Genomic DNA, 108,425 nt, shown 5'->3' with positions numbered 1-108,425 from the left:
TCTCATCTAGGCCGGACACCCACGGTTGCGGGTGGCTGGTCTGGTGCAGAGCTGTGAAGTAGTCGGCGCTGAGCTGGTACGACTTCAGCGCGGCCCGGGCCATGGTCAGCAGTGGGATCTCATCCACGTCAGGCGAGTTGTCGGTCGAGCCGCAGTAGATGACCGGGATGTAGTCCAGGCCGCGCACAAGGTTGTTGCTGCCGTCGACGGTGCCCAGCGGGCGGTCGTCCTCGATCAGCTCGCCGGCCTCGTTGCGCACGCCCGTGCGGCAGACCGCGCCCTCCATGTAGAACTCGCGATAAACCGTCTCGCACTCGTGACTGTAGCGATCCTGCCCCTTGCGCCGGAACTCGCGGAACACCGATAGCACCAGGTCCTGGCGCCCCCCTTGGTCCGCAGTATCCCAGTTGATGGCGTTGCGAACGGCGTAGGTTGCGAAGTATGGCTGGCCCGTGTCATCGACGTTGACTACCAGTGGCACCCTGCCGTGGGAAATAGCCTGGCGCACGATCCGCAGGAACAGCTGAGTCAGACCGAAGCCATCTGCCGTTGCGTTGTCCTCTAGTCCCTTCAAGCCCGCGGGCAGCTTCACCTCTGGGATCAGCCGGGAGACCAAGCCCATCATCGAGCGCAGAGAATCGCGCACCCAGTGTTCGTACTGGGCCCGGTCGGTGTAGTTACGGTAGAGGTACGCATTGCCTTGGCCGTCGAGCTTCTCGGCCTCGACCATGCCGCTAGGCTTGGGCAGGTTGCGCGGACTGCGCTTGATAGCGCCCTCGCCCTCCAAGGCGTCGTCCATCATCCGCCACTCTTCGATGTGAGCGTCGTAGTCTGGGTTGGTGGATTGAACAGGCATTACGCCAAACCTCCGATGCGGCGGGTGCCGGCGGACTGAGTCTTGATCGGGAACCGCTTGGCGATGAAGTAGCCGGCGGCGTCATTCATGTGGTCGTGCCCCTTCTTGGGGTCCTTGTCCGGCTCACCTTTGTCGGTGTATGTCTGCCGCTCCAGGCACTGGGTAAGCTGCGGGCACTGGTCGATGTTCACCTTCAGGCGCCGCTCACCGTAGGTGTTGAGGAACATGGCGTTGACCGCGTTGATGCGATCCTTGACGCCGGGGTTCTGCGAGTCGACCACCACGGTGAAGCCGGCCTTCTTGAGCAGGGACAGGTCCGATTCGCTAGCGTTCTTGCTACTGGTGTTCTGGCCGCTGGCATCTGGGTACACGGAGACGCTGTGGCCAGCGAAGCGAACCTTGATCTTCTCGATCATCTCGGGCGTATCCCGAACCGAGTGGAACTCATCCAGCGCCAGCGGCAGGCCGTCCCGGACCACATACACTACGGCGGCCATCTTCATAACGTTGAAGTCCATGCCGATGTGCAGCGCCTCGCCTGGCTTGATGCGCTCACTGGTGCGGCACTCGACGCGGTCGAAGGTGTAATAGACGACCCCGGCATAGTTCTCGAATCCGGCCTCGTACTCCTGGCGGAACGTGCGTGGGTCCATTTTGCGCCGGGCTGCATCCAGCTCATCTGCCGGGACATTGCCGCCCTGCAGCGAGGTGTACTGCCAGCTCTTGTGATCCGGCTCGCCGCCCGGCTGTCCGTCGCGGTAGGTGTCGTAGCAGTGGTTGAAGCCCTTCGGGGTCCCGATCCGCAGCGCATGCCCGCCCTTTCTCGACTCCCCGGTCTGGGGGATCTTGTACTGGCAGGTCGAGAGCATTGGCCTGAGCACTTCTTCCCAGGCTGCCCACGGGCAGTCCGCCCATTCGTCCACCAGGACGAAGAACAAGCCGGAGCCCCGCAAGTTGTCGTAATTGTCCAGGCCGACCACGCGCATGATGTGGCCGGACTTCAGGGTAATCGAGCACTCGGTCTCGTTCGGTCGAGCTGCGCGCCAGGCTTCTGGGATGGCCTGCTTCAGCCGGCGCCAGAAGACCCGCTTGGCCTGCTTGAACGTCGGCGCGCCATACCAGATCTCGTCCTCGACGCTCACGCCCCACTCCGCAGCCAGCCGGGCCGCGCGGCGCATCTCTGCCTTGCCGAGGAAGGTCTTGCCGAATCGACGCCCGCACACCGCATCACGGAAGCGCGCCTCTGGCTGAAACCCCCAGACATAGATGTTCGCCTGCTTCGGCGTCAGCTTCACCGGCGGGTCATAGGTACGGGGTAGTCGGGACACCTTCGTCTGGCTCCAGCTTGTACTCAGCAACGGCGTGCTGCTGGTCCGCCTGGGAGCCCAGGGGCTTGTCTGGTTCGATCTTGCGGTTGACGTACATGTCTCCGCATTCCTTGGCCGCCTGCTCGTACAGTTGCGCCGTCAGAGCCAGGTTCCGCATTCCTTCGGCTTTGTCAGCCATCCTATTGAGGCCGCGCAAACGGTAGGCCTTGTTCGCGATGGGTATCTCAGTGATGTCTTCGCGGAAGCGCTTGCGAGTGTCTTCGAACAGCTGCTTCCACTTAGCGGCTAACCCCTTCCCAGAAACCTTCGTGGGGTCGTGCGACTCGATTTGCTGCCGGGTGATGTTCAAGCCGAATTCCTTTTGGACCGACTCGGCCACCTGGGAAGGCGTATCGAAGCAGGCCAAGGCCTGAATTACGAAGACCTTCACCTCACTTGATAGGGCTGCCATAGGCGTTCATCCGTCCAAACCTGTCCAAAAATCAGGCCGACTTCAGTAGGCAGGTTCCGCAGGCCCTCGCAATGTTGATCTTGGCCACCTCGGGCGGCCGGCTTGCAGCGTCGATCAGCTGCTGGACTTCTTCGCTGGCACCGTAGCGCCGTACCACTCCGACGAACTCTTCGACGTCATGGCCGCGCAGGTACAGCTTGGGTAGCCCGTCCTGTGCGAACTTGGGTGCGCCGTACTCATCAGTCACCTGGGCGATGTGGTACAGCTCGTGTTCGATCAAAGCGCAGAACTCGGCGTCGGTGCACTGGGCGCAGTAGTCGGCGGCCAGGGTGATCAGGTAGGCCGGCTCCTCGCCGAACCATTCCCTCATCTGCTGCTCTTGCCGAGCCTTCTGCCACCCGCCGGCGCGGAACATCAGCTGCTCAGCCTGGCCAAGGACGACCCGCCCCTGCTTGGCGAACCCACTTGACGCCCACAGCACCCCGATGTTGGCGTCGATCAGGTGGGCGTGCTCGGGGTTATGGATGCTGCCGGTGTCGGCCAGGATCTCGCTCTGCACCCAATCCCACACACCGGTTGCCGGGCGCAGGGTAAGCCAGAGGGAGTCGAGCAGGTCGGCCGGCGGCATTGGTCTGATCATCGATCACCTGCATCTTGAAATGGTGGCAAGTTGCCGGTATTGATGCGGATCCAATCAACGCAAGGAGCTTCAAATGGCCAACGCAATCGAGTCCATTGTCAGTAACGCTGTCGGCATGCGCAGCAGTAGCGTCGATCGCCCTACAGCGGTAGCAGCCGCACTTGAACTCATCGCTGCGAAGGTGGCGAACTCTCCATCCGATGCTTCCCAGCTTGAGCGCGAGATGGACAACCTGTCCAAGTATGCAGACCAGATTCAGGCTGCATTGGTCAAGAAGTGAGCCTAAGGCGCCGCAAACTGCGGCGCCACCTCTCAAGCGCCACGAAGCGGCGCATCTCGAATTTGTGGCGCGGATCACTCCGCCCGCTTGGATATTTCGCAATCCAGGCGCTGGCAGATCCAGCGCTTTACCTTGGGCCAGTAGGTGACCACGAACATGTGGCGCAAGCCTGCCAGGGCCAGGGCGACGTGCATCGTTACCCCAGCAGTGTTCGGGGTGAAGAACATGCGGTCCGACCTGGCCAGGATGGCGTAGCCGCTCAGTGCGATGATCGAGTACAGGATCTTTCCAATCACGCCGTCTCGGACCTTGCCGCTCAGCACAGCCCAGGAGGCCCACAAGGCAATCACGCCCGCAGCCAACGCATTGATGTATTCGAGAATCATCCGTTAGGCCCTCCGAACTTGGATCTGATGACAGACCAGAGATCGGCGGCTTTGATCGCCCTGGTGACGGCGGCAATAAGGGAGCCACCGAAGGTGCCGAGCAGAAACCCTACCCCCGCGACGCTGCGCGGCTCCACGATGCCGAAGTAAGCGCTAACCATTCCGGTCAGGTAGTGGGCGCAGGCCATGCCGGTCAGCAGGAAGAGGATCCACGCCTTTCGGTCGAGTAGATCGTCCTTGTGCCATCGGGTGGCGACCAAGGCTCCCAATAGGCCCGCAATAGCCCAGTCGAGCTTTTCGAGCAGGCGGTGAAAAAGCTCCATGCGCTCGACTCCAAAGCAGGGGCACAGAAATACCACAAATTTGTTGTATCACCACAAAACTGTTGTATACTGGACTCATCCAGACAACAGAGACGAGGTGATGAAGTTCAGCGAGTTCAGACGATGGTTGAAGGCCCAAGGGGTGACCTTCGAAGCAGCTAAAGGCAGCCACTTCAAGATCACAGCCCCAAACGGCAAACAGACTGTCTTCGCGGACCACGGTGCCAAGGAAATGCCCGAACCGACCCGCAAGGCGATCATTAAGCAACTGGGGCTCTAAGAGCCCCTTCGCCTGTGACCACTGGACACATCACCCTCAGGAGTGACCATGTACAACTATGCAATTCGATTCGAACAAGACGGTAGCGCGCCCGGCGTTGCGGTGTTCTGCCGCGACTTACCAGAGCTGAACAGTTATGGAGACGATCGAGAGCACGCGCTGCGCGAGGCTGCTGATGGCATTGAAAGTGCTCTGTCGATTTACGTAGACCAGCGTCGCCCAGTTCCTCAGGCAAGCGCTCCTGAGCCAGGAGAGCAGGTGGTCTACCTGTCTTCAATCACGATCGCCAAAATTGCCCTTTGGAACGAAATGATTGCACGAGGCATGAGGAAGGCAGATCTATGTCGCTTGCTCGGTGTTTCCCAAACCCAAGGAGATCGCTTGGTCGACTTCACCCACCAGTCGAAAATCGATCAGGTAGAAAACGCCCTGGAAGCTATGGGAATGGTTCGACCGTTCCCATACGCGCGGGCTCAGTTCTATTACGTGCCTTTCAGAGACCCGAAACACTATGATATCCAACGCGCATGGATCCACTACACTCCCGGGGTTTCGAAAGAGCTTTTCGATGAAATCACGTTTGAGACCTTACTTCCCCCCGATGCTTCGGAGTCTCTGAAGTCCGCGCTGGGCGATGCTGTTCGGGAGAAGTTCCGATGCAACCTGTATCGCCACTGCCCGTTGAGGGGAGCCGCTAGAGACCGTGGGCTCTTGGACGAGGGCGGTATTCTCTTCAACTACTCGTCAATGCCTGCAGGAATGCTGCCAGATGAGAATCGTTGGATACCGATTTCCCCTGCAGAACTGCAAGCGGTCGATGATCACGCTTACCGCCACCTCGTCGGCAGAGCATAAAAAAACCCGGCTCGCGGGCCGGGTTATTTCAAATATTTGCCATAGGCAAAACTCTAACAATGGACAAATAGTGCCATCACGCGTGCGGGAACGCAATAGGCCCTCAAGCGGCCTTCTTCATTTCGTAAATTGCGGCTGCCACCGGCGACAGTGCGCGCTTATCCAGTTCCTCGCAAACCTCGAAGCAGATCTGCACGAATGGCTCCCAGTCCCTGGCCCAGGCGCATGAGGGCAGCGTCACGCCGTACACGTCGTCGATCCAGCGCTTGAACCACTCCGGGCTTTCGAATGGGTCCTGCGCCGATGACTGCCCGCCCTGATGCATGCGGCGGTACCGGAACATCACGCCCTTGGCCACATACTCACAGCGCTCGCGTTTGGCCGCAGTCATACGGCCCGACCTGACTATCGCCAGCGAGAACACGCACTCTTCGGCCACCTCGCGCTCGTTGTCGCCGCTCTGCGGGGCGTACATGAAGTTGCCGAAGGCGCGCAGACTGCCGTGCAGTTTAAAGATTGCCGCCTGCACACCACCGGCCAGGGCCTGGTGCACAGCATGGCTCGCCTTCCGCTGCTTCTCCGTGGTCTGGACCATGGTGCCCAATAGGCCCAGCTGTTCGATGAATGCGCCCTGGCTATCCCACGCCGTATAGAGGCAGTCGTGCCACGCTTGGCGTGCACTGTTCAGTTGCATGGGCCGTTCTCCTTCTTGCGGCGGGTTTCGATGCCCTTGGCGCACACTACGCACCAGGTGGAAGCGATGGTCATGGCCAGCAGCAGCGCGCCGCCGGTATCTGCGTTAGTCCAGGTCATGCCGCTGCCCTCCGCAGGTCTCTGAGCTTCTGCCGGTACAGGGCCTTGATGGCCTGCAGGTCTTCGATGGTCAGGCGCAGGGCCTTATGAGGGCCTTCCAGCCACTCGACCTGGTCGGCGCCGATGCGCTTCACCAGACGAATGCGGTACTCGACCGCGTTGCCCGACAGGTTGCGGTTGCACTTCACGCACTGCCGGTGGACGTTCAGCGGCTCGAAGCGCAGTTCCGGGCAGGCACCCACCGACCGGTAATGGCCGGCATCCCAGCGACTGCCGGTGATGAGGTCGTGGTCGCTCGGCAGCGAGTCGCAGCTGATGCACGGCAGCCCGGCGTCACGCTCGCGGATGTAGGCGTTGAACGCGGTCTGGGCTTTGGCCATGTGCTCGCGGCGGGTCTTCAGCTTCTCCCGGCGCTCCTGCAGGTCCTGGCGGGCCTGCCTGGTGATGGCCTTGGCCGCGATCTTCTGCAGCTTCGGGTCCTTCGCCATGGCCTTGGCACAGGCGATGCTGCACACCTTCTGCGTGGTCATGGTCGGCTTGAATGGCTTGCCGCAACCTGGCGCCTTGCACTTCTTGGGCTTGATCTCTTTGGCGAGCATCAGTACTGCCCTCCCCACCGATCCGGCTCAGTCCAGCGCACGCCATGCTCGGCGCCGAAGGCGTGCATCACCTCGAACAGGTCGCTGAACCACTTCTGCGACTGCTTGCGGGTCGATACGCCCAGGACGACGAATCCACCGTCGATGCCTGGCACCGCATCCTGCTTCTGCACCGCCGCGCTGAATATGTGCTTCCAGTCCTCATCGGTGAGCTTGCGGCCGTACCACTCCACCTGCTGGGAGACGTCGCGGAGCATGGCCCACATCTTCCGGTTGCAGACGTCGGGGCGTTTCTCGTCCGTGATGACCACCACCTTGGGCTTGGTCAGGTCGATGGCGTGCAGGGCGCCATAGAGGCGGTTGAGGTCCTGGTTGCTGCGGATGGCGAACTCAGCCATGGGCGCGACCCTCCATACGATCCATCGACTTGATGAGCGCGCGGTCATGCTCAACCAGGCCCCGGGCCTTCGAGTAGAGCGCGTGAGCACGCAGGCCGGTGTGTGGACTGCTGGAATAGAAATCCCAGCTCAGGTACCAGCCACCGAGGACTGCCAGAGCATTGCCAACCTGCGTGCGGATCAGGAGATCTCTTTGGAATAGGCTCACACCCCCTCCCCGGCCGGCTGCCCGGCGCGCTTGATGTTCAACTGAGCTATGGCGACGCGTGTCTGCCGCTTGCGCAGATAGGTTTCGATGCGGCGCCGTTGGTCTTCCTTGGCGCGCTCGCGGTCTTTCTTAGCCTTGGCGGCCTTGAGGATGCAGCGCACCTCGGCGAGCTTTTCCCGAGTCTTGGCGCTGGCCTGAGGGCGCACCTCCCCGGTGAGCAGGCCGGCAATGGCCTGGCCGTCCTGGGTGATTGGTGCAATACGCAGGTCGGCCAGGTACTTGGTCCCCGTCTCGTGGCTGATGAGCTGGGCGCGGACTGCGGATTCGATCGCCACTACCCGGCGGCCAGCGTCGTAACCCAGCGACACCTCCCACTTGGCGGGCTGGTCCTCGGCTCGGGCAAAGCTGACCAGGCGCTCGTAGGCGCTCATGAAGGCCATCCGGGCGCCGACCTTGTCGCCAGCCTCAAGAATCGGCTCGGAGGCGATCATTGCTTGGCGGATTTCAGTGGTGAGCACGACCGTTTCATGCTCGTCACTGGCCGCCAGGGCAATCGACCACGCCTCATCCTTGCCGGGTCGGGTGTCGGCCGCGTGGATGTGCTTGAGGACCATGCCGAGCGAAAGGCGCCCGGCTGGCTCTCTACGGCAGGCTCGCAGTGCAACAATAATCACGCCAGGCTCATAGGCCGAAAGGTCCTCAGCGATGAGCTGAGCGCCTCCAGAGCTGATTGCCTGCCCCATCGCCTCTGCGGTGGCGCAGATGGCCACGGCCAATTCGGCTTGCTGGTCAGAGGAAAGCATTGCGCTTACCCCGCTGGCCGTTGCGGATCGCGTCAGCCGCTTCCTGTGCCGCGTTCATGTTCGCCTGGGTCTGCTCCTGCTGGCGAGCAGTGGTGGCGTTCATCTGGCGGTTGGTTACCCACTGGGTGTGGTAGGCCTCAGCCTTAGCCAGCAGGTCGCCCAGGTTGTGGCAGCCGTTGATCAAGCGTGCGTCGTTGATTGTCAGGAAGTACGCAGCCACATGGTGGGCAACGTCGATGCCGAGCCGGCTGATCAGTTGCCCAACCTGCCCGCCTGCCTTGGCGTTCCATACCGGCCATGCATGGTAGCGCTTGCGGTAGGCCATGGCGTAGTTCGCCCAGGCCTTGAACGTTTTGCAGGACTGGTCCTTGGGCCCTGGCATATCTTCCGGAATCTCGCAGCGCGGTTGCTGACCCGTAAACGGAACCACGATACCCTCCGCGACCACGGCTTCAGCCTGGGTCGCAACTGGTTCAGTGACTGGTTCCTTTACTGATTCAAAAGAGTGACTGGTTCTGGGTGCAGCTCCTGCACTACCCCCTAGTGAATCTGCTGCACTAGGGGGTGAACCTGCTGCACTACCCTGGTGAATCTCCTGCACTACCCCTAGTGAATCTGCTGCACCACTCAAGGTCAGGTAGTAGACGTTCGAGGAGTTACCCTTAGGGCCACCCTTGCGGATCTCTTTGCGCAACAGGCCGGCACCGCACAGGGTGTTGATGTGGTTCATGACCGAGCGCTTGCTGATCTCGCATTGATCGGCGATGTGTTGATACGACGGCCAGCATTCTCCCTGGTCGCTCGCGTTGTCGGCCAGCTTGATGAGCACCAGCTTGCGCAGCGGATTGCCAACCTTGGTCTTCATGGCCTTGACCATCAGCTCCATGCTCACTGGGCACGCTCCTCGACCATGCCGTTGTAGTGCTCGTAGCCGTCGCCGTACTCGTAGCAGTAGGTCGCGGGCCACGAACCTCGAGTAACCTGCGGCACGAAGTGGTAGAAGCTGGCGTAGCTACCCCGGCCAGGAACTGTTTTGACCCAGACGTGCTTAGGGCCGCCCAGGCACCACCGCGGCCGCTCTTTCACTGCCTCGGCCATGAAAAGGCCCAGGTCGTGGTGGCCACGACTCATGACGATATAGGTGTCCTCACCTACCGATTCGATATCCAGCGGGTAGGTCTTCATGCTGCCCCCCGCATGGCCTTGTCGTGAGTGTGCTGGCCGTCCCAGTTCTTCTTCATGGGCAGCTCGCCGGCCAGGTACAGCTCGTACAGGCGCACGGCGCCCTTGCGCAGAAGGATCGGCGTGTAGCTGATGAACGCCTCTTTGCCGTGCGGGGTGATTTCCTGCTGATGCTCGGTCATGTACTTGTCGCGGGCGTAGGCGGCGACGCGGTACCGGGTACCGGACTTGCTCTCGTTGTAGAGCCAGTTGCGGCGCTCGAGGAAGTGGCCCACCTGCATAACATTGACCCCATTGAGGCCCTTGCAGTACTGAACATGGCTCATGCCTTCCTTAAACAGGTTCTCCAGGCGGTTGATCTTCTTGGCCTGGGCCTCGACCTGAACAGTGAGCAGGACGCGGGCTTTCTCCGACTCCAGGGCCATCTGAAGGATCTCCAGCTTGCTCAGGTCGGCGGGCTGGGCCGGGGCGGCTTTCGCCAAGTGCCAGAACTCCTTGACCAAGCGCTTCTTGAAGTCGCGGACGATCGAGGTGTTGCGCATGTAGGTGAGCAAGAGGGTCGCTTGCTGCTCGTTAAGCAGCGCGATCTCGCGGGACTGGGCGCCGCCAGCGGTTTCAAAGGGTTCGATTTGAAATCTGACCCCTCCGAACTCTCCGAAATCGGCCTGATACTTGCGAACCAGCGCGATCACGCTGGCGTGCTCGTTGTCAGTTTCGCGGGCGACGGTGACGGTGCTGGTGACAGCTTCGCCATTGAACACCGTGACAATTTCCGTGTGCGCCACGAAATCGTGGTTCGCGTTTTGTGGCGCGGCCCTGGACAGGGCCTGTACACGAGGGAATGAGGTATGCATAATCGTCCTCGAAGCAGTATTAGAAGAAACCGCCCCGCCAGGCGGTTTTTTTGTGCCCGGGGTTCGTACTTTGATAGTGCGAAACCCATGGGCACCGATCCGCGCATGCGCGGAAAAATGACGCCATTCCGGTTGCGCTGCCTGTAGCCAGGCCTTCCCTTTTCAGGGCCTTTTAAGGCCGAGGCAGATGCCGGAGCTTCCCGGCGCCTTTAGGCCTCGTTTTCTCGAGGAGGCTTTCCCGTACTAACTGGACAGCGTATTGCTCGGGGGTCATCCCGGCTTTCATCGCCATCTCTTCAAGCTTTCGGTAGAAGCGCTCCTCGAGGCCGTGACAAATCAACGTTTCGGCCATGAGTCCCCCTTGCGGGCCTTCAGGCCGTGTGCGCAGTCTCGTTATCATCCTGAGCAATTAGCAGAGCGAGCTTCTCCTCTACACACATGCGCACGAACACCGCTGGTTGAAGGCGGTGAAGCTTTGCAACCGCCCTCACAGCCTCATAGGTGTCCTCGTCGTAACGGGACTTAATCTCCCGGTCTTTCAGATGGCGGCTATCGTCGTAGCTCATTGAGTGGTGGCTCCTTGCTTGGGAATGTGGTTAAGCGGCGGAAAGCGCGTGGCTCGGATTGCTGTCGATCTGGTTCCACGGGAACGACGGACACAGGTCGGCACGATTCACGGCGCCATTCGTAAGCACCTCAATCTGCAGCGCGCGCTTGGCTGGGACTGCGCGCTCTCCGGAACACCATTGGTTGACGGTCGGCGCCGCAACATTCAGCCGGCGCGCCATTTCCGCCTGGCTGCCCAGCAAGCGGGATGCTTCTTTGGCTGCTTCTGCTGATTTCATGAGTTCTCTCCTGGAGATTTACCGATGAATATAAGGCATCACCTTATTTCGCACAAGCCATTGCCTAATCGGCGCCGTGATAGGCCTAATTAGGCAATGCTTACCGGACCGGAATTAGGCGCAGCCATTGAGGCAGCGCGGATCGCCAAGGGCGTATCGAAGAAACAACTCGCAGACGACTTCCAGGTGAAGCCTCCGTCGGTACAGGGCTGGGTGAAAAACGGCCGGATCGACAAGTCGAAGCTGATGGACGTCATCGCCTACTTCGCTGACGTTGTAGGCCCTGAGCATTGGGGTCTGCGCCCAGGCTTTACCTACGAGAGCCTGCCAGACGTCGCGTCCGCGGCTGTTGACGATCCAGTCCCTACCTCAGCTGCGGATATGGTTCGCAACATGCTCGCCAAGCAGGGGAAGAACCTGCCGGAAAGTGCTCGCGCGCAGCTAATGGCAGCTGCCGAAGCGTCAGACCAGGGCAACGTAATCACCGTCGACTTCTCCCGCCCGGGGCTCGTCGGGGATGAGGTTCGGATTGCTCACTACGATGTGCGCGCGGCCATGGGCAACGGCCAGGCCACGCATGACTACCCGGAAATGCTCAAGGACATCCGCGTCAGCCCGAGCCATCTCCGTGAGCTGGGCGTTGAATTCGAAGAGCACTTCCACCTGAAGGTGGTCACCGGCTGGGGCCAGTCGATGGAGCCCACCATCAAGCACCGCGACCCGCTGATCGTAAACATCAACGTCCGCGAATTCGTGGGTGACGGGATCTACCTCTTCGTCTGGGATGACCTGCTCTACATCAAGCGCCTGCAGGTGGCTGATGAGGAGCACTTCGAGATGATTTCGGACAACCCGCGGCACAAGGATCGGCTGATCCGCCGGGACATGACCTACATTCAGGCCCGGGTGCTGTTGGTTTGGAATGCTCACTTAGTGTAACTACATAACTAAAAGAAATCTGCGGCAACACCAACATTACATGGAGTAATCTATGGCTTTATCGAAGGAAGTTCGCCTTTTAGAGAACAAGTGGCGCACAGGACAAAGCTGGCCTAAGCGGCTCGAGTGGGTCGAACTGACAGGCATCAGGGGATGGACCGGCCAGAGGGTGGATTTTGGATTTCCGGTAGTAGCGCTTGTTGGAGAAAACGGATCGGGTAAAAGTACAATTCTTCAGTCAGCCGCTGCCGTCTATAAATCCGATACTGACCTATATGCTTCAGATTTTTTCCCAGACACTCCATTTGAACGAATCACCTCAGCAGTGATTCGATTTTCCTACAGAGAAGGAAATAATTCTCAAGTTAAAACAGTCCGTAAGCCTACTGACAGATGGCGGGGAAATCCTGATAGGCCCGCACGGCCGGTGGAGTACATTGACCTCAGCCGAATTCAGCCTATGTCTGCTCGCGCTGGTTATCCAAAGCTACTCAAATCGGGCGTACTTGAAGGGGCTCACACACCCTTTGACGCAAGCAAATTGACAAGGCTAACCAACATCGTTGGCAAAAAGTACGCCACGGCTGGAATCTCTCTCACTTCAGCTGATGCCAAAAGACAAATTCCTGTTCTTGAGGTTAACGGCGCAAGGTACTCTGGATTTCACCAAGGCGTAGGTGAAATCGCCGCAGCTGAGCTGCTCGCCCTCGAGTTCAAGAAATACAGTGTAGTTTTGATTGACGAAATCGAAACTTCTTTACACCCTCGAGCGCAAAGGCGGCTGATTCGAGACCTGTGCTCAATTGCTCGCGAAAAAGAGCTGCAAATCATTCTGACAACACACTCGCCGTATATCCTCTCAGAGCTTCCACCCGAAGCGCGCGTTTATCTGATGGATGGAGCGGCTGGGAAAACTGTGGTAACTGGGGTAAGTCCGGAGTTCGCAATGACGCGAATGGATGAAGAACAACATCCAGAATGTGATGTTTATGTTGAGGACCCCAGAGCCGCAACACTTGTCAATGAGGTGCTGGCAGATGTGGATCGCGACCTGATGGCGCGAGTCAAAATCATCCCATATGGAAGCGCCTCGGTAGGGAACGCGCTTGGCATGATGGCAAGTCAAAGTAGATTCCCGCGCCCCTCTGTCGTCTTTCTAGACGGTGACCAAGCCCATGCGCCTGGATGCAATATCCTCCCTGGAACAGACGCGCCGGAGCGGGTAGTTTTCGGAGAGCTTCAGAGTAATGGATGGACTGGTGTACATGCCCGAATCGGCAGATCCGTTCCAGAAACAGTCGACGCACTAGATAACGCAATGCTGACTGGTGATCACCATAGATGGTTATTCGATGCCGCAGCAAAGCTCTCTCTTGGCGCAGACATTCTATGGCAAGCGATGTGCGCTACCTGGGCAACTACTGTAGCTTCATCTCATGATAAAACCTCGATTGTAGACCCGATCCAAGCATCCCTGCTTTAGCGTCGCCTTTCCAACGTAGGGAGGCCCACCCCCTGCTTCGCCATGTCATACCGGCTCTCGACAAGGTTGAGAGCCGGCATGTAAGACTTAAAATAGCGCCACCTCCTCCACATGCCCCTCCTCCCAGCCCCTCTCCACGGCTTGGTCGTCTCGATCATCAGCGCTCTGCGGCTCCCACCGAACGGTCACGCTGTCGTCGTCATTGAACGTCAGGTCCAGCTCTGGCGTCTCGGCCAGCAGGCACATTACCTCCTCCCACTCCATGTCACCGTCCGTGTCCAGGCGATGGATAGTCACCCAGCGCTGAGCCTGCGCGATCGGGTGATTGATCATCGACGAGAACCGCAGCCCCAAGCGTTCCAGCCGGGTCATCTCCTGGCGCGCCTGCGGCGCCGATTTCTTCTGCTTGGCCATTCCTTCCTCCGCTAACTGTACATCCATCCAGTATTGGGCAGAGCTTACCCGAGCCATCGAATGATGCAAGCCCGGATAGCAGATTAGGCACGCATGAAAAATTAGGCATTACCTATTTACAATAATTAGGCATTGGCTTATCGTTCATCTCAATAGCCAGTCACTCACGAGGGACTGCAGAGGCCCTCACCGGCCGCCGCTCTTTAACAGCCAGCGCCATGCCCGACTACCCGGCCCCGCCGGTTAGGTCACTCCCGGCTCCATCGGTGGGAGGTCAGTAAACCGATGAACAAAACCGCACTTGCCTCTACCGGCGACCGGCGATCCGACAGGCCCGAAAGCCTGCCCACGCGCAGCCCACTGCGACGGCGGACGAGGTGTTGACCGAACTGAGTGAATGACCTGGTAAGCGGGTGCGGAGAAACACAGATTTCACTGGCTGGCCTTGGCAACAGGGCCAGACGGGAAATCGATTGCTCACCCGGCGTCGCGAACGCGAGTGAGCCAAAAATATTGAATCAGACACTTGCCTACTGGGTCAGGATTTATGAACGCAGTAAATCTGACGAGGTAACAGCAATGACTATCGAAGCAGAGACACTTGCTCAACTTACCGAAGCGCTCCAGGAGCGCGGTATGTACCTAGTTTCAGACATCGCATTTACCAGAGCGCCTTACCGGCATAACCACCGCTGGATCTGCATCGTGGAGTGACCATTCTCACTGCCGGCGGCTCAGAATAGGCCTCTACCGCCGGCTCCTCTGCTACTTCATCCCAGATCCAGCCCCCGTTTCTTTCCTACCCCAATCCCAACATATCGACCGCATTGGCAGGCGCAAGGCCACCTTTCACGGTGGGTTTGGTCACCCGCGCCTGGCTCCTGGCCAATGCGGTCCAGAGGATCACCACATGCACAATTGCACCGATACCCAGGCTGTGTGCCGGGGCTGCGGCCTCAAGTTGCGCGGGTCGCCTTCTTGGAAAGGCGGGCTGGCCTATCACCCCGCCCCAAAAGGAGAAGTGCACCGCTGCCACTACGGCGGCTGGGTGTGCTCGCGGCGCTGTGACATCAAGGCCTGCGTTGAGCTGGAAGGAACCATGCCCGGGTGCGGCGGCGTGTATAGCTTCAGTCGCCTGTCGATCTACGCGAGACAGAGCATCAACAGCAATTGGCCGGAGGCAGCATGAGCGGCTGGATCAAGTGCTCTGAGCGCATGCCTGAGCTGCCCAAGGGTGGCGGAAAGGCTTGGGTAATCGCCTACACACCAGCGCGAAAAGCGCAAAGCGCCTTCAACGGCGCCCGCTTCCTCTACTGGAATGGCATCGACTGGCGTTACGGCGATGGCTCGCGTTTCGAGCACCGCGTGACGCACTGGCAGCCACACCTCTCTCCACCCACCGAGTAACCCACCATCTGGAGGCGACCATGGGCGCACTTCGAGCAGCACAATGGCAGTACGACAACCAGTTGCCTCCGGCGGTGAGCGAAAGCGAGGCTGAGGCACGCTGGATCGACGACGGTATCGCAGAGCTGATGGCGCGCCGTGACGTAGTGTTCCAGCGCAACTTCCGCCAGCGTGGCGTGACCTACGAGCGCTTCGCTCAGGCGGTCGATGAGTTCGTGATGGGCCAGCTTGGGCTATCTGGCATCAGCAATTCGGTGCTGGGCCGCCTGGTCCTGTCCGCGCGCTGCAAGGTCACCAGCGATGCCGCGGCAGCTGCCGACGAAATCATGAGCGTGGCGAGCCCTGAGGCAGCACTACAGGAGATCGCCCGCCAGCTGCTCACGCCCTTCGCCAAGGAAGCAGTGCTGGCCCAGGCCGAGGACGCGGAATGAATCCTCACAGCGTGGCGGTTCGCGCCATCGAGGCCGCAATCGAGACGATGCTTCTGCCGGGCTCAGGCCCGGTTGAGGACGCAAAGGCTGAGACGATGGTCGTCGCCTACTTCTCCATCCTCGTCATCAACTCCAACGAGTTCAAACACTACTGCGAGCGAATTCGGCGGATTGCCGAGCGGCGCAAGGAGGCTGCATGACTACGCCCATTTTCCCGTCGATCATCGACGACCAGGTGGCCGAGGTTGCCCAGGCCGTGCCAGATGACCGCATCCTGATGGTGTTCAAGGGCCTGACCATGGAGGACGCCATGAACCAGGCGCGCCTCGCTCATATCGAGAACCCGGCAGCTTGGTCCGGCCGGGCCTACCTCTGCGGCATTTGCACCTTGGCCTACGAGGTCCGCACGTGAGCCGCCAGCAGGCCAGACGCTTGGCGTTCTGGCGCGGCTCCTTCTCCATGCTCTGCGCCTGCACCTTCTTCATGCTCGCCAGCGTGCTGGCCGGCAGCATCATTTCCTGAACACACACCCGGCGCACGGCGGGCCTTCGGGATAACCGTACCCCTTCGGGAGCGTAAGCGGCGAGAGCGCGCAACCATCCACCGCAGCCAGGGCCTGGAGCGTACCTCCGTGCCTGGGTGACCTGGCATTTCCCCTTTCAACTGACGGCGCCGGCCTGGCGCGAGGTTTTCTAATGTCCGCAGAACAGAAACTGATCGCGATCAAAGAGATCAGCGAGGAGAACGCCCCGGCCATCTACGTGGCCGGCGGCCTGAAGCAATTTATCGACCTGGTGAAGGCCGAGGTCGAAGGCGAAGTGCCCGAACTGACCACCCGCAAGGGCCGCGAACGCATCGCCAGCCTGGCCGCCAAGGTGAGCAAGTCGAAGACCGCCGTCGAGAAGCCGGGCCGCGACTACCTGCGCCGGCTCAAGGAAATGCCGAAGGTGGTCGAGGCCGAGCTGCGTGAGTTCGTGACCACGATGGACGCGCTTCGAGACGAGACGCGCCGGCCGCTCACCGAGTGGGAGCAGGCAGAAGCCGCCCGTGTCGCCCGGCATGAGCAAGGCATTGCAGCCATCAAAGCGGAAGGCGCCGAACTCGGCCAGCTGACCGCCGAGGACCTTCTGGCCCGGATCGGAAGGGTTGAAGGCGTTGCCCTGGACGACGCCTGGGAGGAATTCACCGCCGAGGCCGGACAGGTGAAAGACCAAGTACTAGCCGCGCTTCGTGAAGCGCTGGCGGCCCGGCAGAAGTACGACGCAGAGCAGGCCGAGCTGGCCCGGCTGCGCCGCGAAGCTGAAGAGCGCGCCGAACAAGACCGCATCAGGCTGGCACAAGAGGCTGCGGTTGAGGCCGAGCGCCAGCGAGTGGCCCAGCAGCAGCAAGCAGAACGCGAAGCCGCAGCCCGCCGAGAGCAGGAACTGCTTGACCAGGCCGCTGCGCAAGAACGCGAAGCCGAGAACCAGCGCCTCCAGCTCAAGTTGCAGGCTGAGCAAGCCGAGCGCGCCCGCATTCAGGCAGAGGCCGACCGCGTTGCCGCCGAGCAGCGGATGGAGCAGGAGCGTCAGGCAGCCGCCCGCCGGCAAGAGGAAGCAGCCGAGCAGGCCCGCCAGGACGAGCGCCGCCGCGCTGATGCCGCTGCAGCGGAGATCCTTCGCCAGCAGGAAGCTCGAGAGGCCGACAAGGCGCACCGGGCGAGCATCAACCGCGCCGCCCTGGAAGCCTTCATGGCCGAGGGCATGCCTGAAGCCTGCGCCAAGCAAGCGGTCACCCTGATCGCCCAGCGCAAGATCCCTAACATCGCCATTTCCTACTGAGGCACCGACTATGAGCAGCACGATCATTGTGCCGGAGCAGCGCCGCCAGGTGGTCGCGTCCCCGCAGGCAGACGGCAGCATCCTCGCCGTAATCAGCCGGGCAGCCACCGACCCAACCTGCGACATCGACAAGCTTGAGCGCCTGATGGCGATGCACGAGCGTATGCAGGCCCGCGACGCTGAGGCCGAGTTCAACGCGGCAATGGCGGCCATGCAGAGCGATATCCCGAGCATCGCCGAGCGCGGCGCCATCGTCGTGAATGGCCAAAAGCGCAGCGACTACGCCACCTTTGAAGACATCAACGATGTGATCAAGCCGATCATGCAGACGCACGGTTTCGCGATCACCTTCAAGGTCGAGAACGTGCCGGCTGGCCTAAGCGTCACCGGCATCCTGATGCACCGGGCCGGACACCGCGAGAGCACAACCATGCTGCTCCCGCTCGACACCAGCGGCAGCAAGAACGCTGTCCAGGCGGTCGGCTCGTCCACCAGTTACGGCAAGCGCTACGTCATGAGCGCCCTGCTCAACCTCACCACCCGCGGCGAGGATGACGACGGCCACGCAGCCGTGCCAACGGCGAACGTTACCAGCGTGCAGGCGGCCGGCATCAGCGCCCTGCTCGATCGCTGCACCCAGAAGACCCGCGACTGGTTCACCGGCGAATACGGTTCGGCCGAATGCGTGCCGAAGGGTCGCCACGACATCCTGGTCGCGCAACTGAACAAGGCCATCAGGGCCGCGGAGGCCGCAAATGCAGATCATCAGTGATGTCGAGCAAGGCACTCAGGCCTGGCTGGACTTGCGCCTGGGCATCATTACCTGCAGCGAGCTAGATTGCCTGCTGGTGAACGGTAAAGGCGAGGCAGGCTTCGGTGCCGGCGCCTTCACCTACATGAACACGCTGATCGGCGAACGCATCACCGGTGAGGCGGCAGACCCGTTCACCGGCAACCGCCATACCGAGCGCGGCCACGAACTCGAAAGCACCGCCCGGGGCCTGTATTGCGACCGCGAGGACGTCCAGACCCACCAGGTGGGGATCATCCTGAATCATGGCATTGGCTACTCACCAGACGCCCTGGTCGGCGACAACGGCCTGACCGAGATCAAGACCAAGCTACCAAAGCTGCAGGTCGACGTGATCCTGGGTGGCGAGATCCCGAAAGAGCATGTCGCTCAGTGCCAGGGCGGCCTTTGGGTGTCCGAGCGCGAATGGATCGACTTCATCTGCTACTGGCCGGGCATGCCGCTGTTCGTGAAGCGTGCCTACCGGGACGAGGCGATGATCCGTAAGCTCTCGGAGCGCGTAAAAACCTTCTACGAAATCCTCGACGAGCGCATGAATCGCGTGCTCGGAATCGCAGCATGAGGTGAGCATGAACCAATCAATCGACCTGGAGGCCGCCAAAGCGGCCTTCTTCGCATCTGGTGGCCAGCTGATCGTGCTGGAGGGCTTCACCTACCGGCCGCTGCCCCAGCGCAAGCACCCTGAGCCCAAGCCAAAGCGGGCCAAGCCTGCTGCGCATAAGTCGGAACACCCGCAGCAAAGCCGCGCTAGAACTCGCGCCGCGCAGATCGCCGAGCTTGCCAAGGCTATGACCTGTGGCGAGGTAGCGAAACTCCTTGGCGAGACCAAGGGAGCGCTTTGGGGCGTAGCCGCTCGCGAAGGATTCAAATTCTGCAAGCCGCCACGCCAGGTCCAGCCAGTGAAGGATGCCGCCGCTCAAGAGGCTGCTGACCGAGAGCTGGCAGATCGGATCATTGCCTTGCGCGATGAGGGTATGTCCCGTTGCCGAGCTACCGCAGTACTCGGAATCGGAAATCGCAAGCTGGAGCGAATCCTGGCTGCCTACAAGATCAACTTCCCGCTTCAGCGGCATAGGGGATAGGCCATGAGCGTCCACGGCGAGCACCCCAGCGTCTACTACCTTGGCCGGGAATGCCGCCGCAACGGTGGCGGCAAGATGGCCAACCCATTCGCCTCTCACACGTTCCACGGCTCCTGGTTTCTGGCCGGCTGGAACGACATGGATCTTGAGATTGAACAGAAAAATCCGAAGCGCGCTGCAAAGAACAAGGCGGCGTGAGCAGTTCAACCTACCGCCCAGCGGATTGAAGGAGGTGCCGTATGGCGATGGACCAAGCAGAGCGCGACAAGCGCCGACGAGAGAAGGCCGAGCGCCTGCAGGAAGAAGACCTGCGCTTGAAGGTTCGACCAGGGACTAAGCAGGCCCTGGCCGAGATCAAGGAATGGGCCAGCATCGAGGAAAACGGCGAGGCCATGACCCTGCTGATCCACCGCATCCATGAATTAGGGCCTGAAGCGGCCCGCCACTTCCTAAGTGCGCCGCGCCACGAAATCACGATATCGAGTTCTGTGGTGCGCAAGCTGGACCAGTTCAGGCTGAGCCGAGAGCTGCGCGCTCCCGGCCTGGAACTCGGCGACGACCCGGACGATACAGGACTGCTGCTTTGCTGTGAGGCACGCTGATCACTCGAGGTTGTCTTAGCTCCTATCAGTCAAATGGCACAGCTTCGAGGGTGTATTTCTGAAGATCTTTGATCTGATGGAACCAGTAAAACACGGCCTCGGCAGCCTCTTTGGTGTCAAATTTTTCGCCGTATGCTGGCTCATAGGCTGCATACCGTAGCCCTTCGTAATCAGGTGCTGATCCCCACATCACGTTTCCTGATGAATCGGTCATTTTAACAACCCAAGACATATAGAGCTCCCTGTGCCCGGCCCCATGCCGGTCACCCGTAAATACCCCATCCAACACCAAATTGCCACCATGCCGCATCCGGCCACGGAGGGCGGCGCATGCATGGAGAAAGCCATGAGCAACTACAACTGCGACTACGTCCGCCGCCACTACGACGTGCCGGCCGAGATCGGGCGCCGAGTGATCGCCAACGGCGAGCCCGGCATCATCATGGCCGACCGCGGCCACTACATCGGCGTCATTCTCGACAGCGACCCGAAGAAGCGCATCCGCAACTACCACCCCACTTGGGAGATGCAGTACGGCGAGATGGCCGAAAAGCTGCCTCTCAAGCAGTGGGAAGTACTCACCAATGGCATGTACGACTGGGATGACGTGCGTTACATGCTGGGCGATGCGCGCCATTACGTGCGGCGCATTTGGGCAGCCACTCGCAGCCAGGCCAAATATCGTGCCTACCAGGAACTGGCCGAGTGCTTCAACGACGACGCGACGGCAATGCTGACATTCAAAGTGCGCGCCGCCTGAAAATCGGCGCGCTTAACTGCCATTACCCAGTGATTAAAATAGCAGCATCTTTCAAAGCCCCGGCTGCGGCTTCTCTGCGCTCGGGATCACCTGGATAGGCTGCCTCTTGAATGGACTTCAATGCTCTTTCGACTATCTCATCACGGTCAATTCCATCACGCCCGTCAAGCTCTCGCAGCAAGCTAAAGACCAGGTGCTCTAGCGCAATAATTTTCGCTTCTTGTGCCATTCAATTACTCCTTGTACCGCCGGATGCCGACCAGGAATCAATAGCTCACTTCGCCCGCCAGTGCCCTACGGATGCTGCTGTTTGTATTTTTTCAGCATCGCCTTCGCCCGCGTTAGCAAGCCTGGAACCAGAGTCCTTCCATTCGCCGTCACCGGGACCATAGCGAATGAACAGCGGCAGCCTTTGCTGTTGTCGCTGGTAGCCCACCACTCCAGCATCTCTTCTCCTGTAAACAACTTGCCATGCCGTGCCACATGAGATGGTCGACTGGAGGGAGACAGGGCAGACATGTGCATGAATCGAACGGCCAGCCCCATCCTGCGCGAATCAGCAATTTCAGTTTGCAGCCTCTTAATGCGCTTGATGTGAAGATCATCATCACGGTTTTGATCAGGCACTTTGCAGCTCCTCTGTTTGTGCCAATTAAATAACCCACTTCAACTATCCACGCCAGCCCCGGCGAGGGCGGCGCCTGCACGCAAGGACCACAACATGACCTGTATGACCTCCCTCGCCCTGCCCTTTGAAAAAGAGCTGGTAGTCGATCTCTTCGCCGGTGGTGGCGGCGCCAGCAGCGGCATCGCCGAGGCGTACCGCGAGCCGGATGTGGCTGTGAACCACAACCGAATCGCCCTGGCCGTGCACCGTGCGAACCACCAGCAGACCGAGCACTACGTGGCGGATGTTTTCGAGGTCGACCCGGTCCTGGCTACCAAGGGTCAGCCGGTCGGCATCTTGTGGGCATCGCCCGACTGCCGGCACCACAGTAAGGCCAAGGGCGGGAAGCCGCGCAACCGCAAGATTCGCGGCCTGGCCTGGGTCATCATCCGCTGGGCCTACCAGACCAGCCCGCGTCTGATCTTTCTTGAGAACGTAGAAGAGTTCGCAGACTGGGGGCCGCTCGACGATGAAGGAAGACCGATCAAGGCCGAGAAAGGCCGGACGTTCCAGGCCTTCGTCAGCGTGCTTGGCAACGGTATACCGGAAGATCACCCGGATCTGCCGGAGATCCTGGCCGAGATTGGCGACTACGTGCCCAAGGAAGCACTAGTGCGCGGCCTGCGCTACAACTTCGAGCACCAGGTGCGAGTTGCCGCAGATCAGGGGGCCCCGACTATCCGGAAACGGCTCTACGGCATCGCCCGGCGCGATGGCAAACCGATCGTCTGGCCGGCGCCAACGCATCACAAGAATCCTGGCAAGGGCCAGAAAGCCTGGCGGTCCGCCGCCGAATGCATCGACTGGGAACTGCAGGGGCGGACGATCTTCCGCGACGACGCGCTGGTGGAGAACACCATGAATCGGATCGCGAAAGGCCTGTGGCGGCACACCTTGGCCAGCAACGATCCATTCATTGTCCCGCTGCGCGGCACCTCGAAATCGCACACCAGCACACACAGCGTGGACGATCCGGTCTCGACCATCAGCGGCGGAGGCACGCATCACGCCTTGGTTCAGCCGTCGATGGCCGTGGCCGGCTGCCTCACGGAGCACGCCAACGGATCGACGCAGCGAACCTTCGACGCCGAAGAGCCGCTCCGGACACAGGTAGCCCAGGTCAAAGGCGGCCACTTCGCGCTGATCTCTGCCAACCTGGTCACGCTGCGCAACGGTTGCGTTGGGTCACCGGTAGACGGCCCTGTCGGCTGCATCACGCGCAGCGGCGGACACCACGCCATAGCCTCGGCCCACCTGGAGCAAGCGAACGGCGGGTTCTACAAAGGCGATGGTCGCAGCGCGGACGATCCGTTCTCGACGATCCTGGGCAAGGGCTCCAACCAGCGCCTGGTCACGGCCTACATGGTCAAGTACTACGGCGCGGAGAAGGACGGCATCTCGATGCGGGAGCCGGTGCACACCATCCCGTCAAAGGATCGGATGGCAGTCGTGCAGGTCGTCCAGCTGCACAGCCACACGCTGACCGACGAGCAACTGGCCGGGGCCCGCAAGTGCGCAGCATTCATGCGCAAGTACTTGCCGCAGCACTTCACCGAGCACGCCGACGTTGTGATGGTTGGCGATTACGTGATGGTCGACATCACCCTGCGCATGCTCAAGCCGCACGAGCTGAAGCGCGCCCAAGGCTTCCGGGCCGACTACATCATCGACCGCGGGCTGTTCCTCGATGAGGAAACCGGCCAGCTGTACTGGAAGCCAATCTCCGGCGCCGACCAGGTGAAGCTGCTGGGCAACAGCGTCTGCAAAGACGAAGCCCGCGCACTGGTCGCCGCGAACGCCTCCGACCTCATACAGCTTTACCGGCGCCTCGCTGCCTGATCGAAATGCACTCACAGCCAAAGATCATCGTCGCGATTCCTCACGATCTTGTACTGTTTAAATGCGGTCCTTACCTTGAAAATTTCAACCTCGGGGTAATCCCTTCTGAGCACTGCCGCGAGCTTCGATTTTTTGAGCGACGAGTTACAACCAACAATGACCTGTCGAAGCGACCCAATCTCAGAAAACGGCATGAAATACAACCCATCAATACTCTGCGACTTATTTAGTAAGAAAATCTGCCTCACCTCTTTCTCATAAGACCACTCTGAGTGCTTTATCCTGAGTTGCCGCAGCATGAAATCGTATTTCTGCTCCTTTGATTTAGAGAGGTAGGATTCTGGATCAAAAATCATTCGCCCGTTGCGGTACTCAACAGTATGGAGTGACGAATCGTCGATTTCGAAAGCTAAACATATACCCTTATGCCTATCTCCGTAGTGCCCCCACTGCACAGGGCTGGCATATGTTCTGCTGAAGCAGAGCATTCCATATAAGTCCGCTATACGACCTTTGAAGAAACGAAGGCTTTTTCTAGTTTCTGGATCTTCAGATGACAAGCACATCATTTCAAATGGATCATTGAGATCCATTACGGTCGCAACTTTTAACCTAGACTTTTCGATATTTTGCAACCCATATTGCTCATTGCAGAAGTGATAAACCATCATGGCATTGACTCACTAGTCAGCTCTTCCAATGAAACATATCCAGCGAGCTCAATATACCCGCGAGACATTCACATGCCCATAGAAAACCGATCCAGCAACACCGACCCACGCGATGTGTTCATCAGGCTCAACCCGCTCGGCCTGGGCGATGCGGAGCTGCGCAAGGACAGCACCGGCTTCGAAGACCAGCGCACCCACAGCGACTACCTGCTGTTCCTGGCGGGCTACCGCGAAACGCATTCAGAACCGCAGCCCCACCCCGAGCCTATAGCCTGGATGGTTGGTACTGCCTTCTGGTGGACCAAAGAAGAGGCAGAGCGGGATGCGGCGGCGACTGGGTTGCCGATGATTGGCCTGGGGCCAATGACCGGGGATGTCGAGCCTGCGCGGCTGACCAAGGCCACGGCTTTCGTCCAAAGGCTGGTCGATTGCGCTGGCACCCAGCCGAGCGTAGCCACTGGGTATCTGCGCGACATCCTGGATGAGCTCAAGGGAAACACAACGCCGACAGCGCCTGTTGAGCACAATGAGAATGAAGCATTTGAGAGATGGGCCCGATCCAGGCTAACCCCGCTGAACTTGAGGTTGGACGAGATCGGCCTGTATCACGACCTCGTTGCCGGTACAGCTCACGACGCTTGGCAGGCCCGCGCGGCGCTTGAGATCAAGGCATTCTGAGCCAAGGAGTACAGATGTACTCCTCAGCTGGCACCCCTTTCCCCTATCCCGAGCAGGCGACCTTGTCGAATTTCGGCTGGGTATCCGTGGCGATCCGGCGAGCCCGCCCCACGCCCCAGGCCAAAGCCCTGGTCATGGATTCACCGGGACGGGAATCGAACGCCTCTTCGTGAAGGGCCATGCCACTCGCGGCATATACCCCAATGAACATCTGCGTGTTACCCGTTCGCGACAGGCGCACCTGAACATCAATGTGCGTTCCATCGCTGAGGGTTTCGTCGTGAGCACGGTGGTGAAGCGTTGGATCAGCCCACCCCCAGAAAACTTCACCGCGAATCCTCATGTCGGCCTCCTACGACTTTAGTTGTATGCCACAGGTGAACTCTCACCATAGCCAAAGCGAGGCGAGACGCAATCTCGGTATCGCAGCTTGAGAACTGAATCGGACCATCGGCCGATTTTCTTGTACCGAACCTAACCACTTGTACAACTCATCGCCGCGATATGGCGGCCAAGGACGCGCTGTGCCTGAAATCAAGCGGACCTACCTGATTGGCTACCTGTGCTCCGGCGGTGGAGGCCGTTTCTTCCACGACCGAGAAACCGACGATGCGCCCACCATGAAGCAGATCGTGAGCATGGAAGCCAAGCTCAATGCCGACCACGGAAAGCCTTGTGCGATCACCACCATCTTCCTGCTGCAGAACAATGAGGTTCAGCCATGACCCGCCTCGCTCTCTGCCTCCTGTTGCTGGCAACCGGCGCCAGCGCAGCACCTCAGCCCCAAGAAAACGTCATCGACGTGCAGCACGACAGCCAGCGCGGCGTCACCTGCTACCTGCTGAATGGCGTCGGCATCAGCTGCATCCCCGACAGCCAGCTGCAGGCCGGCAACGAGCGCCAGCTCTCCCCGCACGAAACCCAACCCGACCCTACACCCGCACTGGCGCCTGGGCGCTGGATTGATGAGAGGTATGAGCTGTGAGCAGCACGAATTGGAACGTTGCACCTCGCGATGCAGAGGCATGGGCGCCCAGCACTCCCAAATTCATGGCCGGCTGGTACAAGACAGACGCAGAAGGCCGCTGGTATTTCTCCCTATCGCGCAGTTCTGGTTGGTGGGGTATCGAGCGGCCATCGACATATCGCCAGCGCCAAATGGAGCGGAGACCATGACAGACCTGATCGAAGTGAGGGTATCCAACCTGGTCGATGCGGCTCTGGACTGGGCGGTGGCCATCGCCGAAGGGTTCACCATCGATCCTGAATGCCGCACTACTTGGCACCGTGACGGTATCCCTTCCAGCATCAGCATCCGAGGCGCAGCAGAGGGCTTCGGTTGGCGCCCATCCACCAACTGGGCACAGGGCGGTCAACTGATCGACAAGCACAGCGGCACCGCTCAGCACATTCCTGGGCTGCCTGCCGATCTGTGTTACGCCGGTGGCCCGGCCGGCGCAGGAGTCTGGTGCTACGGCCCTACGGCGCTGATCGCGTTCTGCCGAGGGCTCGTCAACCACAAGCTCGGCGATACCGTCCAGGTGCCGAAGGAACTGCTGCGATGATCGCCCTCGTCTATATGGCCTACCTGATCTACAGGGGGCCGCGATGAACATTCACCAGGTCGACATTCAGCAGGAGGCCGCATGGGCTACATCAACCCGCTATTGAAACTGCCAGCGGGCCGGGCCCTGCTGAAACTACCTGCAGAGGACAGGGCGCGGATCGAAGCAGTGCTTCGCGAACTACGCGCCCAGGCTGACGCCGAGGCAGAAAACTCATGGCATCGCCGGAAGGGACCGATGGCCGCCTACTGGCGCGCCGTCTCGACCTACGCCCGCCACTTGGCACACGCCCTTTCGCGCAACGCCCAGTCGTAACCCCCCCCTACCACTCAAGCCCGCCGACATGCGCGGGCATGCAAAGCTTTTGCCGCCGCTGGCGGCGCTGGAGTCCCCATGGAAACCGGAAGCACCAGTGACGTCGACAAAGTCACCGAGCAACGCATGGCCGACCTACTCGGCTGCACCAAACGCTCTCTTGAGCACCGCCGCCTGCGCGGCATTATTCCTGAAGGCGTCTGGATGAAGCATGGCGGCCGCATCATTTACAGCAAAAGGAGATACGACGAATGGCTGGAAAGCCAATGGATCTACCCAGAGGGGTCGAGATCTTCCGCAACTCCCTCCGCATTCGTTTCACATGGGACGGTGTCCGTCGATGCGAAACGCTCCCCTATCCCCCGACACAGAAAGGCATCAAAGCTGCATCCAGCCTTCGCGATCAGGTAACAAGCCTCACCAAGCTCGGCCTCCTTGACCAGGACAAGTACGCCGAGCTGTTCCCCAGCTCACAGGCCGCGGTCGGCGGTAAGCCGACCTTCGGTGAGTACGCTCAGCTCTGGCTGGACAGCCGCGAAATCACCCAGGGAACGCACAACAACTACAAAAGCGCCCTGAATCTGTACTGGGTGCCGCGCCTGGCCATGGTTCGTATCGATCTGATCACTACCACCCTGCTCCGCCGTGTCATCACAGAAACCGAATGGACCTCGGCAAATGTGAAGCGCAACGCAATCACCAGGTTATCGACGATTCTGGCTGCGGCAACCCGGGAAGGCCTGCTGACCAAGAACCCCGCCGAGGTGATTGAGTTGCCGAAGCGGTCGCGTAAGGAGATCGACCCGTTCACCCTGGCCGAAGCCAACACCATCATCAACAAGCTCTACGAACACAAGCATTGGCCGAGCCTCATCTATGCCGCGCTGTTCGAGTTTATGTTCTTCACCGGCCTCCGCTTGTCGGAGGCCTTGGCAGTGCGCTGGGATGTGATCGATATGGAAAAGAGGACGGTGCACGTAAAGAGGACCGTCGCCTTGGGCGAGGTGGAGGAAAGGACGAAAACAGGCAGGGATCGCTTCGTGCTGCTGAATGACCGGGCCTTGCGCGCGATTCAGTTCGCCAGGGAATACGCTGACCGTCGCCGGCATGGGAAGGGAGCGGTGACCGAAACGCCATTCTTGTTCCCGCCATCGAAGAACGCAGAGCACGTGAAACAGACCTCCGATCTGCACAAACAGTGGGTGCCGGTGCTGAATGAGCTGGGCATTCGGCGTCGTCCCCCATATAACTGCCGGCACACCTATGCGACAATATGCTTAATGTCCGGCCTCAACCCCGCATTTATCGCCCAACAGCTGGGTCACAGCGTCCAAATGCTGCTGTCGACGTATGCCCGTTGGCTCAACTCAAGCTCCGACTGGAGCGAGCTGGAAAAACTCAAAATTGGTATCAAATCGGTATCAGCTTGAAAGCCAGCTCTGTAAGTGACTGATAGGTAAGCCCTTTGATCTCCACCGCCAACATCACCATGCAGTTCGGCTCCAAGCCGCTGTTCGAAAACGTTTCCGTCAAATTCAACAACGGCAACCGCTACGGCCTGATCGGGGCCAACGGTTGCGGCAAGTCGACCTTCATGAAAATCCTCGGCGGCGACCTGGAGCCGTCCGGCGGGCAAGTGATGCTCGAGCCGAACACGCGCCTGGGCAAGCTGCGCCAGGACCAGTTCGCCTACGAGGAATTCACCGTGATCGACACGGTGATCATGGGCCACGGCCAGCTGTGGAAGGTCAAGGCCGAACGCGATCGTATCTACTCGCTGCCGGAAATGACCGAAGAAGACGGCATGGCCGTCGCAGAGCTGGAAACCGAGTTCGCCGAGATGGACGGCTACACCGCCGAATCCCGTGCCGGGGAGCTGCTGCTGGGCCTGGGTATTCCGCTGGAGCAGCACTTCGGCCCGATGAGCGAAGTGGCGCCGGGCTGGAAGCTGCGTGTGCTGCTGGCCCAGGCGCTGTTCTCGGACCCGGACGTGCTGCTGCTCGACGAGCCGACCAACCACCTGGACATCAACACCATCCGCTGGCTGGAAAGCATCCTCACCGCGCGTAACAGCACCATGGTGATCATTTCCCACGACCGGCACTTCCTCAACAGTGTCTGCACCCACATGGCCGACCTCGATTACGGCGAGCTGCGCGTATTCCCGGGCAACTACGACGAGTACATGACCGCTGCCACCCAGGCGCGCGAGCAGCTGCTGTCGGACAACGCCAAGAAGAAAGCCCAGATCGCCGAACTGCAGACCTTCGTCAGTCGCTTCTCGGCCAACGCCTCCAAGGCCAAGCAGGCCACCTCGCGAGCCAAGCAGATCGACAAGATCCAGCTGGCCGAGGTCAAGCCGTCGAGCCGCGTGAGCCCGTTCATCCGCTTCGAACAAACCAAAAAGCTGCACCGCCAGGCCGTCACCGTCGAGAAAATGGCCAAGGCCTTCGACGACAAGGTGCTGTTCAAGGACCTGAGCTTCACAATCGAGGCTGGCGAGCGTGTCGCGATCATCGGCCCCAACGGTATCGGCAAGACCACCCTGCTGCGCACCTTGGTCGGTGAAATGACCCCGGACAAGGGTGAGGTGAAGTGGACCGATAGCGCCGAAGTGGGCTACTACGCCCAGGACCACGCCCACGACTTCGAAGACGACATGACCCTGTTCGACTGGATGGGCCAGTGGACTTCCGGCGAGCAAGTGATCCGCGGCACCCTCGGGCGCATGCTGTTCTCCAACGACGAGATCCTCAAGTCGGTGAAGGTGATTTCCGGTGGTGAGCAAGGCCGCATGCTGTTCGGCAAGCTGATCCTGCAGAAGCCGAACGTGCTGGTGATGGACGAGCCGACCAACCACCTGGACATGGAATCGATCGAGGCGCTGAACCTGGCGCTGGAAAACTACCCCGGCACCCTGCTGTTCGTCAGCCACGACCGTGAGTTCGTGTCGTCGCTGGCCACGCGCATCATCGAGCTGTCGGCTGATGGCGTGGTGGACTTCAGCGGTACCTACGACGATTACCTGCGTAGCCAGGGTGTATTGGTCTGATTGATGGGGCGGCCTGGCCATCTTGTATGGCTGGGCCGGCCGCTTCGCGGGTAAACCCGCTCCCACAGGGACTGCGTAGCACTTGAGGCCAATGCAAATCCTGTGGGAGCGGGCGAGCCCGCGAATGACGATTATCTGCGTAGCCAGGGTGTAGTGGTCTGATTGATGGGCGGCTTGGCCATCTTGTATGGCTGGGCCGGCCTCTTCGCGGGCATGCCCGCTCCCACAGGGACTACGTAGCATTTGAGGCCTATGCAAATCCTGTGGGAGCGGGTTCACCCGCGAAGAATCCACCGCCGATCCCACAGGCTGGCACTGCCCGACGAATAATTCGTTAGCCTGCTTTCATTTCCTCCGCGCAACGGCCATGATGGGGCACGCCCAACCGCCCGCCCGCGAACGAGCCCATGACCGCGCAACAACCCGCCCCCGCCAGCAACACGCTGCAAATCACCCTGCAGATCCTGTCGATCGTTTTCTACACCTTCATTGCCTTCCTCTGCATCGGCCTGCCGATCGCCGTGCTGCCCAGCCATGTGCATGACCAGCTGGGGTTTGGCGCGGTGGTCGCCGGGCTGACCATTGGCCTGCAATACCTGGCCACTTTGCTCAGCCGCCCGTTTGCCGGGCGGGTCGCCGATACCCTGGGGGGCAAGCAGGCCATTCGCTTCGGTTTGCTGGGGATTGCCGGCTGCGGGGTGTTGACGCTGCTATCAGCCTGGACCCTGTCGCTACCGCTGCTGAGCCTGGCCCTGTTGCTTGGCGGGCGACTGCTGCTGGGCGTCGCCCAAGGGCTTATCGGCGTGGCCACGCTGAGTTGGGGCATCAGCCAGGTCGGGCCCGAGCACACCGCCAGGGTAATTTCCTGGAACGGTATCGCCTCCTATGGCGCCATCGCCATTGGTGCCCCCTTGGGTGTACTGGCCGTGGACGGGCTGGACTTCAGCGTACTGGGGCCGGCATTGATGGTGCTGGCGGTATTGGCACTGCTGGTACTGCGCAAGCGGCCGGACGTAGTGGTGGTACGCGGTGAGCGCCTGCCCTTCTGGTCGGCCTTCGGCCGGGTCGCACCCTGCGGCCTGGGCCTGACCCTGGCCTCTATCGGCTACGGCACCCTGACCACTTTCGTCACACTGTATTACCTGGAGCGCGGCTGGGCGGGCGCGGCCTGGTGCCTGAGTGCCTTCGGCGTGTGCTTCATCATCTCCCGGCTGCTGTTCGTCAATGCGGTCAACCGTTTTGGTGGCTACAACGTGGCGGTCGCGTGCATGGCCACCGAAGTGCTCGGCCTGAGCCTGCTGTGGCTGGCACCGTCGCCGCCGTGGGCGCTGATCGGTGCCGGGCTTACCGGTTTCGGGCTGTCGCTGGTGTACCCGGCGCTGGGAGTGGAAGCGATCAAGCAGGTACCCAGCAGCAGCCGCGGCGCAGGGCTCGGCGCCTACGCGGTGTTCTTCGACATGGCCCTGGCCATCGCCGGGCCGGTGATGGGCGCGGTGGCCGCGCACCTGGGTTATGCCTCGATCTTCAGCGTGGCCGCCCTGCTCGCCCTGGCCGGTGTCGGCCTAACGCTGTTGCTGGCGCGGCGCGCCGCTCGCGGCTGAACGCTCGGCCGGCTGCGGTGCGCCCAACGCCTGGCTGAAGAACACCGCGGCATCACGTTGCAGGGAATGGTGGATGTGCCGACGATCCACGCCTGCGGCATCCTGGCACAGCGTCGGCATCCGCACGGACTGTTCGGCATCGCAATGGGCCATGAACACGAAGTGCCCGGCACCGGCCAGCAGGCGATAGTCCGGCGTCACCGGCAGCTTGCGGGCAAGGGCTTCGGCGTTGCGGTCCACCGCCACCAACTGGTCGCTGTCGCCACTGTAGATCAGCGCCGGCACCCGTACCCCGGCCAGGGCATGGCGCCCGAACAGCAGGCTGAGCGGTGCCATCAGCATCACCGCCCCCACCCGCTGGTCGGCCTCTGGCACAAGCTCGCTGCGGTCGGCAATCATTACCCCGTGGGTCTTGCAGGCGTCGGCGTCGCCAGGGCGCTCCAGGCAATACTTGCGCAGGCGGTCCAGGTCGGGGCGCGCGCCTGAAAGGATCAAGGCGGTTTCACCACCGGCCGAGTAGCCGATCACCCCAACCTTGCCACCGTTCAGATAAGGCCCCAGCAAGGCATCATCGCGGGCGGCCGTAATCGCGGCACTGATTTGCAGCGGCCGGCCATACAGGTTGCTCAGGGTGCCCAGGCGGCTGTGGTCGCGGGCGTTGTCGCCGGGGTGGACCACCGCCACCACGATAAAGCCCTGGCGCGCCAGCGACGTCGCCAGGTAGTGCAAGGCCAGCGGGCTGCCGGTATTGCCGTGGGACAGCACCAGCAACGGGTACTGGCCCAACGCGACCGGCGCTTCTTCGCTCACTTCGATCGGGTAACCATCTATCCGGCTGATGCGGGTAGTGCCGATGGCCGGGTAGAACGCCAGCGCCTGCATGGGCTGGGCGTCGACTGGGTCGGGTAGCGTCATGTGATGCAGGCCGGCAACCCATGGCGCAGCCTGGGCGTGGGCCAGCAGGCTGCCGAACAGGGCCAGCGTCAGCATGCAGCGTGAGAGCGTCATCGGCCGGCAGCTCCTTGCAGGGCGAAGAGATAGCCCAGAATAGAACCGGCCTGAGTTGCACCGGATGAAACCTGAATGAAACCGAAGTCATGCAATGCATGCCCGCGCCCTATGCATTTGCGCTTTTCGTCGAACCCGTGGCATAGATGCATGTCAACGTCTCTACGTGACCGTTTCGCGCCATTTAAGGAGATTCATGCATGAGCAAGCCCGCCTACGTGCCACCCAAGGTCTGGCGCAACGACGCAGCGTCCGGTGGCCAGTTCGCCAGCATCAACCGCCCGGTTGCCGGCCCGACTCACGACAAGGAGCTGCCGCTGGGCAAGCACCCGCTACAGCTGTACTCCCTGGCCACGCCCAATGGCGTCAAGGTCACCATCGCCCTCGAAGAGCTACTCGCGCTGGGCCACCCGGGCGCCGAATATGATGCCTGGTTGATCCGCATTGGCGAGGGTGACCAATTTTCCAGCGGCTTTGTCCAGGTCAACCCCAACTCGAAGATCCCCGCCCTGCTCGACAACAGCGTCGAGCCGCCAGTGCGGGTGTTCGAGTCGGGTTCGATCCTGCTGTACCTGGCGGAAAAGTTCGGTGCCTTGTTGCCGAAAGCGCCAGCTGCACGCACCGAAAGCCTGAACTGGCTGTTCTGGCAAATGGGCGCGGCGCCATACCTGGGCGGGGGCTTTGGCCACTTCTATGTGTATGCGCCGGAAAAGTTCGAGTACGCGATCAACCGCTTCACCATGGAAGCCAAGCGCCAGCTCGATGTGCTCGACCGCCGCCTGGCCGAAAGCCGCTACCTGGGCGGCGAGGAATACAGTATCGCCGACATTGCCGTGTGGCCGTGGTATGGCCAGCTGGTGCGCGGCAACCTGTATGGCGCGGCGGAGTTCCTGGCGGTGGACGAATACCCGCATGTGCAGCGCTGGGCCGAAGAGATTGCCTTGCGCCCGGCGGTGCAACGTGGCACACGAGTGAACCGGACCTGGGGCGATGAGGCCAGCCAGGTGCCGGAGCGGCATGCAGCGGCAGACCTGGATTGAGCTGCAATCGGGGCCGATACAGGCCCCGACAATGCCCGCCTGCAAAAAACCATTTGCCCCCGCGCAAACCTGCGCCCGCCAAGCCCTTCTTGTACACTCCTCGCATTAGCCCCCACCTGCACATTTTTTGGTGAACGCATGATCGAGGTAACCGAGGTTTCCATTGCCGAGCTGCGCGACGCGCTCGAGTCGGGCCGCACGACGGCGGTCGAGCTGGTCCAGGCCTACCTGGCGCGCATCGACGCCTACGATGGCGCCGACACCGCTACTGCCCTGAACGCCGTGGTGGTGCGCAACCCCGAGGCGCTTAAAGAGGCCGCAGCCTCCGATGCCCGTCGCGCCAAAGGCCAGGTCCTGAGCCCGTTGGATGGCATCCCTTACACCGCCAAGGACAGCTACTTGGTCAAAGGCCTGACCGCTGCCTCCGGCAGCCCGGCCTTCAAGGACCTGGTGGCCCAGCGCGACGCCTTCACCATCGAACGCCTGCGCGCCGCCGGCGCCGTGTGCCTGGGCAAGACCAACATGCCGCCCATGGCCAACGGCGGCATGCAGCGCGGCGTGTATGGCCGCGCCGAAAGCCCGTACAACGCCAACTACCTGACCGCACCGTTCGCCTCGGGTTCGTCCAACGGTGCCGGCACCGCCACGGCCGCCAGTTTCAGTGCCTTCGGCCTGGCCGAAGAAACCTGGTCCAGCGGCCGTGGCCCGGCGTCCAACAACGGCCTGTGCGCCTATACCCCGTCGCGTGGGGTGATTTCGGTGCGTGGCAACTGGCCGCTGACACCGACCATGGACGTGGTGGTGCCCTATGCCCGGACCATGGCCGACCTGCTGGAAATCCTCGACGTGGTCGTAGCCGACGATGCCGACAAGCGCGGCGACCTGTGGCGCCTGCAACCCTGGGTGCCAATCCCGGCGGCCTCGACAGTGCGCCCGGCTTCGTACCTGGACCTGGCCGTGGATGCCAGCGCGCTCAAGGGCAAGCGCTTCGGCGTGCCGCGCATGTACATCAATGCCGATGCCGAAGCCGGTACTTCCGAGAAGCCTGGCATCGGCGGCCCAACTGGCCAGCGCATCAACACCCGCGCCACGGTGATCGACCTGTGGCAACAGGCCCGCCAGGCACTGGAAGCGGCCGGTGCCGAAGTGCTGGAAGTGGACTTCCCGCTGGTGTCCAACTGCGAGGGCGACCGCCCGGGCGCGCCGACCGTGTACAACCGCGGCATCGTCAGCAAGGAATTCCTGCATGACGAGCTGTGGGAGCTGTCGGGCTGGGCTTTCGACGACTTCCTGCGCGCCAACGGTGACCCCAAGCTCAACCGCCTGGCCGATGTCGACGGGCCACAGATCTTCCCCCACGACCCGGGTACCCTGCCCAACCGTGAGGACGACCTGGCCGCCGGCATGGACGAGTACGTCAACATGGCCAAGCGTGGCCTGAAGACCTGGGACCAGATCGAGACCCTGCCCGACGGCCTGCGCGGCCTGGAGCAGACCCGCAAGATGGACCTGGAAGACTGGATGGACAACCTGGGCCTGGACGCGGTTCTGTTCCCCACCGTGGCCGACGTGGGCCCGGCGGATGCCGACGTAAACCCGGCATCGGCGGACATCGCCTGGAGCAACGGCATCTGGGTGGCCAACGGCAACTTGGCCATCCGCCACCTGGGCGTGCCGACCGTGACCGTGCCGATGGGCGTAATGGCCGATATCGGCATGCCGGTGGGGCTGACCTTTGCTGGCCGGGCTTACAGCGACAATGCGCTGCTGAGCTTTGGTGCAGCCTTCGAGGCGACCGGATCGCGTCGAATGATCCCGCCGCGTACCCCGCCCCTGGGCTGAGGGTCAAAGGGGCCGCTTTGCGGCCCATTCGCGGGTAAACCCGCTCCCACAGGTTCACCACAGGTATCGAATACCGTGGGGTCCCTGTGGGAGCGGGTTTACCCGCGAATGGGCCTGGAAAAGCAAATCGCCTAATTCAACTTTATGTGTAAAAATACACAAAACGTTGATTTTGCGATCTGCCATGCCGATCACCCCAAGCGAAGAACGCCAGCTCACCCTCACCGTCCTCAAGGCCGCCATCCAGGCCCTGGGCAGCGTTGCCGCGCGCAACATGGAAATCCTCCTGCACGACCTCGACTATCCGGAACACTCCGTGGTGGCGATCGTCAACGGCCACCTTTCCGGCCGCAGCGTCGGTAGCCCGATCCTCGCCGCCCCGGAACAGGACCAGGGTTTCAAGGCGCTCATGCAGGCATCGGCCGATCAGCATGGCTGCGAGCCGGTGGTGCTGCCCGATTACCCCACCACGCTGAAGGGCCGCACGCTGCGCAGCGCCACGGCCATCTTTCGCGACAGCAGCGGCCACCCCTTCGCCAGCCTCTGCGTCAACACCGACGTCACCGACCTGGATGCCGCCATGAACTTTCTTCAGCAGTTCCAGCCGCTAGGGGCCACACCTGCCGTCACTGAACCCGCCGACATGGAACTGCTGATGAGCGAGATAATCCACGCGTCCCTGCAGCGCAGCGGCCAGGGGCGAATGAACAAGCAGGCCAAGGTCGAGGCCGTGCGCGTGATGCAGGAGCGTGGCCTGTTCATCGTCAAGGGCGGCGTGGAAAAGGCCGCCAGTGCCCTGGGTGTGACCCGCTACACCGTATACAACTACCTCGAGCAACTACGCGGAGCCAGCCAATGACCTTGCATGTCCACACCCCCCTGATCGAGTCCCGTCCGCTGTCGCTGGCTGCGGGCAGCAACGTCTGGCTCAAGCTCGACGCCCTGCAGCCCTGCGGCTCGTTCAAGCTGCGCGGTGTGGGCCACGCCTGCGAGGTGCACCATGCTCGCGGCGCGCGGCATTTCGTGTCTTCCTCGGGCGGCAACGCCGGCCTGGCAGTGGCCTATGCCGGGCGCAAGCTGGGCGTGCCGGTGACCGTGGTAGTGCCCGAGACCACCACTGAGCGGGCCAAGGACCTGCTACGCCTGGAGGGCGCCACGGTGTTGGTGCATGGCAGCTCCTGGCAAGAGGCCAACGCCCTGGCGCAGACCTTGGTCGGCCCGGATGACGCCTTCATCCATCCATTCGATGACCCGCTGCTGTGGGCCGGGCATGCCAGCCTGGTGGATGAGGTGGCCGAAGCCGGCGTGAAACCGGATGCCGTTGTGTTGTCGGTAGGCGGCGGCGGTTTGCTCAGTGGCGTGGTCGAGGGGCTGAAACGCAACGGTTGGGACGATGTGCCTGTGCTGGCGGTGGAAACCGAAGGTGCAGCATCGCTGCATGCGGCCATTCAGGCGGGGCATTCGGTGGAGCTGGAGCGTATTGCCTCGGTGGCGACGTCGCTGGGGGCCAAGCGTGTGGCTGACCGGGCGCTGGTGTGCGTGCAGCAGCATCCGGTGCACAGCCACCTGGTCACTGACCGCGCTGCGCTGGAAGCCTGCGAGCGGTTCCTGCTGGACCATCGCGTGCTGGTGGAGCCTGCATGTGGGGCGGCTTTGGCGTTGGTCTATGCACAGGGCGCCCTGGCGCAGTACCAGAATGTGCTGGTGGTGGTTTGTGGCGGGGCTACCGCCACGCTGGAGCAGATCCAGGCATGGTTGCAGCAGGTTGATTGAGGTTGCCTGTACCGACCTCTTCGCGGGAAAACCCGCTCCCACAGACTGGACTGCGCAAGGTCTGAAGCAAGCGCATTCCCTGTGGGAGCGGGTTCACCCGCGAACACCGGCGGAGCCGGTGCCATCCAAATGCAACACTCATCGGATTCTCCTTGCGGCACCCGGTTGCTGCTTACGATAGTCACATGCCGCTGTTCTACTGAGCCCGCCGCAACCGGAAAAATCCTCTCGCAACGGCGTCAACCACGACGAAATGCGTAACCCACCCTTTCGGTCTGCGGCAAGTGAAGGCACAATGCGTGTCCTTTTTTTGGCCGGCCTGGCCGGGGGCCTTTAAATGATCAAGACGCCGTACTACCTCATCGATAAAACCAAGCTGCTGGGCAACATGGAGAAGATCGCCTACGTGCGCGAACACTCCGGTGCCAAGGCCCTGCTCGCCCTCAAGTGCTTTGCCACCTGGTCGGTCTTCGACCTGATGCAGCAGTACATGGACGGCACCACCTCTTCGTCGCTGTACGAGCTCAAGCTCGGCCGCCAGAAGTTCGCCGGCGAAACCCACGCCTACAGCGTGGCCTGGGCCGACGACGAGGTCGAGGAAATGCTGGAGAACTGCGACAAGATCATCTTCAACTCGATCGGCCAGCTGCAGCGCTTCGCCGAACAGTCCGAAGGCAAGGTCCGTGGCCTGCGCGTCAACCCGCAGGTCAGCAGCTCCGACTACCTGCTGGCCGACCCGGCCCGCCCGTTCAGCCGCCTGGGCGAATGGGACCCGGCCAAGGTCGAACAGGTGATCGAGCAGATCTCCGGCTTCATGTTCCACAACAACTGCGAGAACGGCGACTTCGGCCTGTTCGACAAGATGCTCACACACATCGAGGAGCGCTTCGGTCACCTGCTGCACAAGGTCGAGTGGGTAAGCCTCGGTGGCGGCATCCACTTCACCGGTGAAGACTACGCGCTGGACGCCTTCTGCGCGCGCCTGAAAGCCTTCTCGGAGAAGTACGGCGTGCAGGTATACCTGGAGCCTGGCGAAGCAGCCATCACCAACAGCGCTTCGCTGGAAGTGACCGTGCTCGACACCCTGTACAACGGCAAGCACCTGGCCGTGGTCGACAGTTCGATCGAAGCGCACATGCTCGACCTGCTGATCTACCGCCTCAACGCCAAGATGGCCCCCAACGACGGCGCGCATACCTACATGGTCTGCGGCAAGTCGTGCCTGGCCGGTGACATCTTCGGCGAATACCAATTCGATCGTCCGCTGGCCATCGGTGATCGCCTGTCGTTCGTCGACGCGGCGGGTTACACCATGGTCAAGAAAAACTGGTTCAACGGTCTGAAAATGCCATCCATCGTGGTCAAGCAACTCGACGGCAGCGTCGAAGTGGTGCGCGAGTTCGGTTTCGAAGACTACGTTTCCAGCCTGTCGTAAGACCGGCTTTCAGTAAGGAGCAAGGGATAAATTGAAGAAGAACGTTCTTATCATTGGTGCAGGAGGTGTCGCCAAGGTGGTGGCCCACAAGTGCGCGCAGCATAACGACGAACTGGGTCGTATCGCCATCGCGTCACGGAACATCTCCAAATGCCAGGCCATCATCGACAGCGTCAAGGCCAAGGGTAGCCTCAAGGTACCCGCCGACATCCAGGCCTTCTCGCTCAATGCCCTCGATGTCGAGGCAACCAAGGCGCTGATCCGCGAGACCGAATCGCAGATCGTGATCAACGTTGGTTCCGCCTTCCTCAACATGTCGGTGCTGCGTGCCTGCATCGATACCGGTGTCGCCTATCTGGACACCGCCATCCACGAAGAGCCGGGCAAGATCTGCGAGACCCCGCCGTGGTACGGCAACTACGAGTGGAAACACCTCGAAGAGTGCCAGGCAAAGAACATTACCGCCATTCTCGGCGTCGGTTTCGACCCGGGTGTGGTGAACAGCTACGCCAAGCTGGCGCAGCAACAGTATTTCGACAGCATTGACTCGATCGACATCCTCGACGTCAATGCCGGTTCGCATGGCAAGTACTTCGCCACCAACTTCGACCCGGAAATCAACTTCCGCGAGTTCACCGGGCAAGTGTGGAGCTGGCAGAACAGCCAGTGGACCAGCAACACCATGTTCGAAGTCAAGCGTACCGACGACCTGCCGGTGGTAGGTTCGCAGAACCTGTACCTGACCGGCCACGATGAAGTTCACTCGATTTCGAAGAACCTCAACGTGCCGAACGTGCGTTTCTGGATGAGCTTCGGCGAGCACTACATCAACGTGTTCACCGTGCTGAAAAACCTGGGCCTGCTCTCCGAGCAACCGGTGAAAACCGCCGAAGGCCTGGAAGTGGTACCGCTGAAAGTGGTCAAGGCCGTGCTGCCGGACCCAGCCTCGCTGGCCCCGGGCTACACCGGCAAGACCTGCATCGGTGACCTGGTCAAGGGCACCAAGGATGGCCAGCCGCGCGAAGTGTTCATCTACAACGTGGCCGACCACGAAGAAGCCTACGCCGAGACCGACAGCCAGGGCATTTCCTACACCGCCGGTGTACCGCCAGTGGCTGCCGCCCTGCTGGTCGCCCGTGGCGAGTGGGATGCCAAGCGCATGGTCAACGTCGAGGAGTTGCCAGCCGAGCCGTTCCTCAAGGCGCTGGACGTGATGGGCCTGCCGACCCGCGTCAAGGATGAAAAAGGCGATCGTCCCTGGGACGCTGAAGCCTAAGCAGCAAGAAAGAGGGGCGCCATCAAGGCGCCCCTTCTGTTTTTGCAGGCCCGGCCTCTTCGCGGGCGTGCCCGCGAAAGGGCCGGCACAGGCTTAACTCTACTTCCGAGCCTCCAGAATGAGGTTGAACGGCGTCTGCGTCGCCCGCCGGAACCGGCTGAACCCCGCCTCCTCGAACACCGCCCGCAACCGCGCTTCCCCCGCCTGCGCGCCCAGCCCCAGCCCCACCTCCTGCGACAACGAATTGGGCGTGCAGATAAACGTCGATGCCGCATAGAACAAGCGCCCGACCGGTGTCAGGTTGCCCTCCAGCGAGTCCTCGGCATAAGGCTCCACCAACATCACCGTGCCGTCTGCCTTCAACGCGCGGTAGGCATGTTTCGCGGCCCCCACCGGGTCACCCATGTCGTGCAGGCAATCGAAGAAGCACACCAGGTCATGGTCATGCCCCGGGTAGTCCTTGGCACTGGCCTGCTGGAAGCTCACACGCCCCACCAACCCCGCCTCGCGGGCACGCTCGTTGGCGGTGACGATGGAAGGCCCGTGGTAGTCGTAGCCGACGAAGGTGGATGCCGGGAACGCCTGGGCCATGACCAGCGTCGAAGCACCGTGCCCACAGCCCACATCCGCCACCTTGGCGCCCGCCCGCAGCTTGGCTACCACGCCCTCCAGCGCCGGTAGCCATTCGGCCACCAGGAAGGTGCGATAACCCGGCCGGAAGAACCGCTCGGTGCCACTGAACATGCAGGGGTGATGGTCGCCCCAGGCCAGCCCGCCGTCGCCGCGCATGGCCGCGACCAGCTTGTCCTTGTCATGGAACAGCGCTGCCACCACTGCCGCTCCACCGGCCATGTAGGCCGGCGAATCCTCCAGCGCCAGGGCCATGGCCTGCTCTTCAGGCAACACGAAAAGGCCCTTGTCATGCACCATGTAGCCCGATGCGGCCTGGGCGCTGAGCCATTCGCGCACCAGCCGCGGGTGGCAGCCGGTCTTTTCCGCCAGCGCCTCGGGGGTGGTCGGCTGGCTGTCGGCCATGGCCCGGTACAACCCCAGTTCGTCGCCAAGAATCACGTTGGCCAATGTCGCCGCCGCGCCCATGTCGCCCACCAGCTTGCCCATGAAGTCGTGAAGCCTTGCCTCGTCCATGACCTGCCCTCCTCTGCAAAGAAGGCCATCGCCAGCGAGGGACATCCGCTCCGGGGAGGCGGTGGTCGGTTGAATGGTATCGGCCTGCCGAGCGTTGCCCGGTGCAGGCCACTTGTAAGTCTAGATGCCTTGATCAGAGGGCTTTGCCTGCCCAGCCAACTTTTCCAGTAATACTTTGGCCAGCGCCTTGTCCGAGAACGGGTTCTGCCCGGTGATCAGTTCGCGGTCCACCACCACATTGGGCTGCCAGGCCTTGGCGTAGCCCATGTCGCCTCCTGCCATTGCCATGGCGTTGGCCGGGTAGAACAACAGCCGCTGGTCCTTGAGCGAACTCTCGAACACCTGCTCCTCCGGGTCGGAGAAGATGGTCATCCTGTAACCCTTGTACAGCCAGTCGGTGGCTGCCGGCTTTTCACCACGCGCCAGCGCCGACTGATAGCTCGCCGGGTCCTGCTGGGCCGAGAGCAAGGCAATGGGGCCGTGGCAGATGGCGGCTGTGGGCTTGCCGGCCTGGTGGAAATGCCGCAGCAAGGCGCCCACGTCCGGGTTGTTGGCCAGGTCGATCAACGGCGCATGGCCGCCGGGGATGAACAGCCCGGCATAGCGCTCCAGGTCACCTGCCAGGACTTCCTTCACCGACAGGGTATCGTCAATGCCCGGCAGGCCTTGCACGACCTTCTCGATCCGCCGCATCTCCGCCGCATCACCGGCAAAGTAGCTTGGATCGATCGAACGCTGGTCGACGCGCGGGGCATTACCCTTTGGGGTAACCAGCACCAGCTTGTAGCCAGCCTTGAGCAACTGGTCGGCAGGCACGCCGAACTCGTTGAGGTAGTAGCCGGTGGCGTAGTGCTTGCCGTCCTGCAGCGGCAGCTGGCGCTCGCTGGACAACAACACCAGCACTTCACCTTTGGGCGCAGCGTGTGCGCCGGCGGCGAGCAGGGTGCCGGCAACAGCCAGGCCAAGCCGGGACATCTTGGTCATGCAACAATCTCCTGATCAGGCAAATAGAATCGTCCGCTCATGTTGGCGGGATGCGTCCATGCTAGTGGCAAGGCTATGATTCGATAATTCGAAAGCTCTCATGTCTGCGATCCATAAAATGAATATCTCCAGCAAGGACCTCAACCTGCTGTACCTGTTCCATGTGCTGTATCAGGAACGCAACGCCACCCTTGCCGCCCAGCGCATGGCGCTGAGCCAGCCCGCGCTCAGCCACAAGCTCAACAAGCTGCGTCACCAGTTTGGTGACCCCCTGTTCGTCCGCGCGCCCAGGGGCCTGACCCCGACACCACGTGCCCACGAACTGGCGCCCGAGGTAGAGCGCCTGGTAGTGGGCCTGGAGGGTTTCTATGAACGCTGCGAAGGCCGGGATTTCCTCGCCCGCCCTGCCCGCCTGCACCTGTACAGCACCGACTACGTAGAACAGACGCTGTTGCCCAGGCTGCTGCCGATCCTGCGCAGTCAGGCACCGAACCTGACGCTGGTGACCCACAACACCCGTGGCCAGCTCCCTCGCGAAGAGCTGGAGAAAGGCACCTGTGACCTGGCCGTTGCCGGGTTCTATACCGACCTCCCGGAAACCTTCCACCAACAGCGCCTGCTCACCGAACACTTCGTTGTGCTGGCCTCGCGCAGTCATCCAGCGGCGGACCAGGGCCTGGACCTCGATAGCTTCCTCGCCAGCGATCACCTGCTCACCACCCTCACCGGCGACCTCGATGGCCTGGTCGACCGCGCCTTGCGCAGCCAGGGCATGCAACGGCGGGTCGTGGCTGGCCTGTCGAGCTTCGTCGCCCCCTCGCGCCTGCTGCGCGGCAGCGACCTGCTGCTCACCTGTTTGCGCTCGCTGGCCATCGAAGCCACAGAGCGTGATGACGACCTGCTCATGTACCCGCTGCCGCTGGCATTGCCAGCGATCGAGGTGATGCAGATATGGCACGAACGCACTCACGCCGACCCCTTGCGGCGCTGGTTCCGCCAGCAACTGTGGAACGCCACCCAGGAGGCAGCGGCCTGCGCAAGTAACAAGATCTAAACAACGATGTGACATGTTTTTTCAGCTTTCTCGCCAAGGAGCTGTCAAATGAAGGTCACGGTTTTCGGTACCGGCTATGTCGGCCTCACCCAGGCGGTGTGCTTGGCCCAGGTGGGGCATTCGGTGTTGTGCATGGATATCGACGCCGAGCGGGTCGCCAGCCTCAATGCAGGCCATTGCCCGATCTTCGAACCCGGCCTTGCGCCGATGCTGGAGAAGAACCTGGCCTGCGGTCGCCTGCGCTTCACCACCGACGCCAGCGAAGCGGCCAACTACGCCAGCTTGCAGTTCATTGCCGTCGGCACCCCGCCACAGGCCGACGGCAGTGCCGACCTGAAGCACGTATTCGCCGTGGTCGACAGCATCCTCGAACATGCCGACGGTCCCAAGGTGATCGTCAACAAATCCACCGCGCCGGTCGGTACGGTGCACCGCATCAAGGCGCGCATCGCCCAGGCCGTGGCCGACACCAGCCGCTTCCGCGTCGTCAGCAACCCCGAGTTCCTCAAGGAAGGCTCGGCAGTCGATGACTGCATGCGCCCGGAGCGCATCATCATCGGTGGCGCGGAACCAGCCGAGGTAGAACTGCTGCGCGAGCTGTACCTGCCGTTCAGCCGCAACCGCGAAAAGCTCATGGTCATGGATGCACGCAGCGCCGAGCTGACCAAGTACGCGGCCAACTGCATGCTGGCGACCAAGATCTCGTTCATCAACGAAATCGCCAACCTGGCCGAGCATCTGGGCGCCGACATCGAAATGGTACGCCGTGGCATCGGCTCGGACCCGCGCATCGGCTACGACTTCATCTATGCCGGCTGCGGTTTTGGTGGCTCGTGCTTCCCCAAGGACCTGCAAGCCCTGCGCCGCAGCGCCGAGGCCGAAGGCTTCGAGCCGCAGCTGCTGCGTGCGGTGGAATCGGTCAACGAGCAGCAAAAGGGCCGGCTGTTCAGCAAGATCCAGCGCCACTACCCACGCGGCCTGCGGGGCAAGGTCTTTGCCTTGTGGGGGCTGTCGTTCAAGCCCAACACCAATGATATCCGCGAGGCCTCCAGCCGGGTCCTGCTGGAAGCGCTGTGGGCCGCCGGCGCGCGGGTGCAGGCCCATGACCCGCAGGCCATGGAAGAAGTCCAGCGGCACTATGGCCCGCGCGCCGACCTGCAACTGGTGCCATGCAAGGACGATGCACTGCGCGGCGCCGACGCCCTGGTGATCGTCACCGAATGGCAGGATTACCGTGTTCTCAACCTGGACAAGGTGCCGCAACAGCTGGCCGACCGGGTGGTGTTCGACGGGCGCAACCTGTTCGAACCCGAGCACATGGCAGCCGCCGGCCTGACCTACTACGGCATCGGCCGTGGCCAGGTGCAGCCAGCATGCCCGTACTGATTACCGGCGTGGCCGGCTTCATCGGCTACCACGTTGCGCGGCGCCTGTGCGAAGCAGGCATCGAGGTGGCAGGCATCGACAACCTCGATGCCTACTACAGCGTCCAGCTGAAGCTGGCTCGCCTGCAGGGACTGTTCGGCTTTGCCAATTTCCGCTTCCACACCCTCGACATCGCCCACCCGAGCGCACTGCAACAGCTGTTCGCCCGCCAGGCGTTCAGTGAGGTGATCCACCTGGCAGCCCAGGCCGGGGTGCGCTATTCGCTGGACAACCCCGCCGCCTATGGCCAGGCCAACCTGGTCGGCTTTCTCAACATTCTCGAGGCCTGCCGCCAGCAGCAGCCCCGTCACCTGATCTACGCCTCCAGCAGTTCGGTATACGGCGCCAACGCCAAGCTGCCATTCAGCGTCGACGACCCGGTCGAGCAACCGCTGTCGCTGTATGCCGCCAGCAAGCGCGCCAATGAACTGATGGCGCACAGCTACGCACACCTGTACCAGCTGCCGACCACCGGCCTGCGCTTCTTTACCGTATACGGCCCCTGGGGCCGCCCCGACATGGCGCCGTTCAAGTTCACCCGCGCCATGCTCGAGGGCCGGCCGATCGAGGTCTACAACAACGGCCTGATGGGGCGCGACTTCACCTACATCGACGACATCGTCGAGAGCATTGTGCGCCTGCGCCTGAAGCCGCCAGTGCCGGCCGAGGGGCAACCGCCCTGCCAGCTGTTCAACATCGGCCGAGGCCAGCCGGTAAGGCTGCTGCACTTCGTCGAATGCCTGGAACGTGCCTTGGGCATCAAGGCCCGACGCGATGACCTGCCGCGGCAAGCGGGTGACGTGCTGGAAACCTGGGCCGACGTCGACTCGCTGGCGCGCTGGATCGACTACACCCCGGGCACATCGCTGGAGCACGGCGTCAACGCCTTCGTTGGCTGGTACCGGGATTTCTACCGGGTTTGAGCCCGGCAATCACAACAAGATCACAGGTGATCGCGCCACTGCTGCCGTGGCCGCCCAAGCGCTGCCTTTGGGGCAGGCCTGGTACAAGACGTTCACTGCCATGGCCCTGGTATGGTTCGCGCGCGGCTTCGTCGAGTCGCTGAAGGAAGGCCACAACCCACACATTGCAAAGAGCAGCCTTGTGCTGCGAAGAGGCCGGTACACGCAATGAACAGCCTTTGCCAGTATCGACCTCTTCGCAGCACAAGGCTGCTCCTACAGAACCTCACTGAACCAGCGAGTCATGCGCAGTGCATGGGAGTGAGCTGCCCGGAAGGGCCGCACGGTACCTTGCTACGGCGTAACGACGCTCTCGGGAGCGCTCAGCTGCAACACCTCGTTGGTGTACGCCCACTCTTTCTGCACCTGGTCCGGGTGGTCGTTTAGGCGAATGCCGTAGGACGGGATGATCTGCCTGATCTTCGCCTGCCACTGCGGCGATGCCATCTTGTCCTTGAACACCTTGCTCAGCACATCGAGCATGATTGGCGGCGCGGTCGAGGCGCCAGGCGAAGCCCCCAGCAAGCCGGCAATGCTGCCATCGCTGGACGCCACCACTTCAGTGCCGAGCTTGAGCACGCCACCCAATGCTTCGTCCTTCTTGATGATCTGCACCCGCTGCCCTGCCTGCCACAGCCGCCAGTCTTCCTTCTTCGCCCCGGGGAAGTAGGTGCGCAACGCTTCGAAACGGTCATCGTCGGATTGCAGCACCTGGCCGATCAGGTACTGCACCAGGTCGAACTCGCGCACCCCGACCCTGACCATAGGCCAGGCATTGTGCACACTGGCGCTGGCGAACAGGTCAAGCAGCGAGCCCTGCTTGAGGAACTTGGTCGAGAAGGTGGCGAACGGCCCGAACAGGATCATGCGCTTGCCATCGAGCACGCGGGTGTCCAAATGCGGCACCGACATCGGTGGTGCGCCGGTGGCGGCGATACCGTAGGCCTTGGCCATGTGACGTTGGGCGATGGCCGGGTTGTCGGTGACCAGGAACGAACCACCGACCGGGAAACCGGCATAGTCCTTGGCCTCATCGATGCCCGACTTCTGCAGCAATGGCAGCGCTGCACCACCGGCGCCGATGAACAGGAACCTGGCGTCGGAGGCAGAGCTGCTACCGTCCTTGAGGTTCTTGTACTCGACATGCCAGGAGCCGTCGTCGTTGCGGGTGATGGCTTGCACTTCGCTCGACAGCTTGAGGTCGAAGTTCGGCCGGGTCTGCAGATAACCCACGTACTGCCGGGTGATTTCGCCAAAGTTGACGTCGGTGCCGATCGGCGTCCAGGTCACGGCCAGTTTCTGGTTGGGGTCACGGCCTTCCATCATCAGCGGTACCCACTTGCGGATCTGTTCGTGGTCCTCGGAGTACTGCATGGGCTTGAACAGCGGGCTGGCCTGCAGCGCCTCGTAGCGCTTCTTCAGGAAGCGAATGTTGTCGTCGCCCCAGACGAAGCTCATGTGCGGGGTGGTGTTGATGAAGGAATGCGGGTTCTTCAACACGCCCTGCTTCACCTGCCAGGCCAGGAACTGGCGGGTGACCTGGAACGACTCGTTGATCTCTACCGCCTTGCTGATATCGATCTTGCCGTCCTTCTCCGGGGTGTAGTTCAGCTCGGCCAGGGCCGAGTGGCCGGTGCCGGCGTTGTTCCAGCCGTTGGAGCTTTCTTCGGCGACCTTGTCCAGGCGCTCGACCATTTCCATCGACCAACCCGGCTCCAGCTCATTGAGCCAGACGGCCAGGGTTGAACTCATGATGCCGCCGCCCACCAGCATGACATCGACCTTCCTGGTTTCCGCGGCCTGGGCACCCAGCATGCCGAATGCCAAAGCCAGCCCGGTCAGCGCCACTGCCGGCTTGATGGTGATCTTCATAACCTCTCCCTTGCCTCGCCATCCGTAGGTTCAGCCACAAGCTTAGATGACGGATTCAGTCGGGCATGGCCGGCGCACAATCACTTGCAATCCGTCACATCTCAAAATACTGTATGAATACTCAGTATCACAGGTCAGCCGCCATGCAACTCATCGCCAAACTCGGCATTCTTGCCGATGCTGCCAAGTACGACGCATCCTGCGCCAGCAGCGGCGCGCCCAAGCGCAACTCGCGCGGGGCTGATGGCATGGGTGCTACCAATGGCATGGGCATCTGTCACAGCTACACCCCCGACGGGCGCTGCGTCTCGCTGCTCAAGGTGCTACTGACCAACTTCTGCCTCTACGACTGCCAGTATTGCGTCAACCGCCGCTCCAGCAACGTGCCACGCGCGCGCTTCAGCCCCGAGGAAGTGGTCCGGCTGACCCTGGATTTCTACCGGCGCAACTGCATCAGCGGCCTGTTCCTCAGCTCCGGCATCATCCGCTCGGCGGACTACACCATGGAGCAGCTGATTCGTGTGGCGCGGCTGTTGCGCGAAGAGCATGAGTTCCGCGGCTACATTCACCTAAAGACCATCCCCGATGCCGACCCGCTGCTGATCGAAGAGGCCGGGCGCCTGGCAGACCGGCTCAGCGTCAACATCGAGCTGCCGACCGACGCCAGCCTGAAACGCCTGGCACCAGAGAAACAGGCGCACACCATTCGCCAGGCCATGGGCGTGATCCATCAGGGCCAGCAAGCCGTGGCCCACGAACCCAAGGCGCCGCGCTTTACCCCGGCCGGGCAAAGCACCCAGGTGATCGTCGGGGCCGACAGCACCGACGACAGCACATTGCTGCGCAATGCCGAATCGCTGTACCAGGGCTACGGCCTCAAGCGCGTGTACTACTCTGCCTTCAGCCCCATCCCTGACAGCCCCGACAGCGTTCCCCTGGCGGCGCCACCGCTGCTGCGCGAGCACCGCCTGTACCAGGCTGACTTCCTGCTGCGTGGCTATGGCTACAAGGCCGGCGAGCTGCTGGGCCAGAGCGGCAACCTGGCACTGGACATCGACCCCAAGCTGGCCTGGGCGCTGGCCAACCGCGAAGTGTTCCCGCTGGACGTGAACCGTGCCGAGCCAGCGCTACTGGCGCGCATCCCCGGCATCGGCCTGCGCAGCGTGCAGCGGCTGGTAGCCCTGCGACGCGAACGGCGCATTCGCTACGATGACCTGATCCAGCTGCGCTGCGTACTGGACAAGGCGCGGCCGTTCATTGTCACCAGCGACTACCGCCCGGCCCAGGCCGAGCTGCGCAGCGGCCTGCTGAGAGCGCGCTTGCGTGAGCCGCAGGCGCCGGTGCAGATGGGCTTGTGGGGATGATCGCGCTCGACTGCGACGGCCTGTTCGCCACCTGGCGTGACCAGGCCCGGGTGTTGCTGGGGCATGGCATCGACCCGTCGGAAGTGACCTGGGCGCAAGGGCCAGTGGCTGATTTGCTGGCCGTACCGACAGCGCTGCCTGAGGGCTCCGGTCCGTTTCGCGCCAAGGTGCCAGCGGCGCTGCTGAGCCAGCTGGAACAGGCCGCCCGCTACCGTGGCGAGCACCGCTGGAACCTGCTTTACGAGGTACTTTGGCGGGTGGCCCATGGTGACCGCACTGCAATGCTGGCGGGTGACCGACTGGGTAGCGAGCTGCAAAGACGGATCAAGCAGGTCAATCGCGAAGCACACCACCTGCATGCGTTTGTGCGCTTCGTGCCACTCCCCGAAGTTTTGGCCGACCAGCTGCAACTTGACCTGGTGGCCTATCACGAGCCGGCGCATGACGTTCTGGAAAGCGCCAGTGCGCATTTCGCTGACCGCCTTGGGCGTTTGCGCTGGGTGATTGCCACGGCGCACGACGGCATACGCTTCGATGGCCAGGCATTCGACTACCAGCGCCAGTGCCCCGAACCCTGGCGCCAGTGGGCCCGCAACGCCGAAGACCCTGGCGCCGAATTATGGCGCACCTACTATCGTCATACCTTCAACCCTGCGCGCCTCAACCCCGACGCCTTGCGCCTGCACATGCCCGGGCGGTTCTGGCGACATTTGCCGGAGGGCATGCTGATTCCGCAGCTTGAAGGCCTGGCTCGCCAGGGCAAGCAACGGGACGGCCAAGCCCTTGAAGTCGCCTCCCAGGCTGGCAAACAGATCAGCAAGCCCACGAAGCATTCTCAAGCCGAACGATCAGCCGCCACAACCGTCATAACCTGAGCCGCTGCCGACACGCAAAGAGGACGCGAAATGACCCAACCCGACCCGTCATACGTCAAATGGCTCGAAGACCGCGCCATGCTCAGGGCCTCCCAGCAACGCACCCATCTGTACTCGGGCCAGTCGCGCCTGTGGCAGCAACCCTACGCCGAAGCCCAACCCCGACGCGCCACTGAAATCGCGTCGGTCTGGCTGACCGTCTACCCCGATGCCATCATCGCCCCCGAAGGCTGTTCAGTGCTCGGTGCGCTGGCCCATGAAACGCTGTGGAAGCGCTTGTCGGAGATCGGCATCCAGGGCCTGCACACCGGCCCGATCAAGTTGTCCGGCGGCATTCGCGGGCGTGAACTCACACCCAGCGTGGACGGCAACTTCGACCGCATCAGTTTCGACATCGACCCGCTGTACGGCAGCGAACAGGAGCTGATCCAGATGAGCCGCATGGCCGCCGCGCACAACGCCGTGACCATCGACGACCTGATCCCCTCGCACACTGGCAAGGGCGCCGACTTCCGCCTGGCCGAACTGGCCTACGGTCCCTACCCGGGGCTGTACCACATGGTCGAAATCCGCGAGGAAGACTGGCCGCTACTGCCCGAAGTGCCTGCCGGGCGAGATGCGGTCAACCTGCTGCCGGCCCAGTGCGACGAACTCAAGGCCCGCCACTACATCGTCGGCCAACTGCAACGGGTGATCTTCTTCGAACCAGGCGTGAAGGAAACCGACTGGAGCGCCACACCGCCGGTGACCGGTGTGGATGGCAAGACCCGACGCTGGGTGTACCTGCACTATTTCAAGGAAGGTCAGCCGTCGCTGAACTGGCTGGACCCGACCTTCGCCGCCCAGCAGATGATCATTGGCGATGCCCTGCACGCCCTGGACTGCCTGGGTGCGCGCGGCCTGCGCCTGGATGCCAACGGCTTTCTCGGCGTGGAGACCCGCGCCAGCGGCACTGCCTGGTCGGAAAGCCACCCGCTGTCGATCGTCGGCAACCAGCTGATCGGCGGCATGATCCGCAAGGCCGGCGGTTTCAGCTTCCAGGAACTGAACCTGACCCTCGACGACATCGCGCAGATGTCCAGAGGCGGTGCCGACCTGTCCTACGATTTCATTACCCGGCCGGCCTACCAGCATGCACTACTGACCGGCGACACCGAGTTCCTGCGCCTGATGCTCAAGGAGATGCATGCCTTCGGCATCGACCCAGCTTCGCTGATCCATGCCTTGCAGAACCATGACGAGCTGACCGTGGAACTGGTGCATTTCTGGACCCTGCATGCACATGACATGTACCTGTACAAGGGCCAGACCTTGCCCGGCGGCATCCTGCGCGAGCACATCCGCGAAGAGATCTACGAACGGCTGTCGGGCGAACATGCGCCGTACAACCTGCGCTTCGTCACCAATGGCATATCCTGTACCACGGCCAGCCTGATCGCTGCTGCACTGGGCATCCGCGATCTTGGGCAGATCGGGGTGGCAGAAATCGAGCTGATCCAGAAGGTGCACCTGCTGCTGGTCATGTACAACGCCATGCAGCCAGGTGTGGTGGCGCTGTCCGGCTGGGATCTGGTGGGCGCCCTGCCATTGCCCGCCGAAGCGGTCGCGCAGCGGATGCTCGATGGCGATACCCGCTGGATTCACCGCGGCGGCTACGACCTGGCCGGGCTCGAGCCGCAGGCTCAGACGTCTGTGCGCGGCATGCCCCGTGCCCGGGCGCTGTATGGCAGCCTGGACAGCCAGCTGGAAAACGGCAATTCGTTTGCCTGCAAGGTGAAGAAACTGCTGGCGGTGCGTCAGGCCTATGGCATCGCCACCAGCCGCCAGGTGCTGGTGCCCGAAGTCAGAAGCCCCGGCTTGCTGGTGATGGTGCATGAGCTGCCGGCCGGGCGTGGCATCCAGATCACTGCGCTGAACTTTGGCCAGGAAGTGATCGCCGAGGAGCTGCAACTGACCGGGTTCACGCCGGGGCCGGTGGTGGACATGATCAATGAAACGGTCGAAGGGGATTTGACCGAGGATGGGCGGCTGATGGTGAACCTGGACCCTTATGAGGCACTGTGCCTGCGGATCGTCAACAGCAGCGGCCATGTCTGAATTGTATTTGCCCCATTGCCTTCGCCGGTGAAGCTCGGAACGGCAGCCACGCGATACCTGTGGGAGATTGCCCAGCCCTTCAGGCCGCGCTGTCGCACAGATAACTGAATTCGCAAGCGATCCTCGTACTCTGGGGAGCGGCTTTAGCCGCGAAGAATCCAACGCGGTGCATGGCACCGGCTGCGCCGGTGTTCGCGGCTAAAGCCGCTCCCACAGGGTCCCTGCTAATTCAATGAGTTATGTGCAGTTCCAAATGGCCGGCTTGCTTTTACCGCTCCACGGGCATAGCGTTCGGAAGTTTTCTTTTCCGTGCCCAGGAGCAACTCCATGTACACCGGCATCGTCCAGGCCGTCCGCCCTCTGCTTGATGTGACCACCTACCCGGGCCACAACCAGTTCACCATCGACCTCACCCCCGAACTGCTCGACGAACTGAAGATCGGCGCCAGCGTCAGTGTCGAAGGCACCTGCCTGTCGGTCACCGAAATCCACGGCACGCAGGTCAGGTTCGACGCCATGACAGCCACCCTCGAGCGCACCAACCTGCGCAACTTCAAGGCCGGCCAGGGCGTCAACATCGAACGCTCGGCGAAGATGAACGCCGAAGTCGGCGGCCACCTGATGGCCGGTCATATCGCCACCACCGCCGAAATCGTCGAGCTGTCGATCAAGGAAACCGGCGCCTTCATCAAGTTCCGCATGCCACCGGAATGGGGCAAGTACGTGTTCCCACGCGGCTTCATCGGGGTCAACGGCTGCAGCCTGACCGTAGCCGATGTCGAGGACAATGTGATCACCATCAACCTGATCCCGGAAACCCTGCGCCAGACCACCTTCCCCAGCTACAAGGCCGGCGACCTGCTCAACATCGAAGTGGACCACCAGACAATGGTGCTGGTCGATGTAGTGGAGCGCACCATCAAGAGCACCCTGGCCCGCGAAATGCCTCGCTGAGCTCCCGAGCATGCTGCCCAACACCCTCCCCGCACGCACAGCCAAGCGGCTGCGCCTGCAGATGCTGCGTGGTCGCGTGGGCCTCGGCCTGGTCGCCGGCCTGTCCGTACTAGCCGGCATGACCGATGCCATCGGCCTGCTGGCGCTGGGCGACTTCGTGTCGTTCATGAGTGGCAACACCACGCGCCTGGCCGTCGCCATCAGCGATGCGGACCTGGCCCTGGTGCTGCGGCTGAGTGCTGCGGTGCTGGGCTTCGTCGTCGGCAACGCCATGGGCGTGCTGCTGGCGCGCGCTTTCCGCCGCAGGGCCTGGCCGGTGCTGCTGGTAGTCGCCGCCCTGCTGGGCTTTGCAGCCGCATGGCCCTTGGCTGCGACCTTTCCAGCGCTGCTCGCTGCCACATTGGCCATGGGCATGATCAATGCCGTGGTCGAACAGGTGAACGGCCTGCCCATCGGCCTGACCTACGTCACCGGCGCCCTGTCACGTTTCGGGCGTGGGCTGGGGCGCTGGCTGCTGGGCGAGCGGCGCAATGGCTGGCGGGTGCAACTGGTGCCTTGGGCCGGCATGCTGCTGGGCGCCGCGCTGGGTGCCTGGCTGGAGCGCCACCTGGGCCTGCAAGCGCTAGCCGGCAGCTGCTCGCTGGCCTGCGTGCTGGCCCTGGTGTCGCGGTTCATTCCGCGGACATGGCAGCGTGGTTACATGCCAAACTGATCACTCGATGCGCGGGTGCTGCTGCACCAGCAACTTGCGCTTGGCCTCCAGTTCGGCAATCTGCGCATCGATGTCCTCGATCCTTTGCTCGATGTTGTCGTGGTGTTCCTGCAGCAACTCACGCGCTTCCTCGATATCCGATGCTGCCGGTGCCGCGCCGCGCAGCGGCTTGTTCGCGGTTTCCTTCATGGTCAGGCCGGTAACCAGCCCCACGGCGGCGATCACCATCAGGTAATAGGCCGGCATGTACAGGTTGCCAGTACTTTCCACCAGCCAGGCGGCGATGGTCGGGGTGAGGCCGGCGATCAGCACCGAGATATTGAAGGCGCTGGCGAGGGCGCTGTAGCGGATGTGCGTGGGGAACATTGCCGGTAGCGTCGAGGCCATCACGCCGATGAAGAAGTTCAGCAGCACGGCAATGATCAGCAGCCCGGCGAAAATCACCCCCAGTACGCCGCTGTTGATCAGCATGAACGCCGGGATGGCCAGCACGAACAGGCCGACGCTGCCGACGATGATGAACGGACGACGGCCGAACTTGTCGCTGAGCAGCCCGATCACCGGCTGCACGAACAGCATGCCGACCATGATCGCGATGATGATCAGCACGCCATGGTCTTCGCTGTAGTGCAGGTTGTGCGACAGGTAGCTGGGCATGTACGTGAGCAGCATGTAATAGGTGACGTTGGTGGCGATCACCACGCCAATGCAGGTCACCAGGCTGCGCCAGTGTTGGGTGGCCACCTCCCTGAACGACACCTTGGGCCCGGTCGCCAGGCCTTCGCGATCGCCTTTCTCAAGCTTGTCGACGTGCTGCTGGAAGGCTGGTGTCTCCTCCAGCGCATGGCGCAGGTACAGGCCGATGATGCCCAGCGGCAAGGCGAGGAAGAACGGCAGGCGCCAACCCCATTCGAGGAACTTGTCTTCACCCAGCACCGTAGAGATCAACACCACCACACCGGCACCCAACACGAACCCTGCTATCGAGCCGAAGTCCAGCCAACTGCCGAGAAACCCGCGTTTACGGTCAGGGGCATATTCGGCGACGAAGATCGACGCGCCGGTGTACTCCCCCCCCACCGAGAAGCCCTGGGCCATCTTGGCCAGCAGCAACAGGATCGGCGCCCAGATACCGATGCTGGCATAGGACGGTATCAGGCCGATGGCGAAGGTGCTGAGCGACATGATCACGATGGTTGCAGCGAGAATTTTCTGCCGCCCGAACCGGTCGCCCAAGGCACCGAAGAACAGCCCGCCCAGAGGCCTGATCAGAAACGGCACCGAGAACGTGGCCAACGCCGCGATCATCTGCACGCTTGGGTCGGCATTGGGGAAGAATACCTTGCCCAGGGCGTAGGCGACGAAGCCATAGACGCCGAAGTCGAACCATTCCATTGCATTGCCCAGTGCCGCCGCGGTGATTGCCTTGCGCATCTTGCCGTCGTCGACAATGGTGATGTCCTTCAGGCCGATTGGCTGGAGGCTTTTCTTGCGAGGTTTCATGTCCGTATCCCTGTCGATGAATGCTCTAAGGGATGAGATACAACGGGACACTAAATAATTCAGCGCTTACGGATTTTTTGTGTTTTTCCTCTCACCGGTTGCTGCGCAGGTAAAGAAAAAGCCGCTGCGATGGCAGCGGCTTGCATGAGCATCGGCTCGCGATCAGATACCTTCGCGGGCCAGGTCCATGGCGAAGTAGGTGAGGATCAGATCGGCACCGGCACGCTTGATCGCACCAATGCTTTCACGCACCACCCGGCCTTCATCGATAGCGCCAGCCAGGCCGCCGAACTTGATCATCGCGTACTCGCCGCTCACCTGGTACGCCGCCAGCGGCAGGCGGGAGGCGGCACGAATATCGGCAATAACGTCCAGGTAGGCACCGGCCGGCTTGACCATCAGCACATCGGCCCCTTCCTGCTCGTCGAGCAGCGACTCGCGCACGGCTTCGCGGCGGTTCATCGGGTTCATCTGGTAGCTCTTGCGGTCGCCCTTCAGCGCGGTACCACCGGCTTCGCGGAACGGGCCGTACAGCGACGAGGCGAACTTGGTGGAATAGGCCATGATCGCGGTGTCGTGGAAGCCGGCACCATCCAGCGCGCTGCGGATGGCCTGGACCTGGCCGTCCATCGCCGCCGACGGGGCAATGAAGTCGGCACCGGCAGCGGCGGCGATGACCGCCTGCTTGCCCAGGTTGGCCAGCGTGGCATCGTTGTCCACGCCGTGGTCGTGCAGCACGCCGCAGTGGCCGTGGCTGGTGTATTCGCAGAAGCAGGTGTCGGACATCACCACCATTTCCGGCACGGTGTCCTTGCAGATGCGCGACATGCGCGCGACCAGGCCGTTTTCGTTCCAGGTGTCGCTGCCGACGGCGTCCAGGTTGTGCGACACGCCAAAGGTCATCACCGATTTGATACCGGCGCGGGCATAGCGCTCGATTTCCTGAGCCAGCAGCTTCTCGGGGATGCGGTTGACGCCCGGCATGCTGGTGATCGGCACGAAATCATCGATGCCCTCTTCGACGAAGATCGGCAGGATCAGGTCTTCAAGGCGGAACTCGGTTTCCTGGAAGATCGTGCGCAGGGACTCGTTCTGGCGCAGGCGGCGTGGACGAACGGACGGAAATTGGTTGGACATGACAGCTCCAGGGAATTTGAACGGCGTATACCTTATGCCTGTCGCGCGCCAGTGAAAAGGCCAGATGACGAGATATTGTCTTGCGTCAAAGGCAATGGCTGCATTTTTCCTGTGCCGGCCTCTTCGCGGGCATGCCCGCTCCCACAAGTACTGCGCGATTCCTGTGGGAGCGGGCGTGCCCGCGAAGAGGCCGGCACAGGCAACACATCACTGCAGCCAGGGCGGCGCAGGCTCCTCTGCCCTGGCCGCCCCATGCTCAGACTCGGCCCGCGCGGCGCGCCGGCGCGCATCATCCAGCCGGGCCGCATCGATCTCGCGCATCACCCCGGCCACGTCAGCCGCATGCTCGTCATCCTCGAACAGCCCCGTCAGCGGGCTGTCCGGGCGCAGTTCGCCCGCCTCGTACAAGGCCCACATTTCATGGGCGTACCGGGTACTTTTCAGCTCCGGCGCAAAGCGCCCGAAATAATGGGCCATGTTGTCCACGTCGCGCTGCAGCATGCTGAAGGCATGGTTGTTGGCCGCTGCATCCACTGCCTGTGGCAGGTCGATGATCACCGGCCCGTCCGGGCCAAGCAGCACGTTGAACTCCGACAGGTCGCCATGCACCAGCCCGGCACACAGCATCAGCACGATCTGTCGAATGACGAAGGCATGGAACTCCCGGGCTTCCTCGGCTTCGAGGTGCACGTCGTTCAAGCGCGGGGCCGCGTCACCGTCGGCATCGGTCACCAGCTCCATCAACAGCACGCCGTCCTGGAAATCGTAAGGCTTTGGAACCCTCACGCCAGCGCCGGCCAGGCGGAACAGCGCCGCCACTTCGGCGTTCTGCCAGGCGTCTTCGGCTTCCTTGCGCCCGTACTTGCTGCCCTTGGCCATAGCCCGGGCCTGACGGCTGTTGCGAACCTTGCGGCCCTCCTGGTACTCGGCAGCCTGGCGGAAACTGCGCTTGTTGGCTTCTTTATAGACCTTGGCGCAGCGCACCTGGTTGCCACAGCGCACCACATACACGGCGGCTTCCTTGCCACTCATCAACGGCCGCAGTACTTCGTCGACCAGGCCGTCTTCGATCAGGGGTTCGATTCTTTTGGGTGTCTTCATCAGGCTGCGTTCGGGGTCCTGGCTGTGATGACGGACATCCTCTCACAGCCTGATGCGACTTGCTCGTCTGTCTTCAGGCCGAACGGCTCAGGCGCCCTGCCCTACGCGGCCAACCACCACCTCGCGCGCCCGACGCCGTGTGACCAGAAGGCCCGAACACACCACCAGCACCGCCAGTACCATGGTCGATACCACTTCCAGGCGGTGATCCGGGCGGAATAGCATCAGCACCAGTACGCTACTGATGAACAGGATCACGCCCCAGGTCAGCCACGGGAACAGCCACATGCGGTAGCCCAGTGTCTTGCCCTGTGCAGTCAGGCGCTGGCGCAGGCGCAACTGGGAAACGGCGATCACCAGGTACACCAGCAAGGCTATGGCGCCGGAGCTGGCCATGAGGAAGCCGAACACCTTGGCCGGTACCAGGTAGTTGGCGATCACCGCCAGGAAAGCTGCGCCAGTGGACAGCAGCACAGCTACCACGGGAGTGCCGCTGCGGCTGGTCACCTGGGCACAGGCCGGTGCATCGCCGCGGCGGCTCAGCGAGTAGACCATGCGCGACGCGGTATACAGCGATGAGTTGAGGCAGCTGGTCACCGACGTAAGTACCACGAAGTCGATGATGGCCTTGGCATTCGGCACGCCCAGGGTGTCCAGCACCGTGACATAGGAACCTTCGGTGGCCAGGCGCGAGTCGGTCCACGGCACCAGCGCGATGACGATGAAGATCGACAGGATATAGAACAGGGTGATCCGCCAGATCACCGAGTTGGTGGCCTTGGAAATATGCTTGCCCGCTTCGTCGGATTCGGCTGCGGCGATGGTCACCACCTCGGCGCCGAGGAAAGAGAACATGGTAATCAGCATGGCGCTGAGCACCGCACCAAAACCGTTGGGCATGAAGCCGCCGCTATCCCACAGGCGTGACACGCCGCTGACACCGATGCCTGGCAGCAGGCCGAAGATGGCGCACACCCCCAGCGCGATGAAACCGACGATGGCCACCACCTTCACCAGTGCCAGCCAGAACTCGAACTCACCGTAGTTCTTCACGCTGAACAGGTTGGTGGCGGTCAGCAACAGGGTAATCACCAACGACAAGACCCAGATTTCCAGCTGCGGGACCCAGGAGTTGATGATGGTGGCGGCAATATTGGCCTCGATGGGGATGATCAGTACCCAGAACCACCAGTACAGCCAGCCGATGGTGTAGCCGGCCCACTTGCCGATGGCAAGGTCGGCATAGGTAGAGAACGAACCGGTGTCCGGCGAGGCGACGGCCATTTCGGCCAGCATGCGCATCACCAGCACCACCAGCGCGCCGGCCAGGATATAGGCCAGGATGGTGGCGGGCCCTGCTTCGGCAATCGCGCGGCCGGAGCCGACGAACAGGCCGGCACCGATCACGCCGGCAATGGACAGCATGGTGACATGCCGTGATTTCAATCCATGACTCAAATTGTTCTTGTGGGTTTGCATGGCGCTACCTTGTTGTTTTTGTCATGCCCACGCAGGGGCCGTCGGCTTGCACGTCACCGACGCAGGCGCGAAAAAGCCCGCCCTGCCCCAGATGGTGAGTAGGGCAGTACGGGTTGAGTAAAACGAAACCGCAGAACGTATTGCGGGTAGGTCAGCCGGCTGCCCGCTGACGGGGCGCCAGGTCGGCCTTGGGGAAACCACTGCCCTGGCGGCCAACCTGCTCACAGACCTTGTCGACGATGTAGGCGCCGATCGGGATGGCGGAGGTGGCGGCCGGAGACGGCGCGTTGCACACGTTGACGCTGCGAGCGGTGTTGACGAACAGGAAGTCGTCGATCAGCTTGCCGTCACGCGACACGGCCTGGGCACGCACACCAGCCGGGTAAGGCGTGAGGTCGGCCTTGGTGATGCTCGGGCAGTACTTCTGGACCTGCTTTAGGTAGCCACCCTTGAACAGCGAGTTCTTCATCTCGATCAGGCCAGGGCGGAAGTTCTTCGCCAGCACCTTGAGGATGCCGGGGGTGGTCAGGGTCTGGAACAGGTCGCTGGGGCTGACGTCGCTCTTGCGGTAACCCTCGCGCTTCATTGCCAGCACGGCATTGGGGCCAACGGTGACGGTGCCGTCGATCATGCGTGTCAGGTGCACGCCCAGGAACGGCATGGACGGGTCGGGAATCGGGTAGATCAGGTGGTTGACGATCTGGTTGTGCTGCTTGGGCAGCAGGTAGTACTCGCCACGGAACGGGCAGATGACGAACTCGGTACGCAGGCCCAGCATGCTCACCACGCGGTCGGCCATCAGGCCCGAGCAGGTCACCAGGAAACGGCTGCGCAGCTCATCGCCATGATGGTCGCCACGCGTGCGCACGACCACTTCGCTGGCCAGCTCCTGCAGGCCGACCACCTCGGCGCCATAGCGAATTTCACCGCCGGCGCGCTGGAACTCGGCGCCCATGGCTGCAGTCACTTCGGCGTAATTGACGATGCCGCTGGAGGGCACGAAGATGCCGCCCATGCCAACGATATTGGGCTCGCGCTCGCGCAGCTCGGCCGCCGACAGCCAGTAGCGCTCCAGGCCATTGGCCGCGGTGCGCTCCCACAGCGCCTTCATGCGCTGCATTTCCAGGTCGTTGGTGGCCACCAGCAGCTTGCCGCACTCATCGAAGCGGATAGCGTGCTGGGTGCAAAAGGCCTTGGTGGCCTTGTTGCCTTCAAGGCAGAAGCGCGCCTTGAGGCTGCCGGGGGTGTAATACACGCCGGCGTGGATCACGCCGCTGTTGTGGCCGGTCTGGTGGCGGGCCGGGCCGGACTCCTTCTCCAACAGGAGAATCTTCGCATCCGGGTAGACCTTGATCAGGTGCATGGCCGTGGACATGCCCACAATGCCACCGCCAATGATGATGAAATCGTACACAGCCTTTACCTCACACGCAGGCATTGCCTGACTGGCACACCAAGGCCCGCGCGGGCCCTGGTGGCATCGTTTTGTGCAAAGACGCGTGGGCGGGCGCCCGCCCCGCGCCCTGTCATTATTGCCCGCGCTGGTACAGCGGTTTTGGGAAGGCCACGTAGCCGCGCTGGCGCATCAGCTCGCGGCGCAGGCCTTCGTGCGGAGTGAAGCGGTCGCGGCCATGCAGCCAGAATAGGTTGTTGATCAGCAGGAAGCTACCCACGCCAACCGGTACCGAAAGCTTCTTCTGGCTGCCTTCCAGCGACTCGGACAGGGCGTTCAGCCAGATGCCCTCCTCGTAGTTTTCCGGCTGCACGAACTGGTCGATGTAGCGCATGGTCGGGCGGCCTTCGGCATCGGTGTCGAATACCGAGTGGAACACATCTTCGGACACCTTCTTGCTCGGCGGTGCGGTCCAGCGCATTTCGCGACGGGCCAGCGGGTGGCGGAAGAATTCGTCGCACTGCTCCCAGTCGTCCAGGTGCAGCAGCAGCGAGTTGCCGCCTTCCATGTTCTTTTCGTCGATCTTCAGCATCAGCACGTAATCGGTGATCTGGTTGACGAAGGTGCCATCGTTGTGCAGCTCCATGACCCGGTGCGGCTGGCGCAGGTAGCTGTCGGAATTGTCGGTGTTGACCACCACGAAGCGGGCATAGAACTGGCCGCTCATGGCGTCGTAGTTGGAGCGGCCGATCAGATGGGCGCAGGCGGTGGTGAACTTGACCATGTCCTCGGCCTGGCTCACGTCATCCAGGCCGACCGGGGTGATCAGCATGCCGCCGCTGGCGCGGTTGAGGATGGTATTGAGCAGCACCGGCCGCAGGGTGCCCTGGCACAGCTCGTCGAGGATCTCGCCAACCCGGAAGCGCAGGAACGACTTGTACTCCAGCGCCTGCACCGGCCACTGGGCAACCGCCTGGACGAACGCTTCGACCGTTTTACGGGCAAAGGTGAGCTCAAGCAGGCGCGGCGACTGTTTCGAGGGGGCGATGGTGAAACCACGCGGTTCGAGCGGCAGTGGCATCACAAGTTCGTCGATCTGCGTAAACGCGTTCATGGCAGTGTCCTTGTAAAGAAAGTGGGTGGCGCCGTCCGGTGGTGACCTGGATCAGTGCGGGCGAGCTAAAATTATCGCCATAAACACAAAATGTCTACATTTTTATTTTTCAACGACAAACATCGAATTTGTCCATTGTTTTTCGCCAGCGAACGCTTTCGGTATGATCGACAAAACCGTTTGAGGAACAGGACCTTGGAAGCGCTCGCCCCCCGACAAAACTCAGCATTCAGCGGGTATGAGAGGCTCAAGAAGGACATCATCCGCGGCGTGTTCAAGCCCGGAGAAAAGCTGCTGATGAGCACCCTGAAGGAACGCTACGACCTGGGCGTGGGCCCGCTGCGCGAAGCGCTGTCGCAACTGGTGGCCGAGCATCTGGTCAACGCGATCAGCCAGAAAGGCTACCGTGTGGCGCCCATGTCGCTGGACGAGATGAACGACATCTACGATGCCCGCGCCAACCTGGAGGCGATGATCATCACCCTGGCCATCGAGCGGGGCGACGACGCCTGGGAGGCGTCGGTACTGGCCCACTCGCATACCCTGGCCAAGGTGGTGGAAGTGAAGACCCGCGAGCAACGCCTGGATGTATGGGACGAACGGCACAAGGCGTTCCACACGGCCATCGCCTCGGGCTGCGGCTCCAAGCACCTGCTGCAGGCGCGCACCTACCTGTTCGACCAGGCCGAGCGCTACCGCCACCTGTGGCTGACCCAGACGGTGTTTTCCGAACAGGCCCTGGAGCTCAAGCGCCAGGAGCATGCGGCACTGGTGGAAGTGATTCTGGCCCGGGACGCCAAGCGTGCCAGTGCCATGATGCGTTCGCACCTGATGACCCCGGTGCCGGTCATTGCGCAGATCATGCACGCCGAGGGTATTGGCGCACGCTAGAGGGTTGCTTTATGCCTTTCAGGGCCCTATCGCCGGCAAGCCAGCTGCCACAGGTACTGCGCTGCCTTCGGGGCCTGGGGGGGCTCTGTGGGAGCTGGCTTGCCGGCGATAGGGCCAGTGCAGGCAAAACGCGCCAGATGAATTTTTCTTAAATCGCCGCTTGGCTATTCTTTGGCACAATCAATTCTCCATTAGATGCCCGGGAACCAGCATGCCTCGCGTACTGACCATCGAAGACGACGCCGTCACCGGCCAGGAAATCGTCGCCGAACTTACCAGCCACGGCCTGGAGGTGGATTGGGCCGACAATGGCCGTGAAGGCCTGGCCAAGGCCATTGCCGGCGGCTACGACCTGATCACCCTGGACCGCATGCTGCCAGAGGTCGATGGCCTGACCATCGTCACCACCCTGCGCAGCCTCAAGATCGCCACGCCGATCCTGATGATCAGCGCCCTCTCCGACGTCGACGAGCGGGTACGCGGCCTGCGTGCCGGGGGTGACGACTACCTGACCAAACCGTTCGCCTCCGACGAGATGGCCGCGCGGGTCGAAGTGCTGCTGCGCCGCAACAGCGTGCCAATGACCCAGACCCGCCTGCAGGTTGCCGACCTGCAACTGGACCTGATCAGCCACGAAGCCCGCCGCGGCGAACAGACCCTCAACCTGCTGCCCACCGAATACAAGCTGCTGGAGTACCTGATGCGCCATAGCGGCCAGGTGATCACGAGAATGATGATTTTCGAGGAAGTCTGGGGCTACCACTTCGACCCGGGCACCAACCTGATCGATGTGCACATCGGCCGCCTGCGCAAGAAAATCGACTCACCCGGCCAAACGCCGCTGATCCGTACGGTACGGGGCTCCGGCTATGCCATTGCTGAACCCGTCTAAGGGCTGGAGCTCCTCGACCAGCCGCCTGCTGGCGCTGTACAGCTTTCTGTTCGTGGCCTGGAGCAGCATCCTCATGGGGGTGCTGTACTTCGAGGTATCCAGCTACCTGAACAAACTCACCCGCCATTCGATGCTGCAGCGCCAGCACCTGTTCGCGCACATGAGCGGCAAACAGCTGGACGACGCCCTGGTCGCCAGCCAGGCCTTCGAAGAGCGCAGCTTCGATGCCTACGGTCTGTTCGACAACCAACTCAACCCGATTGGCGGGCGCATTCGTGCCATCCCGCCGGAGCTGGGGCTGGACGGCAAGGTTCACGAACTCAAGCGCTGCCTGGACGCCGACGACCCGCACATGCCGCGTGACAGCTGCGACGCGGTGGCGATCAAGGTGCAGGATGGCCGCTGGCTGGTGCTGGTGCGCGACAACGGCTCGCTGTTCGTGGTCACCCGGATCATCCTGCATGCCCTGCTCTGGGGTATCTCGCTGACCCTGATCCCCGGATTTGCCGGCTGGTACCTGCTCAGGCGGCGCCCACTCAAGCGCATTCGCGCGATCCAGGCCCAGGCCGAACTGATCGTCGCCGGTGACCTTACCCACCGCCTGCCGCTGTCGGCCCGGCGTGACGAGTTGGACATGCTGGCGGCCATCGTGAACGCCATGCTCGACCGCATCGAGCGGCTGATGCACGAGGTCAAGGGCGTATGCGACAACATTGCCCACGACCTGCGCACCCCGCTCACGCGCCTGCGCGCCCAGCTGTACCGCATTCGCCAGCAAAGTGACGTCGACTCCACCCAGGCCGAGGCACTGGACCAGGCCATCGGCGAAACCGACACCCTGATGGCGCGTTTTCGCGGCTTGTTGCGCATCAGCGAACTGGAAGACCGCCAGCGACGGGCAGGTTTCGTCCAGCTTGACCCGCACGAACTGCTAGTGGAGTTGCATGACTTCTACCTGCCTTTGGCCGAAGATGGTGGCATCCGCCTGGAACTGCAGCAGCCGGCCGAACTGCCAGCATTGCATGGTGACCGCGAGCTGCTGTTCGAGGCATTGGCCAACCTGGTGGGCAACGGCATCAAGTTCACGCCCGAAGGTGGGCTGGTGCGGATAACTGCGACGCAGGACGACAAGGGCCTGCACCTGGCCATCGAGGACAGCGGGCCGGGTATTCCGGAAGAGGAACGGGCAGCAGTGCTGAAGCGCTTCTACCGTAGCGATGAAGGCCACCGCCATGCGGGGTTCGGGCTGGGGTTGTCGATCGTTGCGGCGATCGTCGACCTGCATGGGTTCGGGCTGGAGGTGGGGGAAAGCGAGCTGGGTGGGGCCAGATTGGTGTTGCACTGCCCGCTTGCCGGGCTAGCCAAATAGAAGCTGGGGCCGCTATGCGGCCCATCGCCGGCAAGCCAGCTCCCACAGGGACTGCGCAGTTCTTCAGTATTGCGCGGTTCCTGTGGGAGCTGGCTTGCCGGCGATGGGCTGCGCAGCAGCCCCAATGACATCGATCAGTCAGCCAGACGCCAAGTAGTCCCACCCTTGCTGTCTTCCAGCACCACACCCATGGCGGTCAGCTGGTCGCGAATGCGGTCGGACTCGGCCCAGTTCTTGTCCGCACGCGCCTGCAGGCGCGCCTGGATCAAGCCCTCGACCTCAGCGGCATCCACCTTGCCTTCGGCACCGGCGCGCAGGAAGTCATCGGCTTCCAGCTGCAGCACACCCAGCACATCACCCAACTCGCGCAAGCGACCGGCCAGGCCGGCCGCAGCCTCCACGTCGCTGTCGCGCAGGCGGTTGATCTCGCGCACCAGGTCGAACAGCACGGCGCAAGCTTCGGGGGTGCCGAAGTCGTCGTTCATGGCCACGCTGAAGCGCTCGACAAAGTCTTCGCCACCCTTGGCCGCCACCCGTGGCAAGCCACGCAAGGCGTGGTAGAAGCGCTCCAGTGCGCCCTTGGCATCGCGCAGGCTGTCTTCCGAATAGTTGATCGCGCTGCGGTAGTGGCTGGCCACCAGCAGGTAGCGCACCACTTCAGGGTGGTACTTCTCGAGCACGTCACGGATGGTGAAGAAGTTGTTCAACGACTTGGACATCTTCTCGCCATTGATCCGGATCATGCCGCAGTGCATCCAGGCGTTGGCGTACTGCTTGCCGGTGGCCGCCTCGCTCTGGGCAATCTCGTTCTCGTGGTGCGGGAACTCCAGATCGCTGCCGCCGCCGTGGATGTCGAAGCTCTCACCCAGGCAGCAGGTGGACATCACCGAGCACTCGATGTGCCAGCCCGGACGCCCCGGGCCCCATGGCGATTCCCAGCTTGGCTCGCCCGGCTTGACGCCCTTCCACAGCACGAAGTCCAGCGGGTCCTGCTTGGCTTCGTCGACCTCGATACGGGCACCGATGCGCAGGTCTTCGATCTTCTTGCGCGACAGCTTGCCGTAGCCGACGAACTTGCCGACGCGATAGTACACGTCACCGTTGCCCGGTGCGTAGGCATAACCCTTGTCGATCAGGGTCTGGATCATCGCGTGCATGCCGGCGATATGGTCGGTGGCACGCGGCTCCTGGTCCGGCGGCAGGATGTTCAGGCGGCGCTCGTCTTCGTGCATCGCGTCGATCATGCGGGCAGTCAGGGCATCGAAGCTTTCGCCGTTCTCGTTGGCCCGGTTGATGATCTTGTCATCGATGTCGGTGATGTTGCGCACATAGGTCAGCTCGTAGCCGCTCTTGCGCAGCCAGCGGGTGACCAGGTCGAAGGCCACCATGCTGCGGCCATGGCCCAGATGGCAGTAGTCGTATACGGTCATGCCGCAGACGTACATGCGCACCTTGTTGCCATCCAGCGGTTTGAAGGTTTCCTTCGCTTTGCTCAGCGTGTTGTAGATGGTAAGCACGGCGGTTCCTCAGCTGCCCCAGGAGTCACGCAGAGTGACAGTGCGATTGAACACCGGGCGGCCCGGCTGGCTGTCTTTCAGGTCGGCGCAGAAGTAGCCTTCGCGTTCGAACTGGAAGCGGTCCTCGGGCTGCGCCTGGGCCAGCGACGGTTCGGCACGGCAGCCGCTGAGCACTTGCAGCGAGCCTGGGTTGATGTTGTCCAGGAAGGTGCCGCCCTCCTCGGTCTTTTCCGGGTTCGGCGAGCGGAACAGGCGGTCGTACAGGCGCACTTCGCACTCGACGCTGCCCTCGGCCGGTACCCAGTGGATCACACCCTTGACCTTGCGGCCTTCCGGGTTCTTGCCCAGGGTGTCCGGGTCGTACGAGCAGCGCAGCTCGACGATGTTGCCGTCGGCATCCTTGACCGCCTCGTCGGCGCGGATCACGTAGCTGCCGCGCAGGCGCACTTCACCGGCCGGTTCCAGGCGCTTGTAGCCCTTCGGCGGCTCTTCCATGAAGTCGTCGCGGTCGATGTACAGTTCACGGGAGAACGGCAGCACCCGCACGCCCATGTCTTCCTTCGGGTGACGCGGCAGTTCGAGCTGCTCGACCTGGCCTTCCGGGTAGTTGGTGATGACTACCTTCAGCGGGCGCAGCACGCACATGGCGCGCGGTGCGGTGCGGTCCAGGTCGTCACGGATGCTGAACTCGAGCATCGACATGTCCACCACGCCGTCGGAACGGTTGGTGCCGATCATTTCGCAGAAGTTGCGGATCGAGGCCGGGGTGTAGCCACGGCGACGGAAGCCGGACAGGGTCGACATGCGTGGGTCGTCCCAGCCTTCGACGTGCTTTTCGTCCACCAGCTGCTTGAGCTTGCGCTTGGAAGTGATGGTGTAGTTCAGGTTCAGGCGGCTGAACTCGTACTGGCGCGGGTGTGCCGGCACCGGCAGGTTGTCGAGGAACCAGTCGTACAGCGGACGATGCCCTTCGAACTCCAGGGTGCAGATCGAGTGGGTGATGCCCTCGATGGCGTCCGACTGGCCATGGGTGAAGTCGTAGTTCGGGTAGATGCACCACTTGTCACCGGTCTGGTGGTGGTGGGCATGGCGGATACGGTACAGGATCGGGTCGCGCAGGTTCATGTTCGGCGAGGCCATGTCGATCTTGGCCCGCAGCACGCGCTCGCCATCCTTGAACTCACCGGCCTTCATGCGGGCGAACAGGTCGAGGTTCTCGTCAACGCTGCGCTCGCGGAACGGGCTGTTCTTGCCCGGTTCCTTGAGGTTGCCACGGTACTCCTTGGCCTGCTCGGGAGTAAGGTCGCAGACGTAGGCCTTGCCACGCTTGATCAGCTCGACCGCCCAATCGTGCAGCTGATCGAAGTAGTCGGAGGCGTAGCGCACATCGCCGGCCCAGTCGAAGCCCAGCCACTTGACATCGCTCTGGATGGCGTCGATGTACTCCTGGTCTTCCTTGGCCGGGTTGGTATCGTCGAAACGCAGGTGGCAGACGCCCCCGAATTCCTTGGCCAGGCCGAAGTTGACGCAGATCGACTTGGCGTGACCGATGTGCAGGTAGCCATTGGGCTCTGGCGGGAACCGGGTGACGATGCTGCTGTGCTTGCCCGAGTCCAGGTCGGCCTGGATGATCGGCCGCAGGAAGTTCGCAGGGACAGCGGGGGCGCCTTTGGCAGCGGCGTTGGGCGCGTTGTCGGCAGTGGGCTTGCTCATAGGATCCTTGAATGCACGTGTCCGGCCTGGGTAGGCCGATTGAATCAAAGGGCCTATCATAGCCGAAGCAGTCAAGCTGCTGACAGTCGGGCCCGGACAAACTGGCGTGATTTATCACGGCTTTTTGCCGCAGCCTGGCAAAATGGCCAGTGCGCGCCATGTGTCGCGATCGCCTGATCCTGCGTCAGGTGATAACCCGCGCCCTGCGCACCCTAATTCCGATTGCCTTGAAAGAGCGAGTTTCAGCATGTCCAAAGTCAAACTGAGCACCAACCACGGCGACATCGTCCTGCAGCTGGACGCCGAGAAAGCGCCGCTGACTACCGAAAACTTCGTTCAGTACGTCAAGGACGGCCACTACAATGGCACCGTGTTCCACCGTGTGATCAAGGGCTTCATGATCCAGGGCGGCGGCTTCGAGCCTGGCATGAGCCAGAAGAAGACCCGCGCCAGCATCCAGAACGAAGCCGACAACGGCCTGAAGAACAAGAAGTACAGCATCGCCATGGCCCGTACCATGGAACCGCACTCCGCCTCGGCGCAGTTCTTCATCAACTCGTCCGACAACGACTTCCTCAACCACAGCGGCAAGAACGTGCAGGGCTGGGGCTACGCGGTATTCGGCGAAGTGATCGAAGGCCGTGAAATCGTCGACGCCATCGAAAAGGTCGCCACCGGTTCCAAGGCCGGCCACCAGGACGTGCCGAAGGACGACGTGATCATCGAGAAAGCCGAGATCGTTGAGTGATCCTGCTGATCTCCGATCTGCACCTGCAAGAAGAACGCCCGGACATTACCCGGGCGTTTCTTGATCTGCTCGATGGCCGTGCCCGCCACGCCAAGGCGTTGTACATCCTTGGCGACTTCTTCGAAGCCTGGGTCGGCGACGATGCCATGACGCCCTTCCAGCAGTCGGTCTGCCAGGCCATGCGTCAGCTGAGCGACAGCGGCACGGCCATCTACCTGATGCATGGCAACCGTGATTTCCTGATTGGCCAGGCCTTCTGCGACGCTGCGGGCTGCACGTTGCTGCAAGACCCCAGCGTGATCGAGCTGGGTGGTGAGCAGGTGCTGCTGATGCATGGCGATACCTTGTGCACCCGCGACCTGGCCTACATGAAAATGCGCCGCTTGCTGCGCAACCCGCTGAGCCTGTGGGTGTTGCGGCACCTGCCGCTGTCTGCCCGCTACAAGCTGGCCCGCAAGCTACGCAGCGAAAGCCGTACGCAAACGCGGATGAAGTCCACCGAGATCGTCGATGTCACGCCGGAGGAAGTGCCGAAGGTAATGGCGGCGCATGGTGTACGTACCTTGGTGCATGGGCATACCCATCGGCCGGCGATACACAAGCTGGTGGTCGACGGGCAACCGGCACGGCGTATCGTGCTGGGCGACTGGGACCGCCGCGGTTGGGCCTTGCAGGTTGACGAACAAGGGTTTCAGCTGGCGCCGTTCGAGTTTTCCTGACCAACCGAGTCTCCTTCTTCGCGGGTAAGCCCGCTCCCACAGGTATCGTGCCGCTTGCAGCTTTGGTGCAGCACCTGTGAGAGCGGGTTTACCCGCGAAGAGGCAGACACAGGCTAACGCCTCAAGGCCGGCTGACCACTGCCCCCTTGTCCCGCTCACTGATCACCACTTCCCGATACTCCGGATCAGCCTTGATCTGCGCATCGGTAAACGGAATCACCACCAGTTGCCCGGCCGCAAACGCCTTGGTCTGGTCAGCGGCATGCACCGAAGCCGCTTCACTCGACTGGGAAAACGCCAACAGCCCGCGGGCCTGCGGCCCCTTGTCGGTAAAGCTGACCAGTTGCAGGTAGCTGGTACCACTGACCACCAGCCGCTTGCCCTGCCCGTGCGGCACGCTGTAGATCGCGTTGTAAACGCCCAAAGCCTGCGGGCCACCCGGCACCGGTGTGCCATCGCTCGCCTGTTGCACCTGCCCCCAGCGCGCATCCCCTGCCATGCCGCTGTCACTCACCTGCTTGTGCGACGCCAGTGCGGCCTGGTGCAGCAACTTGCGCACGGCCGCCCGCTCTACCGCCAGCCCTCGTGGGGTGTGCTGCGGGTCGGCCGGGTCGAAAGCCACCCGCCAGCTTTCCGGATGCTCGGCCAAGGTATCGAACAGGTTCTGGAAATGCACCAGGCCAATGCCGCTGTCCAGGTCAGCCTTGCCATTCCAGGCAGCCAGGCTGCTGCATACCGCCCGCACATCCGCATCGGCGCCCTTGCACCACTGCAGCAGGTCAGGCAATACCAGGCTGGCCAGGTAGACCTCGTCATCGGTCACCATGCGCTGCAGGTCGTCAACGCCCAGGCGGGCCGTGCCCTGCAGGCGTTGCAGGGCAAAGCGGCCACGCATGCCCAGCGGCTGGTCACTGCGGCTGACCAGCGGCGAATAACCGGTCAGCGGCTGCGCCGGGTTGGCCATCCAGGCCGGGTCGTTGGAGTTCTGCACGAAATCTTCGCGCTCCAGGCTCGGCAGCAGCCGCGCAGGGAAGATTCCCGGCTGCGCGGCCTGCGCATCGACCTTCCACTGGCACGCACTGCGTGAGCCATCCAGTACCACCAGGCGCCCCTGTGCCTGCGGGTTGCTGCACGCACTCAGCAGTTGCTGATCCACATAAGGCACCACTGACTGGTTCAGGTACAAGGCCTTGCCTGCCGGGTCCACCGCCAGCGTGTTGACCCAGGGGATGCCCTGCAGCTGTTCGATCGAGCCTTTCAACGTTGCAAGGCTGTCGGCACGGTTGATCTGGTACCACTGCTGCAACACCCGAGTGTTCTCTAAGTTGGCGTCGCGCAGGCTGTACGCGGCTTGCGTATCCCAGTCCAGGCGCCCCGGCCATTGCACCACCGGGCCGAATTGCGAGCTGTAGACCTGGCGCTGTACCTGGTTCAGGCTGCCATCCTCGGCCTTGACCGCAACACTGACGGTCTGCCGGGCCAGCGGCAGCGACCTGCCATCGAGCAGGTAGCGGGTCGGGTCCTTGGGGTCGAGTTGCAGGCGGTACAGGGTGAAGTGCTTCGATGTGTCGACGGTATGCGTCCAGGCCAGATGCTGGTTGAAACCGATGTTGACCACCGGCAGGCCCGGCAATGCCGCCCCCATGACATCGAGCTGGCCGGGAATGGTCAGCTGCATCTGGTAGAAGCGCATGCCACCCATCCACGGGAAGTGCGGGTTGGCCAGCAACAGACCGCGGCCATTGGCCGAACGCCGAGCCCCGACGGCCACCGCATTGCTACCGCGCTCCGTGGCAAAACGCTGCTGCCTGGCCAGCGCCGCGGCAAACCCTGCCGCCGTCGGCTGGCCGGCCTGGGTTGGTGGTTGCGCCCCGGCCAGCGCTTCGACGAACTGCCCGACACCGCCTTCGGCGAGCAGCCGACGGGTCAACTTGACCAGGTCCTCGCTGCTGATCGGCCGCAGCCACTCGCCGTTGCCACATTCGGCGGGCACCCCCTGGCTGCGGCGCTCGGCCAGCGCCCGGTTGTAGCCGCTGGCATAACCTGCCAGCAGCGCCTGCACCGGCGCTGGCTGCGCCTGCAAGAATGCATCGACTGCCGCCGGTGTGTTGAGCCAGGCGAAGAACACATCGCTGGCCAGGTTGTCACGCTGCTCCAAGGTCTTGCCCTTGGCACCGAAGTAGCGCGAGCGCTCGCCACTCACGGTCAGCACTTCATTGGCCAGCAGGCACAGGTTGTCCTGGGCATAGGCGTAGCCGATGCCATAGCCCAGGCCGCGCTCGTCCTTGGCAACGATGTGCGGCACCCCGTAAGTGGTTCGGCGAATCTGCGCACTGGCATCGGCTGCGGCGGACTGCACCGGCGCTGCGCCGACGCTGAAGGCTGCCAAGGCGGCAGCCAGGCCTGCGCAAGTCATGGGATGGGAAAGTGGAAGCACGGGCAATCCTCGGGTTCGGGGGTCATCCCGATCAGACGAATGGCCAGATGAAAATTTTACGTATTACAAGGCAATGGAACGTCTTGAACAGAACCAGGCTTTTTTTTGCGCGTGGGCTGCAGTTTTTCCGTTCTCATTCGTCCTAGTAAGTGAGGCACCCAGATTTCGGGTTCGTCCACGAAAAGGAGCATTCACATGTACAACCCGCAACCCTTGATCCAGGCTGGGCGTGTCCCAGGCAAAACGCCCACGGAACGGGACGTTTTTGCTGACGAACGCATCGGCAACGAACAGATCCGCGAGCTGTTGCGCAGTTTCGGCCTGCGTACCAGCCTGATCCGCCTCAAGGTCATCGATGCCTTGCACGCCGCCGACCGCAGTGGCCGCAGCATTGGCGTGCGCGGCGTACACGCGCAACTGGAACAGCTGGATATCCCGCTGTCGTTCCTCAGCGTGCGCGAAGTGCTCAAGCGGTTGTGCAGCGAGGGTGTCATCCAGCTGGGTAGCGACAAATGCTACAGCCTCGACCCGCAAGCGCGCGCTGTGCTCGAGCGAAGGCCTTTGCGCTGAGCGCGTGGCCGGCCATGCCTGGCCGGCCCGGCAAGGTCAGGGTTTGACCTTGCGCCGCAGTATGCCGTTGATCACCACGACCACCACGGCGATGGCGATGGCCAGCATCTGGAAGGTCTGCTCACTGATCGTGCCCTGCTTCTGCAGGTGGGACAGGCCCAGCATCAGGCCCAGTACCACCAGGATGATCAGAAGGGAATATTTGAGGCGCTGCACGTGTGTCATCGAAGGTTCCTTGCAACATCAGGGGCAAATGGCTCGCAACGAGCCGCGGCAATGATACAACGGCCACCGGCCCCGGCGCTGCATTTCCTGCTGGGTGGGGCGGCGCCGGCCTGAAAGCATGGGGCTCCCAAGCACCCATGCCGGAGGCACCATGTACAAACCCCTTCTGTTCGCGTCGCTGTTCCTGACGCCCTTTTCCCTTCATGCGCTGGACACCCACCAGACCCCGCCCGAGCAACTGCTCGAACTGGGCCGCGAACTGGCTGCCAGCGCGGGCGCCAGCCAATGGCAACAGCTGTGGCAGCGCGTGCGCCAGGCCGGTTACCTGCAGGCAAAGGGTGCGTCGTTACATTTCACTGTCGCCCCCGCGCAACTGCCCGAGCTAGCCCGGCAAACCCTGGCCCAGGCCGACCAGGTACAAGCACAGCTGCAGACTCAGGCACTGTACCGCCGCAGCTTTGCAGACCAGGTCATCGGCCACCGTGACGGGCAGCCGCTGCACGCGCTGTGCCTGCTGGTCGATTGGCGCACGCTGCCACAAGGTATGCGCGACGCCCCTCAGGCCTACCTGCGCAGCGCAAGTTTGCTGAGCAGCTATCCGTGTGATTGAGGGTTACCACACCCAAGGCAAAGCACTGAGAGTGCCCTGATCGGAAATCACCCGCCACAGCCAAATGTTGAAGCCATGTCCTACAACGCCGGATATCGCTGCCTGCAAAACCTGTTCGCGGAAGCTACAAGCCCCAACCCATATGGCGCCTAGCGACACGCCTCGGCTGTCACAGAAAATCCAGTCACACCTACGACATAACGCCGCTGGTGATCGGGTAGCACAGCCCATCCGTCCCGAAGGAGCGCCATATGCAACTGCCAGACTTGAGCCACATCGATATCAGCCAACTGCCCCATTCGCTGCAGGCCTTGATCGACTGCATCGGCATCGAAAACGCCTACCAGCTGACCTGCGCCTACGGAGGCAGGCCCAAGTACATCCCCAAGCACCGCGAGCGCACCAAGCTTGCCGACGTGCTGCCGGCCGAAGCGCTGGACGCGCTGATCAAGCGCTTTGCCGGTGTCGCCCTGGAAATTCCCAAGGCTGACCACTTCATGCGCCAGTTACGCAACCTGCAGATTCAGAAGGAAAGCGCCAGCGGCTTGTCCCGCAGCCTGCTCGCTGACAAGTACGGCCTGAGCCTGCGCCAGATCGGCAACATTCGCCGCCAGGAACATTGCGCTCGCTGAAGCCCTGGCATCGTGACCACGATTGGCAACCACGTTTTTAACCCAACCAGAAAGAGAACCCAGCAATGTCGATAGATAACAGCCTCATCGGCTCCGTAATCAATGCCCTGCCGATGGACCGAATGATCGCAGGCCCCTTGCAGGCCATGGTCCAGGCCCAGGTCACCGCCAGCAAATCCTACGCCGACTTCCTGATGCAGGTATGCGTCCAGGACGGCAAGGCCGTGGCTATCCAGTTCGACTACGACGAAACCATCGTCGACGAACAAGGCGAATACAAGGGCGTGGTCAGCAAGACCATGAAGGTGCCGCTGGTGGCGGCAATCACCCACCCGAACATCTCCATCGAAGAAGGTAATGTCGAGTTCGAGCTGGTCATCAACCAGATGTCGGAAGACGTTTCCAGCAAGGACATGAACGCCGAGGCAAGCGGTTCGCTGGGCTGGGGGCCGTTCAAGCTCAACGTGAAGGGCAGCGTCAGCCACAAGTCCACGCAAACCCGCAAGACTGACACCCGCGCCCGCTATGCCTTCAACACGACCTTGAAGCGCCAGGAGCCGCCTGAAGCGATGATGCGGGTGATCGACTTCCTGACCGACGCAGCGACAAAGCCGACCGTGGTCAAAACCGCCATACTGGACAGCCAGGACGTAATTTCCCAGGCCGATACCTTGAAGAGCCCGGCAGCCACCAGCGCCGCAGCCATCGATGCTCCGACCCCCGGCGCAAGCACCCCTTGAGGCACGCCCCCTGCCCCGAACAGCCCCCCTGACCAGGGGGGCACCACCTGGCCCGAGGAGTCGAATCATTGGATAAAGCCCCTACCCCCATGACGTCAATCGACCTGCGCGAAATCACCCGTGGCCTGCAGGAAGCCGCCAGTGCTACCAACAGCCTGATCGCGCAGCAGTACATCAACCTGTTCGACCAGTTTTTCGAATGCGACACCGGGGCGCTGGGCGCGCCCATGAAAGCCAAGATGGTCGAGGTGGCCATGGACGGCCAGCACATCATGCGCGTACCACTGTTTGCGCTGGTGTCTCCCAAGGGCCTGGCCCTCGAGCGCATGCAGGTCGACCTTTCGGTTAGGGTCAAAGGCACCGAAGCACAGCAGGCATTGCTCACCGCAGGCGAAAACAACGCCGCCAGCTTCAAGGTCACCATCGGCGGCCAAGGGCGTCAGGGCGACAGCCGTGACCCAGACGAAGTGCAGATCCGCATGCAGTTCCAGGCCAGCGAACCACCAGAAGCCCTCAACCGGCTGATCGAGGAATACACCAACCTGATGATCCCGGTACGCGCCCCCAGCCCGCCGCCCTCGCCCGACACCAATGAGTTCATCGAGGCAGCCATCGTCCGTTGACGGCCACCCCGCACCGCCTCAGAAGTCGCGCTTGTAGAAGATGTCCAGTGAGCTGGCCAGCCCGCTGGCAGCCTCGAGGTACACCTTCTTGCTCAGCTTGTAGCGCAATGCAATGGTGTTGGCGGGCTCGAACACCCCCACACCGTAGCGCAAGCTCAGTTTCTCGGTGAGGTTGCCGCTGGCGACCACGCTGGTGGTATTGCCCGAACCTTCGGTGTCCAACTGGAAGTCGTCGATGCCCAGGCTGGAGGCCAGGCTGCCGGTGATGCCGGCGCTACCCGCCAGGCCCAGACCCAAGGCTGCCTCGGCGAGCATGTTGTTGTCTTCGCCGGAAGCGCCCAGCGGCCGCCCCAGTACCAGATAAGACAGCGCTTGCTCCTGGCTCATGGCCGGCTCCGAAAACACTTTGCTGGTGGGCTGCTCTGCACTGCCGCTAAGGCGGATACCGGCAATCACGTCGTCGACCTTGCGGATCGCTTCGATGTCCAGGTACGGCTGGTCGATCGGGCCCGCGAAAAGCAACCGCGCACGGCGAATGGTCAGGCGCTGACCGTAGGCGCGATAGCGGCCGTCGGCCAGGCTCAGCTCGCCACGGGTGTCGAGGTTGTCGCCGATGTGCACATGGCCAAGCAGGTTCGCCGTGAGGCCAAAGCCACTGAACGAAAGCTTGTCGCGGCCCACTTCGACATCGATGTCCATGGCCATCGCCATGGGTGGCTTGCCCTCTTCGGTCTGGTGGCCGACGATCACCGTGTCATCCGAAACTTTGACCGTGGACGGTGGCAGCTCGCGTACAGTGATCGTGCCTTTGGGCACCTGTACCTTGCCGGTCACCGCCAGCTTGTCATCGACCAGGCGCAAGGTCAGGTCCGGGGCGACTTCCAGCGTCGCATAGGGCTCGACCGTGACGGGCAATTGCTGGCCCTGCAGACGCAGGTCCATGCCCAGTGCCTGGCCCCAGGTGAGGTTGCCATTCAATTGGCCGCGGCCCGCCTCACCGCTGCGCCAACCGCCATTGAGTTGTACCTGCTCGCCGGCAATCAATGCCTGCAATGACAGGTCCTCGAGGCTGACCGGCAGCTCGGCGCCACTGACTTCGCCGCCGTTGAGCATCAGGTTGCCGTTGACCTGCGGCGTCAGCAAGGTACCCGACAGCCGGCCACTGCCATTGAGCTGCCCGGCCAGGCGCTCGACCATCGGCACGAACGGACGCGCTATCGACAGGTCGAGGCCGGCCAGGCGGAAATCACCCGACAGCGGCTTGTTCTTGCCCAGTGGATCAAGGCGGGTGTTGACGGTCAGCTCGCCCAGGCGCTCGCCGCGGAACGCCAGGCGGGTATCGATGCGCCTTGGCGCCAGCGTGCTGTCCAGGCGCAGGGCCTGGTACGGGAAGTCGACCCAGCGGTCCTTGTCGCGCACGCGCAGGGTACCGCCACTGGCGTCCACGACGATAGTGCCCTTTGGGCCGCTGGCCGGAATGTCCAGATTGATGTCGGCATTGAGCAGGCCCTGCCAGGCGAAGTCCTTCGGCAGCCACTGGGCCAAGCTGTCCAGCGGGAACTGCTTGAGGTGGTAGCGCAAGCGTGGCTCGGGGGCCAGGCGCTGGTCGTCGCCGCACAGGCTGGCCTGCCCGGAACGCCAGCAGTGCGCAGCAAAGTCCAGCTGGCCGCTGGCCAACCGCTGCAGGCGTGCCGGCGCCTGCAACTGCCAATCCTGGCCGCCGGCCTGGATCCGCCCACTGGCCAGGCGCCCGCGCCAGTCACCCTTGTTCAACTGGCCATCCAGGCCGAGGTCGAGTTTGAGCTGCGGGCCGTCCAACGCCAGGGTCAAGGCTTGCTGGCGAATGTCGCCTTTGCCGTTGGCCTGCAAGGTCCCCAATGCCGTGTCACCCAGGTGAATGCCGCTGGCCTTGAGTTCGATCACGCCACGCTGGGCGTTGTCCAGCCGGGCATCCAGGTCCAGCTGCTGCAGGCGGTTTTCCGCCTGGGCCAGCCGCTGGCCCTGCAGTGTCAGCGTACCTTGCGGGGCCTGCAAGGTGCCGGCGACGTCCAGCCGGCCCTTGACCTGGCCCTGCAATCTTGGCCACAACTGGCCCAGGCGCGGCAGGTCCAGGTCGACCCGCCCGGCCAGGCGCTGCTGCAGGCTGCCACTGCCATTGATGCGGTTACTCCCGAGCTGGATTGCCAGCGCGCCCAAGGTCCAGCTCTGCCCTGCCCCTTGGGCCTCGACCTTGAGCATTGCCGGCTGGCCGCGCAAGCGGCCTTTCAGGTCAAGCTGTGCATCCAGGCTCAGGGCATCGCCTTTCATTTCGCCTTTGCTGCGCAGCGGCCCCGCCAGGGTACCCGGCAGCTCGGCCAGCCAATAGGCCGGGTCGAGCGCCGACAACTGCAGGTCGACATCCCATGCCAGGGTGTCGGCAAAGCGCACGGCGACACTGCCGGCAGCCTTGCCTTGCCCGGCGCTCAGCGCCAACTGCGGCAGCTTCACCTGACTCAAGTCACCTTCGAACGGGCTGGCCAGGCTGAACGCGCCGGCCGGGCCATCCAGGTCGCCATTGAATGTGCCCTGGTAGTTGCCATCGCGATAACGCACCTGGGCCAAGAACCGCTTGAGGGTGACTTCGGGCGGCGTCTCAAGTGGATACAAGCGCAGCCACGGGAAGTCCTGCCAGTCCAATTGGGCGTCGGCGACCAGACCTTGCTGCCAGTCAGCCGTGGCTTGCAACTTGACCCGCTGGGTATCGCTGGCGTTCAGGTCCAGGGCATCGAGCCTGGCACCTTTGCTGTCGACCAGCCCGGACAACAGCACAGCGATCGGCGACTGCTCGGCCGGCAGGCTGGCCGCCCCCGACAGTTGATAGCCCTTGAGCAGGTCGCCCCGGGCGTCGAGCTTGAGCTGGTTGAGCTGCACGGTGTCGGGCAACGAGGCGGCCGGCTTGAAGGCCGCGGAACGGACCTGCAAGGTCGCCGGCAGGTGCTCGGCCAGCGCCTGCAATTGCCCGCTCAGCGTAGCGTCGAGGTAACCGCTGCTGGTGCCTGCGAGTTTCAGGGTTTTCTGCAGCTCGCCGGTGGCGGTCAGCGCCAGCTGCCACGGTTTGCCGTCTACCGCGGGCAGCTGCAGCTGCGCCTGGAGTTGCACCGGCCAGTCGGCTTCGGGCTGCAGGTCGCCCTGCAGGCTCAACTGCAGGTCATCGCGCTGCAGGTGCAGGCTATCGATGCGCAACCCGGTATTGGTCCAGTGCGCCTGCAGTTTCAGGTCGCCAAGCAGGTCATTGCCATCCATGCGCAACTGGCCAACCTTGACCTCGCCCAGTTCGATGGCCAGCGGCAAGCGCAGGGCCGGCAATTGCAACGGGCCGCTGTCGGCCGATTCGGCGCTGGGTGCAAAGGCCATGTCGATGCGCTGCGCCTGCAACTGGTCAATGCATAAGGTAGAGCGCAGCAGGCATGCCGGCGACCAGGCCAGCAGTGGTGCCTGTACCTCTACCATGCTGCCGGCATCGTCCCATCTCAGCCGGCTGGCTTGCCAGCTACCGGCCAGGCGGCCCTGGAAGTCAGCCACCTCAAGCCCGGGCACCTTGCCCAGCACCCAGCGGCTGCCGGCCTCGGTCCCCAGCAGCAGGCAGAGCGCCAGGCCCAGGCTTACGGCTCCCCCTAGCAGGCCCGCCAGAATGTACTTGATCACGCGTCTCACAGCTCAGGCCCCATGGAAAAGTGCAGGCGAATTCCCCCTTCATCGTCCAACGCCTTGGCCAGGTCCAGCCGCAACGGCCCGACCGGCGACACCCAGCGCACGCCAAAACCGACACCGGTCTTGAGGCTTGGCAGCTCCAGGTCATTGAACGAGTTGCCCTGGTCGACGAAGGTTGCCAGCCGCCACTTTTCGGTCAGCGAATACTGGTACTCGACACTGCCGGCGACCAGGTAGCGCCCGCCAATGCGGTCGCCGTCGCTATTCTTCGGCGACAGGGTCTGGTAGTCATAGCCACGCACGCTCTGGTCGCCGCCGGCGAAAAAGCGCAGCGACGGCGGAATGTTGTTCTTGAAGCCATTGGTCGCGCTGCCACCGAACTGCACCCGGCCGAGCAAGCGGTGGTCATGGCCAAGCGTTGTCAGGCCTTTGAGCAGCACGTTGCCATGCAGCAGGTTGGTGTCCGAGACCAGCCCTTCCTTGGCCACCTGCACATCGAACTGCAGGCGGTAGCCGTTATGCGGGTCGATGCGGTTGTCACTGCGCAGGAAGGAGTAACTCACCCCCGGCATCAGCAGGTTGCTCAGCCCGGAGTCATCACCCAGGCGGTACTCCTCGCGCTGGTACTTGAGGGAAATCACCCGCTGCCAGCCGCTTGGCAGTTTGCTGTGCCACTCGGGGCCCACCGTCAGCAGTTTGCTGAGGGTGTCGGTGCCGGCAATTTCTTCGTTCTGGTAGCCGCCGGCAAAGCGCAACTTGTCGGTCAGCGGCGGGTCGAGGGGGATGTCGTACCAAAGGCCGACGTTCTGCCGGGGCGCCGACAGTTCGGTTTCCCAACCGTAGCTATGGCCCTGCGGGTTGACCCAGTGGCGGGTCCAGTTGGCCTTGCCGCGTGGCCCGACGTCGGTCGAGAAGCCCAGGCCCAGGCCCATGGTGCGCGGTTTGCGGGTTTCCAGCCGGACATCCACGGGGATTTCTTCGCCCACGGCGGCGGTAGGTGCCGCATCCACGCGCACGCCTTCGAAGTAGCCGCTCGATTGCAGGTCATTGTTCAGCTCGGCGATCAGTTCCGAGTCGTAAGGTGTGCCTGGCTTGAACGACACCATGCGCTGCAGCAGGTCGTCGTCCAGCGGTGTGTCGCCACCGAAGGTGACGGCGCCCAGGTGATAGCGCGGGCCGCTCTGGTAGACCAGTTCGATATCGGCCACACCCGCCTGGGGGTCGACCGCCAGGCGCTGGCGGCTGAAGCGCCCACTGAAAAAGCCATAGCGTGACGCCTGGTTCTGGATCAGCCGCTTGGCATCTTCATAATGGCCATGGTTGAGCTGTTCGCCAGCGCGCAGGGCCTTGCTGTCGGGCACGCGAAAGGCCTTCATCTCGCTGGCAGGGCCTTCGATGCGTATGGTCACGTTGCGCAGGCGAATCGGCTCGCCGGGGTCGATGGTGATGATCAGTTGAGGGGAACGGTCAGCCTCGCTGGCGGGCTTGACCTCTGTATCGATCTGCGCCTGATAGTAGCCAAGTGCCTGCGCGGCTTTGCGCGCCTGCTCCTGGGCGCCGCGACTGAAGCGCAGCAGCGCTTCTTCATCGCGGTCGCCAAGGGAACCGATATAGCCTTCGACATTGGCCTTGAGCGCTTTGTTGGCCGGTTTGACCTTCACCAGCAACTCGCTCTGGCCCCATGCTGCGAAACTGGCGACCCAGATAACCAGGCCCCAGGTCAATCTTCCTGAATACGTCATGCGGCGAATGCTACCAGAGCCGGGCGCTCAAGGGAGCCGCCGCGCAGTCTGCTCAGGCAAAAGCAGAATTGGAAGAGACCGGATTGGGATGGAAGAACACCCTCTCGCGGATTGGTCCTACAGCCACCTCGCCAATTTCCTCATAGCCCTGACGCTGGTAAAAGGCCAGGTAGTGCTCGTTGCCGGTGTCCAGCACCACACCCTGGGTACCAGGGTCGTCTGCGCACCAGTCATGCACAGCTTGTAACAATTGCTCGCCGTAGTGCTTGCCCTGAAATTGCGGGTGCACGCCCAACAGCGGTAGCACATGCACCTCCTCGGTGGGCAGGCAGGTGGCCAGGGCGGCCTGGTAGTCCATGTAGCGGCGCGTACAGCGCAGGCCGGTGCCCATCATCATGCGCAGGCGCCAGGCCCAGCTGTCGGCCACCCCCAGCCGGCGCATCGGCGGCACGATCAGGGCCAGGGCGATCAGGCGGTCCTCCACCAGCAAGCCGATGGCGGGCAGTTGCAGGTAGAAGTGCTGGCGTACCCACTCGCGCACCATCACCCGCAGGCGCCGCTCGTAACCTGGGCGCTGGGCCTCGAAGATATAGGCGAAGGTAGGCTCGTGACGGTAGGCGTTGTACAGCAACGAACGCGCCTCGCGGCTGTAGCCGTCATCGAGCAGGCAGACACGGGCCGGGGTGGCAGTGGTTTCGGGCATTGCGGGCAGTCCTCCTGGAATGGGCTTACAGTGCCCAGGAAAGGACGTTAGCAGCAGGCACCCGAAGCCGCCATGCTGGTGATGGCAAGCGATGTCGGCTAGCATCGCGCCTTTTACCGGGATTATCTTTCCATGAAGATCGTCTGTTTCAACATCAACGGCCTGCGGGCCCGCCCGCACCAGCTGGCGGCGCTGATCGAAAAGCACCAGCCGGACGTGATCGGCCTGCAGGAAACCAAGGTCAGCGACGATCAGTTCCCGCTGGCCGACGTGCAGGCGCTGGGCTACCACGTGCATTACCACGGCCAGAAAGGCCACTATGGCGTGGCCCTGCTGTCGCGCCAGGCACCGCTGAGCCTGCACAAGGGCTTTGCCAGCGATGAAGAAGACGCCCAGCGCCGCTTTATCTGGGGCACCTTTGCCGATGCCGATGGCAACCCTGTCACCATCATGAACGGCTACTTCCCCCAGGGTGAAAGCCGCGACCACCCCACCAAGTTCCCGGCCAAGCAGCGCTTCTACAGCGACTTGCAGGCCCTGCTGGAAGGCCAGTTTCGCAACGACCAGCCGCTGCTGGTGATGGGCGACATGAATATCTCGCCGCAGGACTGCGACATCGGCATCGGTCCGGACAACGCCAAACGCTGGCTCAAGACCGGCAAGTGCAGCTTCCTGCCAGAAGAGCGCGAATGGATGGAACGTTTGAAAGCCTGGGGCCTGGTGGACAGTTTCCGCCACCTGTACCCGGAGGTTTCCGACCGCTTCAGCTGGTTCGACTACCGCAGCCGCGGCTTCGAGGACGAGCCCAAGCGCGGCCTGCGCATCGACCTGATCATGGCCTCGCAGCACCTGGTGCCGCGGATCAAGGATGCGGGTGTGGACTATGAGCTGCGCGGGATGGAAAAACCGTCGGACCATGCGCCGATCTGGCTGGAGTTGAGCTGATCGTCAGCTGAACGCACAGTACCTGCAGGAACGGCTTTGTGTTGCGATGGGGCTGCCATGCGGCCTTATCGTGACCGCGCATCTGTCACAACCCCAACCGCAACGCCTCCCCCACCCCCGCCCGGCGCACATCGTCCGCCGCGCTGACCAGAGCAAAGTTGTAGGCCCCATGCGACCAATAACGCGCCTCCAGCTGGCCATCCACCCGCTGCCCGTCCGGCATGCGCCGGTACTGATCGCCCGGTGACCGCAGGAACAGGCTGATGCGCTGGCCCTTGCCATCCTCGAACACCAGCAATGCCGCCGGCCCTCGCTCATTGCTGAGCAGGCGCGCACCCACCGGTTTGAAACCGTAGCCGGCCAGGTCCGGCAACTGGCCCACGCTTTTGAAGTGGCGCCCCAGCCAGTCGCGCAACTGGCCCGGGTCGCTGGCCTGAATATCCAGTGCCTCGCTGCCGGCAAACAGGCGGTGCGCCTGAACCGCATCGGCCATCGGCAGGTCGGCACGCGCCAGGGTGGCATCGCGCACCTGCCAACCACCCAGGCCACCCACGCCCAACGCCAACAACAATACCGCCGCCGTGGCCCAGCGGCGCTGGCGGCGTTGGCGCAATTGCCGGCGCAACTGCCCCAGGTCCAGCTGCGCAGCCCCGGGCACTTCGCCAAACCCGGCCAACGCCGCACGCAGGCGCCGGGCGTCGGCACGCCAGCCCTCGACCTTGGCCGCAGCCTGCGGATTGGCCGCCAGCCAGGCCTGCACCTCGGCCCGGCGCACAGGCTCCAGGCGCTCGTCGACGTAAGCGTGCAGTTCGTCTTCACTGGGGATCAGGCGCGTCATTTCAGTCTCCGCAAGGCCGGGGGCTGGGGGCTGCCCTCGGTCAGTTCGCGCAAGGCATTGCGGGCGCGCGACAGGCGCGACATCACAGTGCCGATAGGGATACCCAGGGCCTGGGCGGCCTCCTTGTAGCTCAAACCTTCGATGCTGACCAGCAGCAGCAACGCACGCTGTTCTGCCGTGAGCCGGGCGAAAGCCTGCAGGTCGGCCTGGGCCAGGACAATGGCCTCGAGGTTGTCGCCAACCGGCTCGTCGTCGCGCTCGCCGCGGCCGAACCAGGACAGCCAGCGCGCATGCAGGCGCTCGCGGCGCTTGCCGTCGAGGAACAGCCGATAAAGGATGGTGAACAGCCAGGCCCGCAGAGCATCGGCGTCGCGTTGCTGGTCGCGCCGGCTCAAGGCCCGCTCGACCGTGGCCTGCACCAGGTCATCGGCGCTACCCGGCTCGCGGGTCAGCCATACGGCAAAGCGGCGCAGGCGGGCCAGCAGCTCGCGCCACTGGTGGTCATCCAGATCATGCATGGCAAAGTCCCGGCCTCTGGGGCTGTCAGTGTAAGAGGCAGACGCCTGTGAGGAAAATCTATTCCCGGCAAGGGAATAAGTTTTTCCCTGCACCGTCGTACCGGCACCTTCACCTAACCGGACAATGACCATGAACTCACCCCTGCACGGCCCGGCCAAGGCCCTGCGCCTGGCCGCCATCGGCGCCGTGATGCTGGGCGCGGGCGCCGCCTTTGCCTATGCTGCCGGCTGGTTTGGCGAAACCCGCCTGACCCCACAGCGCATCATCGACACCTTCGAAGCCCAGGCCGGGCATTACCCGGGTTACCGGAAAAACCACGCCAAGGGCCTGTGCGTAAGCGGCTACTTCCAGCCCAGCGGGCAGGCCGCCAGCCTGTCCACGGCGCGGGCGTTCAGCCAGCCGCGGGTGCCAGTGATCGGCCGCTTCGCCATTGGCGGCGCAAACCCGTTCGCGCCGGACACCGGCATACCGGTGCGCAGCCTGGCCATCGAGCTGAGCACCGACGACGGGCAGGTCTGGCGTACCGGCATGAACAACCCGCCGGTACTGGCTGTAAGTACGCCACAAGCCTTCTATGAACAGGTGTTGGCGGGGGCGCCGGACCCTGCCACCGGCAAACCAGACCCGGGCAGACTGCAGGCGTTCTTCGCCGCCCACCCGGAAAGCGCGGCGTTTCGCCAATGGGCGGCGGGCTACAAACCAAGCAACAGCTTTGCCAGCACCCAGTACCACAGCATCAACGCGTTCCGTCTGATCGACGCAAGCGGCGCAGCCCACCCCGTGCGTTGGCAACTGGAGCCGCAAACGGCGTTTGCCGCCCTGCCTGCCCAAGTCGATGACAAACAGTTCCTGCAGCATGACCTGCAGCAACGGCTGGCCCAAGGCCCGTTGCGCTGGACCCTGCGCCTGGTGCTGGCGGAACCTGGGGACGCGGTGGACGACCCTGCCAGCCCCTGGCCTGCCGAACGGCGCAGCTTAGACGCCGGCACGCTGGTACTGGAGCAGGTCGACGGCCCCGAGCAAGGTGCCTGCCGCGACCTCAACTTCGACCCGCTGATCCTGCCCCGGGGCATCCAGGCTTCCGCCGACCCGATTCTCGCCGCCCGTTCGGCCGCCTACTCGGAATCCTTCAACCGCCGCAGCCGCGAATCGCTCGGCACCGGAGCCCATCCATGAAAACCGACGCCTTCCACCCCTTCGCCCGCCTGTTGCACTGGCTGATGGCCGTACTGATCCTGGCCATGTTGTTCATCGGTGTGAGCATGGTCGCCGACCTTTCGCCGCGCCACCCCGTGCTGATCGGGTTGCACAAGGCCACCGGCCTGGCCCTGCTTGTGCTGGTACTGCTGCGCATCGGCGTACGCCTGGCCCTGCCCCACCCAGCCCTGCCACGCGACCTGCCTGCACTGCAACGCTGGGCCGCCGGGGCGTCGCACCTGCTGCTCTATGGTCTGATGCTGGCCATGCCGCTGCTGGGTTGGGCCATGCTGTCGGCCGGTGGCTACCCGCGCCCGCTGGGCTTGCCGGCGATTGCCCCGCATGACTTGCAGTTGTACGCCGTGCTGCGTCAGGCCCATGGCTGGGCTGGCTACCTATTGTTCGCCACGGTGCTGGTGCATGTGGGTGCGGCCTTGATGCATGCATGGGTGCGCCGCGATGGCGTGTTGCGTAGCATGTGGCCTGGCCCACTGCGCCGCGGCGAATGACGCTCGGCAACCCAGGGGCGCTCGACAATCGATAATAATTCCCAACAAGATCGGCTTTTATTTGCCGTGCCGCCCTGGACTGCCCTATGAACGTCGCAAAGGATCCTGCCACACTCGCACCCGCCAGCACCCTGGACCTGCGCCCCCTGCTGCTGGCCAACATGGCCTGTACCATGTCGATGATGGCCTTCGTCGCCCTGATCGGCCCGATCGCCCGCCAGCTCGGCATGGCCACCTGGCAAGCCGGTGCCGCCGTGACCGTGGCGGGCGTGGTCTGGGTGCTGCTGGCACGGCCCTGGGGGCGCGCCGCAGACCGCCTGGGCCGTCGGCGCATCCTGCTGCTGGGTAGCGCCGGTTTCACCCTGGCCTACTGGCTGCTGTGCCTGTTCGTAGAAGGTGCACTGCGCTGGCTGCCGGGGGCGACTTTGGCCTTCATCGGCCTGATGGTCGCGCGCGGCTGTATCGGCGCCTTCTATGCTGCCATCCCGGTGGGCTGCAATGCGCTGATCGCCGACCATGTCGAACCGCAACGCCGGGCCCGGGCCATGGCCTCGCTGGGGGCGGCCAACGCCGTCGGCCTGGTGGTGGGGCCGGCAATGGCGGCGTTGCTCGCACGGCATAGCCTGAGCCTGCCGTTCCATATCATGTCGCTGCTGCCGGCCAGTGCCTTTCTGGTCCTGCTGTTCACACTCAAGCCGCAGGCGCTGCCGCACAGCCATGCCCCCAGCCCGGTGCGGCTGAACGACCCCCGCCTGCGCCGGCCTTTGCTGGTGGCGTTCAGCGCCATGCTCAGTGTCACGGTATCGCAGATCATCGTCGGTTTCTTCGCCCTCGACCGCCTGCACCTGGGCCCTGCCGAGGCTGCCCAGGCCGCCGGCATCGCCCTGACCACGGTGGGCGTGGCGCTGATCCTGGCGCAGGTGCTGCTGCGTCAGCTGGAATGGCCGCCGTTGAAGATGATCCGGGTCGGCGCCACGGTTTCAGCCCTGGGCTTTGCCTGCGGCTCGCTGGCCACCACGGCGCCCTGGCTGTGGGCTTGCTACTTTGTCGCGGCAGCGGGCATGGGCTTTGTCTTCCCGGCATTTTCAGCGCTGGCGGCCAATGCCATGCATGCCTCCGAGCAAGGTGCCACGGCCGGCTCCATCGGTGCTGCCCAGGGCATGGGCGCGGTGATCGGGCCGCTGGCCGGCACCCTGGTTTATGCGGCCGATCCACGCTTGCCATTCCTGGCGGTGGCGGCGCTGCTACTGCTGGTCGGGTTATGGCCGATGCCCCGCGATCAGCGGGCCTGACAAGCACAGCGCGCAAGCGCGCAGAGTGTGTTTTAATGCGCATCGCTCATTATTATTGACACCTCTGATTACAAGGCGGCTATGGACACGGGGACGCGACTCAAACTGGTGCGTGAACGCAACAACCTCTCCCAACGGGAATTGGCCCGCCGCAGCGGGCTGACCAATTCGACGATCTCGCAGATCGAGCAGAATCGCGTCAGCCCTTCGGTCAGTTCCCTTAAAAAACTGCTCGAAGGCATTCCGATGAGTCTGGCGGAGTTCTTCAGTTTCGACGAGCCGGTGCGCGAAGAGCGCTACGTGTTCCGTGGCAGCGAGCAGCCAGACCTGGGCCGCAACGGCCTGCGCATGCTGCTGGTCGGCGCCAGCGTCGAAGGCCGACAAATGCGCATGCTGCGTGAACTGTATGCACCGGGCGCCGATTCGGGCGAACCGATCGTGCATGCCGAAGGTGAAGAGTGCGGCCTGGTCACCCGCGGCACCGTCGAGTTGTGGGTCGATGGCCAGGTGAGTGTGCTCAACTCGGGCGACGGGTACTACATCCCCACTACCTTGCCGCACAGCTTCAAGAACATCGGCCCGGACGAGGCCGAGATCATCAGCGCCAACACCCCGGCGAACTTCTGACTGCTTTATGCAAGGGGATGGCACCGGCTTTGCCGGTGTTCGCGGCTAAAGCCGCTCCCACAGGGAACGCGCCAACCCTGTGGGAGGGGCGCCTTCAGGCAAGGCTGTCGACACCCTGACGCAGCGCCTCTTCGACAAAGTCCAGGCGGTCCTGCCCGAAGAACATCTCATCACCGACAAAACAGGTCGGCGCGCCGAACACCCCGCACTCCACTGCCTCTTCGGTCGCGAGCCTGAGCGCGGCCTTCACCTCGTCATCAGCCGCCAGCGCGCGAAACGTCTGCGGGTCGAAGCCGCCCTGCCTGAGCGTGTCGTCAAGGATGGCGCTATCGCCCAGGTTGCGGCGCTGCGCAAACAGCCCATTGAACAGCACCGCCAGCAACGCCTCGAACCGCTCCGGCGAACGCAACTGGGTGCCCACTGCCCCGCGCATCAGGGTCAAGGTATTGATCGGGAACCCCGGCGGCCACTCCAACGGTACCCCATAGCGCGCAGCGAAGCGCGCCAGGTCGGTGAACATGTAACGGCCCTTGGCCGGGATCATCACCGGCGAGGCGTTGCCGGTGGCCTGGAAAACCCCGCCCAGCAGCATCGGCCGGTAGCGCAGTGTGGCGCCTAGGCGGGCACACAGGTCGGGCAGTTGGGTCCAGGCCAGATAGCTGGCCGGGCTGCCCAGGTCAAAGAAGAAATCGACAGTGTTGCGCATGGTTACGGTCCTTGCTCTGTGAAAGGGGCTTACCAGCGTTCCATCCAGGGGCGCAGGTCCAACTCGAATGTCCAGGCGTCGCGTGGTTGCGCATGCAGGAACCAGTAGCTGTCGGCGATATGGGCCGGGTCAAGGATGCCATCCTGGTCCTTGAGGGCATAGCGCTCGGGGAAAGTGTCACGGATGAAGGCGGTGTCGATGGCCCCGTCAACCACCACGTGGGCGACATGGATGTTCCGCGGCCCCAGTTCGCGCGCCATGCTCTGGGCCAGGGCGCGCAAGGCATGCTTGGCCCCGGCGAATGCCGCAAAGCCCGCCGCGCCACGGGTGCCAGCAGTGGCGCCGGTAAACAGGATGGTGCCACGCTCGCGTTGCACCATGCGCCGGGCTACCGCCTGGGCGGTGAGGAAACCGGCAAAACAGGCCATCTCCCAGACCTTGAAGTATTTGCGCGGGGTCTCCTCGAGAATGCTACAGGGCACATTGGCACCGATATTGAAAACAAACGCTTCGATCGGGCCGATATCACGCTCGATGGTTTCGACCAGCGCCGCCACCTCCTCCTCCTTGCGCGCATCGGAGCCAAAACCGTGGGCCTGGCCGCCCGCAGCGCGGATTTCGTCCAGCAGCGGCTGCAACTTGTCCGCCTGGCGCCGGGTAACACAGGCAATGTAGCCCTCGCGCGCAAAGCGCTTGGCGATCTCGCCGCCGGTAGCATCCCCCGCGCCAATCACGAGCACCACTTTTTGTTGTTCTGCCATGCCTGCCTCCATTGGTGAATGATCGTTTAGTAAACGAACGCTATGTTATGATCGCCGCCACCGTCAAGCCCGCCTGCAGAGGCAATTGAATGCGCTACACCAATGAACACAAGCAGCAAACCCGCGAGCGGCTGCTGGCCAGCAGCGGCGCGCTGGCCAAACGCGGGGGCTTTTCCAGCACCGGCGTGGCCGGGCTGATGAAGGCGATCGGCCTGACCGGCGGCGCCTTCTACAACCACTTCCCGTCCAAGGACGACCTGTTCACCGAGGTGGTGCGGCAGGAACTGTGCAACAGCCCGCTGGCGCGCCTGGCCAACCAGGAGGCCAGCCGCGAACGCCTGGGCCGTTGCCTGCAGCAGTACCTGAGCCTGGCTCACCTGCACAATGCCGAAGGTGGCTGCCCGCTGCCGCCATTGGGGGTGGAGATCGCCCGGGCCGAAACACCGGTGCGCGCCGTGGCCGAGCATTGGCTGGTGGAACTGCACCAGGCCTGGAGCGCGACCCTGGAGGACGACGAGTTGGCCTGGGTGCTGATCAGCCAATGCGTCGGCGCCTTGCTGGTCGGGCGCATGCTGGCCACGCAAAGCGTGCAATCGCAGGTACTGGACGCCAGCCGCCACTTTGTCGAGAAGGCCCTGCATGAAGCGGATTAGCCTACTGCTGGGGCTACTGTTGAGCCTGCCCGCACTTGCCGAACAGGCCTGCCCGCCAGGGCAGTACCAGGTGTGCCTGATGGGATGTTTCTGTGCACCCATCGACCCTGGGCAGGCCGGGCAGATTTTCAAGGATGTGGAAGTGTTGGCTTCGTCCAGCCTGACCTACGCCCTGCAACAGGCTCGCGACGAAGCCACCGCCGCCGGCGTCGAGCCGATCCCGTTGCATATCCGTGCGCAACTCGAACCCTGGTACGACTTTGCCGTGCTCGACGCGGCGCGCTTCCGGGTAGGTGACAAACAGCAGATGAGCGCAGCCAATGCGCTGCTGCAGAACCCCGACGTGAACGCCGTGACGCTTATCGACACGATCATCTTCCGCCGCCCCGCCGATGCCGAGGACAACGTCGCGTTGTGGGCGCACGAGCTCAAGCATGTGCAGCAGTATCAGCAGCTGGGTGTGGAAGAGTTCGCCCGGCGCTATACGCGCAACTACGACGACCTGGAAGCGCCGGCCTACAAGATCGAGGGCGAGGTAAGCAAGGCGCTGCGCGAGCGCACTTCAGGACAGGCCAGATAAGCCAGGGGCTGCTTCGCAGCTCATCGCCGGCAAGCCAGCTCCCACAGGGATAGCACATGACTTGAGATCGATGCGGTCGAGGTTGGAGCTGGCTTGCCGGCGATAGGGCCCTGTCAGGATGCCGAAGCCTCCTCAGCCACCTGCCCACGGCTGGCATAACGCTGCGCCAGCACCGCACAGACCATCAGCTGGATCTGGTGGAACAGCATCAGCGGCAGGATCATCGCGCCTATGCCACTGCCGACAAACAGCACCTGCGCCATTGGCACGCCGGTAGCCAGGCTCTTCTTCGAACCGGCGAACAGGATGGTAATGCGGTCCTCCAGGTCAAAGCCCAACAGCTTGCCCAGCAACCGGGTACCGTACAGCACCACCGCCAGCAAAATCCCGCACACGGCAAACAAGCCGGCCAGGTGCTGCGGCGATACCGTGTGCCACAGCCCGGTCACCACCGCCTCGCTGAAAGCGGTGTAGACCACCAACAGGATCGAGCCCTGGTCCACCACCTTGAGCCAGCGCGCATTGCGCTTGACCCAGGCACCGATCCAACGCCTGGCAAACTGTCCGGCCACGAACGGCACCAGCAACTGCAGGGTGATCTTCAGCACCGCATCCAGGCCGGAACCGGTATCGCCGCTGGCTCCCAGCAACATCATCACCAGCAACGGCGTGAGGAAGATGCCCAACAGGCTGGATGCCGCCGCGCTGCAAATGGCCGCCGGCACGTTGCCACGCGCCAGCGAGGTGAAGGCGATGGCCGACTGCACGGTGGCCGGCAAGGCACACAGGTAGAGCACGCCCAGGTACAGCTCGTTGCCCACCAGTGGCACGAACAGTGGCTTGAACGCCAGGCCCAGCAGCGGAAACAGCACGAAGGTGCAGGAGAACACCAGCAAGTGCAGGCGCCAGTGCCCGGCACCGGCGATGATCGCCTCGCGCGACAGCTTGGCGCCGTGCAGGAAAAACAGCAGGCCGATGGCCAGGTTGGTCAGCCAGCCAAAGTACACCGCGCCGTCGCCCGAGCAAGGCAGTACGGTGGCAATCAGTACCACCCCGAGCAAGGCCAGGGTGAAATTGTCGAATAACATGCGCAAATACTTCATCACAGTTTCCGTCTTGTCATTGTGCAAGGGCAGACGATAAGGTCTTCGGTTTTTCGCCGCTAACGCCGGAACCCCCACCGGTGTCGCTCAACGGACACGCTCCAGCACAGGACCCGCTCATGCCCCTCTCCCGCCTGGCTGCACTTGCAGCCGCCATCACTCTCACCCTGGGCCACAGTGCCGCCCAGGCCGACGACCAGTTGCAGGCCAAGGTCGACCAGATCATCCGCCCGCTGATGCAGGAGCAAGGCATCACCGGCATGGCCGTGGCCATCTATGCTCGCGACCATGCGCACTACTTCAGCTATGGCGTGGCCAGCAAGGCCGACAATGTGCCGGTCAGCCGCGACACGCTGTTCGAGATCGGTTCGCTGAGCAAGACCTACACCGCCACGTTGGCCGCACTGGCCAGTGCTGAAGACAAGCTGAACCTTGATGCCCCGGCCAAGCACTATCACCCGGCCCTTGCCGGTGCCCCCATCGGCGACGCAAGCGTGCTGGAGCTGGGCGCCTACAGTGCCGACTGCCTGCCATTGCAGTTCCCGGATGCGGTGCAGACGCCGCAGCAGGTGGTCGATTTCTTCCGTCACTGGCAACCCCGCGCCAAACCTGGCACCCAGCGCTGCTACTCGAACCCCAGCCTGGGCCTGTTCGGTGACTTGGCCGCCCGCGCGCAGCATCAGCCGTTTTCCACATTGATGAGCGAAGGGCTGCTGAAACAGATGGGCCTGGAAAACACTTATCTGCAGGTCCCGGCCAGCGCCCAGGGGCTGTATGCCCAAGGCTACGACAGTGCCGACAAGCCAGTGCGGGTCGGCCCCGGCCCTTACGCCGACGAAGCCTACGGCATAAAGACCAGCGCCAGCGACCTGCTGCGCTATGTGCGCCTGCACATGCAGCCGGTGGGGTTGCCACCGGCGCTGGCGCAAGCCACTGCCATTACCCAGCGGGGCTACTTCCAGGTCGGCACCATGACCCAGGGCCTGGGCTGGGAGCGCTATCCCTACCCGGTTACGTTGGCCACCCTGGTAGACGGCAATGGCCCGCAGCTTGTCCGTGAACCGCAGGCAACCACGCGTTTGCAACCAGCGCTGCCGCCGCTGCCGGCAGCCTGGTACAACAAGACCGGCTCGACCAATGGTTTCGGCGCCTACGCCGCGTTCGTGCCCGCCGAACAGCTGGCCGTAGTGTTGCTGGCCAATCGAAATTACCCGAACGAAGCCCGGGTGCGCGCGGCCTTCGACATTCTGTCCGGGCTGTAGTACGGGCAGCGATTGTCGAACAAAACGACACGATGTAGTGAATAAAAATATTCACTACAAAATGGTTGACGCCGTTCATCGCCCTTGGGCATGATGAAGCCGTCTCCCCGATCGGGAGCGGTGGCAAGGGTGTTCCAGACGGCCTGCGCGGTAACGCAGGCCGTCCGTGGAGAGGGAAACTGTCCAAAAGGCAGCGTGAGAAAGCCCCTGTTGCGATGCTGCTGTAGCAGCCTTGGTAGTGCGCTACACCGTGGTAGCGCCAACTGTGAAAAATCACCTACGAATGGGTAATGGGGGCTTTATGATGAACTTGAACAACAATCCGACTATCGACCAATTGGCCCAGCTGTTCGCCGTACGCAAGGACAGCCTTGACGACCATCTGCTGTGGGTCAGCCAGACCGGTGAAGTGCGCCTCGATCGCCTGCCACCGAACACCGTCGAAGATGAATTCGAAGAGCACCTGCCCAGCATGCGTGCCCGCTTCAAGGTCTACCGCCGTGGCCAGGGCTACGTCGGCAAGAAGGCCGCCGCCGACACCGAGTTCGTTGGCCGCGTCCTGCAGACCCTGCAACAAGAATGGCCCGCTGCCCGTGAGCAGCAGGCAGTCAAGGTGATCGAACCGCTCAATTGAGGGTTCCCACCTTTACCTGAGCCCGGCCCGCATAGGCCGGGCTTTTTCATGCCTGGCGCCGCTGGCTGCGCGGCTCTGGCAGCGGCAAGGCGCCGGTTGCCATCGCCCGGGCGCGGTCGACACCCCATACCAGGGCGCGGGTCATGGTCTCGCCTGGCCGTGCGGGGTAATACTCCTCCAGCAATGCTCGCCCGTCCCCGGCATACAGCCCCAGGAACAACTGAGTCGCCCCCAGGCGCGACAAGCGCACCTGCACGTCCAGCGTGGTGCCGTCACTGAGCGCTTCGTCGTGGCACCGGCTGTGCAGCTGGGCGTCAGCCCATTGCCAATAGGTCTCTTCCCTGACTCGCATGAGCATTCAATCCTCCGTTGCTGGAATGCCGCGCAAGAAAACCACAGCCTCGGCCATCCTGCGAGCGCTACCCGGCAATGCCATGAGGCGGATCAAGAAATGGCAATAAAAACCCCGCCATTCGGCGGGGTTGTCCTGGAGCGGGATCACTTCTTCAGCGGAACCCGCGGCATGAAGCGGCCTTTTTTTCTGCGCTGCAGGTGTGCAGGCTGGAGCTGTTCGGAATCATCCAGCGTCATGTGGGCGAAGCCCAGGCGGAATGCCGCCTGGCCGCAACGCACCTGGCTGTTGATCGGGAACGCGTCGTTCAGGTCTTCGAAAAAGGATTCGCTCATGCCCTGTCTCCCTCCAGTGGCGGACGCGCCGGCAACCAGAACGGTTGCTCAACCAAACGCGACCTGTGAAAGTGAGACTAGCTGGTCATTTGCGGACCGCCCGGACCGAAGCCCTGGACCCGACCAGCGGCAGACGCTCTACTTCAGGCGCACCGCTGTACCGGTAGCAAATACCACGACCATGCCACCCTGTACCGACGGCATGCTGATCTCGAAATCCACCCCCACTACCGCATCGGCTTGCAACTGGCGTGCCCGCGCCTTCAATTCCTCGGTGGCTTGTTCCCGGGCTTCGCGCAGTGCGCTTTCCAGCGTTTGCGAACGGCCGCCGAAGAAGTCGCGAAAACGTGCAAAGAAATCGCGCACGAAGTTGATGCCCTGCACCGATTCGGAACTGACCACGCCCAGGTATTCGGCAATCGGGCGGCCTTCGAGTTGGCTGGTGGTGGAAATGATCATGGGGTGCACTCCATTGGCCTGGCAAAAGAGGCCGATTCTAACAGAGGGCAATTCCACTCGCAGATATACAGTCAATTGTGGGAGCGGGCGTGCCCGCGAAGCAGGCACCGCGGTGGTTGGCACGGGCTTCGCCCGTGTTCGCGGGCACGCCCGCTCCCACAGGGCTTGCGATTTTCAGTCGGGCAGTGGCTGAAGGATCAACTACGCGCTGACCGCGCGTAGCCGTTGGCCAATGCGGGCACCGAACACGTTCACCAACAACCCTGCCATCACCAGCAATGCGCCCCACCCCTGGGTCGCAGTCAAACGCTCACCCAGCAACAACGCCGACGAACTCAGGCCAATCACAGGCACCAGCAGCGAGAACGGCGCCACCTTGCCGGCCGGGTGGCGCGAGAGCAGCTTGCTCCACAGGCTGTAGCCGAGCATGGTGGCGACAAACGCCAGGTAAGCCAGGGCCAATACCGAACTCCAGCCGATATTGGCAAGGGCATGGCCAATACGCTCCGGCCCCTCCAGCCACCAGGACAGCGCCAGAAACGGCAGTGGCGGAATCAACCCGCCCCAGATCACCAGCGCCACCAGGTCAACCGAGCCAAAGCGCCGGGTAATGATGTTGCCCATCCCCCACATGGCGCCGGCACACAGGGTCAGCACCAGCGCCAGCACTGGTACATGGCCGCCGTCTTCGCTGCCGATAAGCGCCAGGCCGCTGGCAGCCACCAGCAGCCCCAGCACGCTGGCCAGGCGCAGCCGCTCGCCGAGGAACAGCGCGGCAAAGCCGAGGGTGAAGAACGCCTGCGACTGCAGGATCAGCGAGGCCAGCCCTGGCGGCATGCCGCTGTACATGGCCTGGAACAGGAACGCGAACTGGCCCAACGAAATGGTTGCGCCGTAGGCGATCAGCCAGCGCCACGGCAGCTTGGGCCGCTTCACCAGCAGAATCGCAGGGAATGCCACCAACAAGAAGCGCAATGCCCCCAGCAACATCGGCGGCAAGCCATCGAGGCCAACCTTGATGACCACGAAGTTGACTCCCCAGGCGACAATCACCACCAGGGCGATGAGCAGGTCCTTGAGCGGCATTGCGACATCCTTCTTCAGGCTTTCTAGACATATTTCGTTACAGCATAAGGCTATTCCTTTGGCAGGGACCAGCACAGTTGCGGTCAAGAGCTGCGCAACAGTGACTGTTATCGTGGCAAGGTCGACACGACGTTGCAGGAACGCGTCAGTTCCGATAACCAGGCGCCACCCTTTCCAGCATCCGCAGCAGTGCCGCCCACGCCAGCTGCAATGCATCCGGATCCGCCAGCTCGCCCTGCTTCAACCCCCGCCCAGGTTCATTGAACTGCCGCTCGGTATGCGCGCACACTTGAGGCGACGGCAGAATCACCTGCCCGGCACTCTGTGCCGCCAACTGGATCTCGCAGGCCTTCTCCAGGTAGTACATGCGCAGGAATGCTTCGGCCACGCTGCGCCCGGTGGTCAGCAGGCCATGGTTACGCAGGATCATCACCGGCTTGTCGCCAAGGTCGGCTACCAGCCGCCGCTGCTCATCCATGTCCAGCGCAATCCCTTCATAGGCGTGGTACGCCACCTTGCCGTAAAACTCCATGGACATCTGGTTGAGCGGCAGCAGCCCGCATTCCAGCGCCGCCACCGCACAACCTGCCCGGGTGTGGGTATGCAGCACGCAACGGGCATCTTCGCGGGCAGCATGGATGGCGCTGTGGATGACGAAACCGGCCGGGTTGACCGGGTGCGGCGTCGGTTCGATCGGCCGGCCTTGCAGGTCGATCTTCACCAGGCTGGAGGCCGTGACCTCATCGAAGAGCAGGCCGTACGGGTTGATCAGGAAGTGGTGCTCCGGCCCCGGCAGGCGCAGGGAAATATGGGTGAAGATCAGGTCGCTCATGCGGAAATGGGCGATCAGCCGATAGCAGGCGGCCAGCTCCTGGCGCAGGCTTTGTTCCGTTGCGATCATCATCGTTATTCCTTTGCAGAACGCTATTTGCTGGCCCACGCATTGAAGCGCTGTTCCAGCTCTTCGCCATGGTCCACCCAGAATTCCACATTCATCGCCAACGCCCCCTGCAGGTTCTGCGGCGAAGTCGGTACCCAACTGGCCAGCGCCGGGTCGAGCTTGGCTGCCGCCTGGGTGTTGGTAGGCCCGTAGGGAATCTGCTGCACATAACGCACCTGGGTATCCGGCTGGTTGGCGTAGGCGATCAGCCGCTTGGCCTGGTCGACGTGCCGCGAGCCCTTGATGATCGCCCAGTAATCCATGCCATACAGGCTGCCAGGCCAGACTACCGCCAGCGGGCTGCCCTGCTGGGCCGCAACAGCGATGCGCCCGCTGTAGGTCGAAGTCATCACCACGTCACCCGCCGCCAGCCACTGGGCAGGCTGGGCGCCGGCGTCCCACCACTGGATATGCGGCTTGAGTTCGCTGAGTTTGGCAAAGGCACGCTCGACCCCGGCCGGAGTGGCCAGCACCTGGTACACATCCTCGACCTTGACGCCGTCGGCCATCAGGGCGAACTCCAGGTTGTACACCGCACGCTTGCGCAGGCCGCGCTTGCCCGGGTACTTGCTCACGTCCCAGAAGTCAGCCCACGATGCAGGCGCCTGGGCCAGTTTGCTGCGGTCATAGGCAATGGCCACGCTCCATACCAGCGCGGCCGAGCCGCAGGCTTGTGCGGCGTCGGCAATCAGTTCATCCGCATGGCCCATGCGCTGCCAGTCCAACTGCTCGTAGATGCCCTCGTCGCAGCCACGCACCAGGTCAGGCCCTTCGATCTGCACCACGTCCCAGTCGACATTGCCGGTGTCGGCCATGACCTGGATCCGTGCCATTTCGCCGTTGTACTCACTCTGGATCAGCTTGCTGCCATCCTGGGCACTGAACGGTTTGAAGATCGCCTCGTCCTGGGCTTTCTGGCTGGCCCCACCATAGCCGACCACGACCATCTGTGGTGCCGCTTGGGCACTGCCCAAGCCCATGGCCAGCAACGCTGCGCAAAAGCTGCTTACACGTGGGAATACCTGCATCGTAGTTGCCTCCTGCCGGTGCCCGAGGGGCCCGTTTTCTTGTTGTTGTGAGGTCACGCCCTCGCCATGAGGGTGAGAAAAACCTAGTCGCCGACCAGTAAAAAAACAAGTTGATTTTTTACTGGCGCTACACTTTCATAACAAAACAAGAACAACACCGCACCGGAGCCGCCTGTATGCAGACCGCCTTCCCTCACCTGTTCGAAGCCTTGCAGATACGCGGCAAACGCCTGAAGAACCGCATCATGTCCACCGGCCACGACACCTGCCTGCCCACCGACAACCTGGTCAACGACAAGCTCATCGCCTACCAGCGCGCCCGCGCCGCCGGTGGCGTCGGCCTGATCGTGCTGCAAGTGGCAGGGGTGCATGACAGCGCCCGCTATACCTCCCATGTGCTTATGGCCACCGACGACGCCTGCATCGACGGCTACCGCCAGCTTGCCGAGGCCTGCCATGAACATGGCACGGTGGTACTGTCGCAACTGTTCCACCCCGGGCGGGAGATCATGGAGTCGGCGGACGGCTTGCTGGCGGTGGCCTACTCGGCGTCCGCTGTGCCCAATGAACGCTTCCGGGTGATGCCGCGTGCGCTGGACCAGGCGATGATCGACGAGATCGTCCAGGGCTATGCCAGCGCTGCCCGCCGCCTGCACCAGGCCGGGCTGGATGGCGTTGAAGTGGTGGCCAGCCATGGCTACCTGCCTGCGCAGTTCCTCAACCCCCGGGTGAACCAGCGCACGGATGGCTACAACGGTGAGCTCGAACAGCGCCTGCGGTTCCTGCGCGAAGTGCTGGCCGCCGTACGCGCGGCCACCGACGAGCAGTTCATCATCGGCCTGCGCATCAGTGCCGACGAGCGCGACAGCCAGGGGTTGAGCGAGGACGAATCGCTGGCTGCAGCGGTTGCCTTGCAGGGCCAGCTCGATTACCTGCACATCGTTGCCGGCACATCGGCATCGCTGGGTGGTGCCGTGCATATCGTGCCGCCCATGGCCATTCAACCGGCCTACCTGGCCCGGGAGGCCGGCACCTTCAAGCAGCACCTGGGCATCCCGCTGTTCGTCACCGGGCGTATCAACCAGCCCCAGGAAGCCGAACTGATCCTGGCCCGTGGCCAGGCCGATGTCTGCGGCATGACCCGCGCGCTGATCTGCGACCCACAAATGCCGAACAAGACCGAGCATGGCCAGGTCGAGGACGTAAGAGCCTGTATCGCCTGCAACCAGGCATGCATCGGCCATTTCCACCGAGGCCTGCCCATTTCCTGCATCCAGCGGCCGGAAACCGGCCGCGAGTTGCAGTACGGGCAGTTGACCCCCGCCGCCCGCCCCAAGCGCATACTCGTGGCCGGTGGCGGGCCCGCCGGCATGAAAGCCGCCGCAGTGGCCGCTGCGCGCGGGCATCAGGTCACGCTGTACGAGGCTGGCCCGCAGCTCGGTGGCCAGGTGCTGCTGGCCCAGTTGCTGCCACGGCGCAGCGAGTTCGGTGGCGCCAGCACCAATCTGCAGCGGGAAATGGCCCTGGCGGGCGTGGAAGTGGTACGCAACACCCGGGTCGACCGCGCACTGGTCGAACGAGAACGCCCCGACCTGGTGATAGCGGCCACCGGTGCCACCCCCTACTGGCCCACCTTCGAGCGTACCGGTGAGCTTCAGGTGGTGGATGCCTGGCAAATACTGCGCAATGAAGCAAAACCGGGGCGCTCGGTGCTGGTGATCGACTGGCGATGCGACTGGATCGGCCCAGGCATCGCCGAACGCCTGGTACGCGAAGGCCACCAGGTGCAGCTGGCCGTCAATGGCACCCATTGCGGCGAAAGCCTGCCGCTGTACGTGCGCGACCAGCTGGCCGGCGAGCTGCATCGCCTGGGTATTCCCGTCACACCTTATGCCCGCCTGTATGGCAGCGACGACAACACGGTGTACCTGCAGCACACCGCCAGCGGCGAACCAATGATCTTCGAAGGCATCGATACCCTGGTACTGTGCCTGGGCCATCAACCGGAAGACCGCCTGGCCACGGAGCTGGCCGGCCTGGTGGAGGTTCACCGCATTGGCGACTGCCTGGCGCCGCGTACCGCCGAAGAAGCGATTCACGATGGCCTGACGGTTGCCTGGGCGCTCTGAGGCTGTACATACTGCGGCTTTTCACGATGGACCGACATGCATGAGCCAACTCCCCCAGCCCCCCGCCAGCGCAGCCGGGGGCGCCGCGCCGCAGTTTCTCGGCAGCCGCATTCGCGGCCTGCGCAAGCGCCGTGGCATGACCCTGGCGGAGCTTGCCACGCACAGTGAACTGACCGCTGGCTACATCAGCCAGCTGGAGCGCAACCTCTCCTATCCATCGATTCCGGCGCTGTTCAACATCGCCCGCAGCCTGGGGGTGACCATCCAGTGGTTCTTCGCCAGCGAAGCCACCACTGCGCCCGAGGACCAGGGCTATGTGGTAAGGCGCAACAGCCGCCTGAGCGTGCATTACGAAGATGGTATCGTCGATCAACTGCTCACGCCCCAGCCCAACCGCCAGCTCGAGATCCTGCATTCGCGCTTTCCTCCGGGCAGCTACAGCCAGCAGAGCTACAGCCACGACGGTGAAGAGGCCGGCTACATCCTCAGCGGCAGTTTCGAGCTATGGGTAGGCGAGCGGCATTTCCAGCTGGGTGAAGGGGACAGCTTCAGCTTCTCGAGCCAGGAACCGCACCGCTATGGCAACCCCGGTGAGGTGGATGCCGTGGTGATCTGGGTGATCACCCCGCCAACATTCTGAAGCCTGCTCGCTCCCCAGCATCCAGCAACAGGGCCTACCTTGTTAACCGAACTTCAGAGGAGCACAACCATGAAGCAGATCCTGATCATTGGCGCGGGCTTTGCCGGCCTGTGGAGCGCGCTCAGCGCCGCCCGCCAGCTTGACCTCCATGGCCGCAAGGATGTCGAGATCACCTTGCTAGCCCCCCAGGCCGAGCTGCACGTGCGCCCACGCTTCTACGAACCCGACGTTCATGCCATGGCCGCGCCGTTGCAAGAGCTGTTCGATGCCGTCAACGTCCGCTTCGTGCAGGGCACGGCCTTCCACATCGATGAAGCGGCCCACCGCGTCAGCTACCGCACCCGCAGCGGCACCCAGTGCGCCCTGCCCTACGACCGCCTGATCATGGCCTGCGGCAGCGTGCTCAACCGGCCCGACATGGTCGGCATCGAGCATGTGTTCGATGTCGACAAGCTCGACAGCGCCGCGCGCCTGGAAACCCACCTGAAGTCACTGGCCAACCTGCCCGACACGCCGGCGCGCAATACCGTGGTGGTGGCCGGTGGGGGCTTTACCGGCATCGAGACCGCCACCGAGCTGCCGGCCCGTCTGCGAGAAATCCTCGGCGAGGACGCGGCGTTGCGCGTGGTGGTGGTCGACCGTGGGGTGAGAATTGGCGCGGCCCTGGGTGAAGGCATCCGCCCCGCCATCGAGGAGGCCTCCAAGGCCTTGGGCGTGGAATGGATCTGTGGCGCCACGGTAGCCTCGGTCGACCCTGCCGGCGTGCTGCTGGACAACGGCCAGCGCATCGACGCCAGCACAGTGATCTGGACCGTGGGCTTCAAGGCCAACCCGCTCACCGAACAGATCAGTGGCGAGCGCGACCGCCAGGGCCGCTTGCATGTCGATGGCAATCTCAAGGTGACAGGCAATGATGCCGTGTACGCAGCGGGTGATGTGGCCTATGCGGCCTGCGACGAGGTTGGAAATTACGCGGTGATGTCCTGCCAGCATGCGATTCCGCTGGGGCGTCATGCGGGCAACAATGCGGCAGCCGAGCTGATTGGCGTGGCACCGAAGACCTACAGACAGCCCAAGTACGTGACGTGTCTGGACCTTGGGGCCTGGGGGGCGGTGTATACCGAAGGGTGGGAGCGCACGGTGTCGCCGCCGGAAGACAAGGCCGAGGCCAAGGCGTTGAAGGCGCAGATCAATACGGTGTGGATCTATCCGCCGGCGGCCGAACGTGCTGCGGCGCTGGCAGCGGCTGACCCGGCTATTCCAGTGGCCTGAGGTTGATTGTGGGAGCGGCCTTGTGTCGCGAAAGGGCCGCGTAGCGGCCCCAGGATGTCAGCGTTTACACCGAGATCTCTGGGGCCGCTTTGCGGCCCTTTCGCGACACAAGGCCGCTCCCACAGAGTTCGCGCAAGCCTTTGACGCTTGCGCAAGACAGCAGGATCAGGCAGCAGCAAACAGCTCGTTGGCAATCTGCGCCTGGGCAGCATCGATCGCCTGGCTGCGCTGCTCGGGGCCATAGGCCAGGCCATGGGCACGGACGATTTCCAGGTCGGTGACACCGATGAAGCCCAGGAACACCTTGAGGAAGTCTTCATGCCCGGCGCCAGTCGGCTGGCCAGCGTGCAGGCCACCGGCGGTGGACACCAGCACTACCTTCTTGTTGCCGCACAGGCCTTCCGGGCCGGCTTCGGTGTAGCGGAACGTCTTGCCGGCGACGGCAACGCGGTCGATCCAGGCCTTGAGCTGGGTCGGTACTGTGAAGTTGTACATCGGCGCACCAATCACCACGGCATCGGCAGCCAGGAACTCTTCCAGGGTTTCCGCACTCAGCTTGGCTTCGAAGGCCTGGGCTGCGTCGCGCATGTCTTCCGGGGTGCCAGCTGCTACCAGGGTAGCCGCGGAGAAGTGGGCGATGGCGTCAGCGGCCAGGTCGCGGTACACCACTTCCACGCTCGGGTCTGCGGCTTTCCAGGCTTCGACCACTTCGCGGCTCAGTTGGCGGGAGGCGGAATTGTCGCCCAGGATGCTCGAATCGATATGCAACAGTTTCATGGGACTCTCCTGTGAATGAAGACCGCGGCGTTGGGCGATCACGATGAGGAGAATCCTACCGACATCAACAATGGCTGATAAGGCAGCAAAAATGCGTTAGTTTGTCCTACAGGTGGAACAATGAGACATTCCCATGCAAGACCTCAACGACCTTTTCTACTTCGCCCGCGTGGTCGAAGCCGGGGGTTTCGCCGCAGCCGGCCGCCAGTTGGGCATTCCCAAGTCGCGCCTGTCGCGGCGTATCGCCGAGCTTGAAGAACGCCTGGGCACGCGCCTGCTGCAACGCACTACACGGCAACTGAAGCTCACCGCAGTGGGCGAGCGCTACCTGCACCACTGCCAGGCCATGCTGCTTGAAGCCGAAGCCGCCGACGAGGCCGTGGCCAGCATGAGCAGCGAACCACGCGGGCGCTTGCGGGTTTCCTGCCCGGTGGCATTGGCCCATGCCTTCCTGCCGGATGTGATCAGCCGCTTTCTCGCGCAGTACCCCCAGGTGCAACTGGACATGGTACTGCTCAACCGCCGGGTCGACCTGATTTCCGAAGGCATCGACGTAGCCCTGCGCGTACGTGACCTGGGCGACGAAGACCCGGCGCTGGTCACCCGCCGCCTGCGCCAGGCGCAGATGCAGCTGGTTGCAGCGCCAGGCTTCGCCGATCACATCCGCGAACCAGGCCAACTGGCGTCATTGCCGGTGCTGGGCGCTGCCGAGGCGGACCGGTTGGTACACTTCCGCCTGTTCGGCCCCCACGGCAAACAGCAGGAAATCGCCCTGGAACCACGCCTTGCCATCGACGATTTCGTAGTACGTAATGCAGCTGTACGGGCAGGCCTTGGCTTTACCGCGCTGCCCAGCATGTTCTGTGAAGAAGAACTGGCGCGCGGCGAACTGGTGCGCCTGCTGCCGGAATGGTCGCTGCCGGGTGGATACCTGCAGGCGGTATACCCGCACCGGCGCGGCTTGCTGCCTGCGGTACGGGTATGGATTGACCACCTGGCGGCGTCGTTCGAGGCCTGTGGAGAAAAATATGTCTGAGCGGAACATGAGCGAAGCCCAGGTGGCAGCGTTCTGCCTGAGCCTGCCGGGCGCACGGGAAGACTATAAATGGGGCGGCATCCGGGTGTTCTCGGTGGCGGGCAACAAGATGTTCGCGGTGCTCGACCTGGCGGGGGCGGGGTTGTCGTTCAAGGTGGCCGACGAGCTGTTTCTCGGCTACTGCGACCGCCCGGGGGTGCGGCCTGCGCCGTACCTGGCGCGGGCGCGGTGGATCAGCATGGCTTCGCCCTACCCCATGGGGCGTGAGGAGCTGTGTGACCTGTTGCAGCGCTCGCACCAGCTGGTGGTGCGGCGGTTGCCAAAGCGGTTGCAGGTGGGGTTGGTAACCTAGCTAGCCTTTGCGGGCCTCTTCGCGGGCTTGCCCGCTCCCACAGGTATTCCACTGGTCTTGAGGGCAGTGAAAACCCTGCGGGAGCGGGCAAGCCCGCGAAGAGGCCGACACAGTCACATATCAACTGAAGGGCAGATACCGCCCGCCAAGAAACAGCCAGTCCGCCCAGAACACCTGGTGCACCAGCACAATCCCCCAGAACACCAGCTGGTACGACAGCTTGCGCGTCTTGTGCCGATACAGCTGCTGCGCCAACAGCGCCCCCGGCCAGCCGCCCAGCAGCTCACTGGCATGCAGCACCTTCTCGGGCGTACGCCAGGCCTGGGTACGCGCCTGCTGTTTATCCTGCCAATACAGCAACAGGCTGATCAGGCTCATTGCCGGGTACAGCGCCAGCGGCCACCAGGCCTGGTCGACCCAGGCCATGCGCGCCGCGCCCAGGCCCGGCAGCAGGCACAGCAGGCCCAACAGCACCAGTTTCAGGCGCACATTGCGTACGCCCTCCCCCCTTTGCCTACGTGCCACCTCAGCCATGAGCCGTCGCCCAGTCAACCCAGCCGAACTGCCAGGTCGCCAGAATCAGCAGACCAAAGGCAATGCGATACCAGGCGAACACCGCGTAGCTGTGGTTGGCAATGAACTTGAGCAGCCCGCGCACGGCAATCATGGCAAAGATGAACGAGGTCACGAAGCCGATGGCAAATACCGGCAGGTCGCCGGGCTGGAACAGGTCACGGTACTTGTAGCCCGAATACACCGCCGCGCCGACCATGGTCGGCATCGCCAGGAAGAACGAGAACTCGGTCGCCGCCTTGCGCGACAGGCCGAACAGCAGGCCACCGATAATGGTCGAGCCGGAGCGCGAAGTGCCCGGGATCATCGCCAGGCACTGGATGAAGCCGATCTTCAGCGCGTGGCTCCAGCGCATGTCGTCCACATGGTCCACCTCCACACGGTGCTCGCGGCGCTCGGCCCAGAGCATGATCACCCCGCCCACCACCAGCGCAGCCGCCACGGTGACCGGGTTGAACAGGTATTCGTGAATCAGGTCGGCGAACAGCACGCCCAGCACCACTGCCGGCAGGAAGGCCAGCAACAGGTTACCGGTGAATCGCCGCGCCGTGGGCTGGCTGGTCAGGCCGAAGACCACGTCGAAGATCTTGCCGCGAAACTCCCACACCACCGCCAGGATCGCCGCCAGCTGAATGATGATGTTGAAAGCCATGGCCCGTTCGCCACCAAACCCGATCAGGTCGGCGACGATGATCTGGTGGCCGGTGCTGGAGATCGGCAGAAACTCCGTCAACCCTTCGACCACACCTAAGATGATTGCCTGGAAGGCAGTCCAAAAATCCATCGTTCCCCCGATGAAGCGCTGCTCGTTGCAGGCCCCTTGTTCTTGATTTGCTTGAAGTTGCCGCACGCGGCCCGGCTGTTTTACAGCGACTGTTGGGCGCAATGCCAGTAGAAAAGTTCACGCCGCCTAAAGGTTTCATGTTGCGCGGCCGAAATCCTGACAGAGCGCCTTTGCAATCGCCTAGTACAACCTGCTGCAGACTATTGAATGAATAGCACTTAGCCATTAGTCGAGTGGGGACCTGGCGCAAAGCATGCTTGGATGGGCCTGAATAAAAAGAACAATACGGGAGCTGTGGTATGAAAACCCTGAGATCGATGTCTATCAGCCGCCGCCTGTGGCTGATCCTTCTGGTGGCGGTGGCCATGCTGGTGGTATTGGGCCTGCTGATGCTGCGTCAGATCCACGGTGACCTGTACCAGGCCAAAGCGGAAAAGACCCGCCACGTGGTGCAGACCGCAGCCGGTGTGCTGGCCTATTACCAAGGCCTGGAGGCAGCCGGCACGCTCAGCCGAGAAGCGGCCCAGCAACAGGCACTGCAAGTGGTACGCGCGCTGCGCTACGACCAGAACGACTACTTCTGGATCAACGACCTGGGGCCGAAGATGATCATGCATCCGGCCAACCCCAAGCTCGACGGCCAGGACTTGTCAGCCATCCGCGACCCCGACGGCTTTGCCGTGTTCAACGAGATGGTCGCCCTGGCCCGGCAGCAGGAGGGCGGGCCGGTCAATTACCGCTGGCCCAAGCCTGGGGCCAGCGAGCCGGTGGCCAAGACCTCCTACATTCAACTGTTCAAGCCCTGGGGCTGGATCATTGGTTCAGGCGTGTATGTCGACGATGTGCAGGCCGAATTCACCCGCCAGTTGCGCGACGCCTCGCTGGTAGGCGTGGCCATTGCCCTGCTGATGGCGCTGGTGGTCATGCTGATTGCCCGCAGCATCGCCCGCCCGTTGCAGGAAGCGGTGCAGGCCATGGGCAACATCGCCAGCGGCGAAAGCGACCTGACCCGCCGCCTGGACACTCATGGCCGTGACGAAATCACCCACCTGGGCGAACACTTCAACCGCTTCAACGGCAAGCTGCAGGGCGTGGTCGGCCAGTTGCAAGGGGCGGCCCATGCCCTGGCTCGGTCCGCCGGGCATGTCGGCGACAATGCCGGTGCCGCGCAACAGCACAGCGCCCAGCAATCGCTGCAGATGGACCAGGTGGCCACCGCGGTCAACGAAGTGACCTACGCCGTGCAGGACGTGGCCAAGACTGCCGAACAGGCCGCTGGTGAAATGCGCACTGCGCAACAACAGGTAGCCCAAGGCCAAGAGGCCATTCACGGCAGCCTGGCACAGATCGACCGGCTGTCGCTGACCATCGACCAGGCCGTGCAGGTGATACGCGACCTGGCCGGGCACAGCACGCGCATCGGTGGTGTGCTGGACGTGATCCGCTCCATCGCCGAACAGACCAACCTGCTGGCGCTGAACGCAGCCATCGAGGCAGCGAGGGCCGGCGAGCAAGGCCGTGGCTTTGCCGTGGTCGCCGACGAGGTGCGCCTGCTGGCCCAGCGCACGGCGCAGTCGACGGCCGAGATCCATACCATGATCGAGCACCTGCAAAGTCAGTCGGACGCTGCGGTCAGGGCCATCGACACCAGCAGCGAGGCCTCGCGCCAGACTGTCGAGCAGGCCCGCGAGGCCGGTGCAAGCCTGGATGCCATCAACCAATCGCTGAACAACCTCACGGCGTTGAATGCCTCCATCGCCAGCGCCACCTTGCAGCAGTCGCACGTGGTAGAGGAGATCAATCGCAACGTGCTGGATACTGCCGGGTTGTCGCAGCAGACTGCCGATGCGGCGCGGCAGTCCAGCGATGCCGGGATGGCGCTGGGGCAGCTGAGCGAAGAGCTGGAGCAGTTGTTGCGGCAGTTCCGGGTATAAGACCAGGCCCCTGTGGGAGATGGCCAAGCCCTTTGGGCTGTGCTGTCGCGTAGATAACTGAAATTGCAGGCAATCCGCATACCTTGTGGGAGCGGCTTTAGCCGCGAAGAACCCAGCGCGGTGCTTGGCACCGGCTGCGCCGGTGTTCGCGGCTAAAGCCGCTCCCACAGTATCCCTGCTGACTCAAAGCTATGTGCAGTCCTATGGGAGTGGCCCCAAAGGCCAACGCCCTACACCTTCCCCGGCCGACCCGTTACAATCGCGCCCCTCCCCCGTAGCCTCCAAGGATCGCCGATGTCCGGCCTTGAACTTATCGCCGCCGTACTCGGCGTCACCGCTGTCTGGCTCACGGTCAAGCAGAATGCCTGGTGCTGGCCCATCGGCCTGGTCATGGTGCTGATCTATGGCTGGCTGTTCTACGAGGTGAAGCTGTACTCGGGCATGCTGCTGCAACTGGCCTACGCCATCTTGCAGGTCTACGGCTGGTGGCAATGGAAGCGCCCGGGCCATGCTGAAGACGCCCGCCAGGTCACTCGCCTGCGGCGCCCGGCATTGCTCGTCGGCCTGGCCGGTGGGGTACTGCTGAGCGCCACCCTTGGCGCAGCCATGGCCACCTGGACCGACGCCGCCCTGCCCTGGCTGGACGCGACCCTCACCGGCTTCAGCCTGGTGGCACAACTGTGGATGGCGCAGAAGCGCCTGCAGTGCTGGCCGCTGTGGGTAGTGGTCGATATCGTCTACGTGGGCCAGTACCTGCACCAGCAGCTGTACTTCACCGCAGGGTTCTTCGCCGTGCTTACCCTGATTGCCGTGCGCGGCTGGCTGGAATGGCGCCGTGACCCAGCGTTGGTGCAGCCATGAGCGCGGCGCAATCCATGAAAGTACTGGTGCTGTGCGGCCCGGAGTCCAGCGGCAAGAGCTGGCTCAGCGGCGTGATCCAGGCATATTTTGGCGGCGTGGTGGTTGGCGAATATGTGCGCCACTTCATCGACCAGGAATGCCGCGATACGTGCTATGCCGATATCCCCACCATCGCCCGCGGCCAGTTGGCGTGGGAGGACCGCGCACGCGAGCAGGCACCGTCGCTGCTGATTCTCGACACCAACCTGCTCAGCAACATGCTCTGGAGCCATGCTCTGTTCGGCGACTGCCCGGCCTGGCTGGAACAGGCGCTGCTGGCACGGCATTACCACTTGCACCTGCTGCTGAGCCCGCAAGGCGTGGATTGGGTCGCCGATGGCCAGCGCAGCCAGCCCGAACTGCGCGACCGCCAGCGCTTTTTCGACGAGAGCCTGCACTGGCTGCAACGGCATGATCAGGCGTACAAGATAATTGAAGGCAATTGGCCGCAACGCCAGTTGCTGGCACTACAAACAGTGGCTAAGCTCGTTGGTAGCGATACGCCATCCTGCCCTACCGAGTGTTAACCCACTGACACACCCCCAAGGGGCGAAGCCCCTGAAAACATGGGCCCTCGCGGGGCCTCGAAAGTAGTGTCAAGGCGCTGAAACACTCCTGCAAAAACCCTTCCAATCAAGGCCGACACTGGCTTTGCCCGCACCGCCAGCGGCTGCCTGTTTCAATCCTGAGACAGAATACGCCGCAGCTTGTCATGGTACTCACCTTAACCTTTTGATCTGCAAACGCTTCTCAAAAGCGGCACACCTTCTGCTCCCTCGTTCACATCGCTGATCAAGGCCAGCGCTCATTGAAGGAGTTGCCGTCGTGAGGAAAACTGACAAACGCCTCTATTACCTGTTGCTGATGGGCTCTGTGCTGGGCTCGTTGAGTCTTACGACCCAGGCCGACAACGGCATCATCGTGATAACCCGTGACGTGCAGACACGCAACGCCGTTGTCCCGCCGTTACGACCCGACCCCAACCCCACCACCGTCAATGCCAACCCTTCCGCGCACATCCTCAAGCAAACCAACGAACTGAGTGATGGCGACTTCGCCAACATCAGCAGCGGTGCGGGTATCAGCACCTTGATTACCCAGCAGACCAACAACCTGGGCGGCAACCTCAACAACCAGTCCCAACTGCCCAACCTGGCCGGTGGCCGCGGCACGGGCTCGGGCAATGGCATCTCGAACATGGTCAATTCGAGCGTACAGCGCGGCCTGGCACCGCTGCAGATCCTGACCGGAGGCAAGTGAGATGAAGCACACGCTGCTGATCCTGGTCACGCTGTGCAGTACATCGACCTTCGCGCAATCCCCGGTTCCCGTGATCAACAACGCCGACGTCGACAGCTCGGGCAGCCGTTACCAGGGCAACCTGTCGGTCAACCAGGCGGCCGGTGACCAACAGCAACAGGCCAACGCGCGCGCCTTCGCGGTGGGGCCCGAGGCCAGCGCCACCACGCAGATTCGCCAGCGCCTGAACACCCCCGCAGCCCCCACAATGAACGCACGCTCGACCATACAGGGCGACGCCTTCAGCAACGGTAGCGGCGCACTGGGGGTCAACCAGAGCGCCGGTGCCAACACCCAG

Annotated in this window: 122 protein-coding genes (2 of these 122 running past the window's edge); 67 read left to right on the top strand and 55 right to left on the bottom strand. The window is 62.9% G+C overall.

Annotated elements, in window-relative coordinates; translation table 11 throughout:
- The 4 genes in view from CAF92_RS01680 to CAF92_RS01665 are tightly spaced (at most 31 nt apart) and all read right to left on the bottom strand, a layout consistent with a single transcriptional unit that may run on beyond the window.
- Positions 1 to 856, bottom strand: partial view of a DUF4055 domain-containing protein gene (locus CAF92_RS01680; protein WP_085598743.1) — the 5' portion only. It extends 596 nt beyond the left edge of the window; the window shows 856 of its 1,452 coding nt (coding positions 1-856); it begins with the start codon at positions 854 to 856; its stop codon lies beyond the left edge, outside the window.
- Positions 856 to 2,184, bottom strand: a complete 1,329-nt coding sequence (locus CAF92_RS01675; protein WP_085598741.1) for a terminase — start codon at positions 2,182 to 2,184, stop codon at positions 856 to 858. The genes CAF92_RS01680 and CAF92_RS01675 overlap by 1 nt, the downstream gene beginning before the upstream one ends.
- On the bottom strand, positions 2,159 to 2,635 hold the full coding sequence (locus CAF92_RS01670; protein WP_085598739.1) for a DUF2280 domain-containing protein: 477 nt from the start codon (positions 2,633 to 2,635) through the stop codon (positions 2,159 to 2,161). Before CAF92_RS01670 ends, CAF92_RS01675 begins: the two co-directional genes overlap by 26 nt.
- Before the next feature lie 31 nt (positions 2,636 to 2,666).
- Entirely contained in the window at positions 2,667 to 3,275 is a 609-nt protein-coding gene (locus CAF92_RS01665; protein WP_256573603.1) for a putative metallopeptidase, read from the bottom strand.
- Positions 3,276 to 3,348: 73 nt separating this feature from the next.
- Here CAF92_RS01665 and CAF92_RS01660 point away from each other — a divergent pair, with 73 nt between their 5' ends.
- Positions 3,349 to 3,555, top strand: coding sequence for a hypothetical protein (locus CAF92_RS01660; protein WP_085598735.1), 207 nt, complete (start codon positions 3,349 to 3,351; stop codon positions 3,553 to 3,555).
- A 74-nt stretch (positions 3,556 to 3,629) separates the two neighbouring features.
- Here CAF92_RS01660 and CAF92_RS01655 read toward each other — a convergent pair whose 3' ends face one another.
- Positions 3,630 to 3,941 (bottom strand): hypothetical protein, encoded by a 312-nt coding sequence (locus CAF92_RS01655; RefSeq protein WP_085598733.1) that lies wholly within the window; start codon positions 3,939 to 3,941, stop codon positions 3,630 to 3,632.
- Entirely contained in the window at positions 3,938 to 4,264 is a 327-nt protein-coding gene (locus tag CAF92_RS01650) for an MFS transporter (RefSeq protein WP_085598731.1), read from the bottom strand. Before CAF92_RS01650 ends, CAF92_RS01655 begins: the two co-directional genes overlap by 4 nt.
- A gap of 100 nt (positions 4,265 to 4,364) precedes the next feature.
- On the opposite strand from CAF92_RS01650, the gene CAF92_RS01645 reads away from it, so the two are divergent.
- Both CAF92_RS01645 and CAF92_RS27760 read left to right on the top strand, forming a co-directional pair.
- Entirely contained in the window at positions 4,365 to 4,544 is a 180-nt protein-coding gene (locus CAF92_RS01645) for a type II toxin-antitoxin system HicA family toxin (protein WP_085598729.1), read from the top strand.
- A 48-nt stretch (positions 4,545 to 4,592) separates the two neighbouring features.
- A complete protein-coding gene (locus CAF92_RS27760) occupies positions 4,593 to 5,399 on the top strand; it encodes a hypothetical protein (protein WP_143516048.1) in 807 nt (268 codons plus the stop codon).
- A 103-nt stretch (positions 5,400 to 5,502) separates the two neighbouring features.
- Here CAF92_RS27760 and CAF92_RS01635 read toward each other — a convergent pair whose 3' ends face one another.
- The 11 genes from CAF92_RS01635 to CAF92_RS01585 all read right to left on the bottom strand — a co-directional run bounded on the left by CAF92_RS01635 (position 5,503) and on the right by CAF92_RS01585 (position 11,101).
- Entirely contained in the window at positions 5,503 to 6,093 is a 591-nt protein-coding gene (locus tag CAF92_RS01635) for a hypothetical protein (RefSeq protein ID WP_085598727.1), read from the bottom strand.
- The gene (locus CAF92_RS27540) at positions 6,084 to 6,212 is read right to left on the bottom strand and encodes a hypothetical protein (RefSeq protein ID WP_256573602.1); all 129 of its coding nucleotides are present in this window, start codon (positions 6,210 to 6,212) and stop codon (positions 6,084 to 6,086) included. The genes CAF92_RS01635 and CAF92_RS27540 overlap by 10 nt, the downstream gene beginning before the upstream one ends.
- Positions 6,209 to 6,811, bottom strand: coding sequence for a recombination protein NinG (locus CAF92_RS01630; protein WP_178081755.1), 603 nt, complete (start codon positions 6,809 to 6,811; stop codon positions 6,209 to 6,211). The genes CAF92_RS27540 and CAF92_RS01630 overlap by 4 nt, the downstream gene beginning before the upstream one ends.
- The gene (locus tag CAF92_RS01625) at positions 6,811 to 7,209 is read right to left on the bottom strand and encodes a recombination protein NinB (RefSeq protein ID WP_085598725.1); all 399 of its coding nucleotides are present in this window, start codon (positions 7,207 to 7,209) and stop codon (positions 6,811 to 6,813) included. Before CAF92_RS01625 ends, CAF92_RS01630 begins: the two co-directional genes overlap by 1 nt.
- Positions 7,202 to 7,417, bottom strand: a complete 216-nt coding sequence (locus CAF92_RS27325; RefSeq protein WP_158090593.1) for a hypothetical protein — start codon at positions 7,415 to 7,417, stop codon at positions 7,202 to 7,204. Before CAF92_RS27325 ends, CAF92_RS01625 begins: the two co-directional genes overlap by 8 nt.
- Positions 7,414 to 8,220 carry a hypothetical protein gene (locus CAF92_RS01615; protein WP_085598721.1) on the bottom strand — a complete coding sequence of 269 codons (807 nt, stop codon included), beginning with the start codon at positions 8,218 to 8,220 and terminating at the stop codon, positions 7,414 to 7,416. The genes CAF92_RS27325 and CAF92_RS01615 overlap by 4 nt, the downstream gene beginning before the upstream one ends.
- Positions 8,207 to 9,112 carry a helix-turn-helix domain-containing protein gene (locus CAF92_RS01610; RefSeq protein ID WP_085598718.1) on the bottom strand — a complete coding sequence of 302 codons (906 nt, stop codon included), beginning with the start codon at positions 9,110 to 9,112 and terminating at the stop codon, positions 8,207 to 8,209. Before CAF92_RS01610 ends, CAF92_RS01615 begins: the two co-directional genes overlap by 14 nt.
- Positions 9,109 to 9,405 carry a hypothetical protein gene (locus CAF92_RS01605; RefSeq protein ID WP_085598716.1) on the bottom strand — a complete coding sequence of 99 codons (297 nt, stop codon included), beginning with the start codon at positions 9,403 to 9,405 and terminating at the stop codon, positions 9,109 to 9,111. The genes CAF92_RS01610 and CAF92_RS01605 overlap by 4 nt, the downstream gene beginning before the upstream one ends.
- Entirely contained in the window at positions 9,402 to 10,187 is a 786-nt protein-coding gene (locus CAF92_RS01600) for a Rha family transcriptional regulator (RefSeq protein WP_371916233.1), read from the bottom strand. Before CAF92_RS01600 ends, CAF92_RS01605 begins: the two co-directional genes overlap by 4 nt.
- A gap of 440 nt (positions 10,188 to 10,627) precedes the next feature.
- Positions 10,628 to 10,822 (bottom strand): hypothetical protein, encoded by a 195-nt coding sequence (locus tag CAF92_RS01590; RefSeq protein WP_085598710.1) that lies wholly within the window; start codon positions 10,820 to 10,822, stop codon positions 10,628 to 10,630.
- A 30-nt stretch (positions 10,823 to 10,852) separates the two neighbouring features.
- A complete protein-coding gene (locus CAF92_RS01585; protein ID WP_085598708.1) occupies positions 10,853 to 11,101 on the bottom strand; it encodes a Cro/CI family transcriptional regulator in 249 nt (82 codons plus the stop codon).
- A gap of 96 nt (positions 11,102 to 11,197) precedes the next feature.
- Here CAF92_RS01585 and CAF92_RS01580 point away from each other — a divergent pair, with 96 nt between their 5' ends.
- Both CAF92_RS01580 and CAF92_RS01575 read left to right on the top strand, forming a co-directional pair.
- Positions 11,198 to 12,040, top strand: coding sequence for a S24 family peptidase (locus CAF92_RS01580; protein ID WP_085598706.1), 843 nt, complete (start codon positions 11,198 to 11,200; stop codon positions 12,038 to 12,040).
- Between the two features lie 52 nt (positions 12,041 to 12,092).
- The gene (locus CAF92_RS01575) at positions 12,093 to 13,523 is read left to right on the top strand and encodes an ATP-dependent endonuclease (protein WP_085598704.1); all 1,431 of its coding nucleotides are present in this window, start codon (positions 12,093 to 12,095) and stop codon (positions 13,521 to 13,523) included.
- Positions 13,524 to 13,610: 87 nt separating this feature from the next.
- Here the strand turns inward: CAF92_RS01575 and CAF92_RS01570 are convergent, their stop codons facing one another.
- Positions 13,611 to 13,937 carry a DUF1654 domain-containing protein gene (locus tag CAF92_RS01570; RefSeq protein WP_085598702.1) on the bottom strand — a complete coding sequence of 109 codons (327 nt, stop codon included), beginning with the start codon at positions 13,935 to 13,937 and terminating at the stop codon, positions 13,611 to 13,613.
- Between the two features lie 1,185 nt (positions 13,938 to 15,122).
- On the opposite strand from CAF92_RS01570, the gene CAF92_RS01565 reads away from it, so the two are divergent.
- The 7 genes from CAF92_RS01565 (at position 15,123) to CAF92_RS01535 (ending at position 18,968) form a co-directional block, all read left to right on the top strand.
- Complete coding sequence (locus tag CAF92_RS01565; protein WP_085598700.1) at positions 15,123 to 15,344, top strand: DUF551 domain-containing protein; 222 nt, start codon at positions 15,123 to 15,125, stop codon at positions 15,342 to 15,344.
- 20 nt (positions 15,345 to 15,364) lie between these two features.
- Positions 15,365 to 15,775, top strand: a complete 411-nt coding sequence (locus tag CAF92_RS01560) for a hypothetical protein (protein WP_085598698.1) — start codon at positions 15,365 to 15,367, stop codon at positions 15,773 to 15,775.
- A complete protein-coding gene (locus CAF92_RS01555) occupies positions 15,772 to 15,975 on the top strand; it encodes a hypothetical protein (protein ID WP_085598696.1) in 204 nt (67 codons plus the stop codon). Before CAF92_RS01560 ends, CAF92_RS01555 begins: the two co-directional genes overlap by 4 nt.
- Positions 15,972 to 16,187, top strand: coding sequence for a hypothetical protein (locus CAF92_RS01550; protein WP_085598695.1), 216 nt, complete (start codon positions 15,972 to 15,974; stop codon positions 16,185 to 16,187). Before CAF92_RS01555 ends, CAF92_RS01550 begins: the two co-directional genes overlap by 4 nt.
- A 283-nt stretch (positions 16,188 to 16,470) precedes the next feature.
- Positions 16,471 to 17,595 (top strand): hypothetical protein, encoded by a 1,125-nt coding sequence (locus CAF92_RS01545; RefSeq protein WP_085598693.1) that lies wholly within the window; start codon positions 16,471 to 16,473, stop codon positions 17,593 to 17,595.
- 10 nt (positions 17,596 to 17,605) lie between these two features.
- Positions 17,606 to 18,367 (top strand): ERF family protein, encoded by a 762-nt coding sequence (locus CAF92_RS01540; RefSeq protein ID WP_085598691.1) that lies wholly within the window; start codon positions 17,606 to 17,608, stop codon positions 18,365 to 18,367.
- Positions 18,351 to 18,968 (top strand): lambda exonuclease family protein, encoded by a 618-nt coding sequence (locus CAF92_RS01535; protein ID WP_085598689.1) that lies wholly within the window; start codon positions 18,351 to 18,353, stop codon positions 18,966 to 18,968. The genes CAF92_RS01540 and CAF92_RS01535 overlap by 17 nt, the downstream gene beginning before the upstream one ends.
- Positions 18,969 to 18,984: 16 nt before the next feature.
- On the opposite strand, the gene CAF92_RS27320 is transcribed toward CAF92_RS01535, so the two are convergent.
- Positions 18,985 to 19,479, bottom strand: a complete 495-nt coding sequence (locus tag CAF92_RS27320; protein WP_158090592.1) for a hypothetical protein — start codon at positions 19,477 to 19,479, stop codon at positions 18,985 to 18,987.
- Positions 19,480 to 19,491: 12 nt separating this feature from the next.
- Here CAF92_RS27320 and CAF92_RS01525 point away from each other — a divergent pair, with 12 nt between their 5' ends.
- Both CAF92_RS01525 and CAF92_RS01520 read left to right on the top strand, forming a co-directional pair.
- Positions 19,492 to 19,686 carry a hypothetical protein gene (locus CAF92_RS01525; protein ID WP_085598685.1) on the top strand — a complete coding sequence of 65 codons (195 nt, stop codon included), beginning with the start codon at positions 19,492 to 19,494 and terminating at the stop codon, positions 19,684 to 19,686.
- 41 nt (positions 19,687 to 19,727) lie between these two features.
- Positions 19,728 to 20,090 (top strand): hypothetical protein, encoded by a 363-nt coding sequence (locus tag CAF92_RS01520; RefSeq protein ID WP_085598683.1) that lies wholly within the window; start codon positions 19,728 to 19,730, stop codon positions 20,088 to 20,090.
- 25 nt (positions 20,091 to 20,115) lie between these two features.
- Here the strand turns inward: CAF92_RS01520 and CAF92_RS26295 are convergent, their stop codons facing one another.
- Positions 20,116 to 20,322: a hypothetical protein gene (locus CAF92_RS26295; protein WP_143516047.1), complete on the bottom strand. Its 207-nt coding sequence runs from the start codon at positions 20,320 to 20,322 to the stop codon at positions 20,116 to 20,118.
- Positions 20,323 to 20,436: 114 nt separating this feature from the next.
- Between CAF92_RS26295 and CAF92_RS01515 the strand changes: the two genes are divergently transcribed.
- Positions 20,437 to 20,850, top strand: a complete 414-nt coding sequence (locus CAF92_RS01515) for a hypothetical protein (RefSeq protein WP_085598681.1) — start codon at positions 20,437 to 20,439, stop codon at positions 20,848 to 20,850.
- Positions 20,851 to 20,872: 22 nt separating this feature from the next.
- On the opposite strand, the gene CAF92_RS01510 is transcribed toward CAF92_RS01515, so the two are convergent.
- Positions 20,873 to 21,079 carry a hypothetical protein gene (locus CAF92_RS01510; RefSeq protein ID WP_085598679.1) on the bottom strand — a complete coding sequence of 69 codons (207 nt, stop codon included), beginning with the start codon at positions 21,077 to 21,079 and terminating at the stop codon, positions 20,873 to 20,875.
- A gap of 65 nt (positions 21,080 to 21,144) precedes the next feature.
- Positions 21,145 to 21,477, bottom strand: coding sequence for a hypothetical protein (locus tag CAF92_RS01505; protein ID WP_256573601.1), 333 nt, complete (start codon positions 21,475 to 21,477; stop codon positions 21,145 to 21,147).
- Between the two features lie 94 nt (positions 21,478 to 21,571).
- On the opposite strand from CAF92_RS01505, the gene CAF92_RS01500 reads away from it, so the two are divergent.
- Complete coding sequence (locus CAF92_RS01500) at positions 21,572 to 23,356, top strand: DNA cytosine methyltransferase (RefSeq protein ID WP_085598677.1); 1,785 nt, start codon at positions 21,572 to 21,574, stop codon at positions 23,354 to 23,356.
- Positions 23,357 to 23,367: 11 nt separating this feature from the next.
- On the opposite strand, the gene CAF92_RS01495 is transcribed toward CAF92_RS01500, so the two are convergent.
- Positions 23,368 to 24,027, bottom strand: a complete 660-nt coding sequence (locus CAF92_RS01495; RefSeq protein WP_085598675.1) for a DUF2971 domain-containing protein — start codon at positions 24,025 to 24,027, stop codon at positions 23,368 to 23,370.
- A gap of 72 nt (positions 24,028 to 24,099) precedes the next feature.
- Here CAF92_RS01495 and CAF92_RS01490 point away from each other — a divergent pair, with 72 nt between their 5' ends.
- Positions 24,100 to 24,705 carry a hypothetical protein gene (locus tag CAF92_RS01490; RefSeq protein WP_085598673.1) on the top strand — a complete coding sequence of 202 codons (606 nt, stop codon included), beginning with the start codon at positions 24,100 to 24,102 and terminating at the stop codon, positions 24,703 to 24,705.
- Between the two features lie 43 nt (positions 24,706 to 24,748).
- On the opposite strand, the gene CAF92_RS01485 is transcribed toward CAF92_RS01490, so the two are convergent.
- Positions 24,749 to 25,048, bottom strand: a complete 300-nt coding sequence (locus CAF92_RS01485) for a hypothetical protein (RefSeq protein WP_085598671.1) — start codon at positions 25,046 to 25,048, stop codon at positions 24,749 to 24,751.
- Between the two features lie 181 nt (positions 25,049 to 25,229).
- On the opposite strand from CAF92_RS01485, the gene CAF92_RS01480 reads away from it, so the two are divergent.
- From CAF92_RS01480 to CAF92_RS01450, 7 genes are all read left to right on the top strand, one after another.
- The gene (locus CAF92_RS01480; protein WP_085598669.1) at positions 25,230 to 25,430 is read left to right on the top strand and encodes a hypothetical protein; all 201 of its coding nucleotides are present in this window, start codon (positions 25,230 to 25,232) and stop codon (positions 25,428 to 25,430) included.
- The gene (locus CAF92_RS01475) at positions 25,427 to 25,690 is read left to right on the top strand and encodes a hypothetical protein (RefSeq protein ID WP_085598667.1); all 264 of its coding nucleotides are present in this window, start codon (positions 25,427 to 25,429) and stop codon (positions 25,688 to 25,690) included. The genes CAF92_RS01480 and CAF92_RS01475 overlap by 4 nt, the downstream gene beginning before the upstream one ends.
- A 187-nt stretch (positions 25,691 to 25,877) precedes the next feature.
- On the top strand, positions 25,878 to 26,270 hold the full coding sequence (locus tag CAF92_RS01470) for a phage protein NinX family protein (protein WP_085598665.1): 393 nt from the start codon (positions 25,878 to 25,880) through the stop codon (positions 26,268 to 26,270).
- An 81-nt stretch (positions 26,271 to 26,351) separates the two neighbouring features.
- Entirely contained in the window at positions 26,352 to 26,585 is a 234-nt protein-coding gene (locus CAF92_RS01465; protein ID WP_085598663.1) for a hypothetical protein, read from the top strand.
- A gap of 251 nt (positions 26,586 to 26,836) precedes the next feature.
- On the top strand, positions 26,837 to 28,015 hold the full coding sequence (locus tag CAF92_RS01460; RefSeq protein ID WP_085598661.1) for a tyrosine-type recombinase/integrase: 1,179 nt from the start codon (positions 26,837 to 26,839) through the stop codon (positions 28,013 to 28,015).
- Between the two features lie 35 nt (positions 28,016 to 28,050).
- Positions 28,051 to 29,637 (top strand): ABC-F family ATPase, encoded by a 1,587-nt coding sequence (locus tag CAF92_RS01455; RefSeq protein ID WP_085598659.1) that lies wholly within the window; start codon positions 28,051 to 28,053, stop codon positions 29,635 to 29,637.
- 407 nt (positions 29,638 to 30,044) lie between these two features.
- Positions 30,045 to 31,238 carry an MFS transporter gene (locus CAF92_RS01450; RefSeq protein ID WP_085598657.1) on the top strand — a complete coding sequence of 398 codons (1,194 nt, stop codon included), beginning with the start codon at positions 30,045 to 30,047 and terminating at the stop codon, positions 31,236 to 31,238.
- Here the strand turns inward: CAF92_RS01450 and CAF92_RS01445 are convergent.
- The gene (locus CAF92_RS01445; RefSeq protein ID WP_085598655.1) at positions 31,200 to 32,246 is read right to left on the bottom strand and encodes a dienelactone hydrolase; all 1,047 of its coding nucleotides are present in this window, start codon (positions 32,244 to 32,246) and stop codon (positions 31,200 to 31,202) included. The genes CAF92_RS01450 and CAF92_RS01445 overlap by 39 nt on opposite strands.
- Positions 32,247 to 32,446: 200 nt before the next feature.
- Here CAF92_RS01445 and yghU point away from each other — a divergent pair, with 200 nt between their 5' ends.
- The 6 genes from yghU to CAF92_RS01415 all read left to right on the top strand — a co-directional run bounded on the left by yghU (position 32,447) and on the right by CAF92_RS01415 (position 39,612).
- On the top strand, positions 32,447 to 33,286 hold the full coding sequence (gene yghU, locus CAF92_RS01440) for a glutathione-dependent disulfide-bond oxidoreductase (RefSeq protein ID WP_085598653.1): 840 nt from the start codon (positions 32,447 to 32,449) through the stop codon (positions 33,284 to 33,286).
- A 138-nt stretch (positions 33,287 to 33,424) separates the two neighbouring features.
- On the top strand, positions 33,425 to 35,128 hold the full coding sequence (locus CAF92_RS01435) for an amidase (protein WP_085598651.1): 1,704 nt from the start codon (positions 33,425 to 33,427) through the stop codon (positions 35,126 to 35,128).
- A 184-nt stretch (positions 35,129 to 35,312) separates the two neighbouring features.
- The gene (locus CAF92_RS01430; RefSeq protein ID WP_085598649.1) at positions 35,313 to 35,987 is read left to right on the top strand and encodes a transcriptional regulator; all 675 of its coding nucleotides are present in this window, start codon (positions 35,313 to 35,315) and stop codon (positions 35,985 to 35,987) included.
- Positions 35,984 to 36,901, top strand: coding sequence for a pyridoxal-phosphate dependent enzyme (locus tag CAF92_RS01425; protein ID WP_085598647.1), 918 nt, complete (start codon positions 35,984 to 35,986; stop codon positions 36,899 to 36,901). Before CAF92_RS01430 ends, CAF92_RS01425 begins: the two co-directional genes overlap by 4 nt.
- A 337-nt stretch (positions 36,902 to 37,238) precedes the next feature.
- Positions 37,239 to 38,336, top strand: coding sequence for a carboxynorspermidine decarboxylase (gene nspC, locus CAF92_RS01420; RefSeq protein ID WP_013972889.1), 1,098 nt, complete (start codon positions 37,239 to 37,241; stop codon positions 38,334 to 38,336).
- 31 nt (positions 38,337 to 38,367) lie between these two features.
- Entirely contained in the window at positions 38,368 to 39,612 is a 1,245-nt protein-coding gene (locus CAF92_RS01415; RefSeq protein WP_003248123.1) for a saccharopine dehydrogenase family protein, read from the top strand.
- Between the two features lie 99 nt (positions 39,613 to 39,711).
- On the opposite strand, the gene CAF92_RS01410 is transcribed toward CAF92_RS01415, so the two are convergent.
- A complete protein-coding gene (locus tag CAF92_RS01410; RefSeq protein ID WP_085598645.1) occupies positions 39,712 to 40,758 on the bottom strand; it encodes a class I SAM-dependent methyltransferase in 1,047 nt (348 codons plus the stop codon).
- A gap of 120 nt (positions 40,759 to 40,878) precedes the next feature.
- Positions 40,879 to 41,742: a type 1 glutamine amidotransferase domain-containing protein gene (locus tag CAF92_RS01405; protein ID WP_085598644.1), complete on the bottom strand. Its 864-nt coding sequence runs from the start codon at positions 41,740 to 41,742 to the stop codon at positions 40,879 to 40,881.
- A gap of 118 nt (positions 41,743 to 41,860) precedes the next feature.
- Here CAF92_RS01405 and CAF92_RS01400 point away from each other — a divergent pair, with 118 nt between their 5' ends.
- The 3 genes from CAF92_RS01400 to CAF92_RS01390 are packed head-to-tail and all read left to right on the top strand — an operon-like array spanning position 41,861 to position 45,144.
- Entirely contained in the window at positions 41,861 to 42,796 is a 936-nt protein-coding gene (locus CAF92_RS01400; RefSeq protein WP_085598642.1) for a LysR family transcriptional regulator, read from the top strand.
- 48 nt (positions 42,797 to 42,844) lie between these two features.
- Complete coding sequence (locus tag CAF92_RS01395) at positions 42,845 to 44,182, top strand: UDP-glucose/GDP-mannose dehydrogenase family protein (RefSeq protein ID WP_085598640.1); 1,338 nt, start codon at positions 42,845 to 42,847, stop codon at positions 44,180 to 44,182.
- Complete coding sequence (locus CAF92_RS01390; RefSeq protein ID WP_085598638.1) at positions 44,170 to 45,144, top strand: NAD-dependent epimerase/dehydratase family protein; 975 nt, start codon at positions 44,170 to 44,172, stop codon at positions 45,142 to 45,144. Before CAF92_RS01395 ends, CAF92_RS01390 begins: the two co-directional genes overlap by 13 nt.
- Positions 45,145 to 45,477: 333 nt before the next feature.
- Here the strand turns inward: CAF92_RS01390 and mqo are convergent, their stop codons facing one another.
- Positions 45,478 to 47,055 (bottom strand): malate dehydrogenase (quinone), encoded by a 1,578-nt coding sequence (mqo, locus tag CAF92_RS01385; RefSeq protein ID WP_085598636.1) that lies wholly within the window; start codon positions 47,053 to 47,055, stop codon positions 45,478 to 45,480.
- Between the two features lie 143 nt (positions 47,056 to 47,198).
- Between mqo and CAF92_RS01380 the strand changes: the two genes are divergently transcribed.
- The 5 genes from CAF92_RS01380 to CAF92_RS01360 all read left to right on the top strand — a co-directional run bounded on the left by CAF92_RS01380 (position 47,199) and on the right by CAF92_RS01360 (position 53,057).
- Positions 47,199 to 48,419: a putative DNA modification/repair radical SAM protein gene (locus CAF92_RS01380; RefSeq protein ID WP_085598634.1), complete on the top strand. Its 1,221-nt coding sequence runs from the start codon at positions 47,199 to 47,201 to the stop codon at positions 48,417 to 48,419.
- Positions 48,410 to 49,294 carry a TIGR03915 family putative DNA repair protein gene (locus CAF92_RS01375; protein ID WP_085598632.1) on the top strand — a complete coding sequence of 295 codons (885 nt, stop codon included), beginning with the start codon at positions 48,410 to 48,412 and terminating at the stop codon, positions 49,292 to 49,294. Before CAF92_RS01380 ends, CAF92_RS01375 begins: the two co-directional genes overlap by 10 nt.
- A 30-nt stretch (positions 49,295 to 49,324) precedes the next feature.
- Positions 49,325 to 51,391, top strand: coding sequence for a maltose alpha-D-glucosyltransferase (gene treS, locus CAF92_RS01370; RefSeq protein ID WP_085598630.1), 2,067 nt, complete (start codon positions 49,325 to 49,327; stop codon positions 51,389 to 51,391).
- A gap of 327 nt (positions 51,392 to 51,718) precedes the next feature.
- Positions 51,719 to 52,345, top strand: a complete 627-nt coding sequence (locus tag CAF92_RS01365) for a riboflavin synthase (protein ID WP_046616573.1) — start codon at positions 51,719 to 51,721, stop codon at positions 52,343 to 52,345.
- Positions 52,346 to 52,355: 10 nt separating this feature from the next.
- On the top strand, positions 52,356 to 53,057 hold the full coding sequence (locus CAF92_RS01360; RefSeq protein ID WP_085598628.1) for a YoaK family protein: 702 nt from the start codon (positions 52,356 to 52,358) through the stop codon (positions 53,055 to 53,057).
- Here the strand turns inward: CAF92_RS01360 and proP are convergent, their stop codons facing one another.
- The 6 genes from proP to glaH all read right to left on the bottom strand — a co-directional run bounded on the left by proP (position 53,058) and on the right by glaH (position 60,784).
- Positions 53,058 to 54,560: a glycine betaine/L-proline transporter ProP gene (proP, locus tag CAF92_RS01355; RefSeq protein WP_085598626.1), complete on the bottom strand. Its 1,503-nt coding sequence runs from the start codon at positions 54,558 to 54,560 to the stop codon at positions 53,058 to 53,060. It abuts the gene before it with no gap.
- Positions 54,561 to 54,722: 162 nt separating this feature from the next.
- Positions 54,723 to 55,697 carry a porphobilinogen synthase gene (gene hemB, locus CAF92_RS01350; protein WP_013972900.1) on the bottom strand — a complete coding sequence of 325 codons (975 nt, stop codon included), beginning with the start codon at positions 55,695 to 55,697 and terminating at the stop codon, positions 54,723 to 54,725.
- 207 nt (positions 55,698 to 55,904) lie between these two features.
- Complete coding sequence (locus CAF92_RS01345) at positions 55,905 to 56,798, bottom strand: PA4780 family RIO1-like protein kinase (RefSeq protein ID WP_085598624.1); 894 nt, start codon at positions 56,796 to 56,798, stop codon at positions 55,905 to 55,907.
- Between the two features lie 87 nt (positions 56,799 to 56,885).
- Positions 56,886 to 58,277, bottom strand: a complete 1,392-nt coding sequence (gene gabP, locus CAF92_RS01340) for a GABA permease (protein WP_085598622.1) — start codon at positions 58,275 to 58,277, stop codon at positions 56,886 to 56,888.
- Between the two features lie 151 nt (positions 58,278 to 58,428).
- Complete coding sequence (lhgO, locus tag CAF92_RS01335; RefSeq protein WP_085598620.1) at positions 58,429 to 59,691, bottom strand: L-2-hydroxyglutarate oxidase; 1,263 nt, start codon at positions 59,689 to 59,691, stop codon at positions 58,429 to 58,431.
- 115 nt (positions 59,692 to 59,806) lie between these two features.
- A complete protein-coding gene (glaH, locus tag CAF92_RS01330) occupies positions 59,807 to 60,784 on the bottom strand; it encodes a glutarate dioxygenase GlaH (RefSeq protein WP_085598618.1) in 978 nt (325 codons plus the stop codon).
- 195 nt (positions 60,785 to 60,979) lie between these two features.
- Here glaH and csiR point away from each other — a divergent pair, with 195 nt between their 5' ends.
- The 3 genes from csiR (at position 60,980) to CAF92_RS01315 (ending at position 63,936) form a co-directional block, all read left to right on the top strand.
- Positions 60,980 to 61,675: a DNA-binding transcriptional regulator CsiR gene (csiR, locus tag CAF92_RS01325; protein ID WP_085598616.1), complete on the top strand. Its 696-nt coding sequence runs from the start codon at positions 60,980 to 60,982 to the stop codon at positions 61,673 to 61,675.
- A 211-nt stretch (positions 61,676 to 61,886) separates the two neighbouring features.
- The gene (locus CAF92_RS01320; RefSeq protein ID WP_046616581.1) at positions 61,887 to 62,567 is read left to right on the top strand and encodes a response regulator transcription factor; all 681 of its coding nucleotides are present in this window, start codon (positions 61,887 to 61,889) and stop codon (positions 62,565 to 62,567) included.
- Entirely contained in the window at positions 62,545 to 63,936 is a 1,392-nt protein-coding gene (locus CAF92_RS01315; RefSeq protein ID WP_085598615.1) for a HAMP domain-containing sensor histidine kinase, read from the top strand. Before CAF92_RS01320 ends, CAF92_RS01315 begins: the two co-directional genes overlap by 23 nt.
- Positions 63,937 to 64,070: 134 nt before the next feature.
- Here the strand turns inward: CAF92_RS01315 and cysS are convergent, their stop codons facing one another.
- Both cysS and CAF92_RS01305 read right to left on the bottom strand, forming a co-directional pair.
- On the bottom strand, positions 64,071 to 65,453 hold the full coding sequence (gene cysS / locus CAF92_RS01310; protein ID WP_085598612.1) for a cysteine--tRNA ligase: 1,383 nt from the start codon (positions 65,451 to 65,453) through the stop codon (positions 64,071 to 64,073).
- 9 nt (positions 65,454 to 65,462) lie between these two features.
- Positions 65,463 to 67,166, bottom strand: a complete 1,704-nt coding sequence (locus CAF92_RS01305; RefSeq protein ID WP_046616584.1) for a glutamine--tRNA ligase/YqeY domain fusion protein — start codon at positions 67,164 to 67,166, stop codon at positions 65,463 to 65,465.
- 247 nt (positions 67,167 to 67,413) lie between these two features.
- On the opposite strand from CAF92_RS01305, the gene CAF92_RS01300 reads away from it, so the two are divergent.
- Both CAF92_RS01300 and CAF92_RS01295 read left to right on the top strand, forming a co-directional pair.
- On the top strand, positions 67,414 to 67,914 hold the full coding sequence (locus CAF92_RS01300) for a peptidylprolyl isomerase (protein WP_003259195.1): 501 nt from the start codon (positions 67,414 to 67,416) through the stop codon (positions 67,912 to 67,914).
- On the top strand, positions 67,911 to 68,633 hold the full coding sequence (locus CAF92_RS01295; protein WP_046616585.1) for a UDP-2,3-diacylglucosamine diphosphatase: 723 nt from the start codon (positions 67,911 to 67,913) through the stop codon (positions 68,631 to 68,633). Before CAF92_RS01300 ends, CAF92_RS01295 begins: the two co-directional genes overlap by 4 nt.
- A 121-nt stretch (positions 68,634 to 68,754) precedes the next feature.
- Here the strand turns inward: CAF92_RS01295 and CAF92_RS01290 are convergent, their stop codons facing one another.
- Positions 68,755 to 71,049: an acylase gene (locus CAF92_RS01290; RefSeq protein ID WP_085598611.1), complete on the bottom strand. Its 2,295-nt coding sequence runs from the start codon at positions 71,047 to 71,049 to the stop codon at positions 68,755 to 68,757.
- Between the two features lie 216 nt (positions 71,050 to 71,265).
- Here CAF92_RS01290 and CAF92_RS01285 point away from each other — a divergent pair, with 216 nt between their 5' ends.
- Positions 71,266 to 71,640: a fe2+ zn2+ uptake regulation protein gene (locus tag CAF92_RS01285; protein ID WP_085598609.1), complete on the top strand. Its 375-nt coding sequence runs from the start codon at positions 71,266 to 71,268 to the stop codon at positions 71,638 to 71,640.
- Between the two features lie 36 nt (positions 71,641 to 71,676).
- Here CAF92_RS01285 and CAF92_RS01280 read toward each other — a convergent pair whose 3' ends face one another.
- Positions 71,677 to 71,865, bottom strand: coding sequence for a hypothetical protein (locus CAF92_RS01280; RefSeq protein ID WP_003248064.1), 189 nt, complete (start codon positions 71,863 to 71,865; stop codon positions 71,677 to 71,679).
- A gap of 151 nt (positions 71,866 to 72,016) precedes the next feature.
- Between CAF92_RS01280 and CAF92_RS01275 the strand changes: the two genes are divergently transcribed.
- From CAF92_RS01275 to CAF92_RS01260, 4 genes are all read left to right on the top strand, one after another.
- On the top strand, positions 72,017 to 72,475 hold the full coding sequence (locus CAF92_RS01275) for a hypothetical protein (RefSeq protein ID WP_085598607.1): 459 nt from the start codon (positions 72,017 to 72,019) through the stop codon (positions 72,473 to 72,475).
- A 251-nt stretch (positions 72,476 to 72,726) separates the two neighbouring features.
- Positions 72,727 to 73,107 carry a Mor transcription activator family protein gene (locus tag CAF92_RS01270; protein ID WP_085598605.1) on the top strand — a complete coding sequence of 127 codons (381 nt, stop codon included), beginning with the start codon at positions 72,727 to 72,729 and terminating at the stop codon, positions 73,105 to 73,107.
- A 65-nt stretch (positions 73,108 to 73,172) separates the two neighbouring features.
- A complete protein-coding gene (locus CAF92_RS01265; RefSeq protein WP_085598603.1) occupies positions 73,173 to 73,847 on the top strand; it encodes a DUF2589 domain-containing protein in 675 nt (224 codons plus the stop codon).
- Positions 73,848 to 73,936: 89 nt separating this feature from the next.
- Complete coding sequence (locus CAF92_RS01260) at positions 73,937 to 74,470, top strand: DUF2589 domain-containing protein (RefSeq protein WP_371916232.1); 534 nt, start codon at positions 73,937 to 73,939, stop codon at positions 74,468 to 74,470.
- An 18-nt stretch (positions 74,471 to 74,488) separates the two neighbouring features.
- On the opposite strand, the gene CAF92_RS01255 is transcribed toward CAF92_RS01260, so the two are convergent.
- Genes CAF92_RS01255 through CAF92_RS01245 form a run of 3 tightly spaced genes read right to left on the bottom strand, consistent with a single transcriptional unit; the run spans position 74,489 to position 80,605 of the window.
- A complete protein-coding gene (locus CAF92_RS01255) occupies positions 74,489 to 78,163 on the bottom strand; it encodes a translocation/assembly module TamB domain-containing protein (RefSeq protein ID WP_085598599.1) in 3,675 nt (1,224 codons plus the stop codon).
- Positions 78,160 to 79,902, bottom strand: coding sequence for an autotransporter assembly complex family protein (locus CAF92_RS01250; RefSeq protein ID WP_046616593.1), 1,743 nt, complete (start codon positions 79,900 to 79,902; stop codon positions 78,160 to 78,162). Before CAF92_RS01250 ends, CAF92_RS01255 begins: the two co-directional genes overlap by 4 nt.
- A gap of 52 nt (positions 79,903 to 79,954) precedes the next feature.
- Complete coding sequence (locus tag CAF92_RS01245) at positions 79,955 to 80,605, bottom strand: N-acetyltransferase (protein ID WP_046616595.1); 651 nt, start codon at positions 80,603 to 80,605, stop codon at positions 79,955 to 79,957.
- A gap of 132 nt (positions 80,606 to 80,737) precedes the next feature.
- Here CAF92_RS01245 and xthA point away from each other — a divergent pair, with 132 nt between their 5' ends.
- Positions 80,738 to 81,550 carry an exodeoxyribonuclease III gene (xthA, locus tag CAF92_RS01240; RefSeq protein WP_046616596.1) on the top strand — a complete coding sequence of 271 codons (813 nt, stop codon included), beginning with the start codon at positions 80,738 to 80,740 and terminating at the stop codon, positions 81,548 to 81,550.
- Between the two features lie 85 nt (positions 81,551 to 81,635).
- On the opposite strand, the gene CAF92_RS01235 is transcribed toward xthA, so the two are convergent.
- Both CAF92_RS01235 and CAF92_RS01230 read right to left on the bottom strand, forming a co-directional pair.
- Positions 81,636 to 82,388 (bottom strand): anti-sigma factor, encoded by a 753-nt coding sequence (locus tag CAF92_RS01235; protein ID WP_085598597.1) that lies wholly within the window; start codon positions 82,386 to 82,388, stop codon positions 81,636 to 81,638.
- Entirely contained in the window at positions 82,385 to 82,906 is a 522-nt protein-coding gene (locus tag CAF92_RS01230) for a sigma-70 family RNA polymerase sigma factor (protein ID WP_046616598.1), read from the bottom strand. Before CAF92_RS01230 ends, CAF92_RS01235 begins: the two co-directional genes overlap by 4 nt.
- Positions 82,907 to 83,030: 124 nt before the next feature.
- Between CAF92_RS01230 and CAF92_RS01225 the strand changes: the two genes are divergently transcribed.
- The 4 genes from CAF92_RS01225 (at position 83,031) to CAF92_RS01210 (ending at position 86,532) form a co-directional block, all read left to right on the top strand.
- The gene (locus CAF92_RS01225) at positions 83,031 to 84,083 is read left to right on the top strand and encodes a catalase family peroxidase (protein ID WP_085598595.1); all 1,053 of its coding nucleotides are present in this window, start codon (positions 83,031 to 83,033) and stop codon (positions 84,081 to 84,083) included.
- A complete protein-coding gene (locus tag CAF92_RS01220; RefSeq protein WP_046616601.1) occupies positions 84,080 to 84,613 on the top strand; it encodes a cytochrome b in 534 nt (177 codons plus the stop codon). The genes CAF92_RS01225 and CAF92_RS01220 overlap by 4 nt, the downstream gene beginning before the upstream one ends.
- An 86-nt stretch (positions 84,614 to 84,699) precedes the next feature.
- Entirely contained in the window at positions 84,700 to 85,905 is a 1,206-nt protein-coding gene (locus CAF92_RS01215) for an MFS transporter (RefSeq protein WP_085598593.1), read from the top strand.
- A gap of 81 nt (positions 85,906 to 85,986) precedes the next feature.
- A complete protein-coding gene (locus CAF92_RS01210; protein ID WP_046616603.1) occupies positions 85,987 to 86,532 on the top strand; it encodes a cupin domain-containing protein in 546 nt (181 codons plus the stop codon).
- A gap of 94 nt (positions 86,533 to 86,626) precedes the next feature.
- On the opposite strand, the gene CAF92_RS01205 is transcribed toward CAF92_RS01210, so the two are convergent.
- The gene (locus CAF92_RS01205; protein ID WP_085598591.1) at positions 86,627 to 87,238 is read right to left on the bottom strand and encodes a 2-hydroxychromene-2-carboxylate isomerase; all 612 of its coding nucleotides are present in this window, start codon (positions 87,236 to 87,238) and stop codon (positions 86,627 to 86,629) included.
- Positions 87,239 to 87,267: 29 nt separating this feature from the next.
- On the bottom strand, positions 87,268 to 87,999 hold the full coding sequence (locus tag CAF92_RS01200) for an SDR family oxidoreductase (protein WP_085598589.1): 732 nt from the start codon (positions 87,997 to 87,999) through the stop codon (positions 87,268 to 87,270).
- An 89-nt stretch (positions 88,000 to 88,088) separates the two neighbouring features.
- On the opposite strand from CAF92_RS01200, the gene CAF92_RS01195 reads away from it, so the two are divergent.
- Together CAF92_RS01195 and CAF92_RS01190 are read left to right on the top strand one after the other, a co-directional pair.
- Positions 88,089 to 88,652: a TetR/AcrR family transcriptional regulator gene (locus CAF92_RS01195; RefSeq protein WP_085598587.1), complete on the top strand. Its 564-nt coding sequence runs from the start codon at positions 88,089 to 88,091 to the stop codon at positions 88,650 to 88,652.
- Entirely contained in the window at positions 88,639 to 89,232 is a 594-nt protein-coding gene (locus tag CAF92_RS01190) for a DUF4157 domain-containing protein (protein ID WP_085598585.1), read from the top strand. The genes CAF92_RS01195 and CAF92_RS01190 overlap by 14 nt, the downstream gene beginning before the upstream one ends.
- 113 nt (positions 89,233 to 89,345) lie before the next feature.
- Here the strand turns inward: CAF92_RS01190 and CAF92_RS01185 are convergent, their stop codons facing one another.
- Positions 89,346 to 90,335 carry a bile acid:sodium symporter family protein gene (locus CAF92_RS01185; protein ID WP_046616608.1) on the bottom strand — a complete coding sequence of 330 codons (990 nt, stop codon included), beginning with the start codon at positions 90,333 to 90,335 and terminating at the stop codon, positions 89,346 to 89,348.
- 119 nt (positions 90,336 to 90,454) lie between these two features.
- On the opposite strand from CAF92_RS01185, the gene ampC reads away from it, so the two are divergent.
- Together ampC and CAF92_RS01175 are read left to right on the top strand one after the other, a co-directional pair.
- Entirely contained in the window at positions 90,455 to 91,597 is a 1,143-nt protein-coding gene (ampC, locus tag CAF92_RS01180) for a class C beta-lactamase (RefSeq protein ID WP_085598583.1), read from the top strand.
- Positions 91,598 to 91,898: 301 nt separating this feature from the next.
- On the top strand, positions 91,899 to 92,231 hold the full coding sequence (locus CAF92_RS01175; protein ID WP_003253895.1) for a hypothetical protein: 333 nt from the start codon (positions 91,899 to 91,901) through the stop codon (positions 92,229 to 92,231).
- Between the two features lie 46 nt (positions 92,232 to 92,277).
- Here the strand turns inward: CAF92_RS01175 and CAF92_RS01170 are convergent, their stop codons facing one another.
- The 6 genes from CAF92_RS01170 to CAF92_RS01145 form a co-directional block, all read right to left on the bottom strand.
- Entirely contained in the window at positions 92,278 to 92,589 is a 312-nt protein-coding gene (locus CAF92_RS01170; RefSeq protein ID WP_023663278.1) for a hypothetical protein, read from the bottom strand.
- Positions 92,590 to 92,729: 140 nt separating this feature from the next.
- Positions 92,730 to 92,918 (bottom strand): hypothetical protein, encoded by a 189-nt coding sequence (locus CAF92_RS01165; protein ID WP_085598581.1) that lies wholly within the window; start codon positions 92,916 to 92,918, stop codon positions 92,730 to 92,732.
- Positions 92,919 to 93,056: 138 nt separating this feature from the next.
- A complete protein-coding gene (locus tag CAF92_RS01160) occupies positions 93,057 to 93,377 on the bottom strand; it encodes a YbjQ family protein (RefSeq protein ID WP_003258990.1) in 321 nt (106 codons plus the stop codon).
- A gap of 201 nt (positions 93,378 to 93,578) precedes the next feature.
- A complete protein-coding gene (locus tag CAF92_RS01155; protein WP_085598579.1) occupies positions 93,579 to 94,463 on the bottom strand; it encodes an EamA family transporter in 885 nt (294 codons plus the stop codon).
- A gap of 145 nt (positions 94,464 to 94,608) precedes the next feature.
- Positions 94,609 to 95,364 carry a class II aldolase/adducin family protein gene (locus CAF92_RS01150; protein ID WP_085599007.1) on the bottom strand — a complete coding sequence of 252 codons (756 nt, stop codon included), beginning with the start codon at positions 95,362 to 95,364 and terminating at the stop codon, positions 94,609 to 94,611.
- A 23-nt stretch (positions 95,365 to 95,387) separates the two neighbouring features.
- Positions 95,388 to 96,431, bottom strand: coding sequence for an ABC transporter substrate-binding protein (locus CAF92_RS01145; RefSeq protein WP_085598577.1), 1,044 nt, complete (start codon positions 96,429 to 96,431; stop codon positions 95,388 to 95,390).
- Between the two features lie 176 nt (positions 96,432 to 96,607).
- On the opposite strand from CAF92_RS01145, the gene CAF92_RS01140 reads away from it, so the two are divergent.
- From CAF92_RS01140 to CAF92_RS01130, 3 genes are all read left to right on the top strand, one after another.
- Positions 96,608 to 98,560 carry an FAD-dependent oxidoreductase gene (locus CAF92_RS01140; protein ID WP_085598575.1) on the top strand — a complete coding sequence of 651 codons (1,953 nt, stop codon included), beginning with the start codon at positions 96,608 to 96,610 and terminating at the stop codon, positions 98,558 to 98,560.
- A 40-nt stretch (positions 98,561 to 98,600) separates the two neighbouring features.
- On the top strand, positions 98,601 to 99,200 hold the full coding sequence (locus CAF92_RS01135) for a helix-turn-helix domain-containing protein (RefSeq protein ID WP_085598573.1): 600 nt from the start codon (positions 98,601 to 98,603) through the stop codon (positions 99,198 to 99,200).
- A gap of 69 nt (positions 99,201 to 99,269) precedes the next feature.
- The gene (locus tag CAF92_RS01130) at positions 99,270 to 100,472 is read left to right on the top strand and encodes an NAD(P)/FAD-dependent oxidoreductase (protein WP_085598571.1); all 1,203 of its coding nucleotides are present in this window, start codon (positions 99,270 to 99,272) and stop codon (positions 100,470 to 100,472) included.
- 165 nt (positions 100,473 to 100,637) lie between these two features.
- Here CAF92_RS01130 and CAF92_RS01125 read toward each other — a convergent pair whose 3' ends face one another.
- Entirely contained in the window at positions 100,638 to 101,249 is a 612-nt protein-coding gene (locus tag CAF92_RS01125; RefSeq protein ID WP_046616615.1) for an FMN-dependent NADH-azoreductase, read from the bottom strand.
- A 133-nt stretch (positions 101,250 to 101,382) separates the two neighbouring features.
- On the opposite strand from CAF92_RS01125, the gene CAF92_RS01120 reads away from it, so the two are divergent.
- Together CAF92_RS01120 and CAF92_RS01115 are read left to right on the top strand one after the other, a co-directional pair.
- On the top strand, positions 101,383 to 102,285 hold the full coding sequence (locus CAF92_RS01120; protein WP_085598569.1) for a LysR substrate-binding domain-containing protein: 903 nt from the start codon (positions 101,383 to 101,385) through the stop codon (positions 102,283 to 102,285).
- Entirely contained in the window at positions 102,278 to 102,637 is a 360-nt protein-coding gene (locus CAF92_RS01115; protein ID WP_046616617.1) for an MmcQ/YjbR family DNA-binding protein, read from the top strand. Before CAF92_RS01120 ends, CAF92_RS01115 begins: the two co-directional genes overlap by 8 nt.
- Positions 102,638 to 102,757: 120 nt before the next feature.
- Here the strand turns inward: CAF92_RS01115 and CAF92_RS01110 are convergent, their stop codons facing one another.
- On the bottom strand, positions 102,758 to 103,171 hold the full coding sequence (locus CAF92_RS01110) for a DUF1294 domain-containing protein (protein ID WP_046616618.1): 414 nt from the start codon (positions 103,169 to 103,171) through the stop codon (positions 102,758 to 102,760).
- Positions 103,164 to 103,994 carry an undecaprenyl-diphosphate phosphatase gene (locus CAF92_RS01105; RefSeq protein WP_085598567.1) on the bottom strand — a complete coding sequence of 277 codons (831 nt, stop codon included), beginning with the start codon at positions 103,992 to 103,994 and terminating at the stop codon, positions 103,164 to 103,166. Before CAF92_RS01105 ends, CAF92_RS01110 begins: the two co-directional genes overlap by 8 nt.
- Before the next feature lie 299 nt (positions 103,995 to 104,293).
- Between CAF92_RS01105 and mcpP the strand changes: the two genes are divergently transcribed.
- The 5 genes from mcpP to CAF92_RS01080 form a co-directional block, all read left to right on the top strand.
- Positions 104,294 to 105,928, top strand: coding sequence for a methyl-accepting chemotaxis protein McpP (gene mcpP / locus CAF92_RS01100; protein ID WP_085598565.1), 1,635 nt, complete (start codon positions 104,294 to 104,296; stop codon positions 105,926 to 105,928).
- A 294-nt stretch (positions 105,929 to 106,222) separates the two neighbouring features.
- Positions 106,223 to 106,789, top strand: coding sequence for a nicotinamide riboside transporter PnuC (gene pnuC, locus CAF92_RS01095; RefSeq protein ID WP_085598563.1), 567 nt, complete (start codon positions 106,223 to 106,225; stop codon positions 106,787 to 106,789).
- Positions 106,786 to 107,355, top strand: a complete 570-nt coding sequence (locus CAF92_RS01090) for an AAA family ATPase (RefSeq protein ID WP_085598561.1) — start codon at positions 106,786 to 106,788, stop codon at positions 107,353 to 107,355. The genes pnuC and CAF92_RS01090 overlap by 4 nt, the downstream gene beginning before the upstream one ends.
- 298 nt (positions 107,356 to 107,653) lie before the next feature.
- The gene (locus CAF92_RS01085) at positions 107,654 to 108,088 is read left to right on the top strand and encodes a hypothetical protein (protein ID WP_085598559.1); all 435 of its coding nucleotides are present in this window, start codon (positions 107,654 to 107,656) and stop codon (positions 108,086 to 108,088) included.
- 1 nt (position 108,089) lies between these two features.
- Positions 108,090 to 108,425 carry the 5' portion of an adhesin gene (locus CAF92_RS01080; protein WP_085598557.1) on the top strand. 243 nt of this gene lie beyond the right edge of the window, so the window shows 336 of its 579 coding nt (coding positions 1-336); it begins with the start codon at positions 108,090 to 108,092; its stop codon lies beyond the right edge, outside the window.

The sequence above is a fragment of the Pseudomonas sp. B10(2017) genome, assembly GCF_002113295.1.
GTDB classification, from domain to species: domain Bacteria; phylum Pseudomonadota; class Gammaproteobacteria; order Pseudomonadales; family Pseudomonadaceae; genus Aquipseudomonas; species Aquipseudomonas pudica.
The sequence above is the reverse complement of the archived record's forward strand: the minus strand, read 5'-3'. Positions and strand labels throughout refer to the sequence as shown.

Bases quoted from the DNA above. Each gene is read 5' to 3' on its own strand.
- CAF92_RS01670 (WP_085598739.1), bottom strand. From the start codon at position 2,635: ATGGCAGCCCTATCAAGTGAGGTGAAGGTCTTCGTAATTCAGGCCTTG.
- CAF92_RS01665 (WP_256573603.1), bottom strand. From the start codon at position 3,275: ATGATCAGACCAATGCCGCCGGCCGACCTGCTCGACTCCCTCTGGCTT.
- CAF92_RS01660 (WP_085598735.1), top strand. From the start codon at position 3,349: ATGGCCAACGCAATCGAGTCCATTGTCAGTAACGCTGTCGGCATGCGC.
- CAF92_RS01655 (WP_085598733.1), bottom strand. From the start codon at position 3,941: ATGATTCTCGAATACATCAATGCGTTGGCTGCGGGCGTGATTGCCTTG.
- CAF92_RS01650 (WP_085598731.1), bottom strand. From the start codon at position 4,264: ATGGAGCTTTTTCACCGCCTGCTCGAAAAGCTCGACTGGGCTATTGCG.
- CAF92_RS01645 (WP_085598729.1), top strand. From the start codon at position 4,365: ATGAAGTTCAGCGAGTTCAGACGATGGTTGAAGGCCCAAGGGGTGACC.
- CAF92_RS27760 (WP_143516048.1), top strand. From the start codon at position 4,593: ATGTACAACTATGCAATTCGATTCGAACAAGACGGTAGCGCGCCCGGC.
- CAF92_RS01635 (WP_085598727.1), bottom strand. From the start codon at position 6,093: ATGCAACTGAACAGTGCACGCCAAGCGTGGCACGACTGCCTCTATACG.
- CAF92_RS27540 (WP_256573602.1), bottom strand. From the start codon at position 6,212: ATGACCTGGACTAACGCAGATACCGGCGGCGCGCTGCTGCTGGCCATG.
- CAF92_RS01630 (WP_178081755.1), bottom strand. From the start codon at position 6,811: ATGCTCGCCAAAGAGATCAAGCCCAAGAAGTGCAAGGCGCCAGGTTGC.
- CAF92_RS01625 (WP_085598725.1), bottom strand. From the start codon at position 7,209: ATGGCTGAGTTCGCCATCCGCAGCAACCAGGACCTCAACCGCCTCTAT.
- CAF92_RS01615 (WP_085598721.1), bottom strand. From the start codon at position 8,220: ATGCTTTCCTCTGACCAGCAAGCCGAATTGGCCGTGGCCATCTGCGCC.
- CAF92_RS01605 (WP_085598716.1), bottom strand. From the start codon at position 9,405: ATGAAGACCTACCCGCTGGATATCGAATCGGTAGGTGAGGACACCTAT.
- CAF92_RS01590 (WP_085598710.1), bottom strand. From the start codon at position 10,822: ATGAGCTACGACGATAGCCGCCATCTGAAAGACCGGGAGATTAAGTCC.
- CAF92_RS01585 (WP_085598708.1), bottom strand. From the start codon at position 11,101: ATGAAATCAGCAGAAGCAGCCAAAGAAGCATCCCGCTTGCTGGGCAGC.
- CAF92_RS01580 (WP_085598706.1), top strand. From the start codon at position 11,198: ATGCTTACCGGACCGGAATTAGGCGCAGCCATTGAGGCAGCGCGGATC.
- CAF92_RS01575 (WP_085598704.1), top strand. From the start codon at position 12,093: ATGGCTTTATCGAAGGAAGTTCGCCTTTTAGAGAACAAGTGGCGCACA.
- CAF92_RS01570 (WP_085598702.1), bottom strand. From the start codon at position 13,937: ATGGCCAAGCAGAAGAAATCGGCGCCGCAGGCGCGCCAGGAGATGACC.
- CAF92_RS01565 (WP_085598700.1), top strand. From the start codon at position 15,123: ATGAGCGGCTGGATCAAGTGCTCTGAGCGCATGCCTGAGCTGCCCAAG.
- CAF92_RS01560 (WP_085598698.1), top strand. From the start codon at position 15,365: ATGGGCGCACTTCGAGCAGCACAATGGCAGTACGACAACCAGTTGCCT.
- CAF92_RS01555 (WP_085598696.1), top strand. From the start codon at position 15,772: ATGAATCCTCACAGCGTGGCGGTTCGCGCCATCGAGGCCGCAATCGAG.
- CAF92_RS01550 (WP_085598695.1), top strand. From the start codon at position 15,972: ATGACTACGCCCATTTTCCCGTCGATCATCGACGACCAGGTGGCCGAG.
- CAF92_RS01545 (WP_085598693.1), top strand. From the start codon at position 16,471: ATGTCCGCAGAACAGAAACTGATCGCGATCAAAGAGATCAGCGAGGAG.
- CAF92_RS01540 (WP_085598691.1), top strand. From the start codon at position 17,606: ATGAGCAGCACGATCATTGTGCCGGAGCAGCGCCGCCAGGTGGTCGCG.
- CAF92_RS01535 (WP_085598689.1), top strand. From the start codon at position 18,351: ATGCAGATCATCAGTGATGTCGAGCAAGGCACTCAGGCCTGGCTGGAC.
- CAF92_RS27320 (WP_158090592.1), bottom strand. From the start codon at position 19,479: ATGCCGCTGAAGCGGGAAGTTGATCTTGTAGGCAGCCAGGATTCGCTC.
- CAF92_RS01525 (WP_085598685.1), top strand. From the start codon at position 19,492: ATGAGCGTCCACGGCGAGCACCCCAGCGTCTACTACCTTGGCCGGGAA.
- CAF92_RS01520 (WP_085598683.1), top strand. From the start codon at position 19,728: ATGGCGATGGACCAAGCAGAGCGCGACAAGCGCCGACGAGAGAAGGCC.
- CAF92_RS26295 (WP_143516047.1), bottom strand. From the start codon at position 20,322: ATGTCTTGGGTTGTTAAAATGACCGATTCATCAGGAAACGTGATGTGG.
- CAF92_RS01515 (WP_085598681.1), top strand. From the start codon at position 20,437: ATGAGCAACTACAACTGCGACTACGTCCGCCGCCACTACGACGTGCCG.
- CAF92_RS01510 (WP_085598679.1), bottom strand. From the start codon at position 21,079: ATGGCACAAGAAGCGAAAATTATTGCGCTAGAGCACCTGGTCTTTAGC.
- CAF92_RS01500 (WP_085598677.1), top strand. From the start codon at position 21,572: ATGACCTGTATGACCTCCCTCGCCCTGCCCTTTGAAAAAGAGCTGGTA.
- CAF92_RS01495 (WP_085598675.1), bottom strand. From the start codon at position 24,027: ATGATGGTTTATCACTTCTGCAATGAGCAATATGGGTTGCAAAATATC.
- CAF92_RS01490 (WP_085598673.1), top strand. From the start codon at position 24,100: ATGCCCATAGAAAACCGATCCAGCAACACCGACCCACGCGATGTGTTC.
- CAF92_RS01485 (WP_085598671.1), bottom strand. From the start codon at position 25,048: ATGAGGATTCGCGGTGAAGTTTTCTGGGGGTGGGCTGATCCAACGCTT.
- CAF92_RS01475 (WP_085598667.1), top strand. From the start codon at position 25,427: ATGACCCGCCTCGCTCTCTGCCTCCTGTTGCTGGCAACCGGCGCCAGC.
- CAF92_RS01470 (WP_085598665.1), top strand. From the start codon at position 25,878: ATGACAGACCTGATCGAAGTGAGGGTATCCAACCTGGTCGATGCGGCT.
- CAF92_RS01465 (WP_085598663.1), top strand. From the start codon at position 26,352: ATGGGCTACATCAACCCGCTATTGAAACTGCCAGCGGGCCGGGCCCTG.
- CAF92_RS01460 (WP_085598661.1), top strand. From the start codon at position 26,837: ATGGCTGGAAAGCCAATGGATCTACCCAGAGGGGTCGAGATCTTCCGC.
- CAF92_RS01450 (WP_085598657.1), top strand. From the start codon at position 30,045: ATGACCGCGCAACAACCCGCCCCCGCCAGCAACACGCTGCAAATCACC.
- CAF92_RS01445 (WP_085598655.1), bottom strand. From the start codon at position 32,246: ATGACGCTCTCACGCTGCATGCTGACGCTGGCCCTGTTCGGCAGCCTG.
- yghU (WP_085598653.1), top strand. From the start codon at position 32,447: ATGAGCAAGCCCGCCTACGTGCCACCCAAGGTCTGGCGCAACGACGCA.
- CAF92_RS01435 (WP_085598651.1), top strand. From the start codon at position 33,425: ATGATCGAGGTAACCGAGGTTTCCATTGCCGAGCTGCGCGACGCGCTC.
- CAF92_RS01430 (WP_085598649.1), top strand. From the start codon at position 35,313: ATGCCGATCACCCCAAGCGAAGAACGCCAGCTCACCCTCACCGTCCTC.
- CAF92_RS01425 (WP_085598647.1), top strand. From the start codon at position 35,984: ATGACCTTGCATGTCCACACCCCCCTGATCGAGTCCCGTCCGCTGTCG.
- nspC (WP_013972889.1), top strand. From the start codon at position 37,239: ATGATCAAGACGCCGTACTACCTCATCGATAAAACCAAGCTGCTGGGC.
- CAF92_RS01410 (WP_085598645.1), bottom strand. From the start codon at position 40,758: ATGGACGAGGCAAGGCTTCACGACTTCATGGGCAAGCTGGTGGGCGAC.
- CAF92_RS01405 (WP_085598644.1), bottom strand. From the start codon at position 41,742: ATGACCAAGATGTCCCGGCTTGGCCTGGCTGTTGCCGGCACCCTGCTC.
- CAF92_RS01400 (WP_085598642.1), top strand. From the start codon at position 41,861: ATGAATATCTCCAGCAAGGACCTCAACCTGCTGTACCTGTTCCATGTG.
- CAF92_RS01395 (WP_085598640.1), top strand. From the start codon at position 42,845: ATGAAGGTCACGGTTTTCGGTACCGGCTATGTCGGCCTCACCCAGGCG.
- CAF92_RS01390 (WP_085598638.1), top strand. From the start codon at position 44,170: ATGCCCGTACTGATTACCGGCGTGGCCGGCTTCATCGGCTACCACGTT.
- mqo (WP_085598636.1), bottom strand. From the start codon at position 47,055: ATGAAGATCACCATCAAGCCGGCAGTGGCGCTGACCGGGCTGGCTTTG.
- CAF92_RS01380 (WP_085598634.1), top strand. From the start codon at position 47,199: ATGCAACTCATCGCCAAACTCGGCATTCTTGCCGATGCTGCCAAGTAC.
- treS (WP_085598630.1), top strand. From the start codon at position 49,325: ATGACCCAACCCGACCCGTCATACGTCAAATGGCTCGAAGACCGCGCC.
- CAF92_RS01365 (WP_046616573.1), top strand. From the start codon at position 51,719: ATGTACACCGGCATCGTCCAGGCCGTCCGCCCTCTGCTTGATGTGACC.
- CAF92_RS01360 (WP_085598628.1), top strand. From the start codon at position 52,356: ATGCTGCCCAACACCCTCCCCGCACGCACAGCCAAGCGGCTGCGCCTG.
- proP (WP_085598626.1), bottom strand. From the start codon at position 54,560: ATGAAACCTCGCAAGAAAAGCCTCCAGCCAATCGGCCTGAAGGACATC.
- hemB (WP_013972900.1), bottom strand. From the start codon at position 55,697: ATGTCCAACCAATTTCCGTCCGTTCGTCCACGCCGCCTGCGCCAGAAC.
- CAF92_RS01345 (WP_085598624.1), bottom strand. From the start codon at position 56,798: ATGAAGACACCCAAAAGAATCGAACCCCTGATCGAAGACGGCCTGGTC.
- gabP (WP_085598622.1), bottom strand. From the start codon at position 58,277: ATGCAAACCCACAAGAACAATTTGAGTCATGGATTGAAATCACGGCAT.
- glaH (WP_085598618.1), bottom strand. From the start codon at position 60,784: ATGAACGCGTTTACGCAGATCGACGAACTTGTGATGCCACTGCCGCTC.
- CAF92_RS01320 (WP_046616581.1), top strand. From the start codon at position 61,887: ATGCCTCGCGTACTGACCATCGAAGACGACGCCGTCACCGGCCAGGAA.
- CAF92_RS01315 (WP_085598615.1), top strand. From the start codon at position 62,545: ATGCCATTGCTGAACCCGTCTAAGGGCTGGAGCTCCTCGACCAGCCGC.
- CAF92_RS01305 (WP_046616584.1), bottom strand. From the start codon at position 67,166: ATGAGCAAGCCCACTGCCGACAACGCGCCCAACGCCGCTGCCAAAGGC.
- CAF92_RS01300 (WP_003259195.1), top strand. From the start codon at position 67,414: ATGTCCAAAGTCAAACTGAGCACCAACCACGGCGACATCGTCCTGCAG.
- CAF92_RS01290 (WP_085598611.1), bottom strand. From the start codon at position 71,049: ATGACTTGCGCAGGCCTGGCTGCCGCCTTGGCAGCCTTCAGCGTCGGC.
- CAF92_RS01285 (WP_085598609.1), top strand. From the start codon at position 71,266: ATGTACAACCCGCAACCCTTGATCCAGGCTGGGCGTGTCCCAGGCAAA.
- CAF92_RS01280 (WP_003248064.1), bottom strand. From the start codon at position 71,865: ATGACACACGTGCAGCGCCTCAAATATTCCCTTCTGATCATCCTGGTG.
- CAF92_RS01275 (WP_085598607.1), top strand. From the start codon at position 72,017: ATGTACAAACCCCTTCTGTTCGCGTCGCTGTTCCTGACGCCCTTTTCC.
- CAF92_RS01270 (WP_085598605.1), top strand. From the start codon at position 72,727: ATGCAACTGCCAGACTTGAGCCACATCGATATCAGCCAACTGCCCCAT.
- CAF92_RS01265 (WP_085598603.1), top strand. From the start codon at position 73,173: ATGTCGATAGATAACAGCCTCATCGGCTCCGTAATCAATGCCCTGCCG.
- CAF92_RS01260 (WP_371916232.1), top strand. From the start codon at position 73,937: ATGACGTCAATCGACCTGCGCGAAATCACCCGTGGCCTGCAGGAAGCC.
- CAF92_RS01250 (WP_046616593.1), bottom strand. From the start codon at position 79,902: ATGACGTATTCAGGAAGATTGACCTGGGGCCTGGTTATCTGGGTCGCC.
- CAF92_RS01245 (WP_046616595.1), bottom strand. From the start codon at position 80,605: ATGCCCGAAACCACTGCCACCCCGGCCCGTGTCTGCCTGCTCGATGAC.
- xthA (WP_046616596.1), top strand. From the start codon at position 80,738: ATGAAGATCGTCTGTTTCAACATCAACGGCCTGCGGGCCCGCCCGCAC.
- CAF92_RS01235 (WP_085598597.1), bottom strand. From the start codon at position 82,388: ATGACGCGCCTGATCCCCAGTGAAGACGAACTGCACGCTTACGTCGAC.
- CAF92_RS01230 (WP_046616598.1), bottom strand. From the start codon at position 82,906: ATGCATGATCTGGATGACCACCAGTGGCGCGAGCTGCTGGCCCGCCTG.
- CAF92_RS01225 (WP_085598595.1), top strand. From the start codon at position 83,031: ATGACCATGAACTCACCCCTGCACGGCCCGGCCAAGGCCCTGCGCCTG.
- CAF92_RS01220 (WP_046616601.1), top strand. From the start codon at position 84,080: ATGAAAACCGACGCCTTCCACCCCTTCGCCCGCCTGTTGCACTGGCTG.
- CAF92_RS01215 (WP_085598593.1), top strand. From the start codon at position 84,700: ATGAACGTCGCAAAGGATCCTGCCACACTCGCACCCGCCAGCACCCTG.
- CAF92_RS01210 (WP_046616603.1), top strand. From the start codon at position 85,987: ATGGACACGGGGACGCGACTCAAACTGGTGCGTGAACGCAACAACCTC.
- CAF92_RS01205 (WP_085598591.1), bottom strand. From the start codon at position 87,238: ATGCGCAACACTGTCGATTTCTTCTTTGACCTGGGCAGCCCGGCCAGC.
- CAF92_RS01200 (WP_085598589.1), bottom strand. From the start codon at position 87,999: ATGGCAGAACAACAAAAAGTGGTGCTCGTGATTGGCGCGGGGGATGCT.
- CAF92_RS01195 (WP_085598587.1), top strand. From the start codon at position 88,089: ATGCGCTACACCAATGAACACAAGCAGCAAACCCGCGAGCGGCTGCTG.
- CAF92_RS01190 (WP_085598585.1), top strand. From the start codon at position 88,639: ATGAAGCGGATTAGCCTACTGCTGGGGCTACTGTTGAGCCTGCCCGCA.
- CAF92_RS01185 (WP_046616608.1), bottom strand. From the start codon at position 90,335: ATGAAGTATTTGCGCATGTTATTCGACAATTTCACCCTGGCCTTGCTC.
- ampC (WP_085598583.1), top strand. From the start codon at position 90,455: ATGCCCCTCTCCCGCCTGGCTGCACTTGCAGCCGCCATCACTCTCACC.
- CAF92_RS01175 (WP_003253895.1), top strand. From the start codon at position 91,899: ATGATGAACTTGAACAACAATCCGACTATCGACCAATTGGCCCAGCTG.
- CAF92_RS01170 (WP_023663278.1), bottom strand. From the start codon at position 92,589: ATGCTCATGCGAGTCAGGGAAGAGACCTATTGGCAATGGGCTGACGCC.
- CAF92_RS01165 (WP_085598581.1), bottom strand. From the start codon at position 92,918: ATGAGCGAATCCTTTTTCGAAGACCTGAACGACGCGTTCCCGATCAAC.
- CAF92_RS01160 (WP_003258990.1), bottom strand. From the start codon at position 93,377: ATGATCATTTCCACCACCAGCCAACTCGAAGGCCGCCCGATTGCCGAA.
- CAF92_RS01155 (WP_085598579.1), bottom strand. From the start codon at position 94,463: ATGCCGCTCAAGGACCTGCTCATCGCCCTGGTGGTGATTGTCGCCTGG.
- CAF92_RS01150 (WP_085599007.1), bottom strand. From the start codon at position 95,364: ATGATCGCAACGGAACAAAGCCTGCGCCAGGAGCTGGCCGCCTGCTAT.
- CAF92_RS01145 (WP_085598577.1), bottom strand. From the start codon at position 96,431: ATGCAGGTATTCCCACGTGTAAGCAGCTTTTGCGCAGCGTTGCTGGCC.
- CAF92_RS01140 (WP_085598575.1), top strand. From the start codon at position 96,608: ATGCAGACCGCCTTCCCTCACCTGTTCGAAGCCTTGCAGATACGCGGC.
- CAF92_RS01135 (WP_085598573.1), top strand. From the start codon at position 98,601: ATGAGCCAACTCCCCCAGCCCCCCGCCAGCGCAGCCGGGGGCGCCGCG.
- CAF92_RS01130 (WP_085598571.1), top strand. From the start codon at position 99,270: ATGAAGCAGATCCTGATCATTGGCGCGGGCTTTGCCGGCCTGTGGAGC.
- CAF92_RS01125 (WP_046616615.1), bottom strand. From the start codon at position 101,249: ATGAAACTGTTGCATATCGATTCGAGCATCCTGGGCGACAATTCCGCC.
- CAF92_RS01120 (WP_085598569.1), top strand. From the start codon at position 101,383: ATGCAAGACCTCAACGACCTTTTCTACTTCGCCCGCGTGGTCGAAGCC.
- CAF92_RS01115 (WP_046616617.1), top strand. From the start codon at position 102,278: ATGTCTGAGCGGAACATGAGCGAAGCCCAGGTGGCAGCGTTCTGCCTG.
- CAF92_RS01110 (WP_046616618.1), bottom strand. From the start codon at position 103,171: ATGGCTGAGGTGGCACGTAGGCAAAGGGGGGAGGGCGTACGCAATGTG.
- CAF92_RS01105 (WP_085598567.1), bottom strand. From the start codon at position 103,994: ATGGATTTTTGGACTGCCTTCCAGGCAATCATCTTAGGTGTGGTCGAA.
- mcpP (WP_085598565.1), top strand. From the start codon at position 104,294: ATGAAAACCCTGAGATCGATGTCTATCAGCCGCCGCCTGTGGCTGATC.
- pnuC (WP_085598563.1), top strand. From the start codon at position 106,223: ATGTCCGGCCTTGAACTTATCGCCGCCGTACTCGGCGTCACCGCTGTC.
- CAF92_RS01090 (WP_085598561.1), top strand. From the start codon at position 106,786: ATGAGCGCGGCGCAATCCATGAAAGTACTGGTGCTGTGCGGCCCGGAG.